Origin of the sequence: Streptomyces sp. NPDC001822 (genome assembly GCF_042892135.1) — a bacterium.
GTDB lineage: Bacteria > Actinomycetota > Actinomycetes > Streptomycetales > Streptomycetaceae > Streptomyces.
This window is the reverse complement of the sequence record NZ_JBIATW010000006.1, coordinates 284,005-379,112: the sequence shown is the minus strand read 5'-3', so window position 1 is coordinate 379,112 and position 95,108 is coordinate 284,005. Positions and strand designations below refer to the sequence as shown.

General features: G+C 71.5%; 80 protein-coding genes, 9 tRNA genes, 1 other RNA gene, 1 pseudogene and 1 riboswitch (1 of these 92 running past the window's edge). Of the genes and pseudogenes, 49 read left to right on the top strand and 42 right to left on the bottom strand.

Annotation, left to right across the window (positions count from 1 at the left end; translation table 11 throughout):
* The 5 genes from ACFYY2_RS17285 to ACFYY2_RS17265 form a co-directional block, all read right to left on the bottom strand.
* A partial coding sequence (locus ACFYY2_RS17285) for a DEAD/DEAH box helicase (RefSeq protein WP_388743196.1) occupies window positions 1-1,758 on the bottom strand: 1,758 nt, incomplete at its 3' end.
* A 240-nt stretch (window positions 1,759-1,998) separates the two neighbouring features.
* Window positions 1,999-2,559 (bottom strand): hypothetical protein, encoded by a 561-nt coding sequence (locus tag ACFYY2_RS17280; protein WP_388743194.1) that lies wholly within the window; start codon window positions 2,557-2,559, stop codon window positions 1,999-2,001.
* A 110-nt stretch (window positions 2,560-2,669) separates the two neighbouring features.
* Window positions 2,670-3,053 carry a fluoride efflux transporter FluC gene (locus ACFYY2_RS17275; RefSeq protein WP_388743193.1) on the bottom strand — a complete coding sequence of 128 codons (384 nt, stop codon included), beginning with the start codon at window positions 3,051-3,053 and terminating at the stop codon, window positions 2,670-2,672.
* Window positions 3,050-3,547 (bottom strand): CrcB family protein, encoded by a 498-nt coding sequence (locus ACFYY2_RS17270; RefSeq protein ID WP_388743191.1) that lies wholly within the window; start codon window positions 3,545-3,547, stop codon window positions 3,050-3,052. The genes ACFYY2_RS17275 and ACFYY2_RS17270 overlap by 4 nt, the downstream gene beginning before the upstream one ends.
* A complete protein-coding gene (locus ACFYY2_RS17265; RefSeq protein ID WP_015578045.1) occupies window positions 3,544-3,897 on the bottom strand; it encodes a metallopeptidase family protein in 354 nt (117 codons plus the stop codon). The genes ACFYY2_RS17270 and ACFYY2_RS17265 overlap by 4 nt, the downstream gene beginning before the upstream one ends.
* Window positions 3,898-4,021: 124 nt before the next feature.
* On the opposite strand from ACFYY2_RS17265, the gene ACFYY2_RS17260 reads away from it, so the two are divergent.
* The 4 genes from ACFYY2_RS17260 to ACFYY2_RS17245 all read left to right on the top strand — a co-directional run bounded on the left by ACFYY2_RS17260 (window position 4,022) and on the right by ACFYY2_RS17245 (window position 5,920).
* Window positions 4,022-5,554 (top strand): metallophosphoesterase, encoded by a 1,533-nt coding sequence (locus ACFYY2_RS17260; protein WP_388743188.1) that lies wholly within the window; start codon window positions 4,022-4,024, stop codon window positions 5,552-5,554.
* Window positions 5,555-5,634: 80 nt separating this feature from the next.
* A tRNA-Glu gene (locus tag ACFYY2_RS17255) sits at window positions 5,635-5,707 on the top strand.
* A gap of 39 nt (window positions 5,708-5,746) precedes the next feature.
* Window positions 5,747-5,821, top strand: a tRNA-Asp gene (locus ACFYY2_RS17250).
* Window positions 5,822-5,843: 22 nt separating this feature from the next.
* A tRNA-Phe gene (locus ACFYY2_RS17245) sits at window positions 5,844-5,920 on the top strand.
* Window positions 5,921-5,968: 48 nt separating this feature from the next.
* On the opposite strand, the gene ACFYY2_RS17240 is transcribed toward ACFYY2_RS17245, so the two are convergent.
* Window positions 5,969-6,796 carry a cytochrome c biogenesis CcdA family protein gene (locus ACFYY2_RS17240; protein ID WP_388743185.1) on the bottom strand — a complete coding sequence of 276 codons (828 nt, stop codon included), beginning with the start codon at window positions 6,794-6,796 and terminating at the stop codon, window positions 5,969-5,971.
* The gene (locus ACFYY2_RS17235) at window positions 6,793-7,566 is read right to left on the bottom strand and encodes a DsbA family protein (protein ID WP_388743183.1); all 774 of its coding nucleotides are present in this window, start codon (window positions 7,564-7,566) and stop codon (window positions 6,793-6,795) included. The genes ACFYY2_RS17240 and ACFYY2_RS17235 overlap by 4 nt, the downstream gene beginning before the upstream one ends.
* 368 nt (window positions 7,567-7,934) lie before the next feature.
* Between ACFYY2_RS17235 and hrpA the strand changes: the two genes are divergently transcribed.
* From hrpA to ACFYY2_RS17220, 3 genes are all read left to right on the top strand, one after another.
* Window positions 7,935-11,867: an ATP-dependent RNA helicase HrpA gene (gene hrpA, locus ACFYY2_RS17230; protein WP_388743180.1), complete on the top strand. Its 3,933-nt coding sequence runs from the start codon at window positions 7,935-7,937 to the stop codon at window positions 11,865-11,867.
* 116 nt (window positions 11,868-11,983) lie between these two features.
* A tRNA-Asp gene (locus ACFYY2_RS17225) sits at window positions 11,984-12,058 on the top strand.
* Between the two features lie 141 nt (window positions 12,059-12,199).
* The gene (locus ACFYY2_RS17220; protein WP_388743178.1) at window positions 12,200-12,547 is read left to right on the top strand and encodes a DUF6274 family protein; all 348 of its coding nucleotides are present in this window, start codon (window positions 12,200-12,202) and stop codon (window positions 12,545-12,547) included.
* 530 nt (window positions 12,548-13,077) lie between these two features.
* On the opposite strand, the gene bldC is transcribed toward ACFYY2_RS17220, so the two are convergent.
* Both bldC and ACFYY2_RS17210 read right to left on the bottom strand, forming a co-directional pair.
* Window positions 13,078-13,284 (bottom strand): developmental transcriptional regulator BldC, encoded by a 207-nt coding sequence (bldC, locus tag ACFYY2_RS17215; RefSeq protein WP_003949541.1) that lies wholly within the window; start codon window positions 13,282-13,284, stop codon window positions 13,078-13,080.
* 659 nt (window positions 13,285-13,943) lie between these two features.
* A complete protein-coding gene (locus ACFYY2_RS17210) occupies window positions 13,944-14,789 on the bottom strand; it encodes a hypothetical protein (RefSeq protein WP_388743176.1) in 846 nt (281 codons plus the stop codon).
* A gap of 177 nt (window positions 14,790-14,966) precedes the next feature.
* On the opposite strand from ACFYY2_RS17210, the gene ACFYY2_RS17205 reads away from it, so the two are divergent.
* Window positions 14,967-16,058 carry a Leu/Phe/Val dehydrogenase gene (locus tag ACFYY2_RS17205; protein WP_388743174.1) on the top strand — a complete coding sequence of 364 codons (1,092 nt, stop codon included), beginning with the start codon at window positions 14,967-14,969 and terminating at the stop codon, window positions 16,056-16,058.
* A 346-nt stretch (window positions 16,059-16,404) separates the two neighbouring features.
* Complete coding sequence (locus ACFYY2_RS17200) at window positions 16,405-16,662, top strand: DUF3073 domain-containing protein (protein ID WP_073750911.1); 258 nt, start codon at window positions 16,405-16,407, stop codon at window positions 16,660-16,662.
* Between the two features lie 185 nt (window positions 16,663-16,847).
* On the opposite strand, the gene purM is transcribed toward ACFYY2_RS17200, so the two are convergent.
* The 9 genes from purM to purS form a co-directional block, all read right to left on the bottom strand.
* On the bottom strand, window positions 16,848-17,921 hold the full coding sequence (gene purM / locus ACFYY2_RS17195) for a phosphoribosylformylglycinamidine cyclo-ligase (RefSeq protein WP_388743171.1): 1,074 nt from the start codon (window positions 17,919-17,921) through the stop codon (window positions 16,848-16,850).
* A 60-nt stretch (window positions 17,922-17,981) separates the two neighbouring features.
* Window positions 17,982-19,508, bottom strand: coding sequence for an amidophosphoribosyltransferase (purF, locus tag ACFYY2_RS17190; RefSeq protein WP_388743169.1), 1,527 nt, complete (start codon window positions 19,506-19,508; stop codon window positions 17,982-17,984).
* A 373-nt stretch (window positions 19,509-19,881) separates the two neighbouring features.
* Window positions 19,882-20,709: an META domain-containing protein gene (locus tag ACFYY2_RS17185; protein WP_388743166.1), complete on the bottom strand. Its 828-nt coding sequence runs from the start codon at window positions 20,707-20,709 to the stop codon at window positions 19,882-19,884.
* 52 nt (window positions 20,710-20,761) lie between these two features.
* Window positions 20,762-21,562, bottom strand: a complete 801-nt coding sequence (locus ACFYY2_RS17180) for a sterol carrier family protein (protein WP_388743163.1) — start codon at window positions 21,560-21,562, stop codon at window positions 20,762-20,764.
* A gap of 50 nt (window positions 21,563-21,612) precedes the next feature.
* Window positions 21,613-22,896, bottom strand: a complete 1,284-nt coding sequence (locus ACFYY2_RS17175; RefSeq protein WP_388743160.1) for a hypothetical protein — start codon at window positions 22,894-22,896, stop codon at window positions 21,613-21,615.
* Between the two features lie 191 nt (window positions 22,897-23,087).
* Window positions 23,088-23,612, bottom strand: a complete 525-nt coding sequence (locus ACFYY2_RS17170) for an ArsR/SmtB family transcription factor (protein ID WP_388743157.1) — start codon at window positions 23,610-23,612, stop codon at window positions 23,088-23,090.
* 107 nt (window positions 23,613-23,719) lie between these two features.
* A complete protein-coding gene (gene purL / locus ACFYY2_RS17165; protein ID WP_388743155.1) occupies window positions 23,720-25,969 on the bottom strand; it encodes a phosphoribosylformylglycinamidine synthase subunit PurL in 2,250 nt (749 codons plus the stop codon).
* Window positions 25,966-26,646, bottom strand: a complete 681-nt coding sequence (gene purQ / locus ACFYY2_RS17160; RefSeq protein ID WP_388743152.1) for a phosphoribosylformylglycinamidine synthase subunit PurQ — start codon at window positions 26,644-26,646, stop codon at window positions 25,966-25,968. The genes purL and purQ overlap by 4 nt, the downstream gene beginning before the upstream one ends.
* On the bottom strand, window positions 26,643-26,894 hold the full coding sequence (gene purS, locus ACFYY2_RS17155) for a phosphoribosylformylglycinamidine synthase subunit PurS (protein WP_099173088.1): 252 nt from the start codon (window positions 26,892-26,894) through the stop codon (window positions 26,643-26,645). The genes purQ and purS overlap by 4 nt, the downstream gene beginning before the upstream one ends.
* 387 nt (window positions 26,895-27,281) lie before the next feature.
* Here purS and ACFYY2_RS17150 point away from each other — a divergent pair, with 387 nt between their 5' ends.
* From ACFYY2_RS17150 to ACFYY2_RS17135, 4 genes are all read left to right on the top strand, one after another.
* Window positions 27,282-27,617, top strand: a complete 336-nt coding sequence (locus ACFYY2_RS17150) for an Lsr2 family protein (RefSeq protein ID WP_388743149.1) — start codon at window positions 27,282-27,284, stop codon at window positions 27,615-27,617.
* Window positions 27,618-27,769: 152 nt separating this feature from the next.
* Window positions 27,770-27,841: transfer RNA gene (locus ACFYY2_RS17145), tRNA-Gly, on the top strand.
* A 79-nt stretch (window positions 27,842-27,920) separates the two neighbouring features.
* A tRNA-Gly gene (locus ACFYY2_RS17140) sits at window positions 27,921-27,993 on the top strand.
* Between the two features lie 874 nt (window positions 27,994-28,867).
* Window positions 28,868-28,943, top strand: a tRNA-Gly gene (locus ACFYY2_RS17135).
* 46 nt (window positions 28,944-28,989) lie between these two features.
* Here ACFYY2_RS17135 and ACFYY2_RS17130 read toward each other — a convergent pair.
* The 6 genes from ACFYY2_RS17130 to ffs all read right to left on the bottom strand — a co-directional run bounded on the left by ACFYY2_RS17130 (window position 28,990) and on the right by ffs (window position 37,790).
* Window positions 28,990-29,916 (bottom strand): phosphoribosylaminoimidazolesuccinocarboxamide synthase, encoded by a 927-nt coding sequence (locus ACFYY2_RS17130; RefSeq protein WP_388743146.1) that lies wholly within the window; start codon window positions 29,914-29,916, stop codon window positions 28,990-28,992.
* Window positions 29,917-30,168: 252 nt separating this feature from the next.
* Window positions 30,169-31,632 carry a N,N-dimethylformamidase beta subunit family domain-containing protein gene (locus ACFYY2_RS17125; RefSeq protein WP_388743144.1) on the bottom strand — a complete coding sequence of 488 codons (1,464 nt, stop codon included), beginning with the start codon at window positions 31,630-31,632 and terminating at the stop codon, window positions 30,169-30,171.
* 184 nt (window positions 31,633-31,816) lie between these two features.
* Complete coding sequence (locus tag ACFYY2_RS17120; protein ID WP_388743141.1) at window positions 31,817-33,616, bottom strand: hypothetical protein; 1,800 nt, start codon at window positions 33,614-33,616, stop codon at window positions 31,817-31,819.
* 313 nt (window positions 33,617-33,929) lie between these two features.
* Complete coding sequence (purD, locus tag ACFYY2_RS17115; protein ID WP_388743138.1) at window positions 33,930-35,183, bottom strand: phosphoribosylamine--glycine ligase; 1,254 nt, start codon at window positions 35,181-35,183, stop codon at window positions 33,930-33,932.
* Between the two features lie 162 nt (window positions 35,184-35,345).
* Complete coding sequence (locus ACFYY2_RS17110) at window positions 35,346-37,613, bottom strand: DNA polymerase III subunit gamma and tau (RefSeq protein ID WP_388743135.1); 2,268 nt, start codon at window positions 37,611-37,613, stop codon at window positions 35,346-35,348.
* 80 nt (window positions 37,614-37,693) lie between these two features.
* Window positions 37,694-37,790, bottom strand: an RNA gene (gene ffs / locus ACFYY2_RS17105) — signal recognition particle sRNA small type.
* 132 nt (window positions 37,791-37,922) lie between these two features.
* Here ffs and ACFYY2_RS17100 point away from each other — a divergent pair.
* Window positions 37,923-38,010: transfer RNA gene (locus ACFYY2_RS17100), tRNA-Ser, on the top strand.
* Window positions 38,011-38,399: 389 nt separating this feature from the next.
* Window positions 38,400-42,362, top strand: coding sequence for a hypothetical protein (locus ACFYY2_RS17095; RefSeq protein WP_388743133.1), 3,963 nt, complete (start codon window positions 38,400-38,402; stop codon window positions 42,360-42,362).
* Between the two features lie 227 nt (window positions 42,363-42,589).
* Here the strand turns inward: ACFYY2_RS17095 and ACFYY2_RS17090 are convergent, their stop codons facing one another.
* Entirely contained in the window at window positions 42,590-45,814 is a 3,225-nt protein-coding gene (locus ACFYY2_RS17090) for an FG-GAP repeat domain-containing protein (protein ID WP_388743131.1), read from the bottom strand.
* A gap of 221 nt (window positions 45,815-46,035) precedes the next feature.
* On the bottom strand, window positions 46,036-46,659 hold the full coding sequence (locus tag ACFYY2_RS17085; protein WP_388743128.1) for a glyoxalase: 624 nt from the start codon (window positions 46,657-46,659) through the stop codon (window positions 46,036-46,038).
* A gap of 175 nt (window positions 46,660-46,834) precedes the next feature.
* On the opposite strand from ACFYY2_RS17085, the gene ACFYY2_RS17080 reads away from it, so the two are divergent.
* Together ACFYY2_RS17080 and ACFYY2_RS17075 are read left to right on the top strand one after the other, a co-directional pair.
* Window positions 46,835-47,404, top strand: a complete 570-nt coding sequence (locus ACFYY2_RS17080; RefSeq protein ID WP_388743125.1) for a PadR family transcriptional regulator — start codon at window positions 46,835-46,837, stop codon at window positions 47,402-47,404.
* On the top strand, window positions 47,391-48,191 hold the full coding sequence (locus ACFYY2_RS17075; RefSeq protein WP_388743122.1) for an SGNH/GDSL hydrolase family protein: 801 nt from the start codon (window positions 47,391-47,393) through the stop codon (window positions 48,189-48,191). The genes ACFYY2_RS17080 and ACFYY2_RS17075 overlap by 14 nt, the downstream gene beginning before the upstream one ends.
* A 52-nt stretch (window positions 48,192-48,243) precedes the next feature.
* On the opposite strand, the gene ACFYY2_RS17070 is transcribed toward ACFYY2_RS17075, so the two are convergent.
* On the bottom strand, window positions 48,244-48,720 hold the full coding sequence (locus ACFYY2_RS17070; RefSeq protein WP_388743436.1) for an RrF2 family transcriptional regulator: 477 nt from the start codon (window positions 48,718-48,720) through the stop codon (window positions 48,244-48,246).
* Window positions 48,721-48,873: 153 nt separating this feature from the next.
* On the opposite strand from ACFYY2_RS17070, the gene ACFYY2_RS17065 reads away from it, so the two are divergent.
* Window positions 48,874-49,608 carry an SDR family oxidoreductase gene (locus ACFYY2_RS17065; RefSeq protein WP_388743120.1) on the top strand — a complete coding sequence of 245 codons (735 nt, stop codon included), beginning with the start codon at window positions 48,874-48,876 and terminating at the stop codon, window positions 49,606-49,608.
* Window positions 49,609-49,831: 223 nt separating this feature from the next.
* Here the strand turns inward: ACFYY2_RS17065 and ACFYY2_RS17060 are convergent, their stop codons facing one another.
* Entirely contained in the window at window positions 49,832-50,749 is a 918-nt protein-coding gene (locus tag ACFYY2_RS17060; protein ID WP_388743117.1) for an SDR family oxidoreductase, read from the bottom strand.
* A 101-nt stretch (window positions 50,750-50,850) separates the two neighbouring features.
* On the opposite strand from ACFYY2_RS17060, the gene ACFYY2_RS17055 reads away from it, so the two are divergent.
* Window positions 50,851-51,429, top strand: a complete 579-nt coding sequence (locus ACFYY2_RS17055; RefSeq protein ID WP_388743115.1) for a TetR family transcriptional regulator — start codon at window positions 50,851-50,853, stop codon at window positions 51,427-51,429.
* A gap of 81 nt (window positions 51,430-51,510) precedes the next feature.
* Here ACFYY2_RS17055 and ACFYY2_RS17050 read toward each other — a convergent pair whose 3' ends face one another.
* Together ACFYY2_RS17050 and cobN are read right to left on the bottom strand one after the other, a co-directional pair.
* Complete coding sequence (locus ACFYY2_RS17050) at window positions 51,511-52,257, bottom strand: IclR family transcriptional regulator (protein WP_388743112.1); 747 nt, start codon at window positions 52,255-52,257, stop codon at window positions 51,511-51,513.
* A 99-nt stretch (window positions 52,258-52,356) separates the two neighbouring features.
* On the bottom strand, window positions 52,357-55,956 hold the full coding sequence (gene cobN / locus ACFYY2_RS17045; protein WP_388743109.1) for a cobaltochelatase subunit CobN: 3,600 nt from the start codon (window positions 55,954-55,956) through the stop codon (window positions 52,357-52,359).
* Between the two features lie 90 nt (window positions 55,957-56,046).
* Window positions 56,047-56,121, bottom strand: a riboswitch (cobalamin riboswitch).
* A 162-nt stretch (window positions 56,122-56,283) separates the two neighbouring features.
* On the opposite strand from cobN, the gene cobG reads away from it, so the two are divergent.
* From cobG to ACFYY2_RS17030, 3 genes are all read left to right on the top strand, one after another.
* Window positions 56,284-57,582 (top strand): precorrin-3B synthase, encoded by a 1,299-nt coding sequence (gene cobG / locus ACFYY2_RS17040; RefSeq protein WP_388743106.1) that lies wholly within the window; start codon window positions 56,284-56,286, stop codon window positions 57,580-57,582.
* Window positions 57,583-57,667: 85 nt separating this feature from the next.
* Complete coding sequence (locus ACFYY2_RS17035) at window positions 57,668-58,294, top strand: precorrin-8X methylmutase (protein ID WP_388743103.1); 627 nt, start codon at window positions 57,668-57,670, stop codon at window positions 58,292-58,294.
* Window positions 58,291-59,838 (top strand): precorrin-2 C(20)-methyltransferase, encoded by a 1,548-nt coding sequence (locus ACFYY2_RS17030; RefSeq protein WP_388743100.1) that lies wholly within the window; start codon window positions 58,291-58,293, stop codon window positions 59,836-59,838. Before ACFYY2_RS17035 ends, ACFYY2_RS17030 begins: the two co-directional genes overlap by 4 nt.
* Window positions 59,839-59,876: 38 nt before the next feature.
* Here the strand turns inward: ACFYY2_RS17030 and ACFYY2_RS17025 are convergent, their stop codons facing one another.
* The gene (locus tag ACFYY2_RS17025; protein ID WP_388743097.1) at window positions 59,877-60,629 is read right to left on the bottom strand and encodes a cobalt-precorrin-6A reductase; all 753 of its coding nucleotides are present in this window, start codon (window positions 60,627-60,629) and stop codon (window positions 59,877-59,879) included.
* Window positions 60,630-60,644: 15 nt separating this feature from the next.
* Between ACFYY2_RS17025 and ACFYY2_RS17020 the strand changes: the two genes are divergently transcribed.
* Window positions 60,645-61,763: a cobalt-precorrin-5B (C(1))-methyltransferase gene (locus tag ACFYY2_RS17020; RefSeq protein ID WP_388743095.1), complete on the top strand. Its 1,119-nt coding sequence runs from the start codon at window positions 60,645-60,647 to the stop codon at window positions 61,761-61,763.
* Window positions 61,764-61,803: 40 nt separating this feature from the next.
* Here the strand turns inward: ACFYY2_RS17020 and cobM are convergent, their stop codons facing one another.
* The gene (gene cobM, locus ACFYY2_RS17015) at window positions 61,804-62,553 is read right to left on the bottom strand and encodes a precorrin-4 C(11)-methyltransferase (RefSeq protein WP_388743092.1); all 750 of its coding nucleotides are present in this window, start codon (window positions 62,551-62,553) and stop codon (window positions 61,804-61,806) included.
* Window positions 62,550-63,863, bottom strand: coding sequence for a precorrin-6y C5,15-methyltransferase (decarboxylating) subunit CbiE (gene cbiE, locus ACFYY2_RS17010; protein WP_388743090.1), 1,314 nt, complete (start codon window positions 63,861-63,863; stop codon window positions 62,550-62,552). The genes cobM and cbiE overlap by 4 nt, the downstream gene beginning before the upstream one ends.
* 128 nt (window positions 63,864-63,991) lie before the next feature.
* On the opposite strand from cbiE, the gene ACFYY2_RS17005 reads away from it, so the two are divergent.
* The 4 genes from ACFYY2_RS17005 (at window position 63,992) to ACFYY2_RS16990 (ending at window position 67,517) form a co-directional block, all read left to right on the top strand.
* Entirely contained in the window at window positions 63,992-64,603 is a 612-nt protein-coding gene (locus tag ACFYY2_RS17005; RefSeq protein WP_388743088.1) for an HhH-GPD-type base excision DNA repair protein, read from the top strand.
* 172 nt (window positions 64,604-64,775) lie between these two features.
* Window positions 64,776-66,299, top strand: a complete 1,524-nt coding sequence (locus ACFYY2_RS17000) for a M28 family metallopeptidase (RefSeq protein ID WP_388743433.1) — start codon at window positions 64,776-64,778, stop codon at window positions 66,297-66,299.
* A gap of 182 nt (window positions 66,300-66,481) precedes the next feature.
* Complete coding sequence (locus ACFYY2_RS16995; protein ID WP_003955420.1) at window positions 66,482-66,778, top strand: type II toxin-antitoxin system VapB family antitoxin; 297 nt, start codon at window positions 66,482-66,484, stop codon at window positions 66,776-66,778.
* 118 nt (window positions 66,779-66,896) lie between these two features.
* Window positions 66,897-67,517, top strand: coding sequence for a LytR C-terminal domain-containing protein (locus ACFYY2_RS16990; RefSeq protein ID WP_388743085.1), 621 nt, complete (start codon window positions 66,897-66,899; stop codon window positions 67,515-67,517).
* 42 nt (window positions 67,518-67,559) lie between these two features.
* Here ACFYY2_RS16990 and upp read toward each other — a convergent pair whose 3' ends face one another.
* Window positions 67,560-68,195 (bottom strand): uracil phosphoribosyltransferase, encoded by a 636-nt coding sequence (upp, locus tag ACFYY2_RS16985; protein ID WP_388743082.1) that lies wholly within the window; start codon window positions 68,193-68,195, stop codon window positions 67,560-67,562.
* Window positions 68,196-68,310: 115 nt separating this feature from the next.
* Here upp and ACFYY2_RS16980 point away from each other — a divergent pair, with 115 nt between their 5' ends.
* The 10 genes from ACFYY2_RS16980 to ACFYY2_RS16935 all read left to right on the top strand — a co-directional run bounded on the left by ACFYY2_RS16980 (window position 68,311) and on the right by ACFYY2_RS16935 (window position 75,483).
* Complete coding sequence (locus ACFYY2_RS16980) at window positions 68,311-68,547, top strand: hypothetical protein (RefSeq protein ID WP_388743079.1); 237 nt, start codon at window positions 68,311-68,313, stop codon at window positions 68,545-68,547.
* A gap of 216 nt (window positions 68,548-68,763) precedes the next feature.
* On the top strand, window positions 68,764-69,324 hold the full coding sequence (locus ACFYY2_RS16975; protein ID WP_388743430.1) for a hypothetical protein: 561 nt from the start codon (window positions 68,764-68,766) through the stop codon (window positions 69,322-69,324).
* Between the two features lie 81 nt (window positions 69,325-69,405).
* Window positions 69,406-69,834 carry a tRNA adenosine(34) deaminase TadA gene (gene tadA / locus ACFYY2_RS16970; protein ID WP_388743077.1) on the top strand — a complete coding sequence of 143 codons (429 nt, stop codon included), beginning with the start codon at window positions 69,406-69,408 and terminating at the stop codon, window positions 69,832-69,834.
* Window positions 69,835-69,913: 79 nt separating this feature from the next.
* A tRNA-Ser gene (locus ACFYY2_RS16965) sits at window positions 69,914-69,998 on the top strand.
* Between the two features lie 129 nt (window positions 69,999-70,127).
* Window positions 70,128-70,766 (top strand): TetR family transcriptional regulator, encoded by a 639-nt coding sequence (locus ACFYY2_RS16960; RefSeq protein ID WP_388743075.1) that lies wholly within the window; start codon window positions 70,128-70,130, stop codon window positions 70,764-70,766.
* A gap of 89 nt (window positions 70,767-70,855) precedes the next feature.
* Window positions 70,856-72,475, top strand: a complete 1,620-nt coding sequence (locus ACFYY2_RS16955) for an MDR family MFS transporter (RefSeq protein WP_388743427.1) — start codon at window positions 70,856-70,858, stop codon at window positions 72,473-72,475.
* A 394-nt stretch (window positions 72,476-72,869) separates the two neighbouring features.
* Window positions 72,870-73,034: a hypothetical protein gene (locus tag ACFYY2_RS16950; protein ID WP_388743072.1), complete on the top strand. Its 165-nt coding sequence runs from the start codon at window positions 72,870-72,872 to the stop codon at window positions 73,032-73,034.
* A gap of 10 nt (window positions 73,035-73,044) precedes the next feature.
* Complete coding sequence (locus ACFYY2_RS16945; protein WP_388743070.1) at window positions 73,045-73,338, top strand: Dabb family protein; 294 nt, start codon at window positions 73,045-73,047, stop codon at window positions 73,336-73,338.
* 186 nt (window positions 73,339-73,524) lie between these two features.
* Entirely contained in the window at window positions 73,525-74,382 is an 858-nt protein-coding gene (locus ACFYY2_RS16940; RefSeq protein WP_327116543.1) for an RNA polymerase sigma factor SigF, read from the top strand.
* A gap of 234 nt (window positions 74,383-74,616) precedes the next feature.
* Window positions 74,617-75,483: an RNA polymerase sigma factor SigF gene (locus tag ACFYY2_RS16935; protein WP_388743066.1), complete on the top strand. Its 867-nt coding sequence runs from the start codon at window positions 74,617-74,619 to the stop codon at window positions 75,481-75,483.
* A 329-nt stretch (window positions 75,484-75,812) separates the two neighbouring features.
* On the opposite strand, the gene ACFYY2_RS16930 is transcribed toward ACFYY2_RS16935, so the two are convergent.
* Window positions 75,813-76,028 (bottom strand): hypothetical protein, encoded by a 216-nt coding sequence (locus tag ACFYY2_RS16930; protein WP_388743063.1) that lies wholly within the window; start codon window positions 76,026-76,028, stop codon window positions 75,813-75,815.
* Window positions 76,029-76,354: 326 nt separating this feature from the next.
* Here ACFYY2_RS16930 and ACFYY2_RS16925 point away from each other — a divergent pair, with 326 nt between their 5' ends.
* From ACFYY2_RS16925 to ACFYY2_RS16905, 5 genes are all read left to right on the top strand, one after another.
* Window positions 76,355-76,867: a MarR family winged helix-turn-helix transcriptional regulator gene (locus ACFYY2_RS16925; protein ID WP_388743060.1), complete on the top strand. Its 513-nt coding sequence runs from the start codon at window positions 76,355-76,357 to the stop codon at window positions 76,865-76,867.
* 23 nt (window positions 76,868-76,890) lie between these two features.
* Window positions 76,891-79,371 carry an MFS transporter gene (locus tag ACFYY2_RS16920; protein ID WP_388743057.1) on the top strand — a complete coding sequence of 827 codons (2,481 nt, stop codon included), beginning with the start codon at window positions 76,891-76,893 and terminating at the stop codon, window positions 79,369-79,371.
* A 180-nt stretch (window positions 79,372-79,551) separates the two neighbouring features.
* Window positions 79,552-80,367: a YceI family protein gene (locus ACFYY2_RS16915; RefSeq protein ID WP_388743054.1), complete on the top strand. Its 816-nt coding sequence runs from the start codon at window positions 79,552-79,554 to the stop codon at window positions 80,365-80,367.
* A 115-nt stretch (window positions 80,368-80,482) separates the two neighbouring features.
* Window positions 80,483-80,953 (top strand): PPOX class F420-dependent oxidoreductase, encoded by a 471-nt coding sequence (locus tag ACFYY2_RS16910; protein WP_388743051.1) that lies wholly within the window; start codon window positions 80,483-80,485, stop codon window positions 80,951-80,953.
* Between the two features lie 8 nt (window positions 80,954-80,961).
* A complete protein-coding gene (locus ACFYY2_RS16905) occupies window positions 80,962-81,909 on the top strand; it encodes an NAD(P)-dependent oxidoreductase (protein ID WP_388743048.1) in 948 nt (315 codons plus the stop codon).
* Between the two features lie 61 nt (window positions 81,910-81,970).
* Here ACFYY2_RS16905 and ACFYY2_RS16900 read toward each other — a convergent pair whose 3' ends face one another.
* From ACFYY2_RS16900 to ACFYY2_RS16875, 6 genes and pseudogenes are all read right to left on the bottom strand, one after another.
* The gene (locus tag ACFYY2_RS16900) at window positions 81,971-82,744 is read right to left on the bottom strand and encodes a TetR/AcrR family transcriptional regulator (RefSeq protein WP_388743046.1); all 774 of its coding nucleotides are present in this window, start codon (window positions 82,742-82,744) and stop codon (window positions 81,971-81,973) included.
* Window positions 82,745-82,824: 80 nt separating this feature from the next.
* Window positions 82,825-84,324, bottom strand: coding sequence for an MFS transporter (locus tag ACFYY2_RS16895; protein ID WP_388743043.1), 1,500 nt, complete (start codon window positions 84,322-84,324; stop codon window positions 82,825-82,827).
* A 373-nt stretch (window positions 84,325-84,697) separates the two neighbouring features.
* Window positions 84,698-85,046, bottom strand: a pseudogene (locus ACFYY2_RS16890) (hypothetical protein); the annotation flags it as partial.
* Window positions 85,047-85,106: 60 nt separating this feature from the next.
* Window positions 85,107-85,844 carry a response regulator transcription factor gene (locus ACFYY2_RS16885; RefSeq protein ID WP_388743041.1) on the bottom strand — a complete coding sequence of 246 codons (738 nt, stop codon included), beginning with the start codon at window positions 85,842-85,844 and terminating at the stop codon, window positions 85,107-85,109.
* A 120-nt stretch (window positions 85,845-85,964) separates the two neighbouring features.
* Window positions 85,965-86,852 (bottom strand): amidohydrolase family protein, encoded by an 888-nt coding sequence (locus ACFYY2_RS16880; RefSeq protein ID WP_388743038.1) that lies wholly within the window; start codon window positions 86,850-86,852, stop codon window positions 85,965-85,967.
* A 57-nt stretch (window positions 86,853-86,909) separates the two neighbouring features.
* A complete protein-coding gene (locus ACFYY2_RS16875; protein WP_388743034.1) occupies window positions 86,910-87,797 on the bottom strand; it encodes a DUF2797 domain-containing protein in 888 nt (295 codons plus the stop codon).
* Window positions 87,798-87,979: 182 nt separating this feature from the next.
* Between ACFYY2_RS16875 and ACFYY2_RS16870 the strand changes: the two genes are divergently transcribed.
* The 7 genes from ACFYY2_RS16870 (at window position 87,980) to ACFYY2_RS16840 (ending at window position 94,869) form a co-directional block, all read left to right on the top strand.
* Window positions 87,980-88,924, top strand: a complete 945-nt coding sequence (locus ACFYY2_RS16870; protein WP_388743033.1) for an RNA polymerase sigma-70 factor — start codon at window positions 87,980-87,982, stop codon at window positions 88,922-88,924.
* 93 nt (window positions 88,925-89,017) lie between these two features.
* Window positions 89,018-90,271, top strand: a complete 1,254-nt coding sequence (locus ACFYY2_RS16865; RefSeq protein ID WP_388743031.1) for an NAD(P)/FAD-dependent oxidoreductase — start codon at window positions 89,018-89,020, stop codon at window positions 90,269-90,271.
* Window positions 90,272-90,605: 334 nt separating this feature from the next.
* A complete protein-coding gene (locus ACFYY2_RS16860) occupies window positions 90,606-91,574 on the top strand; it encodes a tetratricopeptide repeat protein (RefSeq protein WP_388743029.1) in 969 nt (322 codons plus the stop codon).
* Window positions 91,575-91,932: 358 nt separating this feature from the next.
* Window positions 91,933-92,100 (top strand): hypothetical protein, encoded by a 168-nt coding sequence (locus ACFYY2_RS16855; RefSeq protein ID WP_388743027.1) that lies wholly within the window; start codon window positions 91,933-91,935, stop codon window positions 92,098-92,100.
* A gap of 273 nt (window positions 92,101-92,373) precedes the next feature.
* Window positions 92,374-92,838, top strand: coding sequence for a hypothetical protein (locus tag ACFYY2_RS16850; protein WP_388743025.1), 465 nt, complete (start codon window positions 92,374-92,376; stop codon window positions 92,836-92,838).
* Window positions 92,839-93,160: 322 nt separating this feature from the next.
* Window positions 93,161-93,679 carry a DUF4365 domain-containing protein gene (locus ACFYY2_RS16845; RefSeq protein WP_388743023.1) on the top strand — a complete coding sequence of 173 codons (519 nt, stop codon included), beginning with the start codon at window positions 93,161-93,163 and terminating at the stop codon, window positions 93,677-93,679.
* Complete coding sequence (locus ACFYY2_RS16840) at window positions 93,661-94,869, top strand: hypothetical protein (protein WP_388743021.1); 1,209 nt, start codon at window positions 93,661-93,663, stop codon at window positions 94,867-94,869. Before ACFYY2_RS16845 ends, ACFYY2_RS16840 begins: the two co-directional genes overlap by 19 nt.
* A gap of 99 nt (window positions 94,870-94,968) precedes the next feature.
* On the opposite strand, the gene ACFYY2_RS16835 is transcribed toward ACFYY2_RS16840, so the two are convergent.
* Window positions 94,969-95,108, bottom strand: partial view of a class I SAM-dependent methyltransferase gene (locus ACFYY2_RS16835; RefSeq protein WP_388743018.1) — the final stretch only. Its footprint extends 682 nt past the window's final position; 140 of the gene's 822 nt are visible here — the last part of the coding sequence; the start codon falls outside the window, past its right edge; the stop codon is at window positions 94,969-94,971.

Below are 95,108 nucleotides of genomic sequence, written 5' to 3'. Positions count from 1 at the left end.
ACCGGAGCGGAAGCCACCGCCCACCGGACGGTCCTCACGACGGTCGTTGCTGCCGCGGAAGGACGGGCGGTCGCTGCTGCCGCGGTAGCCGTTCGCACCGGCCGGACGGCCACTGCGCTCGCCGACACGGTCGTTGCCGCCGCGGTATCCACCACGGTCGCCACCGCGGTCGTCACGACGGGCGTAGTTGCCCCGGTCGTCCCGACGGTCCTCGCGGGCGGCAGGCTGCTCGGGGACGGACACGGCTGCGATGAGCGCGGCCTCGGCCTCGGCGGTCACCTCGGCCACCGCCGCCTCAGGGTCGTCGCCCCGCTCGCGGGCGGCACGGGCGACCAGACGGTCGGCCTCCTCGCGCAGCTCGACGGCACGGCGCTGGACGCGCTCCAGCTGCTTGGTGAGGTCGGCAACCTCGCGCTCGGCCTGCTTGGCCGCGTTGTTCGCGGAGTCGGCCTGGACCTCGGTCAGCGACCGGGCACCGGTGATCTCGGCGACCTCGGGCTCGAAGACGCCCGCGCCCTGCACGATGTGACGCGAGGCGTCGACGCCCGCGTCCTCCATGAGGCGGAAGATCTGACGGCGCTGGTGCGGCAGCGCCAGCGAGACGACGACACCGGACTTGCCGGCACGGGCGGTGCGGCCCGAGCGGTGCAGGTAGTCCTTGTGGTCACCGGCCGGGTCCACGTTCAGGACCAGGTCGATGCCGTCGACGTGGATGCCTCGGGCGGCGACGTCGGTCGCGACGAGCGCGTTGACGTAGCCCTTCTTGAAGTCCTCGAGCACGCGGGTACGGGCGCCCTGCGTCATGCCGCCGTGCAGCGCGTCCGCCTTCACGCCGGACTCGATGAGCTGCTCGGCGATGCGGTCGGCACCCAGCTGGGTACGGACGAAGATGATCGTGCGGCCCTTGCGGGCGGCGATCGCGGCCGTGACGGGCGCCTTGTCCTTCGGCTTCACGACGAGGACGTGGTGCGACATGGTCGAGACGTTGCCCTGCGCGCTGTCGACCTCGTGGGTGACCGGGTTGCTCAGGTAGCGCTTGACGAGCGTGCCGATCTCGTTCTCCATGGTGGCGGAGAAGAGCATGCGCTGGCCGCCGCCGGGGATCTGGTCGAGCAGCTCGGTGACCTCGGGCAGGAAGCCCAGGTCCGACATCTGGTCGGCCTCGTCGAGGACCGCGACCTGGACGTTCTCCAGGGAGCAGGCGCCGCGGTTGATGATGTCGCGCAGCCGGCCCGGGGTGGCGACGAGGACGTCGACACCGCGCTCCAGCGCGTAGATCTGGTTGCCCATCGACGTACCGCCGCAGACGACCTTCATCTTCAGGCCGAGCACGTCGCCGTAGGGCTGGAGCGCGTCCGCGACCTGCATCGCGAGCTCACGGGTCGGCGTGAGGATGATCGCGCGGGGCTTCTTCTTCTCGGTGTGACCGCCGGACAGGGCGGCCAGGGTGGGCAGACCGAAGGAGAGGGTCTTGCCGGAGCCGGTACGGCCGCGGCCCAGGATGTCCTTGCCCGCCAGGGCGTCCGGGATGGTCGCTGCCTGGATCGGGAAGGGCGCCGTCACGCCGTTCTGCGCGAGCTTGCGCACGATGCCCTCGGGCAGTCCGAGGTCGGCGAAGGTGACGCTCGGCTCGGCGTCCTCGTCGGTGGTGTCCGCGGCGGAGGACTCCGCGACGGGAGTCTCTTCGGCCTGGGCCACCACGGCTTCGGCGGCCTCGACGATCTCGGCGATCTCGTCGTTCTCGATGCTCTCGGGCATGACGGTGTGGTCAGAACTGGAAATTGACATGCGAAATGCGAAACCTTCCGGAGTCTCGGCACGCGCCCGTAACTCCGTGTTTTCGCAATTTCGACCGCCTCAATGCGGTCCAGCCACGGCAAGGGAGAGTACGCGCCACACGGCGCTCTTCTGTGTCGGCGCCGGGCAATGGGATCAAACGATCTACTACCATACGCACCCTCCCCCACTTCGCGCAAACCGGGTCCTCCGGACCGGCGCTCACACCGGCGCGACCTGCGGCGATGCCCTTGGAGTGGGCCACACGTCCACCCGGTCCGGAGCCCCCATCGCGTCGGTACGGAACTGCGCCGCGGCCGGCGAGGCCGTGGGCGGCTCGGGCGGCTGCGACGGCTCCGGGTCGGGCGAGGGCGGGGGCGGCTCCGGGGTCACCGGCGGGGGCGGCGGCTCCCCCGGGCCGGGGACGCTGGGCTCCGGCGTGGGCAGCGGCCCGCCGCGCGTCGGTTCGGGGGTACCGGGGGCGACCGGCACCCCGGGCGTGCCCTCGGGGCGGGACGGGGCACCGGGGCCCGAGGCCTTCGCGTCCGGCTTGCGCCGGGAGTCGTGCCGGTCGGACTGCGCCTCGGCGCGGCCGCCGGAACCGGACCACCCGGAGCCGGACGCGGTGCCCCCGTCCGGCTTGGCCGAGGACCCCTTCCGGTCCGCCTGGCGCGAGGGTGAGGGGTCCCCTGCGTCGTCACCGACGCTCATGCAGCCGGTGGACGCGGCGATCGTCAGTGCGGTGACGGCTGCCCAGCGGGCACGGGCGGACAACTGGCGCACGGGATGGACCTCCGGGGCGGAGAGGGACGGGGGAGCGATGTGTTCAACTCCCCTGCCCCCGCCGGGGACACGCCCCGGCTCCACACCCGCACACGCGATGCCCGTCCGCCTCATCCCCCGGCGCCGCCGAAGCCCCCCGCCACCTCGGCCCCTAGGAAGACCGCCCCGAGCCCCGCCAGCAGGGACGCCAGCACGTTGGCGCCCGCCAGGAAGCCGCGCCCCTGCTCGGCCAGCCGCAGCGTCTCGTACGAGAAGGTCGAGTACGTCGTCAGCGCTCCGCACAGCCCCGTACCCAGCAGGGCGAAGACCGGCGAGGACACCGCGGCGCCCGTGAGCACCCCGAGCAGCAGGCTGCCCGCGGCGTTGACCGTGAAGGTCCCCCACGGGAACACGTACGGCAGCCCGGCGCCGTGCCGCGCCTGTACCGCACGGTCCGTCAGGTAGCGCAGCGGCGCCCCGACGGCTCCTCCGAGGACGACCAGCAGCCAGTTCACCCCGTCCGCCCCGTCCCGGCGGCCAGCGCCCTGGTCAGCACGGCGGCACCCCACACCGCGGCGAGCGCCGCCACGGCCGTCACCGCGGTGTACGCGGTCGCGGTCGCCACCTCCTGACGGACCAGCAGGTCGGACACACCGGCGGCGTACGTCGAGAAAGTGGTGAACCCGCCGAGCACCCCGACCCCCAGGAAGGGCCGCACCAGCGGATGCGTGATCCTGCCCCGCTCGGCGGTCAGCACCATCAGCACGCCGATCAGCGCGCAGCCCGTCACGTTGACGGCGAAGACCGCCCAGGGAAAGCCGCCCTCGGCGGCGGGCACGGCGAGGGTCGCCGCGTAGCGTGCCGCCGACCCGGCCGCGCCTCCGGCCGCGACCACGGCCAGGACCCGCCACTTGCCCGCGCCGCTCATCTCCGCGCGCTGCGCGGGCACCGACAGGCAGACGTCCGGGTCGACGGACGGCCGCTCGGGCGGCGGGCCCTGGGTGCTCACCCGTACCCCAGCTCGTGCAGCCGCTCGTCGTCGATGCCGAAGTGGTGGGCGATCTCGTGGACGACGGTGATCTCGGTCTCGGCGACGACGTCCTCGCGCGTCTCGCACATGCGCAGCGTCGGCCCCCGGTAGATGGTGATCCGGTCCGGGAGCACTCCCGCGTACCACTCGCCGCGCTCGGTGAGCGGGGTTCCCTCGTAGAGGCCGAGCAGTTCCCGGTCCTCCGGGTCCTCCGGCTCCTCCTCGACGAACACCGCGACGTTGTCCATCAGCCGCATCAGCTCCGGCGGGACACGGTCAAGAGCCAGGCTCACCAGCTCTTCGAACTCCTCGCGCGTCATCTCCAGCACCCGGCCATTGTCACTCACGGCGGCCGGCCGCGGGCGGGCCGCTCCGCGTCCGCCGGCCACCCGCCCGGCCCACGGCGGCCCGCCGGTCCGCATGTCCGCCGTCCGTTCGGGGCATACGCGCCCAATGGCACGCCCGTTCCACGCCGCAGCCGCCCGTGTCCGCCGACTCCGCCCGTCCCGCTCCCGCACTCCCGCCGCCGTCGGTCTCGCACCGGCAGCGCACCCCTGGCGGCGCGCGTTCGCGATGCTGGCGGTGGTCGTACTGGGTGCCTGGCTCGGGCTGCTGGTGGTCGGCAGTGTGCGTACGCCGGTGGGCCCCGTGGACACGACCATGACCCTGCGGCCGTCGGTGAGCGGCGGGACCAAGATCAACGTGTCCCCGCTGGGCGCCCTGGAGCTGGACTCCCACCACGCCCCGGTCCGCCTGGACGTGGACATCGACCAGCTCGACCCGGAGCGCTCCCAGGCCCTGGTGAAGCACCCCGAGCGCCTCTCGGGCCTGCAGCGGGAGGTCACCGAGGACGTCGCCGCGGGCACCCGTGAGCTGGCCTTCCGTTCGTGCGTGGCCGTCGTGTCGGGCGCCACCGCCCTCGGCCTCGTCGTCTTCCGCCGGCCGCGCCGCGCGCTGGCGGCCGGCGGGCTCGCACTGGCGCTGCTGGCGGCGTCGGGCGTGAGCGCGTACGCCACCTGGAACCCGAAGTCGGTCCTGGAGCCGAAGTTCTCCGGGCTGCTCTCCAGCGCCCCCTCGGTCGTCGGTGACGCCCGGTCGATCGTCACCGAGTTCGACGTCTACCAGCAGGAACTGGCGCGCCTCGTCACCAACGTCACCAAGCTGTACGACGCCACGTCCACCCTGCCCGTCTACCAGCCGGACCCCGGGACCATCCGGGTCCTGCACGTCTCCGACATCCACCTGAACCCGGCCGCCTGGCACATCATCGGGTCCCTGGTCGAGCAGTACGAGATCGACGTGATCATCGACTCCGGCGACACGATGGACCACGGCACGGCGGCCGAGAACGGCTTCCTGGACCCGGTCCGCGACCTCGGCGCCCCGTACGTCTGGGTGCGGGGCAACCACGACTCCAGAGTGACCCAGGCGTACCTGGAGAAGACGAAGAACGCGCACGTCCTGGACGAGGGCGACGCGGTGGACGTGGCCGGACTGCGCATCGCGGGCACCGGGGACCCCCAGTTCACCCCCGACCGAGTACGTCCCAGGGGCGGCAAGGCCGCCGAGCAGTTCGCGGGCATGCGGCTCGCCTCCGCGCTGCGCGACCAGAAGCGTGCGGGCACCCCGGTGGACATCGCGGTCGCCCACGACCCGAACGCGGCCCGGGAGACCGACGGAACGGTTCCTCTGGTCCTGGCCGGCCATCTCCACCACCGGGTGAACGAACTGCTCCCCCTGGGCACCCGCCTGAAGGTCGAGGGCTCCACGGGCGGCGGCGGCCTGCGCGCCGTGCAGAACGAGAAGCCCGAGAAGGTGCGCGCCTCCGTGCTCTACCTGGACCGCTCCACCCGGCATCTGCAGGCCTGGGACGAGATCACGCTGGGCGGGCTCGGCCTCACGACGGCCGAGGTCGGCCGCCACCTCCCGGAGGAGAACCTGACGTCCCCGTCGCCCTCCCCGGGCATCCCGACGACCTCCCCGTAAACCGTTTTGGCGATACCTCCCCGCATCCCATATGCTTCTCACGTCCCCGACGCGCTGGAAAGCGCGCAGGTGGGCCCTTAGCCCTCATCGTCTAGTGGCCCAGGACGCCGCCCTTTCAAGGCGGTAGCACGGGTTCGAATCCCGTTGGGGGCACGCTTTACCGTGTGCGAGACTTGTCTCGCACATTAGCTTGGTCCTGTGGAGCAGTTTGGAGTGCTCGCCACCCTGTCAAGGTGGAGGCCGCGGGTTCAAATCCCGTCAGGACCGCTGCAGCCCGTATGAGCTGCGTGGCTGGGTAGCTCAGTTGGTACGAGCGATCGCCTGAAAAGCGATAGGTCGCCGGTTCGATCCCGGCCCCAGCCACCACCCGAAGGCCCCGTCCCAGGACGGGGCCTTCGTCGTGTCCGCGCCCCTTCACCCGTCACGGCGCCGCCGGACCGCGTGCACGACCGGCACCAGCAGTGCCGCGCCGGCCACCACGCTCAGGGCCGCCGCGTCCGGCACGCCCGCGCCCACGCGTCGCACCCACTCCTCGACGGCGAACGAGGTCTCCACGTCCAGGAGTCCGGGCAGTGCGGCCGTCCCGTCGTGGACGAGGAAGAGCGCGCCCAGTCCGATGAAGAGGAGACCGGAGAGCAGCGAGTTGCTGTGCACCCCGAGGCGGCCGACACGCAGCGTACGGCCGCGCAGCCAGGCCCTGCGGCCCAGACCGAAGCGCTCCCAGAGCAGCGCGAGCACGAACAGCGGGACGGCCATGCCCAGGGCGTAGACGGCGAGGAGCAGCCCGCCGTAGACGGGGCTGCCGCTGACGGCCGCCACCGTGAGGACACCTCCGAGGACCGGGCCCGCGCAGAAGCCGGCCAGTCCGTAGACCGTGCCCAGGGCGTAGACGGACAGGGCCGTCGTGGGCCGGATCCGGCCACTGAGCGCGGCGATCCGGCGGGAGGCGAAGCCCAGCCCCGCGATCTGGGCGAGGCCCAGCCCGATGATCAGCCAGCCCGCGCCGAGGACGAGCGCGTCCCGGTGCCCGTAGAACAGCCGCCCGGCGTACGAACCCGCCGCGCCGAGCGGGACGAGCGTGGTGGCGAGACCGGCGTAGAAGATCCCCGTGCGGGCCAGCAGCCGGGAGGCGGAGTCCACGGTGCAGGCGAAGAAGGCGGGCAGCAGCAGGGCGCTGCACGGACTGACGAGCGTGAGCAGTCCGCCGAGCAGGGCCGCGAAGTAGCCGATGCCGGGAGTCACTTCGCGGGGTCCCCGGCGCCGTTGCCCGCGTTCCCGACGTTCGCGGCCTCCGCCGCCGCCTCCTCGACGGCCTGGGTGAAGACGGCCGTCGGCTGGGCGCCCGCGAGAGGACGGCCGTTGACGAGGAAGGACGGCGTGGAGGTCGCGCCGATCCCGTAGGCCTGCTCCCGGTCCGCGCGGACCGCCTCCGCGGCCTCCGGACCGTCGGCGTCGCGCGCGAACCGGTCGAGGTCCTTGACGCCCGCCTGCGCCGCGAGGGCCCTGAGCCGGGCCTTGCCGAAACCCTTCTCCTCGGCGTCCTCGGCGTAGGCGGCCCGGTGGAAGGCCCAGAAGCGGTCCTGCTGCCCGGCGGCCCAGGCCGCGCGGGCCGCCGCCTCGGACGCCTCGCCGAAGATCGGGAAGTTGCGCCACTCGATCCGCAGGGTGCCGTCGTCGACGTACCTCCTGACCAGTTCGGGTTCGGTGTCCCGGGCGAACTTGCCGCAGTAGCCGCACTGGAAGTCGGCGTACTCGATGAGGACGACCGGGGCGTCGGTGCGGCCCCGGGCCAGCTTGTCACCCGCGTCGCGGCGCGCGAGTTCCGCCAGCTCGCGCTGGACGTCGGGGTCCGTGCCCCCGGTCGTGCGGACGGCGGGGGCGTCCGAGGCGGCGCCGTCGGGGGCAGTGGCCAGGTAGGAGACGAAACCGAGCAGTCCGGCGGCGAGCGCGACGGCGAGGCCGAGGAGCAGTGGCTTCAGGAGGGTCGACGAGGTGCGCTGGGGTGTGGGCATGCGGCACTCCGGGCTGGTGCGGGGGTGTCTGCTGAGTGGGGAAGACGGAGCGGGGGCCCGCCTGCACCCTCGGTCAGGAGAGTGCGGCGGGTGCGGGTATCCCCCGGCGCCCCGTGGCTCCGGCGACGGCACCCGGCGCGCGGACCGCCCGCGGCCGGGCGGCGCACACGGCTGCCCGGCTGCGCCACTGCGAAGGGGACACGGGACCGCCTCGGACGGGGAACGGGTGACCAGCTGCCCGAAATGGTACGGCCTGTGACCATCGATGACCGCTCGGTCACCGATGTGACGCATCCCCGTCCGCGTGACGGGCCCGGTGGGAAATGGGTTCGCCACTCCTCGCGCCCGGGTGAGATCCTGGGATCCGTATGTCTACTTCCTTCGCCGATCTCCAGTCCCAGCTCGGACAGCTCTCGCTCCGTGACGCGAACCGGCTCGGCCGGCGCCTCGAAGGAGCGCGCCGCATCCGCAAGCCCGAGGCCCGACAGTCCGCGCTGGACGAGATCGCGGCCGAAGCGGGCAAGGCGGCCGCGCGCCTCGCCACGCGCGCGGCCCGGCTGCCCGCCCTGTCGTACCCCGACGAACTCCCGGTCAGCCAGAAGAAGGACGAGATCCTGGAGGCGATACGCGACCACCAGGTCGTGATCGTCGCCGGTGAGACCGGGTCCGGCAAGACCACCCAGATCCCCAAGATCTGCATGGAGCTGGGGCGCGGCGTCCGGGGCATGATCGGGCACACCCAGCCCCGCCGGATCGCCGCCCGTACCGTCGCCGAGCGGGTCGCGGACGAGCTGAAGACCCCGCTGGGCGAGACCGTCGGCTGGAAGGTCCGCTTCACCGACCAGGTGAACCCGGAGTCGACGTATCTGAAGCTGATGACGGACGGCATCCTGCTCGCCGAGATCCAGACGGACCGCGAGCTGCTGGCCTACGACACGATCATCATCGACGAGGCCCACGAGCGGTCCCTGAACATCGACTTCCTGCTCGGCTACCTGGCCCGGCTGCTGCCGAAGCGCCCGGACCTGAAGGTCGTCATCACCTCGGCGACCATCGACCCCGAACGCTTCGCGCGCCACTTCGGCGAGGCACCGATCGTCGAGGTCAGCGGGCGCACCTATCCGGTGGAGGTCCGCTACCGGCCGCTCCTGGAGGAGGAGGGCGAGGACTCCGACCGCGACCAGATCACCGCGATCTGCGACGCCGTGGACGAGCTGGGCCACGAGGCCCCCGGCGACGTGCTGGTCTTCCTCTCCGGTGAACGCGAGATCCGCGACACCGCGGACGCCCTGAACAAACGCAACCTCAGACACACCGAGGTGCTCCCCCTCTACGCACGCCTCTCGCACGCCGAGCAGCACCGCGTGTTCCAGCGCCACACGGGACGCAGGATCGTTCTGGCGACGAACGTCGCCGAGACCTCGCTGACCGTCCCCGGCATCAAGTACGTGATCGACCCGGGCAACGCCCGCATCTCCCGCTACAGCCACCGCACCAAGGTCCAGCGGCTGCCGATCGAGCGGATCTCCCAGGCCAGCGCCAATCAGCGCAAGGGCCGGTGCGGCCGTACGTCGGACGGCATCTGCATCCGGCTGTACTCCGAGGACGACTTCGTCACCCGGCCGGAGTTCACCGACCCGGAGATCCTGCGCACCAACCTGGCCTCCGTCATCCTCCAGATGACCGCGGCCGGCCTCGGCGACATCGAGAAGTTCCCCTTCATCGACCCGCCGGACCACCGCAACATCCGCGACGGTGTGCAGCTGCTCCAGGAGCTGGGGGCACTCGATCCCGGCGAGAAGGATCCGAAAAAGCGGCTCACCCCCCTCGGCCGCAAGCTCTCCCAGCTGCCCGTCGACCCGCGGCTGGCCCGCATGGTCATCGAGGCCGACAAGAACGGCTGTGCCCGCGAGGTCATGGTCATCGCCGCCGCGCTGTCCATCCAGGACCCGCGCGAGCGGCCCGCGGAGAAGCAGACCCAGGCCGACCAGAACCACGCCCGCTTCAAGGACGAGACGTCCGACTTCCTGGCGTACCTGAATCTCTGGCGCTACGTCCGCGAGCAGCAGAAGGAGCGCGGTTCCTCCTCGTTCCGCAGGATGTGCAAGCAGGAGTACCTGAACTTCCTGCGCATCCGGGAGTGGCAGGACATCTACGCCCAGCTGCGCACGGTGGCCAAGCAGATGGGCATCACCGTCGAGGAGCCCAAGGGCGACGAGGGCATCCCGGAGCAGGCGGTGCACACCTCGCTGCTGGCCGGTCTGCTGTCGCACATCGGGCTGAAGGACACCGAGAAGAACGAGTACGTCGGTGCCCGCAACGCCAAGTTCGCGATCTTCCCGGGCTCCGCGCTGTTCAAGAAGCAGCCCCGCTTCGTGATGTCGGCCGAGCTGGTCGAGACGTCCCGGCTGTGGGCCCGCGTCAACGCGAAGGTCGAGCCCGAGTGGATCGAGCCCCTCGCCCAGCACCTGCTGAAGCGCACCTACAGCGAGCCGCACTGGGAGAAGGACCAGGCGGCGGTGATGGCGTACGAGCGGGTCACGCTCTACGGGGTGCCGATCGTCGCCCAGCGCAAGATCAATTTCGGCCGTATCGACCAGGAGGCGTCCCGCGATCTGTTCATCCGGAACGCCCTGGTCGAGGGCGACTGGCGCACCCACCACCAGTTCTTCCATGACAATCGCAAACTGCTCGGCGAGGTCGAGGAGTTGGAGCACCGGGCCCGGCGCCGCGACATCCTCGTGGACGACGAGACGCTCTTCGACTTCTACGACAAGCGGATTCCCGAGCACATCGTCTCGGGCGCCCACTTCGACTCCTGGTGGAAGCACAAGCGCCGCGACGAGCCCGACGCACTCGACTTCGAGCGCTCGATGCTCATCAACGAGAAGGCCGGCGCCGTCACCAAGGACGACTACCCGGACTCCTGGCGGCAGGGGAAGCTCAAGTTCCGGGTGACCTACCAGTTCGAGCCGGGCGCGGACGCCGACGGCGTGACCGTCCACATCCCGCTCCAGGTCCTCAACCAGGTCACCTCCGAGGGCTTCGACTGGCAGATCCCGGGCCTGCGCGAAGAGGTGGTCACCGAGCTGATCCGCTCGCTGCCCAAGCCGATCCGCCGGCACTACGTCCCCGCCCCGAACTACGCGGCCGCGTTCCTCGACCGGGCCGTCCCGCTGCAGGAGCCGCTGCCGCTCACCCTCGCCCGGGAACTCCAGCGGATGGTCGGCGTCCCGGTCACGGCCGACGACTTCGACCTGTCCCGGATCCCGGACCACCTGAAGATCACCTTCCGGATCACCGACGAGCGGCGCCGCAAGGTCTCCGAGGCCAAGGACCTGGAGGCGCTGAAGATCCAGCTGCGCCCCAAGGCCAGGCAGGCCCTCTCCGCGGCCGCCGCGGCCACGGCGGGGCCCTCCGGGGAGTCCGTCGAGCGTTCGGGCCTCACCGGCTGGACCATCGGCACCCTGGACCGCGTGTTCGAGACCCGCCGGGCGGGCCAGCCGGTGAAGGCGTACCCGGCCCTCGTCGATCAGGGCGAGACCGTCGCCGTACGGCTCTTCGACACGGAGGCCGAGCAGCAGCAGGCGATGTGGCGGGGCACCCGGAAGCTGATCCTGCTGAACATCCCGGTGAACCCGGCCAAGTTCGCCTCGGACAAGCTCACCAACCAGCAGAAGCTGGCGCTGTCCCGCAATCCGCACGGCTCCGTCCAGGCACTGTTCGACGACTGCGCCATGGCCGCGGCGGACCGGCTGATCGCCGCGCACGGAGGCCCTGCCTGGGACGAGGCGTCGTTCCGGAAGCTGTACGACAAGGTGCGCGCCGACATCGTGGACCTGACCGTCCGCACCGTCGGCCAGGTGCAGCAGATCCTGGCGGCCTGGCAGGCCTGTGAGCGCCGGCTCAAGTCGGTGAACAGCCTGGTCCTGATCAACAACGTCACCGACGTGCGGGACCACTTGGCCCGTCTCGTGCCGCCCGGGTTCGTGACCGCCACGGGGCTGCGCAGGCTGCCCGACCTGATGCGCTACCTGGTCGCCGAGGACCGCCGGCTGCAGCAGATGCCGTCGAACGCCCAGCGCGACACGACGCGCATGGAGAAGGTCCACGAGATGCAGGACGAGTACGCCTGGCTCCTCGAACAGCTCCCGCAGGGACGGCCCGTGCCGCAGGAGGTCATGGACATCCGCTGGATGATCGAGGAGCTGCGGGTGAGCTACTTCGCGCACGCGCTCGGCACCGCGCAGCCCGTCTCGGACAAGCGGATCGTGAAGGCGATCGACGCGGCGGCGCCGTGAGGGCACCCCTTGCCAGGTCGTAACGGACCGCGCACGGTGAGTGAGTTCGACCAGGCCCGCCCACCTCCTGTAGAGTCTCGTTTCGCAGCAGGCCGCAAGGCAAGCAGCGAAAACGAGGTCCTGTGGAGCAGTTTGGAGTGCTCGCCACCCTGTCAAGGTGGAGGCCGCGGGTTCAAATCCCGTCAGGACCGCAGTAGATGAAAGCCCGGATCCCCAGGATCCGGGCTTTCTCGCGTCTTGACTCCGGCTCCGGGCGCGGGTACCCCCGTAGAACGGAGTCCGCCCCGGTTCACCCGGCAGGGGGCGGCGGGGTCCACCGGGAGGTCGCGCGCATGTCCGCGTCCACGGCAAGGCACGAGACCCGCGCGCTGCTGCGCGCCCATCTGGCGGCGGCGTCCGGCTATCGCCACCTCACCCGGCACTGCCCGATCTGCCATCGCCTGCTGCGGCTCGCCATGGAGCCCCTGACGGCCCCACAGGAGCCTTCGGGGCCCGCCGAATCGAGCAGCGCGGCCCAGTCTCCGGCAGGCCCGGAGAGCGCCACCGACGGCCGCGGGGACGGTTCCCCGGACGAGGCCGGCCCGCGCCCTTCCCCGACCGAGGACGACAGCCCTCCCGAGGGCCACCCTCCACGCGGCCGCGAGACCCCTCCCGACGACCGGAACGCTGCCGGAACATGACCCGTCGGCCGTCGCGGAAGACGCCCCCGGACCGGGAGCGCCGCACTCGGCTGGGTGGGTCGCGGTGTGACGCGAGTCACTGAACCAGTTTTTCGGAAGGGGCAACTTACGCACTTCCTACACCTGGCGAATTTAATATGTGCCATTGCACCGACTGCGGAGTACAACCCGGACCGTTCCGCACGAGCTGTCCCACGACGTCCGGGACCCGGGCGAACAGTCCCGAACAGTCCCGCCCACACTCGCACGCACCGCCCCGCAAACCGACCCGTCGGCCGGTTCGGCGGGCCGGCACGGCCGTTCGGACGGCGCCGCCGCTCAGCGGCACCCCCGCGCGCCCCCGGTGCATTCCGCCGGAAAACGCAGATCGCGCTGGACTCGGCGGAGTCCAGCGCGATCGAACGACGAACCCGTATGTCACAGGTATGGCGCCCGTTGGGGCGGGCGCCCGTCGTGTGGAGCTATGAGTGGGATCACCGGGGGTTGGGGGACCTCCGGAGCCCAGTTATGGCTGCGGCGACAGGGGTGTGTCAGGCCTCGCTGCGCTGCTGCGGGATACCCGCAAGCAGTGCGCGGACCTCTGCCTCGCGGTACCGGCGATGTCCACCGAGCGTGCGGATGGACGTGAGCTTGCCAGCCTTTGCCCAACGGGTGACCGTCTTCGGGTCCACGCGGAACATCGTGGCGACCTCAGCCGGGGTCAGCAGCGGCTCGGCATCAGGGGTGCGAGCGGTCATGAGCGGCCTCCTCGGAGAACCGAACCATCTCGGTTCTTTCCTCTAAATTCTGCACCTTGACCCACGTTGCCCGAAATGGCGGACGCGGGCCGAGTCGGTTATAGGACGAACGGCTTGTCCTCGGCACTACAACTACACCATCCGTCCAGCCACGTCGGCCAAACCGATGGAATTGCCCTCCCAGGTGTTCATCAGCGACGGAAGCCGATGGACCATGCCATAGCGGACAGTCACGCCCCAGTAACGATCAGTCACAGGTCAACCAGGAGTCGCCAGAAGTCGTCAGACCCCCCATAGCGTGCAATGCGAAGCATTACGCCCATAGTTAGGCGAACGGAGCCCTCCCCGGACTCCTTGTCCTATTTTGGCATGAGGAGTAGGGAAGGGCGCAAGGGCCCCGTTAGTGCTGTCCGTCACGCTTGAGGCAAAGGCCCGGTTCAGGACGTAGGTCCCGAGGCCCGGAACAGCCACCCCCGCCCCGCCCGTCGCACGCGTCACACCGGGCACGTCGTCGCGTGCCCCTCAGGTCCGCTCACGTCATCCCGCCCACCTCCGTCGGCATCCCCGGTGCCCACGGATGTCGGACACCTCACAGGATGTCTCTTCCCTGCCCCGAACACCTCTATGCGGCGTTGCGTTCCAATTCACACTACTTCGGGCTAGTTGGAGGACTGCAGGTCGCGCACCGCCCGCCAGCGGTCGGCGAGACGTCCGTACGCGACACCCGCCGCATCGCCGTCCCCGGCACGCAGAGCCGCGATGCCCTCGGCCACGTCCGCGGCCGACCGGTCGCCCGCGAGCTGGTCCCCGGAGAGCGCGTGCACGAGGCCGCCGTAGTCGAGCTCGACCAGACCGCGCGGATGGAACTCCTCCAGCCAGCGCCCGACCTCCACGAGCCCCTCGGTCAGCGGCCCTTCGTCGACCGTCTCCCGCAGCGTCCGCAGCGCCCTGGCCAGCCGCCGCCGCGCCTGCACCATCGGAGTGCGGTAGCGCAGGGAGGGCCGCCCCCCGTCGGCCCCGGCCGCGACGTACTCGCGCTCCTCGTCGTCGAACAGGACGAACCAGCGCACCGGCACGTGCCACACCGTGGTGCGGATCCAGGGACGCGCGTCCGGGTTTCGCTCCGACCACCGCTCGTAGTCCGCCGCCGCCTGGCCCCGCACCACCGGGGGCAGCACCGCGTCCAGCACGGTGGCCGGAAACAGACCCCCCAGTTCACCCAGTGCCATCCAGCCCCGCATGCGGGTGCGCCACGGGCACACGCACACCACGCCGTCGAGTTCCGCCACGAAGGCGTCCCCGCTCTCGTGCACCGGCACCGGCACCGGCGGGGTGGGCACCAAGTCCGCCAGCGAGCGCCGCAGTTCGTCCTGCGCCGTGGGCAGGACCGAACGCTGCGCGTAACGGGCCCAATGGCCTCGCTCGGGCTCCCTGAAAGCGGCGAGCGGCTCGTACACCCGCAGATAGGACGCGTATGGGACGAGCACCGAAGACACCACCGACATGCCGTAGATCGTGTCACGCCGGTACTCCACCAGGGGGTGATCCGGCGCACCCGCACGGATCCGCGTGTCCCGAGGACTTACGCTCTTGCCCAGTCGGACCGGCCGCTGCCGGTCCGGCCGGGACCCTCCCCACCTTCAGGAGGGTCTTCCGCCGCTTCGTACTTGGGAGTCACCACAGTGACCGATGTGACCGGCGTACCTGTCGACGTGCTGCGCACCCTGTTCCACTCGGACCAGGGCGGCCACGAGCAAGTCGTCATCTGCCAGGACCGCGCCACCGGCCTCAAGGCCGTCATCGCCCTCCACTCCACCGCCCTGGGCCCCGCCCTCGGCGGCACCCGCTTCTACCCGTACGCCTCCGAGGCGGAGGCCGTCGCTGACGCGCTGAACCTGTCGCGCGGCATGTCGTACAAGAACGCCATGGCCGGTCTCGAACACGGCGGCGGCAAGGCCGTGATCATCGGCGACCCGGAGCAGATCAAGTCCGAGGAACTGCTGCTGGCCTACGGCCGGTTCGTCGCCTCGCTCGGCGGCCGGTACGTGACCGCCTGCGACGTCGGCACCTACGTCGCCGACATGGACGTCGTCGCCCGGGAGTGCCGCTGGACCACCGGCCGCTCGCCCGAGAACGGCGGCGCGGGCGACTCGTCCGTCCTCACCGCGTTCGGTGTCTTCCAGGGCATGCGGGCCTCCGCCCAGCACCTCTGGGGCGACCCCACGCTGCGCGGCCGCAAGGTCGGCGTCGCCGGCGTCGGCAAGGTGGGCCGTCACCTGGTCGAGCACCTGCTGAGCGACGGAGCCGAGGTCGTCGTGACCGATGTGCGCGAGGAGTCCGTACGCCGGATCACCGACCTGCATCCCGAGGTCGCCGTGGCCGCGGACACGGACACGCTGATCCGCACCGAGGGCCTCGACATCTACGCTCCGTGCGCGCTCGGCGGCGCGCTGAACGACGCGAGTGTCCCCGTCCTCACCGCGAAGATCGTGTGCGGAGCCGCCAACAACCAGCTGGCGCACCCGGGCATCGAGAAGGACCTGGCCGACCGTTCGGTTCTGTACGCACCGGACTACGTCGTGAACGCCGGTGGCGTCATCCAGGTCGCGGACGAACTCCACGGTTTCGACTTCGACCGGTGCAGGGCGAAGGCCGCGAAGATCTTCGACACGACGCTGGCCATATTCGCACGTGCGAAGGCCGACGGGATTCCCCCGGCCGCCGCGGCCGACCGGATCGCCGAGCAGCGGATGGCCGACGCCCGCCGCAACTGACCCGCCCGGCACGGCACCGGCCTCCGCCGGCGGACCGCGGCACGCGTCCGCCGGCGGAGGCCGCGCACGCGTGCCGCGGGCGGTCGGCCCGCCCCTGGGAGACAAGACTCACCCAGGTCGGCGGGTCGGCCGCCGACAAGAGGTTAAAATCGGTCTTGACCAGCGAGGAAGGGCTCCTCGGCGGTCCTGCGCGAAGGCACGTGATGCGGGCGGCGTACCGTATGGCCGAGGAAGCAGGTACCGTTAAAGCCACGGGCGCGGTCTCTCAGCCGAGAGTCCGTCCTGAAACATGAACGCGTGTCAAGACTCTGGGGCCGTCGAGCCCCGTCACCGAGGGGGTCGAGCCATGGGGCGCGGCCGGGCAAAGGCCAAGCAGACCAAGGTCGCCCGCCAGCTGAAGTACAGCAGCGGCGGGACGGACCTGTCGCGTCTGGCCAATGAGCTGGGCGCATCGCCTTCGAGTCAGCCACCGAACGCAGAGCCGTTCGAGGACGACGACGAGGAAGATGACCCGTACGCACAGTACGCGGATCTGTACAACGACGACGAGGACGCGGACGAGGACGAACAGTCCGGTCCGTCGTCACAGCGCCGCGGCGCTTGACCTCGCTCTGACACATCAACCCGGTCCGGGTCCGCCCGGACCGGGTTCTGTGCTGTCCGGGCCCGGAACGGACGGGGCTCTCGTCGCGGAGCCCCACGACCGTGCGGCCCGCCGCCGGCCCGGCCCGCCGCCGGCCCGGCCCGCCGCCGGCCCGGCCCGTGGCCGGGACCGGCGGACACGACGTCCTACCGTGCGTAGCTTCCGGTCAGCTCGGCGCCCGTGGCGTGGTCGCCGCGCCGGGTGATCTCGCCGGCGACCCAGGAGTCCACACCCCGGTCGGCCAGCGTCGTCAGTGCCGCGTCCACCGAGTCGGCGGGCACGATCGCGATCATGCCGACACCCATGTTGAGCGTCTTCTCCAGCTCCAGCTGCTCGACCTTCCCGGCCTTGCCGACCAGGTCGAACACGGCACCCGGCGCCCACGTGCCGCGGTCGACCGTGGCGTGGAGCGCGTCCGGGATCACCCGGGCCAGGTTGTTGGCCAGACCGCCGCCGGTGACGTGGCTGAAGCCGTGCACCTCGGTCGTACGGGTCAGTGCCAGGCAGTCCAGGGAGTAGATCCTGGTGGGCTCCAGGAGCTCCTCTCCGAGCGTCCTGCCGAACTCCTCGACCTGACGGTCCAGGGACCATCCGGCCCGGTCGAAGACCACGTGGCGCACGAGCGAGTACCCGTTGGAGTGAAGACCGGACGACGCCATCGCGATCACGGCGTCACCCTCCCGGACACGGTCCGGGCCGAGCAGCCGGTCGGCCTCGACCACGCCCGTGCCCGCCCCCGCGACGTCGAAGTCGTCGGGACCGAGGAGCCCGGGGTGCTCGGCCGTCTCGCCGCCCACCAGGGCGCAGCCCGCGAGGACGCAGCCCTCGGCGATGCCCTTGACGATCGCCGCGACACGCTCGGGATGCACCTTGCCGACACAGATGTAGTCGGTCATGAAGAGCGGCTCGGCCCCGCACACGACCAGGTCGTCGACGACCATGCCGACGAGGTCGTGGCCGATGGTGTCGTACACACCCATCTGCCGGGCCAGGTCCACCTTCGTACCGACGCCGTCGGTCGCCGAGGCCAGCAGCGGGCGCTCGTAACGCTTGAGCGCCGAGGCGTCGAAGAGGCCGGCGAACCCGCCGAGGCCGCCGAGGCCCTCGACCTCGGGGCGCTTCGTCTTCTTCACCCACTCCTTCATCAGCTCGACGGCGCGGTCACCGGCTTCGATGTCGACGCCGGCCGCGGCGTAGGAAGCACCTGTTGTCTCAGACATGGCCCGGGATCTTTCGTGTGGGAGTACGGGGCTGGTGGGGAAGCGGCCGGTCGGTCCGGATCACGGACGACGCAGCGCGTCGGCAGCCGCGGTCGCGGCGGGGCCGGCCGCCAGCTCGGTCTCCAGCAGCTGCTTGCCGAGCAGCTCCGGGTCCGGAAGCTCCATCGGGTATTCGCCGTCGAAGCAGGCGCGGCACAGATTCGGCTTGGCGATCGTCGTCGCCTCGACCATCGCGTCGAGCGAGATGTACGAGAGCGAGTCCGCACCCATGGAGGTGGCGATCTCGTCGACGGTCATGCCGTTCGCGATCAGCTCGGCCCGCGTGGCGAAGTCGATCCCGAAGAAGCAGGGCCACTTGACCGGCGGGGACGAGATCCGGATGTGGATCTCGGCGGCACCGGCCTCACGGAGCATCCGCACCAGGGCGCGCTGGGTGTTGCCGCGGACGATCGAGTCGTCGACGACCACCAGGCGCTTGCCCTTGATGACTTCCTTGAGCGGATTCAGCTTGAGACGGATGCCCAGCTGGCGGATGGTCTGCGACGGCTGGATGAAGGTCCGGCCGACGTAGGCGTTCTTGACGAGGCCGGCTCCGAACGGAATTCCGCTCGCCTCGGCGTAACCGATCGCCGCGGGGGTTCCCGACTCCGGCGTCGCTATGACCAGATCGGCCTCGACAGGGGCCTCCGCCGCCAGCTTCCGGCCCATCTCCACACGGGAGAGGTAGACGTTGCGCCCGGCGATGTCGGTGTCGGGGCGGGCGAGGTAGACGTACTCGAAGACGCAGCCCTTGGGCTTCGCTTCTGCGAAGCGCGAGGTGCGCAGGCCGTTCTCGTCGATGGCGACGAGCTCACCCGGCTCGATCTCGCGGACGTAGCTCGCACCGCAGATGTCCAGGGCAGCGGACTCGGAGGCCACCACCCAGCCGCGCTCGAGCCGGCCGAGGACCAGCGGGCGGATGCCCTGCGGGTCACGGGCCGCGTAGAGGGTGTGCTCATCCATGAAGACGAGCGAGAAGGCGCCCTTCACCTGGGGGAGCACCTTGGTGGCGGCTTCCTCGATGGTGAGCGGCTTGTCGTCGGCGTCTCTCTGCCCGGCGAGCAGCGCGGTCACCAGGTCGGTGTCGTTGGTCGCCGCGACCTGGGTGGCGCGGCCGTCCCTGCGGGGAAGGTCGGCGACCATCTCGGCGAGCTGGGCCGTGTTGACCAGATTGCCGTTGTGACCCAGGGCGATCGAGCCGTGCGCGGTGGCACGGAACGTCGGCTGCGCGTTCTCCCACACCGAGGCACCGGTGGTGGAGTAGCGGGCATGACCGACCGCGATGTGGCCCTGGAGCGATCCCAGAGACGTTTCGTCGAAGACCTGCGAGACCAGTCCCATGTCCTTGAAGACCAGGATCTGGGACCCGTTGCTCACTGCGATGCCCGCGGACTCCTGTCCACGGTGCTGCAGGGCATACAGTCCGAAATAGGTGAGCTTGGCGACCTCTTCGCCGGGAGCCCAGACACCGAAGACGCCGCAAGCGTCCTGGGGGCCTTTCTCTCCGGGGAGCAGGTCGTGGTTGAGTCGTCCATCACCACGAGGCACGCCACCGAGTGTAGGCGAGATCGACCACCGGTCCGAATTGGGTGAACCGCTGACAGGGGCTCCGGGAGTGCCGCGAGCAGCCCCTCGCGGGCCCTCGGGCGACGGCCCGGGACGGGTCCGGATGATCACCGTGCGTGATCATGGTCAGTCGGGCGGCAGGGCCGGGAAGGGGCGTCGGGCGCCCGTGGCCCGGGATGGACGCCGGTTACCGACGGGTCGGTCCTGTCCGGCCGTCAGGCCCCTCCGGCGGCCTCCTCGTGGCCCTCGGTGAGCCGCCCGGTGGAGCGGACCGGGTCGCACCGCACGCTCGTATCGTGGCGAGCCTCACACCGGGCGGTCGCCGCCGGACCCTCGCGACCCCGGCACGGACGCCTCACCGGGCGCTCGGAGCGGTCGCGTCGAACCCCTCACCGCCCTCCGCCGTGAGCGAGAGGGTGCGGTGCGCGATCGTGTACGTCGTCCTCCCCTTCATGGCGTCGAGCAGGGCCCGCTCCAGTTCCATCGGGCCGCCCGGGCACATCTTCCGGGTCGAGGCCAACGGGCCGAAGGTGACCGTGGAGCCGGAGACGGCCGCCTTGCCGTGGAAGGAGTTGCAGCCGAGGTTCCCCTCCACGGTGCCGTCCTTGCCGAAGGTGAGCCGCGCCGCGTCCTTCGTGCCGTCGGGCAGCGAGGAGGCGACGCCGCCGGAGTGCAGCCCGCTCACCTTCCACGCGGTTCCGGTGAGCGGGGCCGGGCGCTCGGAGTGCAGGGCGATGGTGTCGCCCTGGGCGGTGGTCAGGGTCAGGGTCCTCGCGTCGCCCCGTACGGCGACCGCGGCTTCGAGCGTGCCGCGGAAGGCCCGTCCCATCGCGTCCTCGAATTCCTGGACGTCGTCCGCGCACGCCATCTCGGTGGTGGTGCCCTGTCCGACGGTGACCGCGGAGCCGTCGACGCGGACGTCCGCGGTGAAGCGGTTGCAGCCCAGACTGCCGGTGGCCTTCCCCTCGGGGCCGATCTCGACATGGGCTCCGGCGGGCGCGGTGGTCCTCCTCCCGCCGACGGTCAGGGAGGACACGGTCCAGTGGACCCCGGTCACGGCCGGCTCGGTGCGTACGGTGCCGCTGCCGTCCCCGGAGTCCCCGGATCCCGCTCCGGAGCCCGGCTCCGTGCCGCAGGCGGCAAGGGTGAAGGCGGTCAGGACGGCAAGGACGCTGACAGGCATACGTTGTGTGCGCATGGCCATGGGACGGAACGACCCGTCGATCCGGTTCCGTTCACCCCGTCAGCGGGAGCAGCGGAGCGAGATCCGCCCGCTCACCGCTGGCACTGACCCGGGCCTCTTCGAGCGCGTCCGCCCACCGTGTGCGGCCGGTCGCCAGCCGGAGCCAGGTGAGCGGGTCCGTCTCGACGACGTTGGGCGGGGTGCCCCGGGTGTGCTTGGGCCCGCCGATGCACTGGACGACGGCGAAGGGCGGGACCCTCACCTCGACCGAGCCGCCGGGAGCCCTGTCCGCGAGCGCGTCGGCGAGCAGCCGGGTGCAGGCGGCGAGTGCCTGGCGGTCCTGGGGGATGCCGACGCCCGTCGCCCGGTGGAGGTCGTCGGTGTGGACGACGAGTTCGACGGTACGGGTGACCAGGAAGTCGCCCAGTCGCATGGTGCCCGCCCGGGTCGTCACGAGCCGCTCCCCCGGGACCCCTTCGACGAGCCGGGCGAACCGCTCGGCCGTCTCCTCGTAGAGCGCACCGAGTCCGGGCCGTGCCGCGGCGAGGGCCCTGGCGTCGTCCGCGATGTCCTCGGCCCGCCCCACGGTGGAGAGGGGCCACTCCAGCAGGGTGAGCTGCGGGGCGGAGCCGGACGGCTCGGGCAGCTCCAGCTCACGGCTGACCCGCTCCAGCACCGTGGTCACGTGTGCCGCGAGGTCCCGCACGGTCCACTCGCCCAGCCCGGACGGACCGGACAGCTGCTCGGGCGTCAGGTCGCGGACAGCGGCGTGTACGTGGGCGAACTGGGCCAGGACCGCCGTGCGGGTCCGGCTGAGGTCGTAGGCGCGCGGGCGCTTCTTGGCCGGGGGCATAGGGGCGAGACTAACCGGCGCCTGTGACAGGGGGCCCGCCGTGCGAAGGGTCAGACTCCGGCGAAGTCCGAGGCCGCTGGGAAGGTGACACCGGTGCAGCCCCGGCGTGCGGTGGCGTCCTCGACGTAGGCCCGGAACAGGGCCTCCAGCCGGTCCCGGAGGATGTCGTCGTAGGGGAAGGACACCTCCATGAGGTGCAGGGCGGGCCTGCCGCCGCAGACGGAGGAGGCCCACACGAGACCGTCGGCCGATCCGGCCGAGGAGAGGTCCACCGGGGTCCGGCCCAGGCCCCCGGCCCGCATCCCCCTGGTGCCGTCGCCCACCAGGGTGTCCATCTGCATCCACAGCGGTCGCAGGGTCAGCATCCGGTCGAGGCCCCTGCCGCCCGGATGGGTCTTCTCGTAGGCCGGCCAGATCCTCTCGGTCCCCGCCGGGCTCATCGCGAGCAGGCAGGAGTCATGGGCACTCGCCTTCCCGGCCGGTGCGGCGAGCGCCCGGTCGGGGAGCTCGCCCCGCCCGTGGGCGGCGGTGTGCCGTCCGTACCAGGCGCAGGTGCCGCCCGCCTTCCCGGCGGGGACGAGAGCGGTCGTCGGCTCCGGGAACGCGGACGGCACGGAGGGGAGTTCGGTGCGGCAGCCCTTCCGCGCCGCGGCCCGCTGCGCCGTCTGACGCGCCAGGACGGTGAGGTCGTGGCGGTCTTCGGACCGGACGGGGCCGTCGTACTCGGCCGTGGCTCGGGCCCTGACGGAGGAGATCTCGCCACCCCCGGCGCAGAGGGCCCTGACCGTCACCGTGCCGGCGTCGTACTCCCCCAGACCGCCGTCGCCCAGCGGGTGCGGCAGCGTGTACTGCGCGGCGGACGTGACGTCGTCCCTGTTCCTGGCGGTGAAGTAGTCGAACGGTTCGTGCCCGGCAGACACCCGGTGCTCGTCGGCGTTGGGGTTGGCCGGGTACAGCGTGAGGTCGAGCGAGACGTGCCCGTAGGTGGTCCCCGGATCGCCCACCCGGTACACGACGCACCCGCTGTCGCTCCGCGTGGTGCTGATGCGGTGGCGGTCGGAGAGCTCCACCCGGTCGACGCCTCCGTTCAGCGCGAGCACCAGGTCGGGGTCGACGAGACCGCCGCACCCCTCCGCTATGCGTTCACGGCTCTCGTCCCGGGCGCGGAGGTCGAGCACGTCGCTGACGAGTGCCCAGACGCTGAGGCCGATCCCCGCCACGGCCACCAGCACGAACACCGTGTTCAAGGCCCCGCGCAGACGCCCCCGCGCCGCCGGGCCGTCCCCTCCGGTGTGCGGGCCGTCCCCTCCGGTGTGCGTGCCGTCGTCCATCATCGACCCCCGTCAACTCGACCTCGTGTGGCGCCCCGCAAGTTATCAGTCGCTGCCGACAGCCTCCCTGGCCACGAAAGCCCCACCGCTGCGCGGAACCCCGACGCCCCGCCGGGTGAACGGGATCCCTGCGGACGTGTGGTCCCCCTCAGTCCCGCCCTGCGGATGTCACGCGGTCCCGGGCGGCCCCGGGGTCACGGCCGGGCGGCCGTGAGGACCACCAGCAGCGGCACGACCCGGGAGCCGGGTACCTCGTAGCGGCCCCGCCCCGTCGTGTGCAGCCAGCCGGCGGCGGTGAGCAGCCGCAGGTGGTGGTAGACCTGTCCGGTCGTGCCCGTCTGGTCGAGTCCGGCCAGCTCGGCGGCGGTGCGCCGGCCGGCGAGGATCTCGCGGAGCAGTCGCAGCCGTACGGGATGGCCGAGGGCGGCCAGGGGCTCGGCGGCCTCCGTCCAGTCGGCGCGGTCCTCGTCGGTACCGAGGAGTCCCGCGGTGAGCGCGCCGTACTGCCATTCGTAACGCTCACCGGCGGGCAGCCGGACGGCGCCGGTGAACAGCACCCCGCCGTCGGCGGCGGCGTCCCCGACCAGGCCCAGCTGGTCCTTCAGTCCGTCCAGCGCCCAGAAGTCGCCGTCGCCCAGCTCAGGCCTGCCGCCGCCCGCCGCCGCCTCCAGCACCGCGAGCCGGCGCTCCAGTTCGGCGACGCGTTCCTCAAGCTCCACAGAACACAACCTTACGTAATTACGTAACATCAATAAACGGTTTCCGTGAGGACGTCGAAAGCCCCCGTCCGGTCGACCCGGACGGGGGCTTTCGGCTCAGGCAGAACCTAGGCGAACAGACCCTTCAGAGTCCCCTCGTGCGCCGTGCGCAGCTCGCTCAGCGGAATGCTGAACTCGCCCTGGATCTCGATCTCGTCGCCGTCCACGACACCGATACGGGCGACGGGCAGACCCCGCGCCCCGCACATGTCGTTGAAGCGGAGCTCCTCGCTGCGCGGGATCGACACGACCGCGCGGCCGGCCGACTCCGAGAACAGGAAGGTGAACGCGTCCAGACCGTCCGGGACGACCAGCCGGGCACCCTTGCCGCCCCGCAGGCAGGACTCGGTGACCGCCTGGATCAGGCCGCCGTCGGAGAGGTCGTGCGCCGCGTCGATCATGCCGTCGCGGGAGGCCGAGATCAGGATCTCGCCGAGCAGCTTCTCGCGGCCCAGGTCGACCTTCGGCGGCATGCCGCCGAGGTGGTCGTGCACGACCTGCGACCACGCCGAGCCGCCGAACTCCTCGTGGGTGTCACCCAGGAGGTAGAGCAGCTGCCCCTCCTGGGCGAACGCGACCGGCGTGCGCCGGGTGACGTCGTCGATCACACCGAGCACGGCCACGACCGGCGTCGGGTGGATCGCCGTGTCACCGGTCTGGTTGTACAGCGACACGTTGCCGCCGGTCACCGGGGTGCCCAGCTCCAGGCAGCCGTCCGCGAGACCACGGGTGGCCTCCGCGAACTGCCACATGACGTCCGGGTCCTCGGGCGAACCGAAGTTCAGGCAGTCCGAGATCGCGAGCGGCTTGGCACCGGACGCGGCGACGTTGCGGTACGACTCGGCCAGCGCGAGCTGCGCGCCCGTGTAGGGGTCGAGCTTGGCGTAACGGCCGTTGCCGTCGGTCGCCATGGCCACGCCCAGGTTCGACTCCTCGTCGATCCGGACCATACCGGCGTCCTCGGGCATCGCGAGCACCGTGTTGCCCTGCACGAAGTGGTCGTACTGGTCGGTGATCCAGGACTTGGAGGCCTGGTTCGGGGAGGCGACCAGCCTCAGGACCTGCTCGCGCAGTTCGGCGGCGTTCGCCGGGCGGGCGAGCTTGCCGGCGTCGTCCGCCTGGAGCGCGTCCTGCCACGACGGCCGGGCGAACGGCCGGTGGTAGGTCGGGCCCTCGTGCGCGACGGACCGCGGGGGCACGTCCACGATCTGCTCGCCGTGCCAGAAGATCTCCAGCTGCGAGCCCTCGGTCACCTCACCGATGACGGTGGCGATGACGTCCCACTTCTCGCAGATCTCCAGGAAGCGGTCCACGTGCTGCGGCTCGACGATCGCGCACATGCGCTCCTGCGACTCGCTCATGAGGATTTCCTCGGGCGAGAGGGAGGAGTCGCGGAGCGGCACCGTGTCCAGCTCGACGCGCATGCCGCCGGAGCCCGCGGAGGCCAGCTCGCTCGTGGCACAGGAGAGCCCGGCGCCGCCGAGGTCCTGGATGCCCGCGACGAGCTTCTCCTTGAAGATCTCCAGGGTGCACTCGATGAGGAGCTTCTCCTGGAACGGGTCGCCGACCTGGACGGCGGGGCGCTTGGTGGGCTTGGTGTCGTCGAAGGTCTCCGAGGCCAGCACGGAGACGCCGCCGATGCCGTCGCCGCCGGTGCGGGCGCCGTAGAGGATGACCTTGTTGCCGGGACCGGAGGCCTGGGCGAGGTGGATGTCCTCGTGCTTCATCACGCCGATGCAGCCGGCGTTGACGAGCGGGTTGCCCTGGTAGCAGGCGTCGAAGACGACCTCGCCGCCGATGTTCGGCAGGCCGAGGCAGTTCCCGTAGCCGCCGATGCCCGCCACGATGCCGGGCAGGACGCGCCGGGTGTCGGGGTGGTCGGCGGCACCGAAGCGCAGCGGGTCCACGACCGCGACCGGACGTGCGCCCATGGCGAGGATGTCGCGGACGATGCCGCCGACGCCGGTCGCCGCGCCCTGGTAGGGCTCGATGTACGAGGGGTGGTTGTGCGACTCGACCTTGAAGGTGACCGCGTAACCCTGGCCGACGTCGACCACACCGGCGTTCTCGCCGATGCCGACGAGCATCGCGTCGTTGTCGGGGACCTTCTCGCCGAACTGCTTGAGGTGGACCTTGCTGCTCTTGTAGGAGCAGTGCTCGGACCACATCACGGAGTACATGGCGAGCTCGGCGCCGGTGGGACGGCGGCCCAGGATCTCCCGGATGCGGGCGTACTCGTCCTCCTTGAGGCCGAGTTCCTTCCAGGGCTGTCCGGCGTCCGGCGTCTCGGCCGCGTGCTTGACCGTGTCGAGGCTCATGCGTTGACCAGCTTCTTGATGATCGAGGTGAAGAAACCCAGGCCGTCGGTGCGACCGGTGCCGATGAGCGGCTCGACGGCGTGCTCCGGGTGCGGCATCAGACCGACGATGTTGCCCGCGGCGTTGGTGATGCCGGCGATGTCGCGCAGCGAGCCGTTCGGGTTCACGTCGGAGTAGCGGAAGGCGACGCGGCCCTCGGCCTCCAGCTCGTCGAGCGTGCGCTCGTCGGCGGTGTACCGGCCGTCCATGTTCTTCAGCGGTACGGAGATCTCCTGGCCCGCGGTGTAGTCCGAGGTCCAGGCGGTCTCCGCGTTCTCCACCCGCAGCTTCTGGTCGCGGCAGATGAAGTGGAGGTGATTGTTCCGCAGCATCGCGCCGGGCAGCAGGTGCGCCTCGGTCAGGATCTGGAAGCCGTTGCAGATACCGAGGACCGGCATACCGGCCTTCGCCTGCGCGATGACCGTCTCCATCACGGGCGAGAACCGCGAGATGGCGCCGGCGCGCAGGTAGTCGCCGTAACTGAATCCGCCCGCCAGGATGACGGCGTCGACCTGGTGCAGGTCCTTGTCACGGTGCCAGAGCGATACGGGCTCGGCCCCCGCGATCCGGACGGCCCGGAGGCTGTCCTTGTCGTCGAGCGTGCCGGGAAAAGTGACGACTCCGATACGGGTGGTCACTTCTCCTCCTCCACCTTGACGGTGAAGTCCTCGATGACGGTGTTGGCGAGGAAGGTCTCGGCGATCTCGTTAATGCGGGCGAGGGCGGCGTCGTCGACCGGCCCCTCGACCTCGAGCTCGAAACGCTTTCCCTGACGAACGTCCGCGATTCCGTCGAAGCCGAGACGGGGCAGTGCGCGCTGCACAGCCTGTCCCTGCGGGTCGAGGATCTCCGGCTTGAGCATGACGTCGACTACGACGCGTGCCACTGGCACTCCCGGTGGTGTGGTGCGGCTGTGTCTCCGAGGGGTTCCCCAGATCCCCGCGGGTCCACTCAGCGTACCTGGCCGGAAATTCTACGCGGGTAGATATCACGTGGTCCGGATCACGTCGTGATATCGGAGCGGGGCAACACACGGAAAGACCCGGGGAAAAAATCTTCACCCCGATTACGCGGGGGCGCCACACGGAAGCAACACGCGGAAGTAATTGGACGGGCTTCACAATGCACCTCCCACCGCTGTACAAATGAATACAGGGAAAGCACGATTGTCCCGGAACAGTCGACACCCGTCGATCCGTATCCGCCCAGCCGCCGGAAGGCCGGCATCAGCGCACGCCAGACGTGACGATGCCGCAGGAAAGGACCGATATCCGTGGCTCAGCGCGTCGTGGTCACACTCTCCGACGACATCGACGGGGGAGAAGCGGCGGAAACGGTCTCCTTCTCCCTGGACGGGAAGTCCTACGAGATCGACCTCAATCCCGCCAATGCAGAAAAACTGCGCAAGGCACTGGCCCCGTACGTCTCGGCCGGCCGAAAGCAGACAAATACCGGCAAGCGCGGCAAGGCTCCGGTGACCTACCACCACACCTCCCTGGCACCCGACCCCGCCGCCGTGCGCGCGTGGGCCCGCTCGCACCGGATGGAGGTGCCGGCCCGCGGCCGGATCCCCAAGAAGGTCTACGAGGCGTTCCACGCGGCGAGTTGAGGGCGACGCCCGGAATGTTCCGTTCCGGTCCGGCGTCCCCGGCTCCCTGGGCCAACACCTCGGGGAGCCGACTTGCACAACACCCCTGCAGGTCGGCTAGAGTCTGGAGCACGCCGAAGGGCAAGGCCGAAAAGCCGGGTCCGACGCAGCGTGCGGGTGTAGTTCAGTAGTAGAACATCCCCCTTCCAGGGGGAAGGCGCAGTGTGCAATTCCTGTCACCCGCTCTGCACTGCCTTACCGGACCACTCAGTGGATCAGGTAGAGTAGTGAGCGCTCCACCGGTGAAAGCCGAGTGGCGGCAATGCGGACGTAGCTCAGTTGGTAGAGCGCAACCTTGCCAAGGTTGAGGTCGCCAGTTCGAACCTGGTCGTCCGCTCTTGATTCAAAGGCCCTGGTCGATTTCGACTGGGGCCTTTGGCGTTTCCGGTTATCGACGCAGGCAGGATGTGCGCGCGCGTGATGCGCGGTGACGGCGCGCTCCACCGGCATCTCATCTCGACTTCCGCCACCGACGTCGCCATGCCGCCGTGTCGGCATCGGCATCGGCATCGGCATCGGCATCGGCATCGGCATCGGCATCGGGAATGTTCGGGGCATCGGGGCCGCCCCTGAGCGCCGGGCCGTCCGGAGCCGTGACCGATATCTCGTTTCCCGCGCCACTCACGCAGAGCCCTGCGCGCCGCCGCGTCGGGCCGAAGGTCCGCCGGCGGCAGCTGGATCTCCCCGGGCTCGGAGGCCGGCCTTCTCGGGACCGACGGCGACGGGGCGGTTGTCGTCACGCGCGACCCGGAGTTGCCGGCGCGGACGGTGTGAAGGACGCCACATCGCCGACGGCGCCGGACTGCCGGGCCACCGCACCCCGTTCACCACGGATCCCCGACGGCCGGGGCTCCGGAGCACGCGCGCGCCGCAGCGTGGGGCGTTCTCCTCGAAGCCGGTCAGCGTTCACCGGTCGGCCGCGATCACTCCGATGTGCCCGCCGGAAACCACTCCGTACAACCGGAGTTGGCCGTCGAACCGGGTCCTCGCCGGGGTTCCGTGCCGACGGCCCGGGGGCCGTGCCGCCGGAGCTCGCGACCGCCGCGGGGCTCCGTCCGCCGAGGTCGCGAAGCGCGCGTTCCCCCGGCAGCGCGAGCACGACCGGCCGTCGGCCGGCAGCCGCCTCCGCGCTCCGGCGGAGCACCGTCCTGAGGCGGTGCGTCTCAGAGGGGTGCGAGGTTGGGTATAGTAAGCACCGCGCTACGGCGCACGCGGACGTAGCTCAGTTGGTAGAGCGCAACCTTGCCAAGGTTGAGGTCGCCAGTTCGAACCTGGTCGTCCGCTCCATGAAAGAAGGCCCCGGTCATCGCGACCGGGGCCTTCTTCCGTTTCGTCAGCGACCGTCGGCGGGCCAGCTCAGACCGGTGAGGAGCTCGTACGCGTCCAGGTACTTGGCGCGGGTCGCCTCGACGATCTCCTGCGGAAGCGCCGGCGGCGGCTCCTCGCTGTGGCGGTCCCAGCCGGAAGCCGGAGAGGTCAGCCAGTTCCGCACGAACTGCTTGTCGTACGACGGCTGCGCCCTGCCGGGCTCCCAGCTCTCGGCGGGCCAGAAACGCGACGAGTCGGGCGTCAGCACCTCGTCCGCGAGGATCAGCTCCTCGCCACCGTCGGCGCTGGGCGCGAAGCCGAACTCGAACTTCGTGTCGGCCAGGATGATCCCGCGCTCACGCGCGATGTCCCGGGCCCGCCCGTAGACGTCCAGGGTCGTCCGGCGCAGCGCCGCCGCCGTCTCAGCGCCGACCTCGCGGGCGACCTCCTCGTACGACACGTTCTCGTCGTGGTCGCCGACCGCGGCCTTCGTGGCCGGGGTGAAGATCGGCGCCGGGAGCTCGGAGCCGTCGACCAGGCCCTCGGGCAGCGCGAGACCGCAGACCGTGCGGGTCGCGTCGTACTCGATCAGGCCGGAACCGGTCAGATAGCCGCGGGCCACGCACTCGACCTGGACCATCCGCAGCGAACGGCAGACCAGGGTCCGGCCGGCCCAGTCGTCGGGCGCCCCGGCCGGGAGGTCCGTCGACAGGACGTGGTTGGGCACGAGATCGGCGAGTTGGTCGAACCACCACAGCGACAGCTGCGTCAGGACACGGCCCTTGTCGGGGATCTCGGTGGGCAGGACCCAGTCGTACGCGGAGATACGGTCGCTGGCGACCATGACGAGGTCACCGGCCTCGTTCCGGTACAGGTCGCGCACCTTGCCGGTGTGCAGGTGGGTGAGCCCCGGCACCTGCACGGGCTCGGGCTTTTCTACGAAACCGGACACGCTGCCTCCGCGTAGGTTGATCCAGGAGTGGTTCCGATTGTCCCGCATGCGAAGGGGCCGCGCCGACAGGGGTCACCTCGCGGACGGGGAGCGGTGACGGTTCGCGCGTCGTACGCCGGGAGCGGGCCCGCTTAAGACGCCGGGTGCGGGCCCGCCTCGTACGCCGGGTGCGGGCTTCGGGCTTCCCCGAAGGCCCGGGCCACGTCGGTCGGGCGGGCGCAGCCTCTGTCCGTCGAGGCTGCGCCGGGGCGGTCAGTCGCGTTTGCAGATCCGGTCGAGGAGGTTCGCCGTGGCCCGCTGGACGCGGGCGTCCACATGGCCCGGCCTGTCGAGCGCGGGGGACCAGGCGAAGGTGCCGGAAGCGAAGACGAGGGCACCCGAGGGTGCGCGGTAGAGCGAGGTCTCCTGGTGCCGGACGGCCCCCTCGCTGTCGCTGTACGGGGAGTGCGCGAGCAGCATGCGGTTCTCGTGCTCGGGGAGGGACGTACGCGGGAAGTAGCGGTCCGCTTCGCCGGCGACCAGCCCGGCGATCTCGTCGCCCTCCGCCGCGCCGGTGGCCTCCCAGAGCCAGTGGCCGCCGTTCCGCACGACCAGGGGGTGGGGTTCGGGGACCCGGCCCGCGTACTGGATGCCGAGCAACTGCTGTTCCGCGCGGTCGACCTCACGCCACAGCGCCGGCTTCCCCGGGCCGCGGCGCTTGCGGCAGGTGAGCAGGCGGTCGGGGACACCCGAGGGCGACGGGCCGAGGCCGACCTGCCAGTACATGGTGTTGGCGGACAGGAACACCAGCGAGGTGCCGATGTCCCGGGCCTGCTCGGCCGTGCGGCGCATCGGGACCGACCAGTACTCGTCGTGGCCGGGGAAGACCAGGCCTCGGTAGCGACTGGGGTCGACCCGTCCGGCGTGCAGGTCGCGGGCGTCGGCGTACGCGAGGTCGTAGCCGTAGCGCTCGGCCCAGCGGATGAAGTCGTAGGCGTGGCCCACGTGGAGAGGCAGGCCCGCGCCCGCGTAGGGGCGGTCGAAGCTGATGGTGACGGCGGCGTCCTCCTCCCCCAGCAGCCGGCCTTCCTCGTCCCAGGCGTGGTAGAGGCTGGCGCCGGTCCGGCCGTCCTCCGGATAGAGGTTGTAGGCCTGCCACGTGATGTCGGGAAGCAGGAGCAGCAGGTCCGCCGGGTGGTCGTCGCGGACCGTGAAGGGGATGTGCGAGCGGTGCCCGTCGGCGGTGGTCAGCACGGCCACGTATGCGCCGACCGACCAGTACGTGGGGATCTGCAGCCGCCAGGAGAGCCACCAGTGGTGGCAGGAGACCGTCCGCTCGGCCGTCAGCGGCGCCGGCTGCACGATGCCGGACAGGCGCGGGCTCGTGGTGATCTTGGCGGCGCCGTCTCCGGCGTAGTGCCCGATGCGGTAGACGTCGACGGAGAACTGCTGGGGCGGGTCCACGGTGATGTGGAAGTCGATGGCCTCGCCGGGAGCCGCCGCGCCCGGGGACACGAACCCCTTGATCTGGCGGTGCACGTCGTCGGCGGTCCGCGTACCTCCGCCCGATCCGCTGCGGCCGAGGGCGGTGTCGGCGTACCAGGGGACGACCTGGCCCGTGTCGTCGAAGTAGTTCTCGCTGCCGCGCAGCCAGGGCAGTGGTCCCATGCCGAACGGGTCGCTCACGGCATGCGCGAGGGCACCCGATTCCCATCGCCGAATATGCTCCGCCCCCATCGCGCACCCCTCCCTCGTCCCCCGTGAGACCCGATGCGCCGGACGTCGGCGCGGGCCCCCAGCACATCACATAACGCGCGCGGTCCGTCACCGTTCGTCGCGAATTGACGTGAACGGAAGGAGCTCATCCAGGTATTGACTGGACATACGGAGCATTTCGCCTGTTAAGAGGACGGACGGTCGTTCAACCCAGGCGCACGGGTTTGTCCGCGCGGACTCCGACCGCGGTGAGCCAGGAGCGCAGCGGCTCCGCGTCGCCGTCCTCCACGAGGCTCAGCACCGGGGCTGCCGGATCCGACCTGCGGCCGCCGTCCACCAGCAGGGCGGGACCGTCGAGCCAGTCGAGGCCGGGCGCCGCTCCCGCGGTGTCCACGGCGGCGCAGCAGACCATCGCCACCACGTGGTCGGCGAGCAGCTCCGTGCCCGTGCGCGGCGGCTGGAGGGGGAAGAGTGGGAGCGGCACCGGGCCCCAGAGGTCCTGGGCGTCGGCGGCCGTCCCTGCCGGTGAACCGTCCACCGCGCCGCTGCCGCCGGCCTCCCCCGGGCGCGGCCCGGTCCCCGCTTCGTCACGGGCGACGGCCGCACCGATCCCGGCCGCGAGCGCCTCGCCGTCGGCGCCGGGCGCCGCGAGATGGTCGATGACGCGCGCCAGCGTGGGAACCACCGCCCCGTCCGCCCCCAATGCCCCCGGTCCGCCCACCGGCACGCTGGCGGCGACGCCCAGCGCGTCGAGCACCCGGTGCAGCCGGGCCGCCTCCGAACGCCACTTGCGGTCCACGACCTCCTCCGGGTACTGCTGCCAGTCGACGGGGGCCCAGCCCGGGCCGGGCTCCGCCGGGCCGCCGTGGAAGAGCCGGGCCGCGAGCAGCGAGGCCGCCTCGTCGGCGGCGCCGGGCTCCTCGATGAGGTCGCAGGCCGGACGCTCCCCCAGCCGGTCGGCGAAACCCTCGGCGAGCCGGTCGCGCCGCGAGAGCTCCGTCAGCGCGGAGACGACACCCGCGTCGAGCCGTGAGGGCCAGCGGCCCATCCGCCAGGCCGGCAGCGCGACCCGGGTCAGCAGCCGGTCCCAGCCCGCGTAGGCGAGGCCGACCTGCTCCTGGGCCCGGATTCTCAGGCTGTAGTCGACGTCCTGCGCGCGGCCCGACGCGGCGGCGGCGACACAGCGCTCCATCTCGGCGGCGTGCCCCCGGCACCCGCGCAGCATCATCCTGGCGACCCACCCCACGAAGGCCGTGGGAATGCGCCGGACGACGCCCTGCCCGGGGAGAGCGGCATCGGCCACGGCGGCGTCCAGGCCACGGACGAAACGGCGGGCCGCGGCTATGTCGGGGTGCGCGGACGGGCCGGTGCCCGCGACGACGGGGGCGAGCACCGCGCGCAGCTCGGCGACCCGCATCCACCACAGGAACGGGGAGCCGATGACCAGCACCGGGGCCACGGGAGCCCGGCGCCCGCGCCCGGCGCCCGCCGGTCCCTCGTCCGACGCGCCCGGTCCGGCGGACGGGTGCGTACGGTCCGCCGCGGAGGTGTGCGTACGCTCCGCCGATGCGGGGTGCGTGCGCTCCGCGGAGGGATGCGTACGGTCCTCCAGCCAGCTGTCGCAGTCGGGTGTCAGCGCTATGGCGGACGGCGCCGGGACGTCGAGCCGGTCGGCGAGATCCCGGACCAGCCGGTACAGATCGGGGGCCGCCGCCTCCGTGAGGGGCACCGTCGGGCTGACCGCCGGCCTCGCGCGCGCCAGGGCGACGCCCACCCCGGCGGCAGCCAGGAGCACCACGACGGCGCACGCCGTCACCACCCAGGCCGCCGTGGCCCACACGCTTCCGTCGACGCGCCCCTGACCACTCGCGACGAGCAGCACGACGGCCACGCCTGCCGGGAGGATCGCCAGGGCGGTGGCTCTGCTGCGGATGCGCAGCAGGGCCAGGGCCCTGGCGCGCGCTGTGTGCGCGCCCAGCTCCTCAACCGAACCGGTACCGGACACGGCTGTACGTCACCCCCTCTGCCCCCGCGACGGTGTTGGTCACTCCCCCACTGTGGCACCCGTCACTGACATCGCAATGCCGGTGGGCCAAGTGCCGGAACGCTTGCGCCGCACCCTAGTTGGGGGCTCGGCAGCCGTCATCCGGATGGCCGAGCCGTCACCCGATGGAATGGCTTTGGGCAAAGCTGCTGACGCGCGCGCGAGCGGGGGTCCGGTGATACCCGCGCGCGGCCCGCCGGAACCCGGCGGGCGCCGGACGCACCTGTGCCCGGCGCCTCGCGGGAGGGCCGGGCACAGGGCGGACAGGTGCGGCTCAGGCCTCCTCGGCGGCCTTACGCGCGATGTCCGTACGGTGCTGGGAGCCGATGAGGCGGATGCGGCCGAGCGCCGTGTAGGCGCGCTCACGGGCCTGCGTGAGGTCCTTGCCGGTCGCCGTCACGGAGAGCACGCGCCCTCCGGCGCTGACCACCGCGTCGCCGTCCTGCCGCGTACCGGCGTGCAGGACGAAGGCGTGGGGCGCATCCTTCTCCGCGACGTCCGCGAGCCCCTCGATCGGATCCCCGGTCCGGGGCGTCTCCGGATAGTTGCGGGAGGCGATGACCACCGTGACCGCGGCGTCGTCGTGCCACGTCAGGGCGGGTACGGCGTCGAGGGTGCCGTTGGCGGCGCCGAGCAGGACACCGGCCAGCGGCGTCTTCAGGCGGGCCAGGACCACCTGGGTCTCCGGATCCCCGAAGCGGGCGTTGAACTCGATGACCCGCACCCCGCGTGAGGTGATCGCGAGACCCGCGTACAGCAGCCCGGAGAACGGGGTGCCGCGCCGGCGCAGCTCGTCGACGGTCGGCTGCAGAACGGTCCGCATGACCTCGTCGACCAGCTTCGGGTCGGCCCACGGGAGCGGGGAGTACGCGCCCATGCCGCCGGTGTTCGGGCCCTCGTCGCCGTCCAGCGCGCGCTTGAAGTCCTGGGCGGGCTGGAGGGGGAGCACGGTGGTGCCGTCGGTGATCGCGAAGAGGCTGACCTCGGGACCGTCGAGGAACTCCTCGATGACGACCCGCTCGCAGGCCAGGGCGTGCGCACGGGCGGCTTCCACGTCCTCGGTGACGACGACGCCCTTGCCGGCCGCCAGACCGTCGTCCTTGACGACGTACGGCGCCCCGAAGGCGTCGAGTGCCTCGTCGATCTCGGCGGGCGTCGTGCAGACGTAGCTGCGTGCCGTCGGGACGTTGGCACCGGCCATGACGTCCTTGGCGAACGCCTTGGAGCCCTCCAGGAGCGCGGCCTCACGGGAGGGGCCGAAGCAGGGGATGCCGGCCGCGCGGACGGCGTCGGCGACACCGGCGACAAGCGGTGCCTCCGGACCGACGACCACCAGCTCGGCGCCCAGCTCGGTGGCGAGGCGCGCGACGGCGTCGCCGTCGAGTGCGTCGACCGGGTGCAGTTCGGCCACCTCTGCGATTCCGGCGTTGCCGGGAGCGCAGTACAGAGCGGTGACATCGGGGTCGAGGGAGAGAGAGCGGCACAGGGCGTGTTCGCGGGCGCCGCCGCCGATGACGAGGACCTTCACGGGATGCAGCCTAGCCGCCGGGGGCGAAGGGCCTCGACGGGCTCCGCTCCGTGGACGGTCGGCGGGGTCCGGTGCAGGGACGATCAGCCGGGGTCCGGTACGGGGACGGCCGGCCGGGGGCGTAGGGCCGGGGTGTGGGGCGTGGGGGTGTAGGGGCCGGCCTCAGTCGTTGGTGAACTCCTCCACGACCGTCGCCCCCAACTCGCGGACGATCAGGTCGTGCCCGGAGAGCGCGGAGTCGACCAGGTCGGGGTCGTCCGCCTCCGCGGTGTCGTCCTCGGGCGCGACCGGCCGTGGAGGCTCGGGGGCCGCCCGGTCGTAGGAAGACGGCTCGGGTCGGCCCTGCTCCTGCTGCGGCGCCTGCTGTACGGGCGGCGGGCTCTGCTCGGCCGGGGCGGGCCGGGGTTCGTAGGACGGAGCCGGCGGCGCCGACGGGGGCTGGTACGGGGCGGCCGGCGGCCGGCCCCCTCCTCCGCCTCCACCGGTCTGCGGTGGCATGCCGCCACCGCCGGACGGGTCGACGACCGCGTCCACGCGCCAGTTGGCGTTGAACTGCTGGGCCAGCGCCTGCTTCAGCACCTCCTCGCTGCCGCTGCTCGCGAAGGTGTCGCGCGCTCCGGCGTTCAGGAAGCCGATCTGCAGGGTGCTGCCGTCGAAGCCGGTGACCTGGGCGTTCTGGCTGAGCAGGATCCAGGTGAAGCGGCGCCGGTTCTTCACGGCCTCCAGGATGTCCGGCCACATGGTGCGCACCTGGGCGGCACCTTGGGCCATACCCGGGGCCGCCTGCGCGGGCGCCTGGCCGGCCTGGGCAGCAGCCGGGGCCGGGGCGGGTGCGGCACGGTCGGGAGTCGGAGCGGGCGGCTGTGCCTGCGTCTGCGGCTGTGCCTGCGGGACACCGCCGCCGGGCGCGGAAGCCGTGGGCCAGCCACCGGGGCGGCGGGCGGCCTCGGCCCCACTGCCCGCTCCGGCAGCGGCGGGCCATGCTCCGGGACGCTGTCCTGCGGGGGGATGCTCGACGGGCGGGGCCGCCTGCGGCTCGGGGGGCGCGGGGGACCGCTGCACGGCCGGGGGCGCCACGGCCTCCGCGGCGACGGGGGCCGCCGGCGGCGCATCGGCGGGAGCACCGCCCTGGACGTCACCCCGAACGGCGGCGCGGGCGGCGGCCGGGCCGCCGGACATCGCGGCGCCGGTTCCATGGGCGTCCGGTCCCGGTGCGTAACCCATGGCGGGGCCGGGGCCGGCAGGGACGGGGCCGGCGGGGACGAACGACGCCGCGCCGCGCTCGAGCCGGTCCAGCCTGGCCTGCAGCGAACGCTCGTCGTCGAAGGCCGCGGGCAGCAGGACCCGGGCGCAGATCAGCTCCACCTGGAGCCGGGGCGACGTCGCCCCGCGCATCTCGGTGAGTCCCTCGTTGACCAGGTCGGCGGCACGGCTCAGCTCCGCGGCGCCGAAGACGGACGCCTGCGCCTGCATCCGCTCCACCACGTCGGCAGGGGCGTCGATGAGCCCCTTCTCCCCGGCGTCGGGCACGGCGGCCAGGATCACCAGGTCACGCAGTCGCTCGAGCAGATCGGCGACGAAGCGCCGGGGGTCGTTCCCGCCCTCGATCACGCGGTCCACGACCTCGAAGGCTGCGGCCCCGTCGCCCGCCGCGAAGGCGTCCACGACGGAGTCCAGCAGGGACCCGTCCGTGTAGCCGAGGAGCGAGGTCGCCATGGCGTATGTCACACCGTCGTCGCGTGCCCCGGCGAGCAATTGGTCCATGACGGACATCGAGTCACGCACGGAACCGGCGCCCGCCCGCACCACGAGGGGCAGCACGCCGTCCTCGACGACGCTGCCCTCCTTGCCGCAGACCTCCGCGAGGTAGCCGCGCAGCGTCCCCGGCGGCACGAGCCGGAAGGGGTAGTGGTGCGTACGCGAACGGATCGTGCCGATGACCTTCTCGGGCTCGGTGGTCGCGAAGATGAACTTCAGGTGCTCCGGCGGCTCCTCGACCACCTTCAGCAGGGCGTTGAACCCCGCCGGGGTGACCATGTGGGCCTCGTCGATGATGTAGATCTTGTACCGGCTCGACGCGGGCCCGAAGAAGGCCTTCTCCCGCAGGTCACGGGCGTCGTCCACGCCTCCGTGCGACGCGGCGTCGATCTCGATGACGTCGATCGACCCCGGCCCGTTGCGCGCGAGGTCCCGGCAGCTCTGGCACTCCCCGCAGGGCGTGGGCGTGGGGCCCTGCTCGCAGTTCAGGCAGCGGGCGAGGATGCGCGCACTGGTCGTCTTCCCACAGCCGCGCGGCCCGCTGAACAGGTACGCGTGGTTGACCCGGTTGTTCCGCAGGGCCTGCTGCAACGGGTCAGTGACATGCTCCTGACCGATGACCTCGGCGAAGGACTCGGGGCGATAGCGGCGGTACAGCGCAAGGGACGACACACATACGAGGTTATCGGGGCGCACCGACAACTGGCCCCGCCCCGGAACAGCCGCCCCGGCGGGACACGGCACCCCGGGCACGCAAGGGCCCCCCACGCACCCGCCAGAGCCGACCTACCCTTGCTGCCTTCCGGCCCTGGGGGAGTTCAGTCAGATAGCGCCACGTGAGGGGCTGACGCCCACCTTAGCCGATCCCCGCCCCCTGCCGTCCACCCGCTCCCCCGCGACGATCCGGTCGGAGAGCACCCCGGAACGATCTACGGGGAACGTGTTCGCGAGCACCCCCTGGCGTCTTGTATTGTTTGCCGCGGAGGATTCGCCTAGTGGCCTAGGGCGCACGCTTGGAAAGCGTGTTGGGGGCAACCCCTCACGAGTTCGAATCTCGTATCCTCCGCCATTGCTCTCACCGGGCAATACGTCGAAGGGCCCCACCGTTAGCGGTGGGGCCCTTCGACGTTGTCCTGGTCTCAGTTTCGGTCTCGCTTATTTCCGGCCTTCGCGACACTTCGCCCAGGCGTCGTGACGTGGCTCCCTCTCGGCGGTCATTCCGGTCGGTCTGTACTCCGGGACCTGGCCGAGGGTCGCCCCCGTTCCGCTCCCGAGTAGTACGTCGGCACGTACATGGTCAGGGATCCGGAGCCCATCGCCAATACATCGGTCGGGATGCTTGATCCACGCCACAGTAAAGATCGAACATCCGTCCGTGCCCCTCGTTAGAATCCACTCGCCTCAAGAGCCCTCGTGAGCACCACAGGGACGGGGCCTGCGCTTTCCAGGGGGGAACGCATGCTTCAAACGTCCATCAGGGAACAACACCGAAGACGAAACGCGTCCAAGGGGGCGGCTTCGCTTCTCGCGCTGATCGTCGCCATCCTGGCCTCGTTCACCGCACAGACCGGCACGGCTTCCGCCGTGGCCGTGCCGACCCCGAAGACCACGGCCGCGGCCTCCGGGCCCGCGACACCGAAGTCACCGAAGTCACCGAAGTCCACGGAGAAAAAGGCGGCTCCAGAGGCGCTGCACGCCACCGCCGCACGCGAGATCAGCCGTAGTGACGCGGCCGACACCTGCTCCGGGGCGATCGAGTCGGGAACGGTCTACACCTGCTCCGCCGGGCCCGAGGGCGGCGCGAGCTTCACCTTCGCCCTGCCGAACCCCGACGACCTGGTGTTCCTCCAGGTCGTCTCCACCGACGACCAGCCCCAGTACCCGACGCTCACCGCACCGGACGGTTCGACGGTCACCTGCGACCGGCCCGACGGCGCGTACGGGGCGGCACGGTGTCCGACGAGCCAGGCCGGTACGTACACCGTGCAGGCCGGGGCCACGCCGAGTGGCTTCTCGGTGTCGTACACGGCTCTGCTGTCCGGTACTTCCTGCACCGCGGTCTCCGAGGACGACACCGCCCTCGGGGCGCCGAAGTCCCTCGCCGACACACTCACCGCCGGGTCCGCCGGCCGCTGCTTCGGCCTGCCGTCCGCTGCCGGGGACGTTCTGCGCAGCCATCTGTCCACGTGGCAGGTGACCGGGACCGTCTACGACGCCACCGGCACGGAGGTCTGCACGACCCGTGAGAACAACGCCACGGACTTCGACTGCACCCTCAAGGGCAACGCACCGTTCCGTGTGCTGACGAACCAGTCGTACGCGGCGAGCATGGACTACAGCCTCACGTCGGCCCGCCTCTCCGCTCCGGCCGGCTGCCCAACCGTCCAGCCGCTGGCCTACGGCACGGTCCCGGACGCCACGTCCACCACGCGCTGCCGCGTCCTGCACGTACCCACCTCCGGGCCCTATCTCTTCGACACCGTCGGCGACAGCGTCTCCGGAAGCCTCTACGCCACCGACGGCACATCCCGCTGCACCCCCACGCTTCTCGCCCCCTGCACCCTTACCGCCGGTGATTACACCTGGGCGCGCGACGGGCGCAGCAGCGACCCGGCCGCCTTCGGGGTCCGGCTGTACGCGACGAACCTGACGCAGGGCTGCACCGCTGTACGCGACGACGGCTTCGCCTCCGGCTCGGTGAAGGGCGCCTTCGGCGGACCGGGCGAGCAGCAGTGTCTGTCCCTCCCGACGGCCACCGGCCGCGGCCTCTACCTGATCGACCGGACACCGGACGGCGGGGTCAACCCGAGCTACCGGGTGTTCGACGCCAAGGGCATCACGCAGTGCGACAACGACGACTCCCCGGTGGTCTGCAAGCTGACCGGGACCGCCCCGTTCCACGCGGTGCTCTCGGGCTCCGCCGCAGGTGCGTACCAGATCGCCGTCCAGGACACCGGGAAGACCGCGGGCTGCACGGCCTGGCCGCAGTCGGCGTTCGACGGCACCTGGGGCGTGTCGGTTCCGCTCACCAGCACAACCCAGGCCGTGTGTCTGGGCATCGCCGCCGACCAGCACTCCACCGCCGAGATGTTCGACTACACGAACAACAGCAACAGGGTCAACGCCGCGGTGCGGGTGTTCGACGGCGCCGGCAACGAGCTGTGCACCACTGTTGGCGGCTCCACGACCACCTGCGCGTTCACGGCCGGTGTCGGCTACACGGCCCTGCTGACGGGCACCGGCGCCTCGGACACGTACAAGCTGGTCCGCCGGGACATCTCTTCGACGGCGAAGTGCGCCGCTCCGGCCTCGCTCGCCGTCGGTGGAGCCTCCACGTCCTTCACCCTCGACTCCGCACTGGACAGCCGGTGTCTGCGTGTCACTGCGGCGACCACGGACAAGCTCTGGATATCCGCGCGGACCCCGACGGCCGCCCGGAACACGGGCGTGGTGTTGAAGGTGGTCGACGCCTCGGGCACGAGCGTGTGCCGGCAGTGGGGCGTCTCCTGCCGCGTCACCGGCTCGACCTCGTACGTCGTCGTCATCCTGGCCTCGGGGTACAACGACACCCCGATTTCCGCACACGTCGACACCTGGCGCGTCGGCACCGCCTCGGGCTGGGCTCAGGAGTGCACGGCGAACAAGGTGTCCCCGCAGGGCTTTTCCGTGCGGAGCGGCACGTTCACCGAGTCCGCGACCGCGTACTGCGCCGTGATCCCCATGCAGCCGTCGCAGCGCTTCCACGTGTACGGCACCCAGAGCAGCAGCACGGGCACCCCGTGGGTGAGCCTGCTGAGCACCACCCGCTTCGCCGGCGAGAGTGCGGACTACTCCTACCAGTGCAACGGTGACAACGCCGGTGACTTCCGCTACTCCTGCCTCACCACTTCCAGCGCCCCCGCGGGCGACTACCTGATGCTGGTGAGCCCGTACCGGGCGGACACTCCGGTCGAGTACTCCATGCAAGGTGTCTGCGAGAGCGGCTGCACCACTCAGCCGAAGTCGGCCGATGTCACCTCGCTGGGCCCGACGAGCGGGCCTGCCGGGACGTCCAACCAGGTTGTGCTGCACGGCACGAACCTGACCCTCGGCACCCGGGTGGAACTCCGGTCCGACAACGACTCCCGCACTGCCGAGCCGGTCTCCGTCCGCGACGATGGAACCACGCTCACCGTGCGGCTCGGTACGTACGACCTCCCTCCGGGCGCGTACGACCTGGTGATCGGCAACGTCGGGTACACATCCGGCATCCCGTCACCCGGCTATCTGCCGGGCGCCTACACCGTCACCGCCGCACCGGTGGCGACCCACAACCGCCTCGTCCCGGTCTCGCCGACGCGCTTCCTGGACACCCGTAACGGCACCGGCGCCCCCAAGGCACGGGTCGGCGCGGGCGGAATCGTCAAGCTCAAGGTCGCCGGGACGCACGGTATCCCCGCCACCGGAGTCACCGCCGTCGTCATGAACGTCACCGCCGTCCTGCCCACCGGCAACGGCCACGTCGACGTGTACCCCGACGGTCAGCCGCTGCCGACCGTCTCCAGCGTCAACTACACGGCGCCGGAGACCATCGCCAACCTGGTTACGGTTCCCGTTCGGAACGGCTCGGTGAACCTGCGCAACAGTGCGGGCTCCGTCGACCTCCTCGCCGACGTCACGGGCTACTACTCGGAGGCAAGTTCAGGTTCGGCCTTGACACCGGTCTCGCCGACGCGCTTCCTGGACACCCGTAACGGCACCGGCGCCCCCAAGGCACGGGTCGGCGCGGGCGGAATCGTCAAGCTCAAGGTCGCCGGGACGCACGGTATCCCCGCCACCGGAGTCACCGCCGTCGTCATGAACGTCACTGCCGTCCTGCCCACGACCGGGGGCCACATCACCGTGTACCCCGACGGCCAGTCGCTGCCGACGGTATCCAACATCAACTTCCCGGCCGGCCGGACGATTGCCAACATGGTCGTCGTCCCGGTCGTGAACGGTTCGGTGGACCTGCGCAACAGTGCGGGCTCCATCGACCTTCTCGCCGATGTCACGGGGTACTTCTCCGCCACCGGTTCGGCCTTCACCCCGGCGGGCCCGCTTCGGCTTCTGGACACACGCAGCGGACTGGGTGCCCGGCCCGGAGCCGTCGCCCCGGGCGGTCTGGTCAGCCTCCAGGTCACGGGTACGGCCGGTGTCCCCTCCTCCGGGGTCACGGCAGTGGTGCTCAACGTGACAGTCACGGCGCCGTCGGCTGGGGGATATCTGACGGTCCACCCGCACGGTCTGCCAGAGCCCCGGGTCTCTAACCTCAACTTCGTTGCAGGGCAGACTGTTTCCAACATGGTCGTGGTTCCGGTGGTTGACGGACGGGTCACCTTCGCCAACCACACCGGTTCGGTCCAGGTCATCGCCGACCTGGCCGGGTACTACAGCAGCTGACCACCCGGTCGGGGGCGGTCTCGCACCGTCCCCGACCGCCCCTTGTACACACCCAGACTGCCGCGTGCTCCGGCGAACGTCGGCCGGGCTGCGGTGTGCTCTCTGCTCGAGCGCCAATACGTCGAAGGCCCCCGCTGCTTGCAGCGGGGGCCTTCGACGTTGGTGCGCGCTCCCGCCGCACCGGACGCCGCTTCTGCACGGGCAGACAGACGTTGCCTGCCTCGGCTCTAGGAGAGGGTCTTGTACCCGCCCCAGCCGGTGGCGATCTGGGTACGGGCCCCGAACGACCCCTTCCCGTCACCGTAGTTGCGGTACAGCTTGCCCGCGCTGTCGCGGACCACGATGTCCGCCTTGCCGTCACGGTTGAGGTCGCCGGCACCGACGACGGCGTTGTACGAGCCGCCCCAGTTGCCGAACACCTTGGCGCGGGCGCCGAACGTGCCCTTGCCGGTGCCGTTGTAGCGGTACAGGGTGTTCGCGGTGTCCTGGAGGAGCAGATCGCCGATGCCGTCACCGTTGAGGTCACCGGTGCCGACGATCTTCTTGTAGCCCTTCCAGTTGGCGTACAGCTTCACGCGCGCGGACAGCTTGCCCGTGCTGGTGCCCTTGTACAGGTACACCGCGCCGGTCGAGGCGTTGCGCGCGATCAGGTCGGGCCTGCCGTCACCGCTGACGTCCCCCGGGGAGGTCAGCACGTCGTACTGGGTCCAGCCGCTGGTCCCCAGCGTGGTGTACGACGTCGTCGGCTTGAGCGCCGCGCCGCAGCCCGGCTTGTACAGGCGCAGGGCCCCGTTGCTGTAGCGCACCAGGACGTCGTTGCACCGGTCCCCGCTCAGGTCGCCGAACGGGACCGCCTTGACGCTGGTCGCCCAGCCGCTGCCGCTGACCTTGCTGGAGAACGTCCCCGTGCCCGTGCCCGTCTGGAAGGTCAGGGTGCCCGAGGAGTTGAGGGTCAGCAGGTCGCCGGTGCCATCCGGGCCGTCGAGGCTGCCGAAGTCGTGCCGTACCGGCGCACCGTTGTTGAGGAAGCCGCTTCCGGTTGCCACGGTGGTGGCGGTGGACGTGTTCAGGCCCGTCGCCTTCAGGGTCCAGGTGAACCGGCCGTTGGGGAAGCGGGCCCCGCTCGCGGTCTTGCCGTTCCAGCCCGCCGAAACCTGGGCGACGCTCGCACCGCCGGTGACCGAGCGGCTCGCCTTGCCGGTCTCGCCGCTCTCCACCGAGGTGAAGGTGAGCGACCAGGAGCCGACAGGGCGGGACATCAGCCACGAACCCCTCCAGGAGTCGGCGGTGGACGGCACGGCGTAGCCGTCGGCGCTCGATTCGAGCGCGGTCACGGGCGACGGGGTCACGCCGGTGGTGGCGACGTGCGTCTGCTCGGACGCGTCGAACCAGGCGACCAGGCCCGTGTACTCGTCGAGCGCCCAGCGGTAGCGGCGGTCGGCGGCCAGGCCGGTGTCCGGGACCTTCGCGGCGACCACGCGGGTGGCGCCGGTGGCCGCGTCGGTGAGGACCAGTTCGTCGGCGGCGTGGTCGTGGCGGACGGTGAAGCCGTCGCCGAGCAGCACGTCACCGGGGGCCACCGCGGCGGACGTGCCGGCCTTGGTGTCGTACACGCCCGCTGAGGCCGTGCCGCAGGCCCAGTACAGCCAGCGGCCCGCCGCCTGCAGCTCGGTCGGCACACAGCCGGCGCCGGGGACGGTGATCGTGGAGAGGGTCTTGTCCGTGGTGAGGCTGTAGGAGGTGACCTGGCCGGCGGTGGCGGTGGCGCTCCACAGGACGGGTCCGTTCAGGGCCGCGGCGCGGACCGGGCGCTTCAGCTTCTGGCCGTAGCCGAAGTGGCCCACGTACTGCATCGGGGCGGAGCCGCCCGAGTTGTACACCGCGTAGTCGTCGGACACGTCGACGATCGCGCCCTTCTCGGTGCCGAACTCGAGGACGGGAACGCCCCAGCCGTCGCCGGCCCGGGCCACGCGGTCCGCTTTCGACAGACCCGATCCGCCCTCGTCGCCGCCGTAGAACGTCTCGAGGTAGGCGTCCCGGGGAGCGGTGATCTTGTTGCCCCACATCGCCGAACAGGAGGTGCCCGGATAGGGGCACACGGCCGAGACCCGGTCGCCGTTCGTGGCGTCTGACGCGGTGAGCGTGGTGCTGCCGTTCGTCGTCAGCGTGCGCACGGACGTGGCGTCCATGCTGCTGCTGACGGCGGGGTCGCGCTCCGCCACGCGCAGGCTGCCCCGGCTGAGCGCGAGGCCCGTCTTGGGGTTCTCGTACGGCGGCACCTTGGCCACCTTCTCCAGCAGCGGGGTGCCGTCGGCGCCCGGGACGACGCGCCGCACCCACCAGTCGGTGGTGCTCGTGCCGCCGGTGACGAGGGCGGAGCCGTCGGGGGCGGCGACGGGGTCGCCGTACGAGCGGGTCAGCAGGGTCTTCGTGGTGCCGTCGGTCAGCGAGACGGCCGTGACGGGGCCCCGGTCCGCCACCAGGACGAGCCAGTTCCCGACGAGCACGGGGGAGCCGGCCGCACCGTTGCCCGCCACCGGGACCGTTTCCTCGGCGGTGAGGTCCGCGCGGGACCGGAGGTGCAGGCCCGCGGCCGGGGTGTACCAGCCGATCCGGTCACCGGAGAGGACGAGCGACAGCCCGCTCCCGGCGCCGGAGAAGACCTGGGTGAGCTCCGCGGTGGCGAAGTCGAGGTAGTGGATGTCGAAGGTCGCGGCGCCGGTCGGGTCGGCGGCGCCCCGGTACGCGAGCAGCGCGCCCTTGGCGTCTCCGGTGCGCACGGAGGTGACGCCCGTCTTCCAGACCTTGTCGGCCGGGCCTCCGGTCACCACGCGGGTGCGCTGCTTGCCGTCGACGTAGTCCAGCAGTTCCAGCCCGGTGCCGGGCCGGGGCGAGCCGTCGACGCTGGTGTTCTGCTCAGCAGCCACGGCAGTCCCGCCGTACGTGCCGACGTAGTCCAGGCGCGGCATGTCCAGCGTGCGCAGCGTGCCGCCGTCCGCTCCGCCGGGCGTCCACAGTGAGACGGGTTCGGTGTACGACCGGTGCGGGAGCGCGACGACGTCGGCGCCCTGTCCGAACATGCCCGAGGGGCAGGTGGAGTTGATGTCGTAGCAGCTGGTGGTGGTCGGCTGGTACGGCTGGCCCGCACCGGCGTTCCCGGGCGGGGTGGTGACGGTGGTGGTGTCGCCGTCCTCGTAGTCCGTCCAGAGCAGCCCGGCTCCACCGGCCTGCCGGTGGAGGAAGCCGGTCTCGCCGGCCGCGAGCAGGCGGTCCGAACGCGTCGTTTCCGTGCGCGGGTCCTGAAGGAGAATCTCCGTCGTTTCCGCTGTCTGTGCGGTGACCGCTCGGGCCGGCTCGCCGCCCCCCGAGACCACGGTGACGGCCGCGACGACGACCGAGAGTGCGGAGACGGCGGCGGTCAGACCGCCCCGTCCCAGGGCATGTCTGCCCACGTGAATGTCCCTCCCGGCGAGGGCCCCTGCCCCCGCTCAAGTGAGCGGACTTTATCAGCCTATTGTCATTCTTTTTCCGGGAGCCCCGGTGCCGGTCCCGGCCCACCGCAGCACCGAATCACGCCGCATCACGGCACCACCGCCGAGACGGCCGCCCGCCGTTCTCGATCCCGTCTCCGATCCGCCGAAAGACCTGACCGGCGCGCTCGCCCGGACCCCGTTCAGGCCCGTGCCGTCTCCCAGGCGAAACCGTCCGGGTCGGTGAACGCCTCGCCGTCCCCTCCGATGGTGAGCCCGTGCGGCCCGTTGCCCTCGGGAGCGACGCCCGCGTCCTTGGCCAGGGCCTTGCGGCCGTAGAGGCCCAGCTTGACCGGGCTCGAAGGGGTCTCGAAGTCCACGTACCTGCGGCCGAAGCTCCTCCCCACCGTGAAGCCCCGGCCGACGTAGAACTTCTTGCTCGCGATGACGTCGTCGACTCCCAGGAGGAGCACCACCTGGTCGATCTCCGACGTGGCGGGGCCCTTGTCCTTCTTCGCCGAGGTCGCGATCTTCCAGAGCGCGCCGTCGGGGGCCCGGACCACACCCCCGTATCCCCAGAGCGACTTCGTGGCGGGCTTCACCGTGGTCGCGCCGGCGGCCAGGGCCGCGTCGATGAGGCGGTTGACGCCCGAGGGCTGGGACACGGTGAGCGAGAGCGTGAAGCCGCGGAAGCCGGCGGCAGGCGTCTCCGAGGCCCGGACACCCACCAGGGACTCCAGTCCGAAGGCGTCGGAGTAGAAGCAGGCGGCGGCGGTCGGGTCGGCCGCGTCGAGGATGACGGAAGCGATGGAGGTCGTGGAAGTCATGGAACCGACGCTAAGTCCGGCTCCGGCCGCGCGCTTCTCGATTCCTGACCGATGCGGTGGCGGCCGCTCTTCGCCCACCGCGAGGCCGTCGAACCCGCCCTTGCCCTAGTCAAAAAACTGACTATTCTTGTCGATGACTACATGACGACGAACGACCCTGCGGGTGGGAGGTCCGGTGGCGCTGCGGCACGCCGTGCTGGCGGCCCTTCTGGACGGCGAGTCCAGCGGGTACCAGCTGGCCAAGACGTTCGACATCGGCGTCGCGAACTTCTGGCACGCCGTCCCCCAGCAGCTCTACGCCGAGCTGGCCGAACTGGAGCGCAGGGGCCTGGTGGCCGGCCGCCAGGTGATCCAGGAGACCCGCCCCAACAAGCGGGTCTTCCACGTCACCGAGGCCGGGCTCGCGGAGCTGGAACGCTTCGCCGCCGACACCTCCAAGCCCTCCTTCATCCGGGACGACCTCCTCGTCAAGGTGCAGGCCGCCGACCACATCGACACCGCGCCGGTCGTCCTGCAGCTCCGTGAGCGGGCTTCCGCGGCCCAGGCCAAGATCGAGCTGCTCGGCAAGGTCCTCCTCCGGCTGCGCGGCGACGCCAACGAGCAGGAGTACCTGCGCACCGGGGACCGCATCGGGCCGTACCTCACGTGCCTGCGGGGGCTGTCCTTCGAACGGAGTCACCTGGACTGGTGCCTGCACACCGTGGGCGTACTCGAGGAAAGGCGGGCCGGCCGTGCCGAACGGTGAGATTCTGCGCTACGTCGCGCTGGGCGACAGTCAGACCGAAGGGGTCGGGGACGGCGACGACGAGACCGGCCTGCGCGGCTGGGCGGACCGGCTCGCGGAGCACATCGGCGCTTCGGAACCCCGCCTGCGCTACGCCAACCTGGCCGTACGCGGCCGGGTCGCCGGGCAGGTGCGCGCCGAGCAGCTGGCCCCCGCACTGGCCCTCCGCCCCGACCTGGCCACCGTCGTCGCGGGGGTCAACGACCTGCTCCGGCCGAAGTTCGACGCCGAGGAAGTGGCGGGGCAGCTCGAGGAGATGTTCGCCGCGCTCACGGCTTCCGGGGCACGGGTGCTGACCCTGACCTTCCCCGACGTCGCGAAGATCGCGCCCGTCGCCCGCCCCGTGCGGGCCCGGGTGTTCGACATGAACGACCGCATCCGTGCGGCGGCGGCGCGGCACGGTGTCGTGCTCGCCGACGTCGCCCTGCTGCCCGTGGCGACCGATCCCCGGCTGTGGAGCGAGGACCGTCTGCACGCGAGCCCGCTCGGTCATACGCGGATCGCCGCTGCGGCCGCCCACGCCTTGGGGCTCCTCGGTGACGACGAGAGCTGGGCCCAGCCCCTGCCGCCCCAGGAGCTTCCCTCCCGCCTGCACGCGGCAGGAGCCGAACTCCGCTGGGCCGCTGGTTTCCTCGGCCCGTGGATCGGACGTCGGCTGCGCGGCAGGTCCTCGGGCGACGGCCGCAGCGCGAAGCGCCCCGAACTGCTGCCCCTGGAGGGCCAGTCGCCGGCTTCGGCCTCCTCCTGAGAACCGATCGGGGACGCGGAACCGATCGGGGCCGCGGACCCCGGCCGTCGGATCAGGCGTCCCTGTCCGCAAGCCAGTTGCCGATGCCCGCCATCGCGCCGGGGCCGTAGTCCGCCTCGACGTCACGGGCCAGGTCGGCGATCGTGACCGCCGCCAGCGACGCGCGCCACGCGGACTCCGCCGCCCCCATCGTCCGGGCGATCGCGCAGGGAGTGGTGCAGGCGGCCGCGGGTGTCGCCAGGGGGCCCCGCTGCCGGATCTCCGTGCAGACGAACGCGGGTGCCGGGCCGTCGACGGCCTGCACGACGTCGAGGACGGTGATCGTCTCCGGGGGCCGGGTCAGCGCGTAGCCACCCGACTTGCCCTGGGTGGAGTGGATCAGTCCCGCACGCGAGAGCGCCTGGAGCTGCTTCGCGAGGTAGCTGCCCGACACGTCGTGCAGCTCGGCCAGGCGCGCGGCGGGGACCGGCTCGCTGCTCGTCGTGAGCACGGTGCAGCAGTGCAACGCCCATTCGACTCCACCCGACATCTTCACCACTTCACAGTACCTTCCGGTACCCGGATAAGCATTGTCCGAGTATTGTCTCGGACAAGAGTTATCCGAGTTTCAGGCGTAGAGTGATGCGAAGCCGGGCATTACCGGCATATCGCCCATTCGTGCATGCCATCAGGAAGGTACGACATGAAGATCGCAGTGCTCGGCGGAACGGGACTCATCGGTTCACAGGTGGTCCGGGATCTCCAGGCGGCCGGACACGAGGCGGTGCCGCACTCGCCGTCCACCGGCGTCGACCTCATCAGCGGGAAGGGCCTGCGGGCGGCGCTGGAACGGGTCGACGCCGTCGTCAACGTGACCAACTCGCCCACCTTCGACGAGGCCTCGTTCGACTTCTTCCGGACGACGATGGACAACCTGCTCGCCGCCGCCCGGGAGCAGGGCGTCGGACACGCGGTGGTGCTGTCCATCGTGGGCGTCGACCGGGTGCCGGAGCTCGACTACTACCGCGCCAAGGTGCTCCAGGAGGACCTGCTCAAGGCCGGCGGCATCCCGTACTCGATCGTCCGCGCCACGCAGTTCTTCGAGTTCATGGACGCGGTCATGTCCTGGAGCGCGGACGAGGAGACCGTCCGGCTGCCCGCCACCCCGATCCAGCCCATCGCCGCCGCCGACGTGGCCGCGATCGTCGCCGAGGTCGCGGCGGGCCGCCCCCTCCAGGGCACTCTCGACATCGCGGGCGCCGACACCTACACGCTCGACGAGCTCGGCGGCATCACGCTGGCCGCGCACGGCGACAAGCGCACCGTCGTCACGGACGGCACAGCCGGGATGTTCGGCGCCGTCCAGGGTGACGCGATCACCGCAGGACCCGACGCGCGCATCGCCCCGACCCGCTACCGCGAGTGGCTGGCCCGCTGAACCACCGGAACGCGGCCGCCGGTACCGGCGCACAGTCTCCGGAAGGCCGCCTCCGACACCGGCGCTCATCCCCCGGGACGCGGCCGCCGGTGCCGGGAGCAGTCCCCGGGACCGGCGGCCGGGCGGACCCGATACGCGACCCGCGGCCGCGGACCCGGTCCGAAGCGCGGGCACCCGTGGGCCGCGCGGGGCGCCCGGCCCGCGCGGCGGGAGGCGGAGCCGCTCAGGCGTCGGCGGCCTTGAAGTAGTGCCCCGCGTCGAGGTCGTCGAGGAGACCGGGCCTGGTGGGGCGCCAGTCCAGCAGCTCACCGGTCAGCGCGTGCGACGCGGGCGCGTCGAGACCGAGGAAGCCCCCGAGCCAGCCGAAGTGCGCTGCGGCGTCCTCCGGGGCGATGGACGCCACCGGTACACCGAGGTGGCGGCCGATCACCCCGGCGATGTCCCGGATCGCGACGCCCTCCTCGGCGACGCCGTGCAGGACCGAGCCGGCGGGGGCCTTCTCCACCGCCAGCCCGAACAGCCGTGCGGCGTCGAGGCGGTGGACCGCCGGCCAGCGGTTGGCGCCGTCCCCGATGTAGCCGGAGACGCCCTTGGCGCGGGCGATACCGGTCAGGGTGGCCATGAAGCCGTTGTCCCCTTCGCCGTGGCAGGTGGGGGAGAGCCGCACGACCGACGAGCGGATGCCGCGCTCAGCGAGTGCGAGCGCCGCGAGGGAGGTGGCCGCGCGGACCGAGGCCGGTGAGCCGTCGATCGTCGGCATGTCCCGCTCGGTCGCGGTCCGTCCCGGTGCGAGGCCCGCCACTCCGGACGCCAGGACGAACGGCCGGCCGGTGCCGGCGAGCGCGTCACCGAAGGTGTCGACGGCACGGCGGTCCGCCTCGGCGGCGCCCTGGAAGTCGCCGCTGAAGGCGATGTCGTGCTTGAAGGCGAGGTGGATGACCCCGTCGGACGCCTCGGCCGCACCGCGCAGGACGTCGAAGTCGTCGACGGTGCCCCGGACGATCTCGGCCCCCGCCTCGGCGAGCGCGGCCGCGGAGGAGTCGGACCGGGCGAGCCCGGCCACCCGGTGTCCCGCGCCGATGAGTTCGGGTACGACGGCGGAACCGATCCAGCCGGATGCTCCGGTCACGAAGATGCGCATGGGAGAAACCTCGAAACTCTTTGATGTCAGTAACTGATGTCAGTACCTGTCATCAACGCTAACACCTGATGTCAGGCACTGCCATCACGTAGGATCGGCGCATGGGTAGATGGGAGCCGGACGCGCGCGGCCGCCTGGCGCGGGCGGCGCTGGAGCTCTACAGCGAGCGTGGGTTCGAGCAGACCACCGTCGCGGAGATCGCCAGACGCGCCGGCCTCACCGAGCGGACCTTCTTCCGGCACTACGCGGACAAGCGGGAAGTGCTGTTCGACGGCTCGGGCCTGCGGGACCTGCTCGTCGGGGCCGTCGCCGACGCGCCCCGGACGGCGGCGCCGATCGACGCACTGGCGGTGGGCCTCGACGCGGTCTCCGGGATGTTCGCCGACCGGTGGGCGTACGCGCGCACGCGCCAGGCCGTGATCATGGCGAACGCGGAACTCCAGGAGCGCGAGCTGATGAAACTCGCCTCCCTGTCCGCGGCCCTCGCCGAGACCCTGCGCGACCGCGGCGTGGCGGAACCGGCCGCGAGCCTGACGGCCGAAGCCGGCATCGCCGTGTTCAAGGTCGGCTTCGAACGCTGGGTCTCGGAGCCGGAGGAGCGCGGGATGTCCCAGGTCATGCGCGGACTTCTGGACGAGCTCAGGACCCTGACCGCGGGCGGAAGCGGCACGAAGCAGTAGCGAGCGGTCCGCGCACCCCGGCTGTGGGGGCCGGTCGCGTACCGGACCCCGTATCGCCGCCGGCGCTCTCAGCCGGCGCTCTCAGCCGCCGAAGGACAGGCTCCTGCTCACGCGCTCGGCCGAGGCCAGCAAGCTCTCCCTGACCTGCCTCGTGCGGTACATGCGGTCGGCCCGGAAGGAGACGCCGAGCGAGCCGAGCTTCGTGCCGTGGTAGACGGGCACGGCGATGCACACGGTGCCGAGGTCGTACTCCTCGCGGTCCATCATCATCGGTGTCGACGTCGACGATTCGAGCTGCCGGAGCAGCTCCTCCCGGTGGGTGATCGTGCGGGGTGTGAGGTCGGGGAGGTCGTGCCGGGCGAGGTAGTCGCCTCTCGCCTCCTCGTCCAGTTCGCGCAGGACGCACTTGCCGAGGGCCGTGGCGTGTCCGGCGTCCTCGAACCCCACCCAGAGGTCGACCTTGGGTGTCTGGGGCCCGTCCACGATCTCGGCGATCCGGATCTCGCCCTCCTCGTAGAAGGTGAGGTAGGAGGCGGCCGACACTTCGTCGCGCAGCGAGGCGAGGGCCGGGCGCACCGGGTCGACCGCGGGTCCCGTGCCGTTGCCGTGCAGCTTGCCGCCGAGGATCAGGCCTCCGTCGTCGAGCCGGCGGAGGTAGCCGTCGTCGATCAGTCCGCGCAGCGCCTCCTGGGCCTCGTCCAGGGACAGCCCGGCCTCGCGCGCGAGCTGCGTCGCGGGCGCGCCGCTCTCGTGACCCGCCACGGCCTCCAGCAGGCGAAACGCGTGCTGGACAGCTGTCATGGGCGTGTGGTCCGCCGGATCACCCATGCCACAAGGGTGAACCCTGGGCGCCGGGGCGGCAAGGCAGGACCGCGGGAGCCCGGCCGGAGTCCTCCCCGGCCGGGCTCCCGCCTCAGTCCGCCCGCCTCAGTCCTCGCCCTCCAGGTCGCCTTCCGTCTCCAGGAAGACCTTCCGCAGGGCGTCGAGGACCGCCGGGTCCGGCTTCTCCCACATCCCCCGGGACTCCGCCTCCAGAAGTCGCTCGGCGATTCCGTGGAGCGCCCAGGGATTGGCCTGCTGCAGGAACTCGCGGTTCGCCGGGTCGAGGACGTACGTCTCGGTGAGCTTGTCGTACATCCAGTCCGCGACCACGCCCGTCGTCGCGTCGTACCCGAAGAGGTAGTCGACCGTGGCGGCCAGCTCGAAGGCGCCCTTGTAGCCGTGGCGGCGCATCGCCTCGATCCACTTCGGGTTGACCACGCGGGCCCGGAAGACCCGGGACGTCTCCTCGACCAGGGTGCGGGTGCGGACCGTCTCGGGTCGGGTCGAGTCGCCGATGTACGCCTCGGGGGCGGTGCCCTTCAGCGCGCGTACGGTCGCGACCATGCCGCCGTGGTACTGGAAGTAGTCGTCCGAGTCCGCGATGTCGTGCTCACGCGTGTCGGTGTTCTTCGCCGCCACCGCGATCCGCTTGTACGCGGTCTCCATCTCGTCCCGCGCGGGGCGCCCGTCCAGCTCGCGGCCGTAGGCGTAGCCGCCCCACACCGTGTAGACCTCGGCGAGGTCGGCGTCGGTGCGCCAGTCTCGGGAGTCGATGAGCTGGAGCAGTCCGGCGCCGTACGTCCCCGGCCGGGAGCCGAAGATACGGGTGGTGGCGCGCCGCTCGTCACCGTGTTCGGCCAGGTCGGCCTGGGTGTGGGCGCGCACGAAGTTCTGCTCGGCCGGCTCGTCGAGCGAGGCCGCGAGGCGCACGGCGTCGTCGAGCAGGCCGATGGTGTGCGGAAAGGCGTCGCGGAAGAAGCCGGAGATGCGCAGCGTGACGTCGATGCGCGGGCGGCCCAGTTCCTCGTACGGGATCGCCTCCAGGCCGGTGACCCGGCGCGAGGCGTCGTCCCAGACGGGGCGGACGCCGAGCAGGGCGAACGCCTCGGCGATGTCGTCGCCGGCGGTGCGCATCGCGCTGGTGCCCCACAGGGACAGGCCGACCGAGGTGGGCCAGTCGCCGTTGTCGGCGCGGTAGCGCTCCAGCAGCGAGTCGGCGAGGGCCTGGCCGGTCTCCCAGGCGAGACGGGAGGGGACCGCCTTCGGGTCCACGGAGTAGAAGTTGCGGCCGGTCGGCAGGACGTTGACCAGGCCGCGGAGCGGGGAGCCGGACGGCCCGGCGGGGACGAAGCCGCCGTTCAGCGCGTGGACCGCGTGGTCCAGCTCGTCGGTCGTCGCGGCGAGGCGCGGCACGACCTCGCGGGCGGCGAAGTCGAGGATGTCGGCGACGGCCGCGGGGTGTCCGGCGGCCACTCCGGCGACGGCCGCCGGGTCCCAGTCCGCGTCGTCCATCGCCTGGACGAGCGCGCGGGCCAGCTCCTCGGTCTCGTCGGCGGCGGTGCGGGTGGCCGCCGACTCGTCCAGGCCGAGGGCCTCGCGCAGACCGGGCAGGGAGGCCGTGCCGCCCCAGATCTGGCGGGCACGCAGCACGGCGAGGACCAGGTTGACCCGGTCCTTGCCGGCCGGGGCCGCGCCAAGGACGTGCAGGCCGTCGCGGATCTGGACGTCCTTGATCTCACAGAGCCAGCCGTCGAGATGCATGATGAACTCGTCGAAGCCCTCGTCCTCGGGCCGGTCCTCCAGGCCCAGGTCGTGATCGAGCTTCGCGGCCTGGATGAGGGTCCAGATCTGGGCGCGGACGGCCGGCAGCTTGGCCGGGTCCATCGCCGCGATCTGGGCGTGCTCGTCGAGGAGTTGTTCGAGCCGGGCGATGTCGCCGTAGCTGTCGGCGCGGGCCATCGGCGGCACGAGGTGGTCCACGAGGGTGGCGTGCACCCGGCGCTTGGCCTGGGTGCCCTCACCCGGGTCGTTGACGAGGAACGGGTAGACCAGCGGCAGGTCGCCCAGTGCCGCGTCGGGGCCGCAGGCGGCGGAGAGGCCGGCGTTCTTGCCGGGCAGCCACTCCAGGTTGCCGTGCTTGCCGAGGTGGATCATCGCGTCGGCGCCGAAGCCGTTGTCCTCGGCGGACGCGGCGATCCAGCGGTACGCGGCCAGGTAGTGGTGCGAGGGCGGCAGGTCGGGGTCGTGGTAGATCGCGATCGGGTTCTCGCCGAAGCCGCGCGGCGGCTGGATGAGGATCAGCAGGTTCCCGCGCCGCAGGGCGGCGAGCACGATGTCGCCCTCGGGGTTGCGGGAGCGGTCGACGAACATCTCGCCGGGGGCCGGGCCCCAGTGCTCCTCGACGGCCTCGCGGAGCTCGGCGGGCAGGGTGGCGAACCAGCGGCGGTAGTCGGCGGCGGGGATGCGGACCGGGTTGGCGGCCAGCTGCTCCTCGGTGAGCCACTCCTGGTCGTGGCCGCCGGCCTCGATCAGCGCGTAGATCAGCTCGTCGCCGTCGCCGGAGACCAGCCCCGGGATCTCGTCCTCGGGCCCGAAGTCGTAGCCCTCCGCGCGGAGTCTGCGCAGCAGTGCGACGGCGCTGGCGGGGGTGTCGAGGCCGACCGCGTTGCCGATGCGGGAGTGCTTGGTCGGGTAGGCGGACAGGACGAGCGCTATCCGCTTCTCGGCGGCCGGGATGTGGCGGAGCCGGGCGTGCCGTACGGCGATCCCGGCGACCCGGGCGGCGCGCTCGGGGTCGGCGACGTAGGCGGGCAGGCCGTCCTCGTCGATCTCCTTGAAGGAGAACGGGACGGTGATCAGCCGCCCGTCGAACTCCGGCACCGCGATCTGGGTGGCCGCGTCGAGCGGGGAGACACCCTCGTCGTTCTCCTCCCAGGCCGCGCGGGGGCTGGTGAGGCAGAGCGCCTGGAGGACCGGGACGTCGAGGCCGGTGAGGGCGCCCGCGTCCCAGGACTCGTCGTCGCCGCCCGCGGACGCGGTGGCGGGCTTGGTGCCGCCCGCCGCGAGGACCGTGGTGACGATGGCGTCGGCGGCCCGGAGCGTGTCGATGAGCTCGGGCTCCGGGGTGCGCAGCGAGGCGACGTACAGCGGGAGGGGGCGGGCGCCCGCGTCCTCCACGGCCGCGCAGAGCGCCTCGACGAAGTCGGTGTTGCCGCTCATGTGGTGGGCGCGGTAGTAGAGCACCGCGACGGTCGGCCCGGTGACGTCCCTGGCGGTCCGCTCCAGCTGACCCCACGCGGGGGCGGGGGCGGGCGGCTCGAAGCCGTGGCCGGTGAGCAGCACGGTGTCGGAGAGGAACCGGGCCAGCTGCTCCAGGTTGGCGGGGCCGCCGTGCGCGAGGTAGGCGTGCGCCTCGGCGGCGATGCCGATGGGCACGGTCGACGCGGCCATCAGCTGGGCGTCGGGTGCCTGTTCACCTGTCAGCACGACGACGGGCCGGCCGGTCGCCAGCACCTCGTCCAGCCCCTCCTGCCAGGCCCGCACACCGCCGAGGAGGCGTACGACGACGAGATCGGCACCCTCCAGCAGCTGCGGAAGTCCGTCCGGGGAGAGCCGGGAGGGGTTGGCGTAGCGGTAGCTGACCGGTCCCTGCGAGGCGCGTGCGCTCAGCAGGTCGGTGTCGGACGTCGACAGGAGCAGGATCATGCGCGTCAGCCCTTCCTCGGGGTGTCCACGCCCCGGGCAGTGTCGTCGGGTCTCTCCGGCCCCGGCGCGAAACCGGGGGTTCGGGGAAGGGAGTTCCTGACTCGCACGGCCGGTGGGCCGAGCTCACAGTGGCGGGACCGCGCCGGAATCTCACCGGGCTTCCTCCCCTGTCGCCGTCTGGCGATGGCGGACCCGACGGACCGCCGCTAGGCATAGTAGGCGGCGGGTGGGGGGTGCTGACCAGACGGCCCCCCACCTCGGCCGGGGCCGCGGCCGGTGTCCCGTAGGTCACAGTGACGGCAGGGACCCGCCCCGGTCACGGTGGGTATGCTCGCCGCCATGTCCGCCTCCCCCCTTACGCCCCGTTCGCCGGGCGACGCGAGTGCCCGGAGCAGTGGTGACGCCTGCCCCGGAGCCCTGCGTCTGCACCGGGCGGACGACGGTGCGCTGGCGAGGATCCGGATACCCGGCGGGGTGCTGACACCCCATCAGGCGAAGGCGCTGGGAGAGGCCGCCGCAGGGTTCGGCGACGGTGAGCTGCATCTCACCTCGCGAGGAAACGTCCAGCTGCGCGGGCTCGCCCCCGGCTGCGGCGCGGAGCTGGCCGGGCTCCTGGACGGCGCCGGGCTGCTGCCCTCGGAGCGCCACGAACGCGTACGCAACGTGGTCGCCTCCCCGCTGTCCGGGCTGGACGGTGGCGGGGCCGCCGACGTCGGCCCCTGGCTGGCGGAGCTGGACCGCCTCCTCTGCGGGAGCGACCGCGCCACGCGGCTGTCGGGGCGCTTCCTGTTCGCCCTCGACGACGGCCGCGGTGACGTCGACGCCCTCGGCGCGGATCTGGCCCTCATCGGTCTCGGCACCGGCGCCGCCCTGCGCGTCGGATCCACGGACACGGTGTTCCGCCTCCCCGCCTCCGAAGGCCCCCGTGCCCTCCTGGCCGCCTCCGAGGCCTTCCTGGACGCGGCCGGCGACACCGGCGCCTGGCGGGTCGAGGACCTGCCGGACGAGGCGGGAACCGCGCTGTCCGACGCGGTCGTACGACGTCTTCGGCAGGCCGGCGTCACCGTCTCGCCCGATCGCCGCCCCCGGCCCCTCGAAGCCCGCTCCCCCGCCCCGGGACCGGTCCGGGGCGGCCCGCGCGGAGCGGCGCTGTCCGTCGGCGTACCGCTCGGGCGGCTGGACCTCACTCAGTGGCAACTGCTCTCCGGCGCCGGGGAGATGAGGCTCACCCCGTGGCGCGGGGTGGTCGTCACCGGCGTCGCGCCAAACGCGGCGGACTCCTTCGCGGACGCCCTCGCCGAGGCGGGCCTGATCACCGGACCCGGCTCCCCGTGGGCCGGGGTGGGCGCCTGCATCGGGCAGCCCGGCTGCGCGAAGTCGCTGGCGGACGTACGGGGTCAGGCGGCGGCCGCCGTCGGACCGCCCGGACGGCTCCCCGTGTACTGGTCGGGCTGCGAACGCCGCTGCGGCCACCCGCGCGGGGAGTGGATCGACGTGGTCGCCACCCCGGACGGACACCGGATCTCCCACGTGCGGGGGGACCGGGCCGACGAGCCCGTGACGGTCCGCCACGACCCGGCCGCGCTGGCCGCCGCCGTGGCCTCGGCCCGGGGCTCCGGCGGCTGACGGCACATCACCCCCACTTCTTATCAACCCCGTTCGACCCACCCCGTTCCCCGCAGAAGACGTAGAAGAAGAAAGCGACAGCACTGTGCACCAGTACGAGAAGGACGGACCGGCGATCTACCGCCAGTCCTTCGCCACCATCCGCGCGGAAGCGGATCTGGCCGGGCTGCCCGCCGACGTGAGCCAGGTCGCCGTCCGCATGATCCACGCCTGCGGCATGGTCGACCTCGTACGCGATCTCGCCTTCTCGCCGAACGCCGTGGCCGACGCGCGGGCCGCCCTCAGGTCCGGCGCGCCCATCCTCTGCGACGTCGCCATGGTCGCCAGCGGCGTCACCCGCAAGCGCCTGCCCGCGGACAACGAGGTGATCTGCACCCTCTCCGACCCGGCCGTCCCCGCGCTGGCCGCGAAGCTCGGCACCACCCGCAGCGCCGCCGCGCTGGAGCTCTGGCGGGACCGGATGGAAGGTGCGGTCGTCGCCGTCGGCAACGCCCCCACCGCGCTGTTCCGCCTGCTGGAGATGATCGAGGAGGGCGCCCCGCGCCCCGCCGCCGTCATCGGCGTGCCGGTCGGCTTCATCGGCGCGGCGGAGTCCAAGGAGGCCCTGGCCGCCCACCCGTCCGGGCTCGAACACCTCGTCGTACGGGGCCGGCGCGGCGGCAGCGCCATCGCGGCCGCCGCGGTCAACGCCATCGCCAGCGAGGAGGAATGAGCGTGCCCGAGCAGCAGCGGACGGGAAGCACCGGACGGCTGTACGGCGTCGGGCTCGGCCCCGGCGACCCGGCGCTGATGACCGTGCGCGCCGTGCAGATCATCGGCGAGGCCGATGTCGTGGCCTACCACTCGGCCCGGCACGGCCGCTCCATCGCCCGCTCGATCGCGGCGCGGTACATCCGCGCCGACCACATCGAGGAGGCGCTGGTCTACCCCGTCACGACGGAGACCACGGACCACCCGGGCGGCTACCGGGGCGCCCTGGACGAGTTCTACGAGCAGGCCGCCGCCCGGCTCGCGGCGCACCTCGACGCCGGACGCACCGTCGCCGTGCTCGCGGAGGGCGACCCGCTCTTCTACGGCTCGTACCAGCACATGCACAAGCGGCTCGCGGACCGTTACGACACCGAGGTCATCCCCGGCGTCACCTCGGTCAGCGCCGCCGCGGCCCGGCTCGGGACCCCGCTCGTCGAGGCCGAGGAGGTGCTGACGATCCTGCCCGGCACCCTGCCGGAGGAGGAGCTGACGGCACGTCTGGCGGCCACGGACTCGGCCGTCGTGATGAAGCTGGGCCGGACGTTCCCCGCGGTGCGGCGCGCGTTCGAGGCGTCCGGGCGGCTGGCCGAGGCGCGCTACGTCGAGCGCGCCACGATGGCCGGCGAGCGGACCCGGGACCTGGCGGACACCGACGCGGACTCCGTGCCGTACTTCGCGGTCGCGGTGCTGCCCAGCCGGATCGACGCGCCCCGCCCCGAGCGGATCCCGGGGTCCGGCGAGGTCGTCGTGGTCGGCACCGGACCGGCCGGACCGCTGTGGCTGACACCCGAGACGCGCGGGGCCCTCGCCGCCGCCGACGACGTGGTCGGCTACACCACCTACCTGGACAGGGTGCCGGTCCGTCCCGGCCAGCAGCGCCACGGCTCGGACAACAAGGTGGAGTCCGAGCGCGCGGAGTTCGCCCTCGACCTGGCACGCCGGGGACACCGCGTCGCGGTGGTGTCCGGCGGCGACCCGGGGGTCTTCGCGATGGCCACGGCCGTGCTGGAGGTGGCCTCGCAGGACACCTACGCGGATATCCCGGTGCGGGTGCTGCCCGGGGTCACCGCGGCCAACGCGGCGGCCGCCAGGGCCGGTGCGCCGCTCGGCCACGACTACGCCACCCTCTCGCTCTCGGACCGGCTCAAGCCGTGGGAGGTCATCGCCGGGCGCCTGCGCGCGGCGGCCGAGGCGGACCTGGTCCTGGCGCTGTACAACCCCGGTTCCCGCAGCCGTACGTGGCAGGTCGGCAAGGCCCGCGACCTGCTCCTCGAACACCGCTCCCCGGACACCCCCGTGGTGCTCGGCCGCGATGTCGGCGGCCCGACCGAGAGCGTGCGCACCGTACGGCTGGCCGATCTGGATCCGCTGGAGGTGGACATGCGGACGATCCTGATCGTGGGGTCCTCGCAGACCCGCTGGGTGCACCGGGGGGACGGCCGGCAGATCGTCTGGACGCCGCGCCGCTACCCGGAGGACACGCCCCGGCAGGGCCCGGCGGACTGACCGGGCCGCACTCCGGGCACGCCGGGGAAACCGGCGGCTCAGGAACCCCCGAGGACGGCCCGCAGCAGGTCGAGGGCCTCCTCCGGGGTCCCGGCCACCGGCACCCCGGCCGGGACCGGTGGGCGCTGGACCACGACCACCGGGATGCCGGCCTCGCGGGCGGCCGTGAGTTTGGGTGCGGTCGCGTCGCCGCCGCTGTCCTTCGTGACGAGGACGTCGATGCGGTGACGCCGGATCAGTTCGCGCTCGCCCTCCAAGGAGAACGGCCCCCGGTCCAGCAGAATCTCCATCCGTGGGGGACACGGTGCCTCGGGGGCGTCCACCGAGCGCATCAGGAACCACAGCGCGTCCAGATCCGCGAAGGCGGCGAGCCCCATGCGCCCCGTCGTGAGGAACACGCGCCGTCCCAGACCCGGCAGCAGCCGCGCAGCTCCGGAGAGTGAGCCGGTGTGGTGCCACCGGTCGCCCTCCACGGGCACCCAGCCGGGCCGGCGCACGGCCAGGAGGGGAACATGGACAGCGGCAGCGGCCGAGGCCGCGTTGAAACTGATCGTTCCGGCGAAGGGATGGGTGGCGTCGATGACCGCATCCACGTGGTGTGCGCGGAGCCATTCGGCCATGCCCTCGGCGCCTCCGAAGCCCCCGACGCGGACCTCGCCCGGCGGCAGACTCGGCCGGGCCACCCGCCCGGCCAGCGAGCTGGTGATCCTGGTCCCGTCCGCGGCCGACAGTGACTCCGCGATCCGGCGGGCCTCCGTGGTGCCGCCGAGGACGAGTACGTGCAAGGGCATCGGATCGGTCCATCCATGAGCAGGGAGGCGCAGGGCGGGCGCGCCGCCCAACTCAAGCACACCGGTCTGCGGCCCGGATGGACGACCGGCGCCTGCGCGACGGCGGCGACCACGGCCGCGTACACGGCGCTGCTGACCGGCGAGTTCCCCGACCCGGTGACCATCACCCTGCCCAAGGGCCAGACCCCCGCGTTCGCCCTCGCGGTGGAGGAGCTCGCCGACGGCCGGGCCACGGCGGGGGTGGTCAAGGACGCGGGCGACGATCCGGACGTCACGCACGGCGCCCTGGTGCGGTCGACCGTACGGCTGCTTCCGGCCGGGTCGGGTGTGGTCTTCCGGGCCGGGCCCGGCGTGGGGACCGTGACGCTTCCCGGGCTGCCCCTGGACGTCGGGGAGCCCGCGATCAATCCCGTCCCCCGCCAGATGATGCGGGACCACATCGCACGGGTGGCGCAGCAGCACGGCGGCACCGGCGACGTCGAGATCACCATCTCGGTGGACGACGGCGAGGAGATCGCACGTTTCACGTGGAACATCCGCCTGGGCATCCTGGGCGGCATCTCGATCCTGGGGACCACGGGCGTCGTGGTGCCCTACTCCTGCTCCGCCTGGATCGACTCGATCCGGCGCGGGGTGGACGTGGCACGGGCCGCCGGGCACCGGCACGTCGCCGGATGCACGGGCTCGACCTCGGAGAAGACGGTGGTCGCCGAGTACGGCCTGCCGGAGATCGCCCTGCTGGACATGGGCGACTTCGCGGGCGCGGTGCTGAAGTACGTGCGCCGGCACCCGGTGGAGCGGCTGACCATCTGCGGCGGGTTCGCCAAGCTGTCCAAGCTCGCCGCCGGTCACCTGGACCTGCACTCCGCCCGCTCCCAGGTGGACAAGCCCTTCCTGGCGCGGCTGGCCCGGCAGGGCGGCGCGAGCGAGGCGCTGGCGGCGGAGATCGAGGTGGCCAACACCGGGCTCGCCGCGCTCCAGCTGTGCGATGCGGCCGGGGTGCCGCTCGGCGACCTCGTGGCCGCCGAGGCCCGGGACCAGGCGCTTTCGGTGCTGCGAGGGGCGCCGGTGGCGGTGGACGTGATCTGCGTCGACCGCGCGGGGACGGTCGTCGGGCGCAGCACGGTCCGCTGATCACCGGCAGAGGCCCGGGGCGGACCGTGCGCGGCGGCCCTCAGCAGGTGTGGCGGTCCCGGGCCGGGGAGTACAGGTGGCTGTCACGGAACTGCTCGGCGCCCAGCGTCCGGCCGACCATGATCACGGCCGTACGGATCACCCCGGCCGCCTTCACCTGTTCCGCGATGGACTCCAGCGTCCCGCGCAGGACGATCTCGTCCGGACGCGAGGCCATGGCCACGACGGCGGCAGGGCAGTCGGCGCCGTAGTGCGGCAGCAGCTCGTCGACCACCCGGTCCACGTAGCGCGCCGCCAGGTGGAGCACGATCAGCGCCCCGCTGCGGCCCAGCGTGGCCAGGTCCTCACCCTCGGGCATCGCCGTGGCCCGCTGGGCGATCCTCGTGAGGATCACGGTCTGCCCGACCGTGGGCACCGTCAGCTCGCGCTTGAGAGCCGCCGCGGCTGCCGCGAACGCGGGGACGCCGGGCACGACCTCGTACGGCACACCCGCCGCGTCGAGCCGGTGCATCTGCTCGTTCACCGCGCTGAACACCGAGGGGTCGCCGGAGTGCAGCCGGGCCACGTCGTGGCCGTCCTCGTGGGCCCGGACCAGCTCGGCGGTGATCTGGTCGATGTCGAGCAGGGCCGTGTCCACCAGCCGGGCGTCCGCCGGGCATTCCGCGAGCAGTTCGCGCGGCACCAGGCTGCCCGCGTACAGGCAGACCGGGCTCGCGGCGAGGATGCGGGCGCCGCGCACCGTGATGAGGTCGGCGGCACCGGGGCCCGCACCGATGAAGTACACGGTCATCTGTCGTCTCCTGGAGCGTGTGGGCGTTCTGGGGCGGGCTGGGGAGCCCGAGGGGTCGCGGCCGCCGGTTTCCGTACGGACCACTGCGTGACGGGCATCGCCTGGCGCCACCCGGTGAACCCGCCGACGGGCACCGCGTGGGCCACCGCGAGACGGACCAGGTCGCCGCCGTGCCGCCGGTACCACTGGGTGAGCAGCGCCTCGGACTCCAGCGTGACCGTGTTGGCGACGAGCCGGCCGCCCGGGGGCAGCGCGTCCCAGCAGGCGTCGAGCAGGCCGGGCGCGGTGAGCCCGCCGCCGACGAACACGGCGTCCGGCGCGGGCAGCCCGGCGAGCGCGTCCGGGGCCCGCCCGGTGACCACGCGCAGCCCGGGCACTCCGAGCCGTCCGGCGTTGCGGGTGATGCGCCCGGCGCGCACGGGGTCCCGCTCCACGGTGACGGCGCGGCAGGAGGGATGGGTCCGCATCCACTCGGCCGCGATCGATCCGGAGCCGCCGCCGATGTCCCACAGGAGTTCACCGGGGGCCGGCGCGAGCACACCGAGGGTGGCCGCCCGCACATGGCGCTTGGTCAGCTGCCCGTCGTGCTCGTACGCCTCGTCGGGAAGCCCGGGAACGGCTCCGAGGCGCAGTGCCCCGGGCGTGCGTACGCAGTCGACCGCGACGACGTTGAGCGGGTCCCCCGGCGGGTGCTCCCAGGTGTCGGCGGTGCCGTCCAGGCAGTCCTCGTCGGTGCCGCCTAGCTGTTCGAGCACCCGCATCCGGCTGGGCCCGTAGCCCCGGTCCCGCAGCAGGGCGGCCACGGCGGCGGGCGTGGCCGCGTCGGCGGACAGGACGAGCAGCCGGCGTCCGTCGTGCAGCGCGGCGGCCAGCCGGTCGGCCGGCCGGCCGACCAGGGTGACGGTCGCGGTGTCCTCCACCGGCCAGCCGAGCCGTGCGCAGGCGTACGACACCGAGGAAGGGTGCGGCAGCACGTGCAGGGCCCCGGCACCGAGCTCCTCGGTGAGGGCCCGGCCGATGCCGTAGAACATGGGGTCGCCGCTGGCGAGGACGGCTGTCCTGCTGTCCGCGTGCGCGGCGAGCAGTCCGCGCACGGCGGGCCGCAGCGGTGAGGGCCAGGGCACCCGCAGGCCCGCGCAGCCGGGCGGGAGCAGCCGCAGCTGGCGCTCCCCGCCGATCAGGACCTCGGCGTCCGTGAGGACGGCGCGGGCCGTCTCCGTGAGCCCCGCCCAGCCGTCGGCGCCGATCCCCACGACACTCACGGCGGACGCGGACGCAGGGGCGCGGGGCGAAGGGGATGCGGGGGACACGGCCGGTACCTCGGGGTTCGTCGGACAACGCAGCCGAACTCTACGGGGGCGACTTCCGCACCCGTGCGGCGGAGCTCCCACCGGACACCGACTCGCCGATCCCGGCCACTCTCGCGATCATCGAATACATGAGCAAGAGCGACAGCGGCGGAGCCCGCACCGTGCGTATCGCCCAGCAGCCCGATGCCGACGCGCTGCTGGCCCGCAGTCCGCTGGCGGCCCTCGTCGGCATGCTGCTGGACCAGCAGGTGCCGATGGAGTGGGCCTTCACCGGCCCCCTCACCCTGGCCCGGCGCATGGACGCGGACGACCTGGACGCCGGGGCGATCGCCGGATACGACCCCGAGGCCTTCACCGGGCTGTTCACCGAGAAGCCCGCCCTGCACCGCTATCCGGGCTCCATGGCCAAACGGGTGCAGCAACTGTGCCAGTACCTGGTGGCCGAGTACGACGGTCGCGCCGAAGCGGTCTGGGAGGACGCCTCCACCGGCGCGGAACTGCTGAAACGGCTCAAAGCGCTACCCGGCTTCGGCACGCAGAAGGCACAGATCTTCCTGGCCCTCCTGGGCAAGCAGTTCGGCGTACGGCCGACGGGCTGGCGGGAGGCCGCCGGAGCGTACGGCGAGCAGGGTGCGCACCGCTCGGTCGCCGACATCACCGGGCCGGAGTCCCTCAGCGAGGTGCGGGCGTACAAGCAGCAGGCGAAGGCAGCGGCCAAAGCGGCCAGGACATCCGGATGACCACGACCGGGCCGGGCGGGCGGCCGGGACCGTCCCCCGTCCGGCCGGCAACAGGCCGACGCGGGAACGCGAACCGTCCCACCCGGTTCACAGGAACCGGCCGGCTCGCTAGCTTTCCTGCACATCCGTTCACACCGGAAGGACTCCTGTGCACGCAACTCGTCGCAGAGCCATGGCTGTTGTGGCCGCCACCGCCCTGGCCACACCGCTCCTCCTCGCCGCGTCGCCCCACCACGGGCACCCCTCGAACGACCCGGCCAAGGAGGCCGCCAAGCTCTCCCGGAAGCTGGTCGAGCGCTCATCCGCCAAGGACGCGTTCCGGCACCTGGAACGCTTCCAGGCCATAGCCGACTCGGCGGACGGCCACCGCGCGGCCGGCTCGCTCGGCCACGACGCCTCCGCCGCCTACGTCTACCGGCTGCTCCAGAAGGCCGGGTACCGGGTCGGCTACCAGGCCTTCGACTTCGTCTACACCGAGACGCTCGCCGAGAAGCTCTCCGTGGTCTCCCCCACGCCCCGCGACATCGGCATCAAGGCGATGTCCTACACCCGCTCCACGCCCGAGGGCGGCATCACCGCCGCGCTCGCCGCCGTCCCCGTCGACGACACCACCGGCTGCGAGGCCGCCGACTACGCCGGAGGGACCTTCACCGGCAGGATCGCGCTCATCAAGCGGGGCGGCTGCTCGTTCGCCCAGAAGCAGGACGCGGCCTCCGTGGCGGGCGCCGCCGGCGCGGTGGTCTACAACAACACCGAGGGAGTCCTCTCCGGCACCCTGGGCGACGTCGCCGCGGGGAAGATACCCACCGGCGGTCTCACACGGGCCGAGGGCGAGAAGCTCGTCGCCGACCTGGACAAGGGCGAGGTGAAGGTCTCCTTCGAGATCCGTCAGCTCCAGGAGGAGCGCACGACCCGCAACGTCGTCGCCGAGACACGCGGCGGGAACGCCGCCAAGACGGTCATGCTCGGCGCCCACCTCGACTCGGTCACCGACGGCCCCGGCATCAACGACAACGGCTCCGGCTCGGCCGGTCTCCTCGAAGTCGCCCTGGAACTGGCCAGGACGCACCGCGATCCGGCCAACAAGGTGCGCTTCGCCTGGTGGTCGGCCGAGGAGAACGGGCTGCTGGGCTCGGAGGCGTACGTCGCGAAGCTCACCGAGGCACAGCGCGAGAAGATCGCGCTCTACCTCAACTTCGACATGATCGCCTCTCCCAACGGTGCCCAGTTCGTCTTCGACGGCGACGACTCCGACGGGGTGGGCGAGGGCCCCGGCCCCGAGGGCTCCGCCCAACTGGAGCGCGACATCAACGACTTCCTGGACCGGAAGGGCAAGCCGCACACCGGCACGGACTTCACCGGGCGCTCCGACTACGGGCCGTTCATCGAGGCCGGCATCCCGTCCGGCGGCACGGACACCGGCGCCGAGGGCATCAAGACGGCCGCGCAGGCCAAGACGTTCGGCGGGACCGCCGGCATCGCGTACGACCCCTGCTACCACGCGGCCTGCGACGACCTCGACAACATCGACATGGGGCACTTCGGCACCAACATCGATGTGATCGCCAACGCCGTGGGCACCTACGCCCACGACCTGCGCTCCCTGACCCGCCCCGTCCCCGCGGCACCCGCCACGGGTGAGCCGGGCGGCGGCGCAGGTCTGCGCGAGGGCCACGCGCACGGCGTCACCGAGTAGCGGAAGCCGGACCCTGCCGCGGGCGGTGAGCACGGCTCACCGCCCGCGGCGTGACACACCGGAGCGGCGGCGGGAAACCGGCGGGCCCCGCACCCCGTCCGGCGGAACGATCGTCCCGTGCCCGGCATCGCAGTCCCGTTCCGTGGCTGCGCCCGGAGGCCCCGGCCCGGTAGGCTTTCCGTGTGATCTTCAAGCGCATCGGAAATGGGCGGCCATATCCCGACCACGGCCGGGAAAGCACCCGGCAGTGGGCGGATGTCGCGCCGCGCCCGGTCCGCCTGGACCAACTGGTGACCACCAAGGGCCAGCTGGACCTCGAAACCCTGCTCGCCGAGGACTCCACGTTCTACGGCGACCTGTTCGCCCACGTCGTGAAGTGGCAGGGCGACCTCTACCTGGAGGACGGGCTGCACCGCGCCGTGCGCGCCGCGCTGCAGCAGCGCCAGGTGCTGCACGCCCGCGTCCTCGAACTGGGCTGACCACGCCACTCCCACCCATGGAGCATTTCGGCGCCTTTCGGGTGCTTTTATGCTCGGACGGGTGCCATAGGTTGATCGTTTAGTAGGCATCATCACCGGGTCGCACTACGCTGCGCCCATGAGCATGCTGACCCCTCCCGGCATGGGCGGAAAGTACCGCATCACGGGTAACACCTATCCCCGTATGCGCCGCCCCCGTCATCGCCGCAAGCTGGTTCTCTCGGCGGCCGCGGCCGCGGTGGCCCTCGGCCTGGCCGGTTGGGGCACTCTCCAGATCGTCGACGTCTTCACCGGCGGCGACGGGCGGGCGAACGCGGCGTCCCACCCGCGGTCCTGCCCGTCCCCGAAGGCCTCGACGCAGGCGAAGGTGCTCCCGAAACCGGCCGCGATCAAGGTGAACATCTACAACGCGACACCGCGCAGCGGGCTGGCCAAGGCCGCGGCCGACGAGCTGAAGAAGCGCGGCTTCGTCATCGGCAAGGTCGACAACGCCCCGGCCGCGTACGACAAGAAGGTGCCCGGCACGGGCATGCTGCTCGGCGGCCCGGCCGCCATGAACGGCTCGTTCCCGGTGCTCGCCACCCAGCTGCCGGGTGCCACGCAGAAGACCGACACCCGCAGCACGGCGGACGTCGACCTGATCATCGGCACCAAGTTCAAGACCTTCAGCACCCCCGCGGCGGCCGCCACGGCGCTCGTGGCCCTGACGAGGCCCGCCCCGGCGCCGTCCTCCTGCTGAGGATCGAGGAGGCCCGGGCGCCGGGAGGCACCGCGTCCGGGGTCAGTCGGCCGTGCCGTACATCCGGTCACCGGCGTCACCGAGGCCCGGCACGATGTAGCCGGTCTCGTTGAGCCGCTCGTCGACCGAGGCGGTGACCACCGTGACCGGGGTGCCGGCCAGCTCGCGCTCCATGACCTCGACGCCTTCGGGCGCCGCGAGCAGGACGACCGCCGTCACGTCGTCGGCGCCGCGCTTGATCAGTTCCCGGATGGCCGCGACGAGCGTGCCGCCGGTGGCCAGCATCGGGTCGAGGACGTAGACCTGACGGCCGGAGAGGTCCTCGGGCATGCGCGTGGCGTACGTCTCCGCCTGGAGCGTCTCCTCGTTGCGGATCATGCCCAGGAAGCCGACCTCGGCGGTCGGGAGCAGCCGCACCATGCCGTCCAGCATGCCGAGGCCCGCGCGCAGGATCGGCACGACCAGGGGACGCGGGTGGGACAGCTTCACACCGGTCGTGGGCGTCACCGGGGTCTCGATGTCGACCTGCTCGGTCCGCACATCCCTGGTGGCCTCGTAAGCGAGGAGGGTGACCAGCTCGTCGGCGAGCCGCCGGAAGGTCGGGGAGTCGGTGCGCTTGTCGCGCAGTGTGGTGAGTTTGTGTGCCACCAGCGGGTGGTCGACGACGTGGATCCGCATGCCGTCAACAGTAGCCGGGCCCCGGACCGGCTTTCCGCCAGTCCGCGCTGGCATCAACCACCTGTTCGGGGGGAAGGTGGGGGCATACGGACCCAGGCTTGGGGTGGTGTGTCGATTGCCCGACGGGGAGCAGCGGAACCAGCGGCGGACCGGACGCGACGCGCGCGACCTGCCCGACGCGCAGGAGAGCGTGGCGGACGCGCAGGAGAGTGACGCTGTGCGCCGGAGGCGCAGGGCCCAGTTCCTGCGGGAGCTCCACGAGGCGAAGCAGCTGCGCGACCGCGTCCAGCCGCGCAGAGCCCGCGCGGCCCGTATGCGCCAACAGATGCGGATGCGTACGTTCCGCTGGTGAGGCCCTCTCCGGAGACCGGCCGGCGGCCGGAAAACGCCGTCCGGAGGACCGGCCACCGGCCCCTCCTCCAGGAACTGATGGCCGACGCAACGGTCGAAGAGGTCTCGCATCGCGCTCGTTTCTGCCACGATGCCGATTGGGCGGGGCCCAGAGCAGCCGGACCACCGGCTGCCCTCCCGTCGGACCGATTCGCCTATGACCAGTGGGAGAGTCCCGGTGTACTTCGCCGCACTGCTCGCGCGCACCGAAGACGGGTGGGAAGCGAGCGATACAGAGCTCGACGACGTGGAAACCCTGTCCGACCTGACGGATCTGGCCCGTGAGGCCTCGGTGGACGAGGACACGGTCCTCGTCTACATCGAGCAGGAGGACGCCTGGTTCGGCATCCTCCGGGTGGACGGAGAGGAGGACCCCCGTATCTACGTCTCGGACGCGTCCGCCGCCGCCCGCTCCTCGTACGGGGAGATCCTGCTCACCGACGAACTGCTCGGCCGCGAACCAGGGGCCGAGGACGAGATCGCCGCACTGGAGGAACTCGTCGACCTCGACGGTACCGAGGACGGCGAGCCCGACGAGGCCGAGGACGCCGACGACGACGTCACGGCCTCCGACCTGGACCACGACCCCGACGCCGTGCCGGCGGGGCCACTCGGGGAACTCGGGGTGCTCTCCGACCTCGGGCTGTCCGAGAAGGCACTGCTGACCCTGCGCACGGACGCGCTGGCGGAGATCGCGGACGCTCTGGGGGCGGCCGAGGTACTGGAGGCCGTCCGTTAGGGTCCGCGGGTGAACGCGTCACCACCCGATCCCTCCTCACCGCCTCCGCCCGATCCCGTACGGGATCCGTGGAAGGCACCCATGCGCCATGCCCTGGACGAGGCCGCGCGGGCGGCGTCGGCCGGCGATGTGCCGGTCGGCGCCGTCGTCCTCGGCCCGGACGGCGCCCTGCTCGCCACCGGCCGCAACGAGCGCGAGGCGACCGGGGATCCGACGGCACACGCCGAAGTGCTCGCGCTGCGCCGGGCCGCCGCCGCGCTCGGCGCGTGGCGGCTGACCGGCTGCACCCTGGTGGTCACCCTGGAGCCGTGCACCATGTGCGCGGGCGCGCTCGTCCAGTCCCGTGTCGCCCGCGTGGTCTACGGCGCCCGCGACGAGAAGGCCGGCGCCGCCGGCTCGCTCTGGGACGTCGTACGCGACCGACGGCTCAACCACCGCCCCGAGGTGATCCACGGCGTCCTGGAGGACGCCTGCGCGGGGCAGTTGACGGCCTTCTTCCGGGACCGCTGACCGGCCCGTACCACCGCTCGGCACCGTCTCCGGGCAACCGATTTCGGAGCAGGGCCCAGGATGGTCTAAGCTCTCTCTCGGTAGCGTGTCCGAGCGGCCGAAGGAGCTCGCCTCGAAAGCGAGTGTGGGGAAACTCACCGAGGGTTCAAATCCCTCCGCTACCGCAGATGGATGAAGGGATCGACCCGCTTGGGTCGGTCCCTTCTCTGCGTCCCGGGCCCTCCCGCTCCACCCTCGCGCCCACGGCCTCCAACCCGTTTATTAATTTTGCACGTTGTGCATCTTTGCCTACGATGCACGTTGTGCCGAAGACGACGACCCCTGAACCCGGGCTCCGGGAACGCAAGAAACAGGCCACACGCCGTGCCATCGCGGAGGCCGCCGTCCGGCTCGCCGCCGAACACGGCGTGGAGAACGTCACGGTCGAGGCCATCAGCGAGGCGGCAGGGGTGTCGCCCAGGACCTTCTTCAACTACTTCCCGAGCCACGACGACGCGTTCGTCCTCGTCGACGAGGAGATCGGCGAACGGATCAGGGAGTACGTGCGGCACGCCCCGGCCGGCCGGGCGCCGCTCGACGTCGTACGCGAAGCGCTCGTCGCCGAACTCGCCGGCTTCGAGGACCGCCAGGAGCTGTGGACCCTGCAGTCCAAGGTGCTCCAGCGGTCTCCGCACCTCATCCAACGCGGCCTGAAGGCCCATGTGGCGGAGGAGCGAGCCCTCGCCGCCGCCATCACCGACTGGCTGGACGCCTCGGGCGCGACGGCGTCCCCGGGCTCCGGTCTCTTCCCCCGGCTGCTCGCCGCCGTCACCCAGACCGCGCTGCGGGTCGCCCTCGAGCACTGGTGCGAGCACCCCGAGGGGACCGTGCTGACGGACTCCTTCCAGGAGGTCTTCGCCCACCTCGCGCAGGGCCTCCCGCGACCGGAGTAGCCCCCGTGCATCCACCGAACCCGTTCAGACCCGCATCGAAGAAGGACCCCGTGACCGCAACAGAGGCGCCCGCACAGGTGCCCACCTCCATGTCCAACCGGCAGATACTGCAGGCCATGTCCGGCCTGATGGCGGGCATGTTCGTCGCCATCCTCGCGGGCACGGTCGTCGCCAACGCCCTGCCCCGGATCATCGCCGACCTCGGCGCGAGCCAGTCCGCCTACACCTGGGTCGTGACCTCCGAGCTCCTCGCCATGACGGCCACCGTGCCGCTCTGGGGCAAGCTCGCCGACCTCGTCAACCAGAAGCTGCTGCTCCAGCTCTCGCTCGGCCTGTTCGTGGTCGGCTCCCTGGTCGCCGGCTTCTCCCAGGACGTCGGCACCCTGATCGTCAGCCGGGTCATCCAGGGCGTCGGCGCCGGCGGCCTGACGGCCCTGGCCCAGATCGTGATGGCCGCGATCATCCCGCCGCGCAGGCTCGGCAAGTACGCGGGCATCTTCGGCGCGGTCTTCGCGGTCGGCACCGTCGCGGGTCCCCTGATCGGCGGCGTCCTCGTCGACACGTCGTGGCTCGGCTGGCGCTGGTGCTTCTTCGTCGGCGTGCCCTTCGCACTGGCCGGGATCGTGCTGCTCCAGCGCACCCTGAAGCTGCCGACCGTGCGCCGGCAGGTCCGGATCGACTGGCTCGGCGCCTTCCTCATCGTCGCGGGCGTCTGCGCGCTGCTGATCTGGTCGTCCCTCGCGGGCAACACCTTCGACTGGGCGTCCTGGCAGACCGGCGCACTGGTTGCCACCGGCGTGGTGCTGCTCTCCGCGGCGGTCTTCGTCGAGTCCAGGGCAGCCGAGCCGATCATCCCGCTGGACATCTTCCGCAACCGCACGGTGACGCTCACGACCCTGGCGAGCTTCTTCGTCGGTATCGCGATGTATGCCGGGACCGTGTTCCTCTCGCAGTACTTCCAGATCTCGCTGGGCAAGTCCCCGACGGTCGCGGGGCTCATGAGCCTTCCGCTGATCGGCGGACTCCTGGTGTCCTCGACCGTGGCCGGGCAGATCATCTCGGCGACCGGCAAGTGGAAGATCTACCTGATCGCGGGTGCCGTGATCATGACGGCCGGCCTCGGCCTGCTGTCGACCATCGACGCCGACACCCACTTCGGCCTGCTCAGCGTCTACATGGCGTTCATGGGCATCGGCGTCGGCCTGCTGATCCAGAACCTCGTCCTCGCCGCGCAGAACGACGTGCCCGCGCACGAACTGGGTGCCGCCACCTCCGTGCTGGCCTTCTTCCGCAGCCTCGGCGGCACCGTCGGGACCAGCGTGCTCGGTGCGGTCCTCGCCAACCGGGTGGCCGACGAGATCTCCAAGGGCCTCACGGAGAAGGGCATCCCGGTGGCCGGCGGCGGCGACGGCAGTGCGGTGCCCGACATGACCAAGCTGCCCGAGCCGATGAAGGACATCATCGAACACGCCTACGGGATCGCGACGGGCGACCTCTTCCTCGTCGCCACCCCGTTCGCCGTCCTCGGCCTCCTCGCGGTCCTCTTCATCAAGGAGAAGCCCCTCAAGACGACGAGCGGCATGGAACGCCTGGCGGCCGAGGACGCGGCCGTCGCCGGCACGGCGGCCACCGTCCCGGGCCCGCGCGGCGACGAGCCCGCCGGCACCCCCGGCGGCACCGCCGAAACGGTCGGCCTGACGAAGGACTGACCCGGACCCGGCGGACGTACGGCGAAGGGCCCGGCATCGCGCCGGGCCCTTCGTACGTCGTCGGGGGAGCAGGCCGGGGGAAGCGGCATCGGGGGGACAAGCCGCTTCCCCCGATGAGAACGGGACCAGGGTCCTCACCGCGGTCGGGGGGGGTCACGCGGTGGGGACCTCGGGGAGGTCCCGTTCCTCAGGCCCGCACATTCCTGCTCACCGGGCGGGCCCGTGTTCCATCCTGCGCCCCGCCGTACACCTCATCCGGGGGCAAAGGACCTGAATCGACCAGTCCTTGGTCCCTAAATGGCGTATCAGTGATCGGGAACGACCGACGGATACGCCCATACGTGCGGCTAGAATCTCCCGACTGTACAGGTGATCGAATAAGGGGGGCCGGACCGTGGTGCAAGCGAAGAAGATCGCGTTCTACTTGATTACGGTCTTCGTGCTGTACACGATCATCGCGTCCCCGGAACGCGCCGCCGAGCTTGTCCAGGTCGGGTTCGAGGGCATTTCCAGTGCCGCTCAGAGCGTGGGGGACTTCATGTCCGCACTCGTGAAGTAGGAGAACCCCCATGATCCGCCACCTGGTCCTGTTCAAGCTGAACGAGGGCGTCGAGCGCGAGGACCCCAGGGTCGTCGCCGGAGCCGAGGCCTTCCGCGAGCTCGGCGGGAAGATCCCGGAGCTGGAGTTCTGGGAGTGCGCCTGGAACATCACCGACCGGCCGATCGCCTACGACTTCGCCATCAACTCGGCCGTCGCGGACGAGGAGGCGCTCAAGCGGTACGTCGGACATCCGGCGCACCAGGCCGCCGCCGGCCAGTGGGCCGCCTTCGCCACTTGGGTGATCGCCGACTACCCCTTCTGACACGCTCGGCCATCAGGCACGCGAAGCCCCTCCCTTTCAGGAGAGGGGCTTTTCGCCATGTTTAAACCAAAACACCCCCAACACGACTCTATGCGGTGCTTGCACACAGTGGACATGTCTTGTGATGCTATGACCGCTTTTGACGGATGAGTTGACCGTAGTTGACCGCAAAGGGGTGGCGACACCGTGCCGGCCAGTACAGCGCCTCAAGTCCCGCCCCAGAACGTCCAGACGGACGACATCCAGACCGAGACCCCCGACCCCACCACGCCCGCCAGGACCCGGGGCGCGGACACCCGGGCTCTCACCCAGGTCCTCTTCGGCCGGTTCAAGGACCTCGAACCGGGCACTCCCGAGCACCACCGGGTGCGCACCGCGCTGATCGAGGCGAACCTGCCGCTCGTGCGCTACGCGGCGGCCCGCTTCCGCAGCAGGAACGAGCCTATGGAGGACGTCGTCCAGGTCGGCACCATCGGCCTGATCAACGCCATCGACCGCTTCGACCCGGAACGGGGCGTCCAGTTCCCGACGTTCGCCATGCCCACCGTGGTCGGCGAGATCAAGCGCTACTTCCGGGACAACGTACGGACCGTGCATGTGCCGCGCCGGCTGCACGAGCTCTGGGTCCAGGTCACCGGCGCCACAGAGGACCTGACGACCGCTCACGGCCGTTCACCGACCACCGCCGAGATCGCCGACCGGCTGAAGATCTCCGAGGAGGAGGTCCTCGCCTGCATCGAGGCGGGCCGGTCCTACCACGCGACCTCGCTGGAGGCGGCCCAGGAGGGCGACGGACTGCCCGGCCTCCTGGACCGGCTCGGCTACGAGGATCCCGCCCTGGCCGGGGTCGAGCACCGCGACCTGGTGCGCCATCTGCTCGTCCAGCTGCCCGAGCGCGAGCAGCGGATCCTGCTCCTGCGCTACTACAACAACCTGACGCAGTCGCAGATCAGCGCCGAACTCGGCGTCTCCCAGATGCACGTGTCAAGGCTTCTGGCCCGAAGTTTCGCCCGCCTGAGATCCGCAAACAGGATCGAGGCGTAGCTGGAACGGGTAGACCGGAGAAAGATCGGTTCCGCAGGCGTAAAAGCCCCACACCCCCTGTTTCCTGCGCACTTTCGCGGCTGACTTGTCGACATGTCACTACAGCGTGTTGCCGACATGTGACATTCTGCTCGAACCGCGTTTGCCGCAGCCCTACCTCCGGTATTCAGGTGGAGGCTGCGTTCCTCCGATGGTCGTGGCCACCGCGACCGTCCGCGACCTCAAGGGGGTGGCATGTCCACAGAACAGGGCAGCTCGAAGGTGCTCACGCTCACGAAGAGCGTGCCGGCACCTCCCGTGCTCACCAGCTCGCCGGAAGCCATCGACACCCGCACGCTGTCCCGCTCCCTGTTCCTGCGGCTCGCCGCCCTGGGTCCCGCCTCGGGCCCCGACGGAACGGACAGCCCGGAGCGGGCCTATGTGCGGGACACACTCATCGAGCTCAACCTCCCGCTCGTGCGGTACGCGGCGGCGCGGTTCCGCAGCCGCAACGAACCCATGGAGGACATCGTCCAGGTCGGCACCATCGGCCTGATCAAGGCGATCGACCGCTTCGACTGCGAACGGGGCGTGGAGTTCCCGACGTTCGCGATGCCGACGGTCGTGGGGGAGATCAAGCGCTTCTTCCGCGACACCTCGTGGTCGGTGCGGGTGCCCCGCAGGCTCCAGGAGCTGCGCCTCGCCCTCACCAAGACCAGCGACGAACTCGCCCAGAAGCTCGACCGCTCACCGACCGTGCCGGAACTCGCCAAGGCACTCGGGGTGTCCGAGGAGGACGTGGTCGACGGCCTGGCCGTGGGGAACGCCTACACGGCGTCCTCGCTGGACTCCCCGTCCCCGGAGGACGACGGCGGCGAGGGCTCGCTCGCCGACCGCCTGGGCTACGAGGACGCGGCGCTGGAGGGCGTCGAGTACCGCGAGTCCCTCAAGCCGCTGCTCGCCAAGCTCGCGCCCCGCGAGCGGCAGATCATCATGCTGCGGTTCTTCGCCAACATGACGCAGTCGCAGATCGGCGAGGAGGTCGGCATCTCGCAGATGCACGTCTCGCGGCTGCTGACCCGGACCCTCGCCCAGCTCAGGGAAGGGCTCGTCGCCGACTGACCCGGCAGGCAGGAACGGCTCGCCGACTGACCCGGCGGGCCGGGGCGGGACGGTCCACGGCCGCCGGGGCACCACAGCCCTCGCCCCGGCGGCCTCGTCGCGCCCGGAGACGTCCCCGCGCGCGTCATCCGGCCCCACGGGCGCGTGAGTTGGCGCGCACGGCTGCCAGGGGGCGCCGGTGGTGCCGCACGGCCCCGGGAACGCGGCCGCTCCCGCACCGGCGATCGGAGCGGGAGCGGTCGTGCGAGAAGGGGGCGTGCGCGGAAGGTCCTCCGGCGACCCTGGACCCGGGCCGTGCGGAGAGCCGGCGACGCCGGGACGGTGTCGGATCAGCCGAGCGCGAGCCAGGCGACCGCACCGAGGACGAGGACGACCGCCACGACGGCCGCGATCACCCCGGTCTTCGGGCCGGACGAGGTGGCCGCGGGCTGCTGCCCGCCCTGCGGCTCGCCGTCGTCGACGAACGCGCGGAACATCTGCGTGCTGCCCGCCGGGTCGTGAGTGCCCTCGGGGCCCGGCTGCGGGGCGTGGGGGTTATGTGCCATGGCCCAGGACCCTAGCGAACGCAGGCCTTTCGCCCAACCCCCGGGTCCTCGGCGGCTGATACCCCTCCTTCGCACCCACGTCCTGTTCACCCTTTGGCCTGGGGCGCCGTGCGTCACACGCACAGGACGCGGCCGGTCGGAGCCTGTGACGAGGAACACATCCGACGCGGAGCACCCCCGCGTGCGCTGGCAGCTTGACCCGCCCCCTGCGCAGGCTTTGGCTTTCCTTTACTTATGCAAGGCCTATTTCGTTTGCCTGCGGCAACCATCTGCTTCTATCGTTGCCCTAAGCAACAAGATGTCCCTGCGAGATGTATGGAGGGCCAGTGGCGGCACGGAGCCAGTACGAAGAACTGGCCCGGCAGCTCAGCGCCGTCGGAGCCGTCAAACGGGGCCTCGCCCGCATCCTGCCCGCCGAGTGTCCCGGTGGCTCGGCCACCGTACTGACGCTGCTGGAGCGGTACGGCGAGATGCGGATCACCCGGCTGGCCGAGCTCTTGTCCGTGAACATGTCCGTGACCAGCAGACATGTGACCCACGCGGTGGAGAACGGCTGGATCGAACGGTCTTTGGACCCGGCGGACAAGCGGTCCCGCATCCTGCGGCTGACCCCCGCGGGGCACGAGCTGCTCGACGAGCTGACACGGCGGACGACCGAGATGTTCGCCCACCACCTCGTCGACTGGTCCGACGAGGAGGTCGGCCGGCTGAACACGTTGCTGGCCCGGCTGCGCGACAGCTTCTCCTGCCGCGGCTCCGGGGGATGCGCCCCAGGGAGGCACAGCGGCGACTGCCGCACCGGGCACCAGGACGAGTCCCACACCCGTACACCCGTGTAACAGAAGCAAAGAGAAGGAAACACATGGCTACGACCACACCATCCGGTGTGCGGGGCGGCCACGCCAAGCACGGGGCCGTCGAGGCCCCCGCAGGCACGCCGATGACACACCGGCAGATCATGGAAGCGCTGACCGGGCTGCTGCTCGGCATGTTCGTCGCGATCCTGTCGTCGACGGTCGTCTCCAACGCCCTGCCCGAGATCATCTCCGACCTCGGTGGCGGCCAGAGCGCCTACACCTGGGTCGTGACGGCCGCGCTGCTGTCCATGACCGCCACCACCCCGCTGTGGGGCAAGCTCGCGGACCTGTTCAGCAAGAAGCTGCTGGTCCAGATAGCACTGCTCATCTACGTCGGCGGCTCGGTGGTCGCCGGCCTGTCGACGAGCAGCGGCATGCTCATCGCCTGCCGCGTCGTGCAGGGCGTCGGCGTCGGCGGCCTCTCCGCCCTCGCCCAGATCGTGATGGCCGCGATGATCTCCCCGCGCGAGCGCGGGCGTTACAGCGGCTACCTCGGCGCGGTCTTCGCCGTCGCCACCGTGGGAGGCCCGCTGCTCGGCGGTGTCATCACCGACACCAGCTGGCTGGGCTGGCGCTGGTGCTTCTACGTGGGTGTGCCGTTCGCGGTCATCGCCCTCTTCGTGCTCCAGAAGACCCTGAAGCTCCCCGTGGTCAAGCGCGAGGTCAAGGTCGACTGGTCGGGCGCGTTCTTCATCAGCGCCGCGGTCTCGCTGCTGCTGCTCTGGGTCACCTTCGCGGGCGACAAGTACGACTGGGTCTCCTGGCAGACCTGGACGATGCTGGGCGGCACCGTCCTCCTGATCGGTGTCTTCCTGCTCATCGAGTCGAAGGCCAGCGAGCCGATCATCCCGCTGCGCCTCTTCCGCAACCGCACGATCACACTGGCCTCCGCAGCCTCGATGTTCGTCGGTATCGCGATGTTCTCGGGCACCGTCTTCTTCAGCCAGTACTTCCAGCTGGCACGGGGCAAGTCGCCCACGATGTCAGGCGTCCTGACGATCCCGATGATCGCCGGTCTCTTCCTGTCCTCGACGGTGTCGGGGCAGGTCATCACCAAGACGGGCCGCTGGAAGGCGTGGCTGGTGAGCGGTGGCTTCCTCGTCACCGCCGGTCTCGGCCTGCTCGGCACCATCCGGTACGACACGGCGTACTGGCACATCGCGGTCTTCATGTTCGTCATGGGCCTCGGCATCGGCATGATGATGCAGAACCTGGTGCTCGCCACACAGAACCAGGTGGCCCCCGAGGACCTGGGTGCGGCCAGTTCCGTCGTCACCTTCTTCCGCTCCCTCGGCGGTGCCATCGGCGTCTCGGCACTGGGCGCCGTCCTGGCCAACCGCGTCACCCGCTACGTCAAGGACGGCCTCGCCGACCTCGGCCCCGAGGGCGCCGCACTGGGCCACGGGGGAACCGGTGGCGGAGGCATCCCCGACCTGGACAAGCTGCCCGCGCCGTTCCGTACGGTCGTCGAGGCCGCCTACGGCCACGGTGTCGGCGACGTCTTCCTGTTCGCCGCTCCGGCCGCGCTCCTCGCCTTCCTGCTGACCCTCTTCATCAAGGAGGTCGCGCTGAAGACGCGGGCGGGCAACGACACTCCCGAGGCGGCGGACGCGCCGGCCGCCGCCGCGGCCGCCGTCGCGCCGGCCGCCGCGGACACGGCAGCGCTCCCCCGGACCGACGCCCCGGTGGCGGTGGCCACGACCACCGAGCCGGCGGTCCAGGGCACCCCCGTACGCGGTGTGGTGCGCGGCGCGGAGGGCGCACCGGTCGCCCAGGCCGCCGTCACGCTGATCTCGCTGGGCGGCCGCCAGCTCGGGCGTTCCGTCGCCCAGGCCGACGGCGGTTACGTCCTGGACGCGCCGGGCTCCGGCAGTTACGTCCTGATCGCGTCCGCCGACGGCTTCCAGCCCCAGGCGTCCACCGTGGTCGTCGGTGACGAAGCCGTCGCCTACGACATCCTCCTCGCCGGCACCAGCGGTCTCGCCGGGTCGGTGCGGACCGTCGAGGGCGGCACGCCCGTCCAGGGCGCCATGGTCGTCGTGACCGACGTGCGCGGCGACGTGCTGGCCACGGGCATCTCGGGCGACGCGGGCGAGTTCACCTTCGGTGAGCTGGTTCCCGGCTCGGTGACCGTCGCCGTCACGGCCGCGGGCTTCCGTCCGCTGGCCATGCCGGTGGACGTCGCCGGCCAGGGCGTCACCCGGGTCGACGCCGCCCTGCGGTCCGGTGCGCTGGTGCGCGGTGTCGTCAGGGCCGGCTCCGGCCGGGCACCCCTGAACGACGCCCGCGTCACGCTCGTCGACGCGGCGGGCAACGTCGTCGCCACGTCGACGACCGGGGAGGACGGCGTGTACGCCTTCACCGACCTGGACGCCGGCGAGTACTCCGTGATCGCGACCGGCTACCCGCCGGTGGCCGGTGCGCTGACCGTGGCCGGCAACGGCGTCGACGGCCACGACATCGAGCTCGCCCACCCGGGCGCGTAACTCACGGAAGATCCACAAAGACCCCTGGCGGAACAGCACTTCGAGCGGAGAGGCTGAGCCGCCGGCGGAAAAGGGCCTCGTGGCGGGGCCGGCAGGCAGGGGACGGCCTGCCGGTCCCGCCCGGGGCCCGACTCATCCGAGTCGCTGCCTCACCAGTGATTTGAGCAAGGAGAAAACGGGATGGGACTTCGCGCACAGGTACGGACACGGGACGGCTGGGCGGTCCAGCACGCGGTCGTCACGGTGACCGACATGACGGGCACCCAGGTGCTCCGGGCCGCCGCCGACGAGAACGGGGCCGTCCGCACCGAAGACCTCCTGCCCGCCGGTGCGTACACGGTGATCGTCACGGCGGTCGGCTACGCCCCCGCCGCGTCCACCGCACTCGTCACGGCCGGCGGCCGTGTGGAGGCCGGCACCGTGGTGCTGGCCCGGCAGGGCGGCGTGGAGCTGCCGCCGCCGGGCACCTGGTCGCTGGACCCGGTGCACTCCTCCGTCGCCGCGGTCGCCCAGCACCTGGGGATCTCCAGCGTGCACGGCAGGTTCACCGAGTTCGGCGGGCGCATCGAGATCGCCGAGGACGTCCAGCGCTCCAGGGTCGACGCCTTCATCGCCTCGACCAGCATCGACACGGGCAACGCCATGCGGGACAAGCACCTTCGCTCGGCGGACTTCCTGGACGCGGAGGTCTTCCCCGAGATCACCTACCGGTCCCGCGCGCTGACCCCCGCGGGTCCCGACCGCTGGACCGTGAACGGCGTGCTGACGATGCACGGCGTCTCCCGCGACATCGACCTCGACCTCAGCTACCTGGGCACCGGGCCCGACCCGTGGGGAGGCGTGCGGGCCGCCTTCCACGCGACGGCGGAACTGCGCCGCGACGACTTCGCCATGAACTACAACCAGGTGCTGCAGGCGGGGATCTCCGCGATCGGCACGACCCTGCGCGTCGAACTCGACATCCAGGCGGTCCAGGGCGAGTCCGTCCCGGCGTAGGTCCGCCGGACGGCCACGGGCCTTCCGCACGGTCCCGCCCCCGCTCCTCCCGTCAGGGGGGATACGGCCCCGGGCGCACGGCGGGACCGTGCGGAGACCGCCTAGGGTTGGCCGTATGGCAACCGACATCGCGACCAACACCACCGTGGAACTCGCGGACCTGCTGGACTTCGTGCGCCCCAGGCACCGGGCGATCCTGCTGACCACCCGGTCCGACGGCCGCCCCCAGGGGTCGCCGCTCACCTGCGGCGTCGACGACGAGGGCCGGATCGTCGTCTCGACCTACCCCGAACGGGCCAAGACCCGCAACGCCAAGCGCGACGACCGCGTGAGCGTCATCGTCCTGTCGGACGACTGGAACGGCCCGTGGGTGCAGATCGACGGCTCCGCCGAGGTGATCGACTCACCGGACTCGGTCGAACCCCTCGTCGAGTACTTCCGGAACATCTCCGGGGAGCACCCGGACTGGGACGAGTACCGCGCCGCGATGGTCAGGCAGGGGAAGTCCCTCATCCGGATCACCCCCGAGCGCTGGGGCCCGGTCGCCACCGGAGGCTTCCCCGCCCGCCTGGCCGGCGGCAGCTGACCACACGCATGAAGCCGCCCGCTCCGGGCCCGCTCTCCCGGGCCCGTCTGCTCACCTCGCCGTCCGTCGGCCCGTCCGTGGTCCGCGAGCTGGAGCGGATCACCGGAAGACCGGCCGGATCCGGGGACGGCGCCGGACCCGACGTCCCCTTCGTATACGTGGGGGACGTCCTGCCCGACGCCCTCAGGACCACGCGGCTGCTGTGGTTCCACAGCGTCAACGCCGGTACGGACGCTCTGCTCACCTCCGGAACCTGGCCCGAAGGCGCCCTGCTCACCAGGACGGTCGGCCGGATGGGCGAGCGGATCGCGCAGTACACGCTGGGCTGGATCCTGGCCGAGTGCCAGTCGGTGGCGGAGCACACCGCCCAGCACGCGCGCGCCGAGTGGCACCGCCTCCCCTCCGAACTCGCCGCCGGGCGTACGGCCGTCGTCCACGGCACCGGACGCATCGGATCCTCCGTCGCCGGGCTGCTGCGGGCGTGCGGGGTGCGCACGGTGGGCGTCGGTCGCACCCCGCGCGCCGTATCCGCGGGCTTCGACCGGGTGGTCCTGGCCGGGACGGCCGAAGAGGACGCCGCCCTCGCGGACGCCCGATGGGTGGTGTCCACGCTGCCGCTGACCGGCGCGACGGAGCGCTTCTTCGACGCCGCGCGGTTCACCGCGATGCGGGGCGCGTCGTTCATCAACGTGGGGCGGGGTGCGACGGTCGACATGACGGCGCTCGGGGACGCCCTGCGCGACGGGACGGTACGGCGGGCCGTCCTCGACGTCCTGCCGGACGAACCGGCGGGCCCCGGCGACCCGGCCTGGCTGCTGCCGCACACCGTGATCACCTCGCACTCGTCCGGCATCACGGCCGACGAGGACGTCGTCACGGACTTCGCGGCCTGCTGGGAGGCCGTCGCCGAGGGGCGCGCACCCGCACTCGCCGTGGACACCCGGCGGGGCTACTGACCGGCGCCCCACCACCCGGCCGGTGCCAAGGGTGCCGGCACAAGGGGGTCCCGGGGCGGCCCTACGACGGCCGGGGCGACCGCTCGCACATCGCCTCGATACCGGCGATCAGGAGGTCGAGCGCGAACCCGAAGTCCCTCTCCCGCATCTCCTCCACGGTGCCGCCGCCGCGTGCCTGCATCAGGCTCTCCGAGGGCGCCATCGCCCGGTTCAGCTCCGGGTCCGCGCGGATCGAGCCCATCGCCCGCTCGACGTACTCGTCCTGGCTGAGCCCGGCCTCCGCCGTGCGCTGCACGAAGTGCCCCTCGACGGTGCCGAATCCGTAGACGAACTGGAAGACGGCCGACATCCCGCCGGTGCGGCGTTCGAGGGGCAGTCCGGTGGCCCGGATGACGTCCTGGACCGCGTACGAGAACAGCATCGAGTGCGGGCCGATGTTCAGGAAGATCCCCGCGAGCGCCGAGGCCCAGGGGTGGCGCACCAGCATCCGGCGGTAGCTGGTGGCGAGTTCCCGGAGCCGGTCGCGCCAGTCGGCGTCCTCGCGGGGCGGCGGGATCTCGCCGAAGACCGTGTCCAGGGCGAGTTCCAGCAGGTCGTCCTTGGTGTCGACGTACCAGTAGAGGGACATCGCCGTCACGTCGAGCTCGGCGGCGAGGCGGCGCATGGAGAACTTCGCGAGGCCGTCCGCGTCGAGCAGCCGGACGCTCGCCGTCGTGATCCTGTCCCGGTCCAGGCCGGCCGGCTGGTCCGCCCTGCGGGCGCGCGACGGTGTGCGCCGGTCCAGCCACACACTGACCCGCGAAGGGTTCTTCACACGGTCTTCCGCGGACCCCATGGCGCACACTCCTCTTCGTCCGGTGGCACTGACTGCGTACCGGCACCCCCGTCCGATGCTATGCCCGCCACCTGGGACATTCAGTCCGTCCGCGCGCCCTCGGCCCTCCGCAGCAGGGCGGCCGCGAGCAGTCCGCCGGCCAGGACGGCGGCGGCGCCGACCAGTTGGCTGGTCTCCAGACCGGAGGCGAAGGCGTCCGTGACCGCCGCGCGTTCCCCCGGGCCCTCCGCCGCCGCGAGCGCGGCGGGGAGCGAGGCCGCCCCGACGGCGCCCGGTACGAGCGCGGCGAACCGCGAGTTGAGCACGGCGCCGAGCACCGCGACCCCGAGCCCGTTGCCGAACTCGGCGAGCGTGCCGTTCACTCCGGCCCCCACACCCGCCTTCTCCGGCGGGATCGCACTCATGATCGCGTTGGCCATCGCGGGCATGGCGAGCGAGATGCCCGCACCCATGACGACCAGCCCGAGCAGCATGCCGCCGTATCCGCGGCCGCCCAGCAGGGCGATCGCCGCGAGTCCCGCGGAGAGCAGGCCCATCCCGGTGGCGATGGTCGCGGGCGTGCCCACCCTCGGGACCAACCGGGCGCCGAGGCCGGTGAGGTTGAGCACCACCACGGTGAGGGCGAGCGGGGCCGTGCGCAGACCCGCTTCCAGCGGCTCGTAGCCGAGCACGAACTGGAGGTGCTGGGTCAGCAGGAACAGTGATCCGGTCATCCCGAAGGCGACCAGGACGGCACCGGCCACCGCGCCGGTGAACCGCTGGTCGCGGAAGAAGTGCATGTCCAGCATCGGGTGGGGGACGTGGATCTCCCAGAGGACGAAGCCGGTGAGGACGGCGACCCCCGCGAAGGCGGTCAGCAGGACCCGCCCGGAGTCCCAGCCGTGTTCCGGGCCGGAGATGATCGCGTACACGACCGCCGTCATGCCGAGGGTGGAGAGCAGCGCGCCGACGAGGTCGGGGCGGTCACCGCTCGGGTTCTTGGACTCCGGGACCAGCCGGGCGACCGCGATCAGACCGAGAACCGCCACCGGGATGTTGACCAGGAAGATCGCACCCCACCAGAAGTGGTTCAGCATCGCGCCGCCGATCAACGGACCGGCGGCGAATCCGAGGGAGTTGACGGTGGCCCAGATGCCGATCGCCTTGACGCGCTCGGTGTCGTCGAAGATCTGCACCACGACCGCGAGGGTGGTCGTGATCAGCAGTGCGCCGCCGACGCCCATGCCCGCGCGGGCCGCGATCAGCTGGCCGGAGGACTGCGCGAGCCCCGCCACGAGCGAGCCGGCACCGAACAGCGCCAGGCCCGTGATCAGCATCTTCTTCCGGCCGTACCGGTCGGAGGCGCTCCCCGCGCTCAGCAGCAGACCGGACTGGACGAGCGAGTAGGCGTTGATCATCCACTGCACGTCGGCGGTGGAGGCGTGGAGTTCGCCGGTGAGCGAGGGGATCGCGACGTTCAGGACGGTGTTGTCGAGCAGCACGGTGAGCTGGGCGAGACAGATGACGCCGAGGATCAGCCAGCGCTGCGCGTGGGCGCCCCGGAGGGCCGGGTCGTGCTCTTCGGCGGCGGTCGCCGTCATACGGACTCCTGTCTCCGGTGCACGGGCGGTGCACGGGGTGGTGCACGGGGTGGTGCACCGGCAGTGCACGGGCGGGCGGTGCACGTGCCGGTACGCCCGCACGGTGCTGCTCGGGTGTGCGGATCAGCGGGCGCGTTGTACACCGTAAGGGAGTCCTGTACGCCGTACAACTCCTTTGCCCGTTCGCCGTGCTGTGCCCTCGCCCCGCCATCGGAACGGGGCGTGGCCCGGGGTGAACACCCCGGGCCACGCCCCTCGGTCCTGCCGCCGGCCCTTACTCCCCGTCCTTCGGCGAGGTCAGGTCGTAGAAGGTCGCGCTGCCGACCGTGACCTCCTCGAAGGTCTCCTCGACCCACGACGAGATCCTGGCCGCCGCACCCTCGCCGCTGTGCAGCGGGAGTTCGGAGACCCGCGTGGCGGTGGCCACGACCCGGCGCAGCGGGCGCAGGGCCACACCGACCATGGCCGCGCAGGACCCGGCGGCGACGAGCCCGGCCCCGGGGCTGGCCCCCGCCCCTGCCGACGAAGTCGAGCGGCTCCCTCTCCACCGGGACGCCCGGTGCGGGTCTGCCGCCGCCGGCGGGCGCGCCTCGGCCATCAGGGAGATGTCGCGCAGCTGGCCGTCGAGCTTGCCGTACATGTAGCTGTGGAAGGCAATGGCGGTGACCGAACCGATCACGGCCGCGACGACCGCGATGAGCGTCACCGCGGACAGCGGACACGACGAGCCGGGTCCGCAGCGTCCAAGGGCGCCCGCCGGACCTCTTCCCCGGGCCACCCGGCTAGTCACCCGGCTTGATCAGATACCCCGCTCCGCGCCGGGTGTGGATCATCGGGGACCTCCCGGCGTCGATCTTCTTGCGCAGGTAGGAGATGTAGAGCTCGACGACGTTCGCCTGGCCGCCGAAGTCGTAGTTCCAGACCCGGTCGAGGATCTGGGCCTTGCTCAGCACACGGCGCGGATTGCGCATGAGGAAGCGCAGCAGCTCGAACTCGGTCGCCGTCAGATGGATGAAGTCGTCGCCCCGGCTCACCTCGTGGCTGTCCTCGTCCAGCATCAGGTCACCGACGACGAGCGTCGACTCGCTGCGGACGGAGGCGGTACCGGAGCGGCGGATCAGTCCGCGCAGCCGCGCCACGACCTCCTCCAGGCTGAACGGCTTGGTGACGTAGTCGTCCCCGCCCGCCGTGAGCCCCGCGATCCGGTCCTCCACCGCGTCCCGGGCCGTGAGGAACAGCACCGGCACGTCCGACAGTTCGCGCCGCAGCCGGCCGAGCACGGCGCGCCCGTCCGTGTCGGGCAGCATCACGTCGAGGACCACCGCGTCCGGACGGAAGTCGCGCGCGGCCCGGACGGCACCCGCACCGTCCCCCGCGCTGCGCACCTCCCACCCCTCGTAGCGCAGCGCCATGGAGAGCAGCTCGGCCAGCGGAGCCTCGTCGTCCACCACCAGCACGCGGACGGGGCTGCGATCCGCCCTGAGCAGTTCGGTACGCCCCTGGGGCGAGGTCGTCGTCATGGCCCAAGCCTGTGAGACGGCCGTGAGAGGTACCTTTCGCCCACCTGTGAATTTCCTGAGAAACCCGCCCGCGGAACGCGCCGCGCCCAGGGGCCCCCGCGGTGACCGCGGGCGCGGGGCTCAGCGGAAGAGCGCGTCCGCGTTCCCGTGGCAGACCGCTCGCAGCCAGTCGTCACCCAGTCCGAGGCGCTCCAGGGCGTGCAGCTGGTGGACGTAGGGATACGGGATGTTCGGGAAGTCCGTACCGAGCAGGATCCGGTCCCCCAGGTCCGCGAGCCGTCCGAGTTCGCCCGCCGGGAAGGGGGTGAAGTCCTCGGTGAAGTCCGTGAACGCCATCGTCGTGTCGAGCCGCACCTCGGGATACGCCGCGGCCAGGTCCAGGAATTCCGTGTACTCCGGCATGCCCATGTGCGCCACGACCAGCCGCAGCCGGGGGTGGCGGGAGAGCAGCCGGGAGACGGGCCCGGGCCCGGTGTACGCGCCCGGCGCCGGTCCGGACCCGCAGTGCATCACCACCGGCACGCCCGCCTCCGCCAGCAGCCCCCAGACGGCTTCCAGCAGCGGGTCGTTCGGGTCGTACGCACCCACCTGGAGGTGGGACTTGAAGACGCGCGCCCCCGCCGCGACGGCTTCCCGGACATACGTCTCCACGCCCTCCTCGGGAAAGAAGGTGGCGGTGTGCAGGCAGTCGGGCACCCGGGCGGCGAACCCGGCCGCCCAGCCGTTCAGCCAGGCCGCCATCCCCGGCTTGTGCGGGTAGAGCATCGAGGTGAACCGGAGCACGCCGAACGAGCGGAGCAGGGCGAGCCGTTCGTCCTCGTCGTCCCGATAGGTGATCGGCCACTCCAGCCCGGTCAGGGGGCCGGCCGAGTCGAAGTACGCCCATACCTTGCGGAGCACCCGCTCCGGCATGAAGTGCGTGTGGACGTCGATGATCCCGGGCAGCCCGAGCCGCTGCCGGAAGCGAAGCACGTCCTCGCGTTCACGGTCACGTCCGTCACCGCTCATCCGCCCCACCACTCCCACCCGCCTCGTACGCCTCTGGGAACGCCCCCGGCGACGATCTCAGAACAGGCCGTCCTGCACACCACCGCCCCCAGCGGACACGGCCGGTGCGCTCACTCCCGCCCGGGCGTCGGCGGCCACCAGGTCCCAGCCGGTGATGAGCCGGGTGTCCAGCACGACGACGTCCTCGTCCACCGTCCTCAGATGCAGGTCGGGTCCCGCCGCCGCGACCAGCCGCCCGGCCACCACACCCCCGTCCACCAGCCCGGTCACCACCCGCGCCACCGGCCCGGCACCGGCCAGCCCGAACACCCCGGCGTGGTCGACCGCCTCGAACGGCAGCCGCTCCAGGGCCTCCGGCCAGCCCGCCCCCTCCAGCGCGGCGGCCCGCCCGTACAGCCCCTCGATCTCCGCGGCACGCTCGGCCGCACCCGGCAGACCGGCCCGGACCGCGCGCTTGCGCGCGTACGGAATCCGGTCGGGCACACCGAGCGCGGAGCGCAGCAGCTCCTCGGTCCGCCGGGCGGCCATCAGCGGCCCGCGCCCCAGCCAGCTGAAGACCACGGCCCCCTGCTCGCGCAGCCGGGCCGCCTCCCGCGCCTCCCCGGTGATCCCGACCTTGACCATGCCGGGCCCGAACCAGGCCAGATAGACGCGGTACGTCCGGGGGTCGTCGGCGATCGTGTCGGCCGCCACCGAGTGCGCACGGTCCAGCCGTGCGCACTCGGCGCACCGCGCACCCGTGCTCCGGGCCGGCACGGCGGCCGACACCGGGCAGGCGTTCCCGCGCGCCCCCACGCAGTGGCGCTCGCCGTCGGCCCGGAAGCCCAGCTCCGTCCCGTACGCCAGGGCACTCGTCCGCCCCCGCCCGGCTCCGCCGCCCCGCGCCCAGCCGAGCACCGGCACGTCTCCGGGCCAGCTCAGACCGGTGCAGCGCCAGCCGGTCACGGCACCCCCGGTCGGCTCGTGCGGTGGGCGTGCGGGTCTCCCGGACCACGCACGCGTCGGAGCCCCATTGTCCCCTCCCGCCGCACCGGTCCGGGCGGGCCCCGCGCCGCGACCACCGCCCGCCGGCTTACCGTCCGTCCACCACAGCTCCCCGGCCCGCCACGCGGGCTACTATCCGGGCCATGGCGCTGACCGCGAACGACACGGCCCGGTTCGAAGCCTCCATGCCCCGCCTGCATGCCATCGCCTACCGCCTCCTCGGCTCCGCGAGCGACGCCGAGGACGCCGTACAGGACACGTTCCTGCGCTGGCAGGCCGCCGACACCGGCCGCATCGAGGTCCCCGAGGCCTGGCTGACGAAGGTCCTCACCAACCTGTGCCTGAACCAGCTCACCTCCGCGCGCGCCCGCCGCGAGACCTACGTGGGCCAGTGGCTGCCCGAGCCGCTGCTCGCGGGCGACCCGATGCTCGGCCCCGCCGACACCGCCGAGCAGCGCGAGTCCGTCTCGTACGCGGTCCTCACCCTCATGGAACGCCTCACCCCCAACGAGCGGGCGGTCTACGTCCTGCGGGAGGCCTTCGACTACCCGCACCGGAGGATCGCGGAGATCCTCGACATCACCGAGACGGCCTGCCAGCAGATCTTCCACCGCGCCAAGAAGCACGTCGTGGACGGCAGGACCCGCACCGAGATCGACGAGGCCGCCGCCCGGCGGATCGTCGAGGAATTCCTCGTGGCCGCGACCAGCGGCCGGACCGAACCGCTCGTGCGGCTGCTCACCGACGACGCCGTGTCGATCGGCGACGGCGGAGGGAAGGTGCCCGCCCGCGCGAAGGCGTTCGAGGGCGCCCTCGCGGTCGCGAAGTTCATGCGGGGCCTGTTCAAGCCCGGCAAGGCGAAGCGCGCGATCGTGGGCGGCTCCCCCGAGGTCTACGTCTCGGACGCCAACCACGCACCCGCCGTCGTCGTGGTCGTCGACGGCCGGGTCATCGGCGTCATGTGCCTGGAGATCACCCCGGAGGGCATCGCCGCGTTCCGCAGCCAGGTCAACCCCGACAAGCTCGAACGCGCGACCCTGCGCTGGGCCGCGTCCGACCACGGGGAACCCCTGCTCATCGCCTTCTGATCCACGTGTGAGCCGCTTCACACCGGGGTCCTGTCAGGAATCGGCGGGCTGCCCGGTTCAAGGGGCGAACCCGCGCGAGACAGGAGCAGGGAAATGAAGCACCGGATCATCGTCCTCGGCGCCGGATACTCCGGAGCCATCGCAGCCGGCCGCCTCGCCAGGCGACTGCACGGCGACGACGTCGCCCTCACCCTCGTCAACGCCGAGCCCGACTTCGTCGAGCGGGTCCGGATGCACCAGCTGGCGGTGGGCCAGGACCTCCGCCCCCGGCCCTTCGACGAGATGTTCGCGGGCACCGGCGTCGAGCTGAGGCTCGCGAAGGTGACCGGCGTCGACGTCGACCGCCGGACCGTCGCCGTGAGCGACCCGGACGGCCGCACCGACGAGCTCGCGTACGACACGCTCGTGTACGCCCTCGGCAGCACCTGGAACACCCAGGGCGTCCCCGGCACCGCCGAGCACGCCCACGAGATCGCCGGCCGCCCCGGGGCGCTCCGGCTGCGTGAGCGGCTGGCCGGGCTCGGCGCCGGACAGACCGTGGTCGTCGTGGGCGGTGGCCTCACCGGTCTGGAAGCCGCGACCGAGATCGCCGAGGCCCGGCCGGACCTCGACGTCGCCCTCGCCGCACGCGGGGCGCTCGGCGACTGGCTCTCCCCCAAGGGCAGGGGGCACGTGCGGCAGGTCTGCGACAGGCTCGGCATCACCGTGCACGAGCACACGGCCGTCACCGCCGTCGGAACCGACCGCGTCACCACGGCGGACGGCAGGGACATCCCCGCGGCGGTGACCCTGTGGACGACCGGCTTCGCGGTCCACCCGATCGCACGGGACACCGCTCTGGAGGTCACCGGCACGGGCCGGATCGTCGTCGACGGGACGATGCGGTCGGTCTCCCACCCCGACGTCTACGCCATCGGCGACGCCGCGATGGCGATGGGCCCCGCCGACAAACCGCTGCGGATGTCCTGCGCGACGGGGACACCGACCGCCTGGCAGGCCGCCGACGCCATCGCGGCCCGCCTGACCGGCACGAAGCTCCCGAACACCCCGCTGCGCTACTTCAACCAGTGCATCTCCCTGGGCCGCAGGGAAGGCCTCATCCAGTACGTCACGGCCGACGACCGATCCGTCCGGGCGGCCCTGACCGGACGCACCGCCGCGCTCTACAAGGAGCTGATCTGCAAGGGCGCGGCGTGGAGCGTGGCCAACCCGACGATCGGACTCCCGTCCCGGCGCCGCCGCGTCACGCGGGACAGCGGCGCACAGAACCAGAACCGCGTGGCAGAGGGCCGCATCGCGGGGGAGGGCGCTGTCGTCGAGGGCTCGGCGGTGGAGGGATCAGCCTGAGCCTCGGCCTGAGCCTCGGCCTGAACGGAGTCTGCCTGTGTCAGGGGCGTCGAGGGTCATCGAAAGGCGTCGAGGTGTCCGGCCGGCCCGGGGCGAACCGGCGGCCCTTCCCGGGCCGGCCGGCGGACCGGTCCACGGCCCGGAATCCGTGCGGCGCGGCCGATCCTTGACGCCTCCCACAGGGTGCGGAACGGGACAGAGAACCTCAGGCCACGGATATCCTCTGCCGGTGTCGAATCCGAAGTCCGTTCCTGAGCCCGCGTTTGAGTCCGCGTTCGAGTCCGAGTACGAGCCTCAGCCTGAGTCCGGGCATGGGTCCGGACCGAACCGGTCGGTGGCAGCAGGCATCGGTCTCGCCCGCGTGATGGCGCACTGCGGCGGAAGCCCGGTCGCCGCCGTGAAGTTCCTGGCGGGGGCGATAGCGTCCGCGCCGGCGTCCCCGGAGCCCTATGCCGCCCTCGCCGAGCTGTGGCGGGACCGTCGCCCGGAACTCAGGAAAGGCCTCGGAGGGGACGGATCCGCGAGCTCCGTGCTGGCTCAGGCGTACTTCCAATTCCTCGACGGGGACATGGACAACGCGGCGATGACCTTGGGCTCGGTCACGGGCGCGCGGCCCGAAGTGGCCTGGGGTACGGCCCCGTGGTTCGGCGACGCTCGCTTCCTCGACGCGGTGAGCGCCGAGGCGCTGGCGGAGGCGTGCCTGCGCACCTTGGACTACGGCCACGACCTCGACTCCGACGGGATGCGTGAGCGGTTCACGCCCTGGTTCCACGCCGTGGACAGGGTGTCGGAACGAAGCCCCGTACCCCAGTCACTGGCCGCCATGTCCCGGCTGCCCCGCGCCTGCGGCCGCTACGAGCTGGCTCTCGACCTGTGCGACCGCGCCGACGCCGTCGACCGGGTCATGTGGACCGCGGTCGCCCGCGCGGCCACCTGGCGCGCGATGGGCGAGCTGGACCGGGCAGCGGCGGCCTTCGAGAGCGCCCTGGCCCTGGACCCCGCCAACTGGTCCCTCTGTCTGGACCTTGCCGACGTACGCGCCGAGCAAGGCGAATTCGCCGCCGCCGCGGACCTCGTCCAGCGGGGTCTGCGGCACGAACCGCGCGAGGTATCCCTGCGCGCGGCGGACGCCGCCTACCGGACGCGCCTGACCGGCTCCCCCGACGACCTGCGGGCCCTGATCGCCCTGGCCCCGGAGCTCGCGAACCCCTCCTACCGGAAACTGCTGATCGACTACGCGTGCGCCGGGCCCGGACTGCCCCCGGCTCTCGTGGCCGAGGCCATCCGCACAGGCAAGGGCTGACCGCACCCCGCCGGCGCCGACCCGTCCCACGCACCGCCGAAGAGCGGAGTCCACGGTGGCAGCCCGCCGACCGCACCGGGTCGGATACGGGCCCCGCCGGCATGCACTCAGGCTCTCCGGCCGCGGGCAGAGTCAACGACGGGGTCGCTGGGTCTCAACCTCGGATTCACGGACCGGCCATGGCCGCGCGCCATGATTGAGTCCTTCGTAGGGCAACGATCCAGGGGCGGGCCACGTGAATTGGACTCTGATAGGGCCAAGTGCCGTACTGGCGCCGCTTGCTGCCGGGAGTGGAATCGCCGCCATCCGGTCGGGCTGGATACTCCCCTGGCTGCGCAGAAGGACGGTTCGGCCCCGGATGTGGGGATACGGCGCGCTTCTGATCTCCATCTGCCTGAGCGCCCAGGCCGTGGAAAGCCTGTTCGCGGATGCCGACACGGAGCTCTTCTTCATCGTCGGGCTCGTCGGGATGCTGGCCGGATTCGTACTCATCGGGGCCTCGCAACTGCCGGGGCGACGGGCCTGAGCCCGCGTTCCCACCACTCGCCCGGCTCCCATCGCGTCGGCGGGAGATCCGCACACCGTGGAGCGGGCGTGATACGCGACGCGATCGATCAGCAGGCGGAATCCGGCCGAGGGGCAGCGCCTGGTCACATCGGCCCAGCCGCCACGTCTCAACGTCCCTCCGCAACGCGCGGCACAGAGATTCGCTGTCTCGGCGCATCCGGCTGAACACGAGTCGGGCGGCTGCCACGAGCCCCTGGCCACCCGACACGGCAGACTCGTAGTCTCCGGGGTCATGGAATGGACAGCGTTGGTCGCCACCGTGGTGGGCGCGGTCATCGGAGTGGGCAGCACGCTCGCTGCGGACCGCATGCGTTGGCGACGGGACACGGGCGAGCGTGACAGAGAGACCATGCGCACTGTGTCCGCCCAGTTTCTGGAGGCCCTGACCGAGGCGCGCGACGCGATAAGCGATGCCAGTCGATCGGCGCACCTGTCTCCGGACGAGCGGGCCGGCCTCGCTCGCGCCGGCACCCTGGACCACGGTGTGCACGCGAAGCAGTACCAACTGGAGCTGCTGGCCACACCGGAGGTTGCCCAGTCCGCCAGGGATGCCGCCTACCAACTGCTCCTCTACCGGGACACGGTGATCGCCGGACATCTGCGTGATGATCCTGAGTGCGCGGAGATGCGGCGCGACTTCCGAGAGGCACGCCAGAAGCTCATGGCTGCCATGCGTGCTTCGCTGAGCCGCCCCTGAGCTCCCTCGACCGCCTCGTTCCGGCCCCGGCCGACACGGCTGCTGTACCTCGCTGCTGTACGGGCAACGCGAGAGGCCCCCAGGATTTCTCCTGGGGGCCTCTGGCCTGCTGTGCACTCGGCAGGATTCGAACCTGCAACCTTCTGATCCGTAGGCGGGTGCCCTACAGCTCACAGCCCTGATGGGGTGCCCGCACCACGTCGGCACGGCAGTAGTTCCGATCGCTGAGGTCCCTGGGCGTACGCCCCTGTTGATGTCAGGCGTTGATGTCAGAAAGAGCGACTGTCTGGCGCGCGACCTGAGTGTCAGTCAGACTGGGCCGATGAGTATCCCGGGGGCGCGGCCAGACGACACCTTTCCACCACAAACACTTCTTGGCGACAAGGCGTGCAAGGCGCGCTATGGGGTTGCGCACGTCCGTGCGATATTCAGCCAGGCAGGTTGCGGCTTCAAGGAAACGTCCCCCGATGAGGACGCCATGGCTGTGGACGGTGACGTGGATTTCCTATCGGCTTCCGCTCGGGTTCAAATCAAGTGCTCTTCACAATTCAAGATAGCTGGAAAGGGCGCTACGTGGCCCGCCGAAGTGCACTGGCGCGAGCGATGGAACGCAGCCAAAGTGCCCGTCTATTTCATCTTGGTCATTTTGGATCGAAGCGACAGATTCGAATGGATCAACCATCATTCTGCCGGAACAGATCACGTCGCGGCCGCATTTTGGACTCGGGTCGACAAAATCGGGCCGACCGAAAACGTTGTAGTACCGAAAAGCCAGCGTCTCACTGTTGCGACACTCAGTGACTGGGAGAGGGAGGTGGAAGCATGCTTCTCACCGATGTAAATGAGATCGTAGAGCCTCGCACCCCCACCCTTAGCCAAGTCCAGGATTTCATGGAGTGCGAGGGGTGGGCACCTCAGCCACCTGGCGCCGCGGGACGCATGTGGATCAAAAATCGAGCACGTATCGGAGTCCCGGCCACAACCGGCGAAGATGCAAACCTCGTCAGAGGGATCATTGAGCGAATTGCGCGCTTCGAAAGAAAAGACTTACGCTTCGTCACCAACTACATTCGTTACTACCGCACGGATGTAGCTTTACTGCGCGCCGCCAGGGATGACCATACTGAGACCATTTCATTGGATGCTGCGTCAACGGTCATCTCCAACGCTAGAACCATCCTCCGCGCGAGCGGCACCACGGCCTGGAGCGAACGAAGCAACATTTCAGGCAACTACTCAAGGCAGGGAGATGAGGTAGTTGAAAGGGCCCGGATGGACCACACGGTTCATGGCCCCTTCATGATCCCGGTCTTGGTGCCACTCCCCCACGCTGAGGGCCTAGCCGCACCGCTTCCTGACGTTGAGGGAGAGCAACTCTTCCGGGCGGCTGCCGAGCCGTTCGCTCGACGAGTCACCCGCACGTTGGCTCAGTCCCTGGTAGCGGTAAATGAAGTAATCATTCAGCCCGAACGGATGCCGACTTCCAGGGACCTGCATACGGCTGTGGAGCGTGGGGTCAGCAGGGAGTTCTGTTCTGCACTGACGAAAATTCTAGAGGAACCATCGGTCGCCGAGTTCACCGCACAATTCCAGTGGGCTCCTGCAGTTCAGGCATCAGCAACCATCCCAAAGGCAGTAGAGATTGATGCCACTGCGGCGGGAAAGGTGAAGCGTGCCGCCGAAATCCTGAAGGAGAGAAAGGTTGAGCCGCGATCGACCTTCTCTGGAGTGATTGTTGAATTGCGCCATGTCCGCGAAGACCCGTATGGTCTTGTGACCGTATCCACAATTCGGCATGGTCGGTCCTGCGAGATTCGTGTACGCCTCAGCTATGAGGCGTATCAAGAAGCGGTTACATGGCACAGGGACCGGCGAGCCGTGATCGTTCAGGGCTCAGTACGAGAGGGTCCGGGACGTCGGCTCATCGTCGATTCCCCAGAGCGCTGCCGACCAATCGACGAGAATTTCCTGCCCGAACCTCGTCAGGGACAGGTAATTCAGCTGCACCCGCACCTCCCCCCCGGAAGTTAGTTCTATGCGCTCCTAGATTCGATGCAGCGCAGGAAAGATCGAAGCTCTCAACTCATTCGGGGAGCTTCGACCTTTCCATTCCCCCTCTTCACCGAAAACTCAGCAGTCGGCTCTACCGGGAGCTTTCCCGACGGCCAGTAGATGCGAGCTGGCAGCGAGAAGTTCAGGGTACGGCTCCGCCATTCGCGCTGCTGCCATCGCAGAGGCGATCAGATCGTTCGTAGGCCCCTCGCCCGGCT

Excerpts from the sequence above, each read along its gene's own strand:
- ACFYY2_RS17065 (WP_388743120.1), top strand. The coding sequence starts at position 48,874 with ATGAAGATCGCAGTGCTCGGCGGAACGGGACTCATCGGTTCACAGGTG.
- ACFYY2_RS17235 (WP_388743183.1), bottom strand. The coding sequence starts at position 7,566 with ATGCCCACACCCCAGCGCACCTCGTCGACCCTCCTGAAGCCACTGCTC.
- ACFYY2_RS16920 (WP_388743057.1), top strand. The coding sequence starts at position 76,891 with ATGGCTACGACCACACCATCCGGTGTGCGGGGCGGCCACGCCAAGCAC.
- ACFYY2_RS16960 (WP_388743075.1), top strand. The coding sequence starts at position 70,128 with ATGCACGTTGTGCCGAAGACGACGACCCCTGAACCCGGGCTCCGGGAA.
- ACFYY2_RS16870 (WP_388743033.1), top strand. The coding sequence starts at position 87,980 with ATGGCGCTGACCGCGAACGACACGGCCCGGTTCGAAGCCTCCATGCCC.
- ACFYY2_RS17005 (WP_388743088.1), top strand. The coding sequence starts at position 63,992 with ATGAGCAAGAGCGACAGCGGCGGAGCCCGCACCGTGCGTATCGCCCAG.
- ACFYY2_RS17055 (WP_388743115.1), top strand. The coding sequence starts at position 50,851 with ATGGGTAGATGGGAGCCGGACGCGCGCGGCCGCCTGGCGCGGGCGGCG.
- ACFYY2_RS16885 (WP_388743041.1), bottom strand. The coding sequence starts at position 85,844 with ATGACGACGACCTCGCCCCAGGGGCGTACCGAACTGCTCAGGGCGGAT.
- cobM (WP_388743092.1), bottom strand. The coding sequence starts at position 62,553 with ATGACCGTGTACTTCATCGGTGCGGGCCCCGGTGCCGCCGACCTCATC.
- cobN (WP_388743109.1), bottom strand. The coding sequence starts at position 55,956 with ATGATCCTGCTCCTGTCGACGTCCGACACCGACCTGCTGAGCGCACGC.
- ACFYY2_RS16915 (WP_388743054.1), top strand. The coding sequence starts at position 79,552 with ATGGGACTTCGCGCACAGGTACGGACACGGGACGGCTGGGCGGTCCAG.
- ACFYY2_RS17060 (WP_388743117.1), bottom strand. The coding sequence starts at position 50,749 with ATGCGCATCTTCGTGACCGGAGCATCCGGCTGGATCGGTTCCGCCGTC.
- ACFYY2_RS16850 (WP_388743025.1), top strand. The coding sequence starts at position 92,374 with ATGGAATGGACAGCGTTGGTCGCCACCGTGGTGGGCGCGGTCATCGGA.
- ACFYY2_RS17200 (WP_073750911.1), top strand. The coding sequence starts at position 16,405 with ATGGGGCGCGGCCGGGCAAAGGCCAAGCAGACCAAGGTCGCCCGCCAG.
- ACFYY2_RS16900 (WP_388743046.1), bottom strand. The coding sequence starts at position 82,744 with ATGGGGTCCGCGGAAGACCGTGTGAAGAACCCTTCGCGGGTCAGTGTG.
- ACFYY2_RS17070 (WP_388743436.1), bottom strand. The coding sequence starts at position 48,720 with ATGTCGGGTGGAGTCGAATGGGCGTTGCACTGCTGCACCGTGCTCACG.
- upp (WP_388743082.1), bottom strand. The coding sequence starts at position 68,195 with ATGCGGATCCACGTCGTCGACCACCCGCTGGTGGCACACAAACTCACC.
- ACFYY2_RS17020 (WP_388743095.1), top strand. The coding sequence starts at position 60,645 with ATGAGCAGGGAGGCGCAGGGCGGGCGCGCCGCCCAACTCAAGCACACC.
- purL (WP_388743155.1), bottom strand. The coding sequence starts at position 25,969 with ATGAGCCTCGACACGGTCAAGCACGCGGCCGAGACGCCGGACGCCGGA.
- ACFYY2_RS16880 (WP_388743038.1), bottom strand. The coding sequence starts at position 86,852 with ATGAGCGGTGACGGACGTGACCGTGAACGCGAGGACGTGCTTCGCTTC.
- ACFYY2_RS16955 (WP_388743427.1), top strand. The coding sequence starts at position 70,856 with ATGTCCAACCGGCAGATACTGCAGGCCATGTCCGGCCTGATGGCGGGC.
- ACFYY2_RS17185 (WP_388743166.1), bottom strand. The coding sequence starts at position 20,709 with ATGCCTGTCAGCGTCCTTGCCGTCCTGACCGCCTTCACCCTTGCCGCC.
- ACFYY2_RS16910 (WP_388743051.1), top strand. The coding sequence starts at position 80,483 with ATGGCAACCGACATCGCGACCAACACCACCGTGGAACTCGCGGACCTG.
- ACFYY2_RS17220 (WP_388743178.1), top strand. The coding sequence starts at position 12,200 with ATGTCCGCGTCCACGGCAAGGCACGAGACCCGCGCGCTGCTGCGCGCC.
- cobG (WP_388743106.1), top strand. The coding sequence starts at position 56,284 with ATGCTCGCCGCCATGTCCGCCTCCCCCCTTACGCCCCGTTCGCCGGGC.
- bldC (WP_003949541.1), bottom strand. The coding sequence starts at position 13,284 with ATGACCGCTCGCACCCCTGATGCCGAGCCGCTGCTGACCCCGGCTGAG.
- ACFYY2_RS16865 (WP_388743031.1), top strand. The coding sequence starts at position 89,018 with ATGAAGCACCGGATCATCGTCCTCGGCGCCGGATACTCCGGAGCCATC.
- ACFYY2_RS17125 (WP_388743144.1), bottom strand. The coding sequence starts at position 31,632 with ATGGGGGCGGAGCATATTCGGCGATGGGAATCGGGTGCCCTCGCGCAT.
- ACFYY2_RS17175 (WP_388743160.1), bottom strand. The coding sequence starts at position 22,896 with ATGATGGACGACGGCACGCACACCGGAGGGGACGGCCCGCACACCGGA.
- ACFYY2_RS17260 (WP_388743188.1), top strand. The coding sequence starts at position 4,022 with ATGGCACGCCCGTTCCACGCCGCAGCCGCCCGTGTCCGCCGACTCCGC.
- hrpA (WP_388743180.1), top strand. The coding sequence starts at position 7,935 with ATGTCTACTTCCTTCGCCGATCTCCAGTCCCAGCTCGGACAGCTCTCG.
- ACFYY2_RS17095 (WP_388743133.1), top strand. The coding sequence starts at position 38,400 with ATGCTTCAAACGTCCATCAGGGAACAACACCGAAGACGAAACGCGTCC.
- tadA (WP_388743077.1), top strand. The coding sequence starts at position 69,406 with ATGCGCCATGCCCTGGACGAGGCCGCGCGGGCGGCGTCGGCCGGCGAT.
- purM (WP_388743171.1), bottom strand. The coding sequence starts at position 17,921 with ATGTCTGAGACAACAGGTGCTTCCTACGCCGCGGCCGGCGTCGACATC.
- ACFYY2_RS16840 (WP_388743021.1), top strand. The coding sequence starts at position 93,661 with ATGCTTCTCACCGATGTAAATGAGATCGTAGAGCCTCGCACCCCCACC.
- ACFYY2_RS16895 (WP_388743043.1), bottom strand. The coding sequence starts at position 84,324 with ATGACGGCGACCGCCGCCGAAGAGCACGACCCGGCCCTCCGGGGCGCC.
- ACFYY2_RS16945 (WP_388743070.1), top strand. The coding sequence starts at position 73,045 with ATGATCCGCCACCTGGTCCTGTTCAAGCTGAACGAGGGCGTCGAGCGC.
- ACFYY2_RS17025 (WP_388743097.1), bottom strand. The coding sequence starts at position 60,629 with ATGCCCTTGCACGTACTCGTCCTCGGCGGCACCACGGAGGCCCGCCGG.
- ACFYY2_RS16905 (WP_388743048.1), top strand. The coding sequence starts at position 80,962 with ATGAAGCCGCCCGCTCCGGGCCCGCTCTCCCGGGCCCGTCTGCTCACC.
- ACFYY2_RS17050 (WP_388743112.1), bottom strand. The coding sequence starts at position 52,257 with ATGGGTGATCCGGCGGACCACACGCCCATGACAGCTGTCCAGCACGCG.
- ACFYY2_RS16935 (WP_388743066.1), top strand. The coding sequence starts at position 74,617 with ATGTCCACAGAACAGGGCAGCTCGAAGGTGCTCACGCTCACGAAGAGC.
- ACFYY2_RS17000 (WP_388743433.1), top strand. The coding sequence starts at position 64,776 with ATGGCTGTTGTGGCCGCCACCGCCCTGGCCACACCGCTCCTCCTCGCC.
- ACFYY2_RS16990 (WP_388743085.1), top strand. The coding sequence starts at position 66,897 with ATGAGCATGCTGACCCCTCCCGGCATGGGCGGAAAGTACCGCATCACG.
- ACFYY2_RS16845 (WP_388743023.1), top strand. The coding sequence starts at position 93,161 with ATGAGTATCCCGGGGGCGCGGCCAGACGACACCTTTCCACCACAAACA.
- ACFYY2_RS17210 (WP_388743176.1), bottom strand. The coding sequence starts at position 14,789 with ATGTCGGTGGTGTCTTCGGTGCTCGTCCCATACGCGTCCTATCTGCGG.
- ACFYY2_RS16930 (WP_388743063.1), bottom strand. The coding sequence starts at position 76,028 with ATGGCACATAACCCCCACGCCCCGCAGCCGGGCCCCGAGGGCACTCAC.
- ACFYY2_RS17085 (WP_388743128.1), bottom strand. The coding sequence starts at position 46,659 with ATGACTTCCACGACCTCCATCGCTTCCGTCATCCTCGACGCGGCCGAC.
- ACFYY2_RS17180 (WP_388743163.1), bottom strand. The coding sequence starts at position 21,562 with ATGCCCCCGGCCAAGAAGCGCCCGCGCGCCTACGACCTCAGCCGGACC.
- ACFYY2_RS16855 (WP_388743027.1), top strand. The coding sequence starts at position 91,933 with ATGTGGGGATACGGCGCGCTTCTGATCTCCATCTGCCTGAGCGCCCAG.
- ACFYY2_RS17030 (WP_388743100.1), top strand. The coding sequence starts at position 58,291 with ATGAGCGTGCCCGAGCAGCAGCGGACGGGAAGCACCGGACGGCTGTAC.